This is a genomic window from Nostoc sp. JL31 (assembly GCF_017114965.1).
GTDB lineage: Bacteria > Cyanobacteriota > Cyanobacteriia > Cyanobacteriales > Nostocaceae > Nostoc > Nostoc punctiforme_A.
This window is the reverse complement of the sequence record NZ_JABXKO010000049.1, coordinates 1-115,343: the sequence shown is the minus strand read 5'-3', so window position 1 is coordinate 115,343 and position 115,343 is coordinate 1. Positions and strand designations below refer to the sequence as shown.

General features: G+C 40.0%; 61 protein-coding genes and 2 pseudogenes. 41 read left to right on the top strand and 22 right to left on the bottom strand.

Features of this window, described 5'->3' with window-relative positions; all coding sequences use genetic code 11:
- Nucleotides 1-56 precede the first annotated feature (56 nt).
- The gene (locus HWQ43_RS12845) at nt 57-185 is read right to left on the bottom strand and encodes a hypothetical protein (RefSeq protein WP_292733852.1); all 129 of its coding nucleotides are present in this window, start codon (nt 183-185) and stop codon (nt 57-59) included.
- 531 nt (nt 186-716) lie between these two features.
- Between HWQ43_RS12845 and HWQ43_RS12840 the strand changes: the two genes are divergently transcribed.
- From HWQ43_RS12840 to HWQ43_RS12700, 29 genes are all read left to right on the top strand, one after another.
- Nucleotides 717-6,041 (top strand): non-ribosomal peptide synthetase, encoded by a 5,325-nt coding sequence (locus tag HWQ43_RS12840; RefSeq protein ID WP_292733850.1) that lies wholly within the window; start codon nt 717-719, stop codon nt 6,039-6,041.
- Nucleotides 6,034-10,728, top strand: coding sequence for a type I polyketide synthase (locus tag HWQ43_RS12835; protein ID WP_292733847.1), 4,695 nt, complete (start codon nt 6,034-6,036; stop codon nt 10,726-10,728). Before HWQ43_RS12840 ends, HWQ43_RS12835 begins: the two co-directional genes overlap by 8 nt.
- 23 nt (nt 10,729-10,751) lie before the next feature.
- Nucleotides 10,752-17,453, top strand: coding sequence for a type I polyketide synthase (locus tag HWQ43_RS12830; protein ID WP_292733844.1), 6,702 nt, complete (start codon nt 10,752-10,754; stop codon nt 17,451-17,453).
- A complete protein-coding gene (locus HWQ43_RS12825; RefSeq protein ID WP_292733841.1) occupies nt 17,446-23,316 on the top strand; it encodes a type I polyketide synthase in 5,871 nt (1,956 codons plus the stop codon). The genes HWQ43_RS12830 and HWQ43_RS12825 overlap by 8 nt, the downstream gene beginning before the upstream one ends.
- Nucleotides 23,317-23,409: 93 nt before the next feature.
- Entirely contained in the window at nt 23,410-24,816 is a 1,407-nt protein-coding gene (locus HWQ43_RS12820; RefSeq protein WP_292733839.1) for an acyltransferase domain-containing protein, read from the top strand.
- A gap of 52 nt (nt 24,817-24,868) precedes the next feature.
- Nucleotides 24,869-25,723, top strand: coding sequence for a 3-hydroxyacyl-CoA dehydrogenase NAD-binding domain-containing protein (locus HWQ43_RS12815; protein WP_292733836.1), 855 nt, complete (start codon nt 24,869-24,871; stop codon nt 25,721-25,723).
- A gap of 19 nt (nt 25,724-25,742) precedes the next feature.
- A complete protein-coding gene (locus tag HWQ43_RS12810; RefSeq protein ID WP_292733833.1) occupies nt 25,743-25,991 on the top strand; it encodes an acyl carrier protein in 249 nt (82 codons plus the stop codon).
- A gap of 40 nt (nt 25,992-26,031) precedes the next feature.
- Complete coding sequence (locus HWQ43_RS12805) at nt 26,032-27,213, top strand: acyl-CoA dehydrogenase family protein (RefSeq protein ID WP_292733830.1); 1,182 nt, start codon at nt 26,032-26,034, stop codon at nt 27,211-27,213.
- A 69-nt stretch (nt 27,214-27,282) separates the two neighbouring features.
- Nucleotides 27,283-28,239, top strand: a complete 957-nt coding sequence (locus HWQ43_RS12800; protein WP_292733827.1) for a cupin-like domain-containing protein — start codon at nt 27,283-27,285, stop codon at nt 28,237-28,239.
- Between the two features lie 139 nt (nt 28,240-28,378).
- The gene (locus HWQ43_RS12795) at nt 28,379-29,449 is read left to right on the top strand and encodes an HAD family hydrolase (protein ID WP_292733824.1); all 1,071 of its coding nucleotides are present in this window, start codon (nt 28,379-28,381) and stop codon (nt 29,447-29,449) included.
- Nucleotides 29,450-29,488: 39 nt separating this feature from the next.
- Entirely contained in the window at nt 29,489-34,237 is a 4,749-nt protein-coding gene (locus HWQ43_RS12790) for a non-ribosomal peptide synthetase (RefSeq protein WP_292733821.1), read from the top strand.
- On the top strand, nt 34,234-35,634 hold the full coding sequence (locus HWQ43_RS12785; RefSeq protein WP_292733818.1) for a condensation domain-containing protein: 1,401 nt from the start codon (nt 34,234-34,236) through the stop codon (nt 35,632-35,634). Before HWQ43_RS12790 ends, HWQ43_RS12785 begins: the two co-directional genes overlap by 4 nt.
- Before the next feature lie 215 nt (nt 35,635-35,849).
- Entirely contained in the window at nt 35,850-37,106 is a 1,257-nt protein-coding gene (gene ectB, locus HWQ43_RS12780) for a diaminobutyrate--2-oxoglutarate transaminase (protein ID WP_292733816.1), read from the top strand.
- Between the two features lie 54 nt (nt 37,107-37,160).
- Entirely contained in the window at nt 37,161-39,932 is a 2,772-nt protein-coding gene (locus tag HWQ43_RS12775; protein WP_292733814.1) for an amino acid adenylation domain-containing protein, read from the top strand.
- 35 nt (nt 39,933-39,967) lie between these two features.
- Nucleotides 39,968-44,722, top strand: coding sequence for a type I polyketide synthase (locus HWQ43_RS12770; RefSeq protein ID WP_292733811.1), 4,755 nt, complete (start codon nt 39,968-39,970; stop codon nt 44,720-44,722).
- A complete protein-coding gene (locus HWQ43_RS12765) occupies nt 44,719-49,374 on the top strand; it encodes a non-ribosomal peptide synthetase (RefSeq protein ID WP_292733808.1) in 4,656 nt (1,551 codons plus the stop codon). The genes HWQ43_RS12770 and HWQ43_RS12765 overlap by 4 nt, the downstream gene beginning before the upstream one ends.
- Nucleotide 49,375: 1 nt before the next feature.
- A complete protein-coding gene (locus HWQ43_RS12760) occupies nt 49,376-53,938 on the top strand; it encodes a non-ribosomal peptide synthetase (RefSeq protein ID WP_292733805.1) in 4,563 nt (1,520 codons plus the stop codon).
- Nucleotides 53,939-54,095: 157 nt separating this feature from the next.
- Nucleotides 54,096-55,742: a pyridoxal-dependent aspartate 1-decarboxylase PanP gene (gene panP, locus HWQ43_RS12755; protein ID WP_292733802.1), complete on the top strand. Its 1,647-nt coding sequence runs from the start codon at nt 54,096-54,098 to the stop codon at nt 55,740-55,742.
- Between the two features lie 45 nt (nt 55,743-55,787).
- Nucleotides 55,788-60,473 (top strand): type I polyketide synthase, encoded by a 4,686-nt coding sequence (locus HWQ43_RS12750; RefSeq protein ID WP_292733800.1) that lies wholly within the window; start codon nt 55,788-55,790, stop codon nt 60,471-60,473.
- Between the two features lie 40 nt (nt 60,474-60,513).
- On the top strand, nt 60,514-65,133 hold the full coding sequence (locus HWQ43_RS12745; protein ID WP_292733797.1) for a type I polyketide synthase: 4,620 nt from the start codon (nt 60,514-60,516) through the stop codon (nt 65,131-65,133).
- A gap of 54 nt (nt 65,134-65,187) precedes the next feature.
- Entirely contained in the window at nt 65,188-65,949 is a 762-nt protein-coding gene (locus HWQ43_RS12740; RefSeq protein WP_292733794.1) for a class I SAM-dependent methyltransferase, read from the top strand.
- Between the two features lie 189 nt (nt 65,950-66,138).
- Entirely contained in the window at nt 66,139-70,221 is a 4,083-nt protein-coding gene (locus tag HWQ43_RS12735; RefSeq protein WP_292733792.1) for a non-ribosomal peptide synthetase, read from the top strand.
- Between the two features lie 24 nt (nt 70,222-70,245).
- Entirely contained in the window at nt 70,246-71,625 is a 1,380-nt protein-coding gene (locus tag HWQ43_RS12730) for a cytochrome P450 (protein WP_292733790.1), read from the top strand.
- 38 nt (nt 71,626-71,663) lie between these two features.
- Nucleotides 71,664-72,998, top strand: a complete 1,335-nt coding sequence (locus tag HWQ43_RS12725; RefSeq protein ID WP_292733787.1) for a cytochrome P450 — start codon at nt 71,664-71,666, stop codon at nt 72,996-72,998.
- Between the two features lie 18 nt (nt 72,999-73,016).
- The gene (locus HWQ43_RS12720; RefSeq protein WP_292733784.1) at nt 73,017-74,393 is read left to right on the top strand and encodes an MATE family efflux transporter; all 1,377 of its coding nucleotides are present in this window, start codon (nt 73,017-73,019) and stop codon (nt 74,391-74,393) included.
- 82 nt (nt 74,394-74,475) lie between these two features.
- Nucleotides 74,476-75,354: an SDR family oxidoreductase gene (locus HWQ43_RS12715; protein ID WP_292733781.1), complete on the top strand. Its 879-nt coding sequence runs from the start codon at nt 74,476-74,478 to the stop codon at nt 75,352-75,354.
- A 100-nt stretch (nt 75,355-75,454) separates the two neighbouring features.
- The gene (locus HWQ43_RS12710) at nt 75,455-76,495 is read left to right on the top strand and encodes a methyltransferase (protein WP_292733778.1); all 1,041 of its coding nucleotides are present in this window, start codon (nt 75,455-75,457) and stop codon (nt 76,493-76,495) included.
- Nucleotides 76,496-76,998: 503 nt separating this feature from the next.
- Nucleotides 76,999-77,118 (top strand): fatty acid desaturase, encoded by a 120-nt coding sequence (locus HWQ43_RS12705; protein ID WP_292733775.1) that lies wholly within the window; start codon nt 76,999-77,001, stop codon nt 77,116-77,118.
- Between the two features lie 237 nt (nt 77,119-77,355).
- Nucleotides 77,356-78,612 (top strand): bifunctional sterol desaturase/short chain dehydrogenase, encoded by a 1,257-nt coding sequence (locus HWQ43_RS12700; protein ID WP_292733773.1) that lies wholly within the window; start codon nt 77,356-77,358, stop codon nt 78,610-78,612.
- A gap of 281 nt (nt 78,613-78,893) precedes the next feature.
- Here the strand turns inward: HWQ43_RS12700 and HWQ43_RS12695 are convergent, their stop codons facing one another.
- Nucleotides 78,894-80,237, bottom strand: a complete 1,344-nt coding sequence (locus HWQ43_RS12695) for a cytochrome P450 (RefSeq protein ID WP_292733770.1) — start codon at nt 80,235-80,237, stop codon at nt 78,894-78,896.
- An 88-nt stretch (nt 80,238-80,325) separates the two neighbouring features.
- The gene (locus HWQ43_RS12690) at nt 80,326-80,961 is read right to left on the bottom strand and encodes a TetR/AcrR family transcriptional regulator (protein ID WP_292733767.1); all 636 of its coding nucleotides are present in this window, start codon (nt 80,959-80,961) and stop codon (nt 80,326-80,328) included.
- 116 nt (nt 80,962-81,077) lie between these two features.
- Between HWQ43_RS12690 and HWQ43_RS12685 the strand changes: the two genes are divergently transcribed.
- The 4 genes from HWQ43_RS12685 to HWQ43_RS12670 all read left to right on the top strand — a co-directional run bounded on the left by HWQ43_RS12685 (nt 81,078) and on the right by HWQ43_RS12670 (nt 86,932).
- Entirely contained in the window at nt 81,078-82,583 is a 1,506-nt protein-coding gene (locus tag HWQ43_RS12685) for an efflux RND transporter periplasmic adaptor subunit (protein WP_292733764.1), read from the top strand.
- On the top strand, nt 82,580-84,568 hold the full coding sequence (locus tag HWQ43_RS12680; RefSeq protein ID WP_292733761.1) for an ATP-binding cassette domain-containing protein: 1,989 nt from the start codon (nt 82,580-82,582) through the stop codon (nt 84,566-84,568). Before HWQ43_RS12685 ends, HWQ43_RS12680 begins: the two co-directional genes overlap by 4 nt.
- Before the next feature lie 96 nt (nt 84,569-84,664).
- Nucleotides 84,665-85,771 carry an ABC transporter permease gene (locus HWQ43_RS12675; RefSeq protein ID WP_292733758.1) on the top strand — a complete coding sequence of 369 codons (1,107 nt, stop codon included), beginning with the start codon at nt 84,665-84,667 and terminating at the stop codon, nt 85,769-85,771.
- A gap of 39 nt (nt 85,772-85,810) precedes the next feature.
- Nucleotides 85,811-86,932 (top strand): ABC transporter permease, encoded by a 1,122-nt coding sequence (locus HWQ43_RS12670; RefSeq protein ID WP_292733755.1) that lies wholly within the window; start codon nt 85,811-85,813, stop codon nt 86,930-86,932.
- Between the two features lie 138 nt (nt 86,933-87,070).
- On the opposite strand, the gene HWQ43_RS12665 is transcribed toward HWQ43_RS12670, so the two are convergent.
- The gene (locus tag HWQ43_RS12665) at nt 87,071-87,976 is read right to left on the bottom strand and encodes an amino acid ABC transporter substrate-binding protein (RefSeq protein ID WP_292733752.1); all 906 of its coding nucleotides are present in this window, start codon (nt 87,974-87,976) and stop codon (nt 87,071-87,073) included.
- A 413-nt stretch (nt 87,977-88,389) separates the two neighbouring features.
- Here HWQ43_RS12665 and HWQ43_RS12660 point away from each other — a divergent pair, with 413 nt between their 5' ends.
- Both HWQ43_RS12660 and HWQ43_RS12655 read left to right on the top strand, forming a co-directional pair.
- Nucleotides 88,390-89,457 carry an EamA family transporter gene (locus tag HWQ43_RS12660; protein ID WP_292733749.1) on the top strand — a complete coding sequence of 356 codons (1,068 nt, stop codon included), beginning with the start codon at nt 88,390-88,392 and terminating at the stop codon, nt 89,455-89,457.
- Nucleotides 89,458-89,705: 248 nt separating this feature from the next.
- The gene (locus HWQ43_RS12655; RefSeq protein ID WP_292733746.1) at nt 89,706-90,866 is read left to right on the top strand and encodes a peptidoglycan-binding protein; all 1,161 of its coding nucleotides are present in this window, start codon (nt 89,706-89,708) and stop codon (nt 90,864-90,866) included.
- A 108-nt stretch (nt 90,867-90,974) separates the two neighbouring features.
- Here the strand turns inward: HWQ43_RS12655 and HWQ43_RS12650 are convergent, their stop codons facing one another.
- The 4 genes and pseudogenes from HWQ43_RS12650 to HWQ43_RS12635 form a co-directional block, all read right to left on the bottom strand.
- Nucleotides 90,975-91,430: a DUF2141 domain-containing protein gene (locus tag HWQ43_RS12650; protein ID WP_292733743.1), complete on the bottom strand. Its 456-nt coding sequence runs from the start codon at nt 91,428-91,430 to the stop codon at nt 90,975-90,977.
- A 296-nt stretch (nt 91,431-91,726) separates the two neighbouring features.
- Nucleotides 91,727-93,292 (bottom strand): ammonium transporter, encoded by a 1,566-nt coding sequence (locus tag HWQ43_RS12645; RefSeq protein ID WP_292733883.1) that lies wholly within the window; start codon nt 93,290-93,292, stop codon nt 91,727-91,729.
- Between the two features lie 396 nt (nt 93,293-93,688).
- The gene (locus HWQ43_RS12640; RefSeq protein ID WP_292733740.1) at nt 93,689-93,940 is read right to left on the bottom strand and encodes a hypothetical protein; all 252 of its coding nucleotides are present in this window, start codon (nt 93,938-93,940) and stop codon (nt 93,689-93,691) included.
- 59 nt (nt 93,941-93,999) lie between these two features.
- Nucleotides 94,000-94,548: pseudogene (locus tag HWQ43_RS12635) on the bottom strand (hypothetical protein).
- 875 nt (nt 94,549-95,423) lie between these two features.
- Here HWQ43_RS12635 and HWQ43_RS12630 point away from each other — a divergent pair.
- From HWQ43_RS12630 to HWQ43_RS12610, 5 genes are all read left to right on the top strand, one after another.
- Entirely contained in the window at nt 95,424-95,909 is a 486-nt protein-coding gene (locus HWQ43_RS12630; protein WP_292733737.1) for a glutathione peroxidase, read from the top strand.
- Between the two features lie 132 nt (nt 95,910-96,041).
- Complete coding sequence (locus tag HWQ43_RS12625; RefSeq protein WP_292733735.1) at nt 96,042-96,866, top strand: SDR family oxidoreductase; 825 nt, start codon at nt 96,042-96,044, stop codon at nt 96,864-96,866.
- Nucleotides 96,867-96,888: 22 nt separating this feature from the next.
- Nucleotides 96,889-97,818 carry an alpha/beta hydrolase gene (locus HWQ43_RS12620; RefSeq protein ID WP_292733732.1) on the top strand — a complete coding sequence of 310 codons (930 nt, stop codon included), beginning with the start codon at nt 96,889-96,891 and terminating at the stop codon, nt 97,816-97,818.
- 81 nt (nt 97,819-97,899) lie between these two features.
- On the top strand, nt 97,900-98,634 hold the full coding sequence (locus HWQ43_RS12615) for a glutathione peroxidase (protein WP_292733729.1): 735 nt from the start codon (nt 97,900-97,902) through the stop codon (nt 98,632-98,634).
- A gap of 31 nt (nt 98,635-98,665) precedes the next feature.
- A complete protein-coding gene (locus HWQ43_RS12610) occupies nt 98,666-98,875 on the top strand; it encodes a hypothetical protein (protein WP_292733726.1) in 210 nt (69 codons plus the stop codon).
- Here the strand turns inward: HWQ43_RS12610 and HWQ43_RS12605 are convergent.
- From HWQ43_RS12605 to HWQ43_RS12580, 6 genes are all read right to left on the bottom strand, one after another.
- Entirely contained in the window at nt 98,872-99,669 is a 798-nt protein-coding gene (locus tag HWQ43_RS12605) for a phosphate ABC transporter ATP-binding protein (protein ID WP_292733723.1), read from the bottom strand. The two genes, HWQ43_RS12610 and HWQ43_RS12605, sit on opposite strands and share 4 nt — an antisense overlap.
- 6 nt (nt 99,670-99,675) lie before the next feature.
- Nucleotides 99,676-100,548 carry a phosphate ABC transporter permease PstA gene (gene pstA, locus HWQ43_RS12600; protein WP_292733720.1) on the bottom strand — a complete coding sequence of 291 codons (873 nt, stop codon included), beginning with the start codon at nt 100,546-100,548 and terminating at the stop codon, nt 99,676-99,678.
- Nucleotides 100,536-101,414, bottom strand: a complete 879-nt coding sequence (gene pstC / locus HWQ43_RS12595; protein WP_292733717.1) for a phosphate ABC transporter permease subunit PstC — start codon at nt 101,412-101,414, stop codon at nt 100,536-100,538. Before pstC ends, pstA begins: the two co-directional genes overlap by 13 nt.
- A complete protein-coding gene (locus HWQ43_RS12590; RefSeq protein ID WP_292733714.1) occupies nt 101,371-102,222 on the bottom strand; it encodes a phosphate ABC transporter substrate-binding protein in 852 nt (283 codons plus the stop codon). Before HWQ43_RS12590 ends, pstC begins: the two co-directional genes overlap by 44 nt.
- 36 nt (nt 102,223-102,258) lie before the next feature.
- On the bottom strand, nt 102,259-102,558 hold the full coding sequence (locus HWQ43_RS12585; RefSeq protein WP_292733711.1) for a metalloregulator ArsR/SmtB family transcription factor: 300 nt from the start codon (nt 102,556-102,558) through the stop codon (nt 102,259-102,261).
- Between the two features lie 526 nt (nt 102,559-103,084).
- Nucleotides 103,085-103,534 (bottom strand): hypothetical protein, encoded by a 450-nt coding sequence (locus HWQ43_RS12580; protein WP_292733710.1) that lies wholly within the window; start codon nt 103,532-103,534, stop codon nt 103,085-103,087.
- An 87-nt stretch (nt 103,535-103,621) separates the two neighbouring features.
- Between HWQ43_RS12580 and HWQ43_RS12575 the strand changes: the two are divergent.
- A pseudogene (locus tag HWQ43_RS12575) lies at nt 103,622-103,780 on the top strand (transporter associated domain-containing protein); the annotation flags it as partial.
- On the opposite strand, the gene HWQ43_RS12570 reads toward HWQ43_RS12575, so the two are convergent.
- The 8 genes from HWQ43_RS12570 to HWQ43_RS12535 all read right to left on the bottom strand — a co-directional run bounded on the left by HWQ43_RS12570 (nt 103,719) and on the right by HWQ43_RS12535 (nt 115,188).
- Nucleotides 103,719-103,994, bottom strand: a complete 276-nt coding sequence (locus HWQ43_RS12570; RefSeq protein ID WP_292733887.1) for a hypothetical protein — start codon at nt 103,992-103,994, stop codon at nt 103,719-103,721. The pseudogene HWQ43_RS12575 and the gene HWQ43_RS12570 overlap by 62 nt on opposite strands.
- Before the next feature lie 235 nt (nt 103,995-104,229).
- Complete coding sequence (locus HWQ43_RS12565; RefSeq protein ID WP_292733707.1) at nt 104,230-104,730, bottom strand: aspartyl/asparaginyl beta-hydroxylase domain-containing protein; 501 nt, start codon at nt 104,728-104,730, stop codon at nt 104,230-104,232.
- A 7-nt stretch (nt 104,731-104,737) separates the two neighbouring features.
- Nucleotides 104,738-106,006, bottom strand: coding sequence for a cytochrome P450 (locus HWQ43_RS12560; RefSeq protein WP_292733704.1), 1,269 nt, complete (start codon nt 106,004-106,006; stop codon nt 104,738-104,740).
- A 42-nt stretch (nt 106,007-106,048) separates the two neighbouring features.
- Complete coding sequence (locus HWQ43_RS12555) at nt 106,049-107,335, bottom strand: cytochrome P450 (protein ID WP_292733702.1); 1,287 nt, start codon at nt 107,333-107,335, stop codon at nt 106,049-106,051.
- Nucleotides 107,328-107,570, bottom strand: coding sequence for an acyl carrier protein (locus tag HWQ43_RS12550; protein ID WP_292733881.1), 243 nt, complete (start codon nt 107,568-107,570; stop codon nt 107,328-107,330). The genes HWQ43_RS12555 and HWQ43_RS12550 overlap by 8 nt, the downstream gene beginning before the upstream one ends.
- Nucleotides 107,571-107,690: 120 nt before the next feature.
- Nucleotides 107,691-109,505: a fatty acyl-AMP ligase gene (locus HWQ43_RS12545; protein WP_292733700.1), complete on the bottom strand. Its 1,815-nt coding sequence runs from the start codon at nt 109,503-109,505 to the stop codon at nt 107,691-107,693.
- 80 nt (nt 109,506-109,585) lie between these two features.
- A complete protein-coding gene (locus tag HWQ43_RS12540) occupies nt 109,586-110,512 on the bottom strand; it encodes a sterol desaturase family protein (RefSeq protein WP_292733698.1) in 927 nt (308 codons plus the stop codon).
- A gap of 41 nt (nt 110,513-110,553) precedes the next feature.
- Complete coding sequence (locus HWQ43_RS12535; protein WP_292733696.1) at nt 110,554-115,188, bottom strand: type I polyketide synthase; 4,635 nt, start codon at nt 115,186-115,188, stop codon at nt 110,554-110,556.
- Nucleotides 115,189-115,343 lie beyond the last annotated feature (155 nt).

Genomic DNA, 115,343 nt, shown 5'->3' with positions numbered 1-115,343 from the left:
TAAAGGTTTTTATTTCCCTTTCGCCCAAAACCCGACAAGTATTGAGATTGTATCTCCTAGCTAAAACTACTTTTTTGTCTTGAAAACAGGGATTGGTGACTAGGAATTAGGGATGAGGACAAGTTAATTTTCATCGGGTGGTTGCAGGCGATCGCTCGTGGAGTTTTAACTTGAAAATGGGGCATTGGTCATTTTCCCTTTGTCAGGGAATATTGATTTTTCCAGAATTGACTGTCTTCAGATGAAGTTTGTAGATTTATCATCTATCTACAGATATAAACAAAGTATTATATGTAAAACTTATACAAAGGGATTTGTTGATACTAACTTTCTATACTTTCTCTATTGCTAAAGCAACTCATTCTCGTTAGTCTAATCGAAGACAAATAAAAATTAATTGCAATAAGCTAGAGATTGCTCCCAGAAAATCACTAATTAGGATTTAGACAATTTTAAGTAATTGGCTGAATTAATTAACGATTTGCTCTTTATTTTCTCTACAGGACTTACGCAAAATCATGAAAAAACGAACCGCATACTCCTACGGAGAAGCAAGCTACGCGCAGTGTCTCGTAAGAGTTGGACGCATAGACACGAAATGGCTTCCCGAAGGGCAGGACACAAAGGAATAAGAGTTTCAGAGAGCTTTTGCGTAAGTCCTACTCTAGTCAGAGCGAGAAAAAGAGTATCAGGGTTGTATCTAGTTGAAAATCAAAATGAATCAATATTCTCATTGTGTTCTTGAAGTTTCTGGCAGTAGTTCTACATTTGTTGATTTACTGCGCTTAAGAAGCTCTATCCAGCCAAATAGAGATGCTTTTACCTTCTTGCTGGATGGAGAAACAGAACAAACAACGCTAACCTATCAAGAATTGGATAGGCGATCGCGTCGAATAGCTGCTCAGTTACAAGCATTGGGTTTGACTGGAGAACGCGCCTTACTACTTTATCCAGGCGGACTAGATTTTTTGGTTGCTTTTTTCGGTTGTTTATATGCGGGAGTTGTGGCTGTAACGGCATATCCCCCTAGAAATGAGCGCAACACACCGAGAATAAAAGCTATTTCTATAGATGCACAAGCAGCGATCGCTCTCACTACAACAGAAATCCTGCCTACAGTGCGGTCTTTAATGTCACAAAAGACTGACTTAGAATCCTTGCAGTGGCTAACTACAGATAATCTTGCTCTAGGAATAGAAGATGCTTGGCAAGAACCCTCTATTGATCGAGATACCTTAGCTTTTCTGCAATACACCTCTGGTTCTACAGGAACACCAAAGGGTGTAATGATTAGTCATGGAAACCTACTGCACAACGCTGACACAACTTACCAATTTATGGAGCATTCTCCAGAAAGTAAGTTCGTGACGTGGTTGCCGATGTACCACGATATGGGTCTGATTGGAGGAATATTGCAACCCTTGTATGGGGGTTTTCCTTGCATCATCATGCCTCCAACTTCCTTTCTCCAACATCCTTATCGTTGGTTACAAGCTATTTCTCACTACAAAGGGACAACCAGTGGTGGCCCGAATTTTGCCTATGAGTTATGTACTCAGAAAATTACTCCTGAACAAAAAGAGACTCTTGACTTGAGTAGTTGGAGTGTAGCATTTAACGGCGCGGAACCGATTCGGGATGACACTTTAGAGCGGTTTGCAGCAGCTTTTGCCGGTTGTGGCTTCCGTAAAGAGGCATTCTACCCTTGTTACGGAATGGCTGAAACAACTCTGATGGTTTCTGGTGTGCAGAAGGCAACATCACCGATTATCAAGACAGTCCAAAAGTCTGCACTAGAATCTAATCGGGTAGTTGAATCATCTGTTAAAGATGAAGATGTTTATCATTTCGTCAGTTGTGGTCGAGTCATACCACAACTGGAAGTGGCGATCGCTAATCCCGAAACCCTCAGTAGTTGTAAACCTGATGAAATTGGGGAAATTTGGGTATCGGGGCCGAGTGTTGGCCAAGGTTATTGGAATCGCGATCGAGAGACAGCAGAAACTTTCCATGCTTATTTATCAGATACAGGTGTAGGCCCTTTTCTGCGGACGGGAGATTTAGGTTTTTTACAAAATAACGAGCTTTTCATTACAGGTAGAGCCAAAGATTTAATTATTATTCGCGGTAGAAATCTTTACCCACAGGATATAGAATTAACCGCAGAACGCAGTCATCCATCTTTAAATTCCGGAGCTAGCGCAGCATTTACAGTCGAGGTTGACAACGAAGAACGGGTGGTAATCGTCCAAGAGTTGAAGTTTCGCGCCAAGCCAAATTTAGCAGAGGTTATATCTGCAATTCGCCAAGCTGTGACTGAAGAACACGAAGTACAAGTTTATGCTGTGGTTTTGATCAAACCAGGTAGTATTGCCAAAACTTCCAGTGGTAAGATTCAACGTCGTGCAACTCGCGCTCAGTTTCAGAATGGTGAATTGAATATTATTCTCAGTAACATTCTCAAAATTAGTAATATTGTCAGAGAGGAAACTCGATTACAGCGTTCCGAACTTTTGGCACTTCCTCCAAGGGAATGTCAACGGCTTTTAGAAATCTATCTGATTGAACAGGAAGCGAGAGTACTGGCGATCGCACCAGATGATATCAGTCCTGATGAACCATTAAGCGCTCTGGGGCTTGATTCTTTAAAAGTATTTGAGTTGAAAAACCGAGTTGAGGTTGATTTAGAAGTAGAAGTATCAGTAGCAGACTTCTTTGAAGGGATGAGTACGCGATCGCTAGCTACAAAAATCCTCGCTCAACTGACAACAGATGCACTACCCTTAATATCCCTTACCAAACAAGAGAAAAATACATCCATTCAGCCTCTATCTTTTGACCAGCAGGGATTATGGTTTATCAATCAGCTAACTCCCGATAGTCCTACATATAACATTCCTATAGTTATTAGCTTAAAGGGCTGCATTAATTTAGCAATTTTACAAGATAGTCTTAACGAAATTATTAGACGACACGAAGTATTACGGACAAGCTTTACAGTAGTTGATGGACAACCAGTCCAAGTTATAAATCAAGCGCCACCTTTAATTTTGGCGGTTGAAGATTTGCGTTCACTCCCAGAAGAGGAACACCTTCAAGAAGCACAACGTTTGGCTACAGAATTTGCACAGCAGCCATTTGATTTATCTGCTCAATCGCTTTTGCGTGCTAAAATTTTGCAATTAAGTGAGAAAAATTATCATTTAATTATCACTCTGCATCATATAATTGCAGATGGTTGGTCTATCGGTATTCTGATCAAAGAAATAGCTGTATTATATGAAGCATTCTCCACAGGCGAACTCCCAGCACTTCCTGAATTACCCATTCAGTATCGGGATTTTGTCAATTGGCAACGAAAATGGCTTGATTTTGAGCGTATTCAATCTTTATTGACTTATTGGAAACAAAAGTTGCAGGGTGAGCTACCTATACTAAATTTACCAACTGATCGTCCGCGTAGAAGCTTTATTTCTGATCGTCAAAAATTCAAAGGCGCTCAAGGGAAATTAGTTCTTTCTCAAACTCTGACAAAAGAGCTAAAGAATTTGAGCCGTCATTCGGGAGTAACTCTGTTTATGACCTTGCTTACAGCCTTCAAAACCTTGCTGTATCGCTACACAGGTCAGACTGATATTGTAGTAGGTTCGCCAATTGCCAGTCGTAACAGAGCAGAAATTGAGTCATTAATTGGATTCTTTGTCAATGTTTTGGTGTTGCGTACAGACCTTTCTGGCGATTTGAGTTTTCAGGAGTTACTAGCGCAGGTAAAGTCAACAGCTTTAGAGGCATACATTCATCAAGACTTACCTTTTGAAAAATTAGTAGAAGAAATACAGCCAAATAGAGACTTGAGTTACAATCCACTATTTCAAGTAATGTTCGTTCTCCAGAATGTGCCAATATCAAATCCTAGACTCTCAGATGTCTCTGTTACTTGTCAGGAGGGTTATAACGGGACATCAAAATTTGATTTGACATTATTTATGGAGGATGACGAGCAAGGGTTGGTTGCAACTTGTGAGTACAACACAGATTTATTTAATGCAGATACTATCGCTCGGATGCTAGTACATTTCCAGACGTTATTAGAAAGTATAGTTAGCAATCCCGAACAACGGATTTCAGACTTGCAACTCCTGACACCATCTGAAGTACAGCAGTTATTGGTTGAGTGGAATAATACCGAGACAAATTATCCACAAGATAAATGTATTCATCAACTATTTGAAGCACAGGTAGAGAAAACACCATCTAATATTGCTGTTATTTTTGAAAACCAAAAATTAACCTACCAGGAGTTAAATGACCAAGCGAATCAACTAGCACACTACTTACAAAAACTAGAGGTGAAGCCAGAAGTAATTGTAGGTGTCTGCATGAAGCGCAGTCCAGAAATGCTGATTGCATTGTTGGCTATTTTAAAAGCTGGCGGGGCTTATGTACCACTAGATCCAGCCTATCCCCAGGAACGCTTAAGTTTCATGGTAGAAGACAGTCAGACCAAGGTACTGCTGACTCAAAGCCATCTAGTTGAATTGTTTGCTAAATCGAATGTGCATATTGTCTGCATCGATAGAGATTCACAATTACTTAGCCAACACAGTAGAGAAAATCTGTTTAGTGAAGTAAAATCCAATAACTTAGCTTATGTCATCTATACTTCTGGTTCTACTGGTGTACCAAAAGGTGTTGCGATCGCTCATCAAAGTTGTGTTGCTTTCTTAACATGGTCAAGAGAACTTTTTACAGATGATGACCTTGCTGGAGTTTTAGCATCAACCTCTATTTGCTTTGATTTGTCAGTATTTGAACTGTTTGTTCCCCTCAGTTGGGGTGGTAAAGTAATTCTTGTAGAGAATGCTTTACACTTACCCTCGTTGGTTGCGGAGGTAAGCTTGGTTAATACAGTCCCAAGCATCATTTCAGAATTACTGCAAGTAGATGGTTTACTTCCTTCAGTCAGGACGGTTAATCTTGCTGGCGAACCACTACAAAATCAACTTGTGCAGCAGATTTATCAAAACGATCGTATTCAGAAAGTTTTTAATCTTTATGGACCATCTGAAGATACGACCTATTCCACATTTACTCAAGTAAATAAAGGAGATAGCAACGTAACTATCGGCCGTCCTATTGCCAATACACAAATTTATTTACTTGATACTAAGTTACAACCAGTACCAATCGGTGTTCCAGGAGAAATTTACATTGGTGGTGCGGGTTTAGCTAGAGGTTATTTAAACCGACCAGAGTTAACAAAGGAGCGGTTTATATCTAATCCGCTTAATAATAAACTTGAATCATGGCTATATAAAACTGGAGATTTAGCTCGTTATTTACCAGATGGAAATTTAGAGTATTTGGGGCGAATTGATCATCAGGTTAAAATTAGAGGATTTCGGATTGAGTTGGGTGAAATTGAGAATGCCTTACTCAAACATCCAGCAGTGCAGAAAATTGTAGTTTTGGCGCGAGAAGATAAACCACGTGTTCAACAATTGGTAGCTTATATTGTTCTTTTACCAGACCAAATGCTTACAACTAGTGAACTGCGAAGCTATCTCAAAGAACTGTTACCGGCATATATGGTTCCTGGTGTTTTTATCTTCCTAGACACTTTACCACTTTTGCCTAACGGAAAAGTAAACCGTCGTGCTTTACCTGTACCAGAAGACTTACGTCCAGCATTGACGACTACTTATCAAGTACCCCAGTCGGAAATGGAACAGCAGATAGCAAAACTTTGGCAAGAGGTGCTACATCTCGAACGAGTAGGTATTCATGATAATTTCTTTGACCTTGGTGGGCATTCACTACTAATGATTCAGGTTAATCATAAACTGCAAGTAAATTTGCAGCGAAATATATCAGTTGTAGAAATGTTTCAGAACCCGACTATTTACTCACTGGCGCAATATTTAAGTCAACAGCGACAGCTTTCTTTTACAGGGACGCGCGATCGCGCGAATAAGCAAATTGAGGCTATAAATCGCCAAAAACAACAATTGAGTAAGCAAGGTAAAAAGATTTATGATTAGCACTATACATAATGATGCTGTAGAAGGCATTGCCATTATTGGAATGGCAGGACGTTTTCCCGGTGCTAAAAATATTGATGAATTTTGGCAGAATTTACAATCTGGTGTAGAGTCAATTTCTATCTTCACAAATGAAGAGATATTATCTGACGGTATAGATTCCGTTACACTCAGCGATCGCAATTATGTAAAGTCTAGTGCCATATTAGAAAATATCGATTTATTTGACGCTGCATTTTTTAGTTTTAATGCCAAAGAAGCAGAAGTTACTAACCCCCAAAACCGGATTTTTTTAGAGTGTGCTTGGGAAGCATTAGAAAATGCTGGCTATGATTCCAATAGGTATGATAGTCGGATCGGAGTTTATGCTGGTGCTAGCCTAAATAACTATTATTCATTAGATTTAAACCGCGATCCTATAGGATCGGCGCAATGCTATCAAACATTAATTGGTAATGATAAAGATTTTCTGACTACCCGTGTTTCTTACAAATTAAATCTCACTGGCCCAAGTATTACAGTACAAACAGCTTGCTCTACCTCATTAGTTGCAACAACACTTGCTTGCCAAAGTTTGTTGAATTATCAATGTGATATGGCTTTAGCTGGCGGGGTTTCTATCCACGTACCCCAGAAAGCAGGTTATTTGCATGAACCGGGAGGCACACTGTCTCCTGATGGTCATTGTCGTGCTTTTGATGCCAAAGCACAGGGAACAACTATTGGTAATGGTGTAGGAGTTGTTGTCCTCAAACGATTGAGCGATGCTCTAGCAGATGGTGATTGTATCCATGCTGTAATTAGAGGTTCAGCCATCAATAACGATGGTTCTGGTAAAGTTGGCTACACAGCGCCTAGCGTCAATGGTCAAGCAGAAGTGATTGCCGAGGCAATGATGCTGGCGGGAGTTGAGCCTGAGACAATCAACTATATTGAAGCTCATGGCACTGGTACAGCTTTAGGCGATCCGATTGAGATTGCCGCCCTCTCTCAAGCTTTTTGTCGCAGTACCAACAAAAAAGGCTTCTGTGCCGTCGGTTCAGTGAAAACAAACATTGGTCATCTAGATGCAGCAGCTGGGATTGCCGGACTGATTAAAACAGTTTTAGCCCTAAAACACAAGCAGATACCAGCAAGCTTAAATTTTGAGCAGCCAAATCCCCAGATAGATTTTGCCAACAGCCCCTTTTATATCAATGCAAAGCTAGCAGAATGGAAAACAGGAAGTACTCCTCGTCGTGCTGGTGTGAGTTCCTTGGGTATAGGTGGGACTAATGCTCATGTCATTCTAGAAGAAGCACCAGTACAAGTCAAAAGTCAAAAGTCAAAAGGCAAAAGTAAATATTTGCTGTGTCTATCGGCTAAAACTAGCTCTGCCTTGGAGACAGCAACAGTAAATTTGGCTAATTATCTCAAAGCGCATCCCAATGTAAACTTAGCGGATGTTGCCTATACCCTGCAAGTGGGGCGTGCTGAGTTCAATCATCGTCGCGTGCTGGTGTGCCAAGATATCGAGGATGCAGTCTTACAAGATCCAGAAAGAGTTTTCACTCGCTTAGTTGAAAGTGGCGTTCACGTTGGCGCAGCCTCTCGTAGAGAAGTGACTCCTGCGGAGTATCGCCCCATTGTCTTCATGTTTCCTGGACAAGGCGCTCAATATGTAGATATGGGTAAAGAACTTTACCAAACTGAGCCGATTTTTCAACAACAGGTTGATTTATGTTGTAAATTGCTGCAACCCCATCTTGGGTTGGATTTGCAATCGCTGATTTATCCCAACGAATCTGAGTCAAAAGCCGCAGCAGAAAGACTGCAAAAAACTAATATCACTCAGCCTGCATTATTTGTCATAGAATATGCTCTGGCTAAATTATGGATGTCCTGGGGCATTTCTCCCCAAATGATGATTGGTCATAGCATAGGAGAATATGTAGCAGCTTGCCTTGCTGGTGTATTTTCCCTGGAAGATGCTTTGGCAATAGTAGCTATCCGTGGACGACTGATGCAACAACTTCCAACTGGTGCTATGCTTTCGGTTTCACAAACAGAAGCAGAGATTAAAACTTTACTAAATGAAAATTTAAATTTATCTTTAGCCGCCAGCAATGCTCCTGGTTTGTGCGTAGTTTCAGGAACCCATAATGCTGTAGATACGATTCATGAGCAACTTACAGCATTAGGTGTAGAGTGTCGCCGTTTGCATACTTCCCACGCTTTTCATTCTGCGATGATGGAACCGATCGTTGAGCCATTCATCAAAGAAGTTAAAAAAGTCAAACTAAATCCGCCGCAGATTCCTTTTATCTCTAACGTCACAGGAGCCTGGATAACAGCAGAGGAAGCCACAGATCCCGATTACTGGGCAAGACATTTACGCCAAACAGTACAGTTTGCAGCAGGCATCTCTGCATTGCAGCAAGAGGCAAATTGCATCATGCTAGAAGTGGGGCCAGGAAGCAGCTTGTGTACTTTTGTTAAAAAGCATTCAGATACTCCAGCACTTTGTTCATTACGACATCCTCAAGAAAAACAGTCAGATATAGCATTTTTACTGAACACACTAGGCAAACTCTGGTTATATGGAGTACAGCCAAATTGGTCAGAATTTTACGCCCACGAACACCGTCATCGTCTCCCACTACCAACATATCCCTTTGAGCGGCAGAGTTACTGGATTGAAGACTATAAACAGAGACAGGATAACAGTGCTAAACCTGTTTCATTTGGCAAAAAGCCAGATATTGCCGATTGGTTCTACTTACCTTTGTGGAAACAATCTGTACCTGCTGTACTGTTGAACCAGAAGGAATTGGTAACTCAGAAATCTTGCACTCTTGTGTTTCTTGATGAGTGCGGTTTGGCAGAAGAACTGGTAAAACAACTTCAGCTTAATGGTCAGGATGTAATTATAGTGAAGGCGGGGTCAAAGTTTACTAAGTTGAATGAGCGTGCATATAGCCTTAATCCTAGACAACGTGATGACTATGATGCCCTGCTCAATGAACTAGTAGCACAAGACAAGATCCCAAAAACGATTGTTCATTTATGGAGTGTGACTTCTGTTAGTCAGATTGAATCTGGACTCGCAGGAGTTGATAAAGTCCAAGAAAAAGGTTTTTATAGTCTGCTGTTTTTAGCTCAAGCACTTGGAAAACAGCGGATCGCAGATGAGCTTCAAATAACGGTCATTTCCAACAATATACACTCAGTCACTGGAGAAGAAGCACTATGCCCAGAAAAGGCGACTGTACTGGGAGCTGTTAAGATCGTTCCCCAAGAATATCCAAATATCAGCTGTCGTAGCATTGATGTTGTGATTCCAAGGGAAGTAAGTTGGCAAGAGGAGAAACTTGTAAATCAGCTGCTGAATGAGCTACAAATACAATCCTCCGATATAGTTGTTGCCTACCGTGGTTTTCATCGCTGGGTGCAAACCTTTGAAGCAGTCCGATTGGAAGAAGCAGAGGGAGAAACATCGCGATTAAGGCAAGGAGGAGTGTATTTAATCACAGGTGGACTCGGAGGCATTGGACTTGCTCTAGCGTCACACCTGGCGAAAGCGGTACAAGCCAAACTAGTTTTGATCGGGCGTTCAGCTTTTCCTCCTAGACAAGAGTGGGAACAATGGCTAGCTACTAACGATCGCCAAGATAATATCAGTCGTAAAATTTTGAAAGTAAAGGAACTTGAAGAACTAGGTGCAGAAGTTTTAGTACTGAACGCTGATGTGGCTAACCTAGAACAGATGCAAGAAGCGATTGCAACAGTCCAGAAACAGTTTGGCCAAATCAATGGTGTTCTTCATTGTGCAGGAATTGCTGATTATGCGGGTGTGATTTCTCGAAGAACGCGAGAGATGACAGAAAATATTATGGCCCCTAAAGTCAAGGGTACACTAGTATTAGATAGCCTTTTGAAAGATGTTAAGTTAGATTTTTTAATTCTTTGTTCATCTCTTAGTTCAATTATTTATAGAAAGAAATTTAGTGAAGTTGGCTATTGTGCTGCCAATGAGTTTCTTGACGCTTTTGCTTATCATAAAACCAATCGATCTCGTACATTCACAGTTTCTATTAACTGGACTGACTGGCAAGATGTTGGGATGTCAGTAGAGGCGGTGAAGCGATTAGCTAACAAACAAGATATTTCTGATGCTAAATCCCTATTAATGGATGCTTTATTACCTTCAGAAGGGATAAAAGTCTTTAGACATATTCTCAACAGCAGAGTCCCTAGAGTTGCAGTATCAACTGAAGATTTGACAACTGTGATTGAGCGCGATCGCAATTTTAATCCCCAAGCTCTTTTGGAATCTTTAGGCAAGAATAACCAGTCGAAATCGGTACATCAACGGCCTCAGTTGAGTAATGCCTATTTTGCTCCGAGAAATAAAACTGAGCAAACAATTGCAGATATTTGGCAAAAACTACTTGGTATTGATTTAGTAGGTATCCACGATAACTTCTTTGAACTCGGTGGCGACTCTCTAATAGGTGTTCAAGTTATTTCGCAATTAAGTAAAGAATTGCATATAGAAATTCCTGTAGTCAGTCTTTATGAAAGTCCAACAGTCAGTTCTTTGAGCAAAGCTTTAAATATGGAACAGACTGAAAAACCTATGGAAGAAAGGAGCGGACGGGGACAAAGACGAAGAGAAAAAAGAATGCAACAGAAGAGCGCTCTATAAAAAAATTAATAAAAGAGGTACTAATGAAAATCCATGAAACATTTTCTAATGTAGCAGGTTTAGATATAGCTGTAGTGGGTATGGCAGGTCAGTTTCCAGGTGCAAAAAATATTGATGAGTTTTGGCAAAATTTGCAGGATGGAGTAGAATCAATTTCATTTTTTTCTGAGAGTGATTTAGTATCTTCAAATATCGATCCTGCCTTGTTAAATAATCCTAATTATGTTAAAGCCGCATCTATACTGGAAAACGTAGAGGAGTTTGACGCGTCATTTTTTGGTTTTGAACCTAAAGAAGCTGAAGTTATAGATCCCCAATATCGTCTCTTTTTGGAGTGTGCTTGGGAAGCAATTGAAAACGCTGGCTACGATCCTGAAACCTATAAGGGTTTGATTGGGGTTTACGCCGGGGCAAATATGAACACCTACCTATTAGAAAACCTTTATCCAAACCGCGATACTATAAATCCTGTAGATGGAGCTTTACAACCTCTACATGGCAGCGGTCAAGCTTTTCTAACCACAAGTGTATCTTACAAATTAAACCTTAAAGGGCCTAGTATTACTCTCCAAACCTTCTGTTCTACATCATTGGTTGCAGTTCACTTGGCCTGCCAAAGTTTGTTGAATGAAGAATGTGATATGGCTTTGGCTGGTGGTGTTTCAATTAAAGTTCCACAAAAAGCTGGCTATTTATATCAACAAGGAGGGATGTTGTCTCCCGATGGGCACTGTCGAGCCTTTGATGCTAAAGCACAGGGAACTGTTTTCGGCAGTGGAGCTGGAATTGTTGTATTAAAAAGATTAGAAGATGCTCTTGCTGATGGAGATTGCATTCATGCAGTCATCAAAGGTTCAGCAGTCAATAACGATGGCTCTTTGAAAGTAAATTTCACTGCCCCTAGTGTAGAAGGTCAGGCGGAGGTAATCGTAGAAACCCTGAGAAATGCTGGAGTAGATGCCGAGGATATAACCTATATAGAAACTCATGGAACCGGAACGGCTATGGGCGATCTCATTGAAATCGCTGCACTCAAAAAAGCTTTTCATACTACTACCCAGAAGAAAAGTTTTTGTGCGATCGGTTCAGTGAAAACCAATATCGGACATTTAGATGCCGCAGCCGGTGTAACAAGTCTGATCAAGACTACCTTAGCGCTCAAACACAAGCTGCTCCCACCTAGTCTACACTTTGAACAAGCCAATCCCCAAATCGATTTCAACAACAGCCCCTTCTACGTCAATACCAAAATTTCTGAATGGAAGGGAGATCGCACACCCCGTCTAACTGGGGTCAATTCCTCGGGTTATGGTGGAACCAATGCCTTTGTTATTCTCGAAGAAGCTCCGCCGATCGAACATTCGGAAGAATCGAGACCCTGGCAATTGTTGTTACTCTCCGCCAAAACCATCTCTGCACTTGAAATTGCCACTGCAAATCTAATCGCGTACTTAAAGCAGCATTCAAATGTTAACCTAGCTAATGTTGCTTATACACTTCAGGTTGGTCGCAGGGCTTTCAACCATCGCCGGATAGTAATCTGCCATGACACTAATGATGCGATCGCTACTTTAGAAACACAAGATCCGAAACGGGTTTTTCAGGTCTACCAAGATCGCCTAGATCCTCCCGTCGTGTTTATGTTTCCAGGGCAAGGAGTACAGTCTGTAAATATGGCGCTGGATCTCTACCAGACAGAGCCAACTTTTCGGAAGCAGGTAGATATCTGCTCAGAGTTTCTCCAACCACATCTAGGGCTTGACCTGCGACATGTACTCTACCCCAACACAGAAAAGACTCAAGAAGCCGCGCAACAACTAAAACAGACAGCAATTGCTCAACCAGCACTCTTTGTTATCGAGTACGCCCTAGCAAAGTTGTGGATGGAGTGGGGAATACATCCCCAGGCTTTGATTGGTGAAAGCCTTGGGGAATATGTCGCTGCGTGTCTGGCAGGAGTATTTTCATTAGAAGATGCTTTGACTCTAGTAGCTGCGCGGGGACAACTCATGCAGCAGGTGCCTGAAGGTGCAATGCTTGCCATTCCACTTTCAGAAAAAGAAGTTCAACCCCTGCTAGGCAAAACACTATCTCTAGCTGAGATTAAGGAATCATCTCTTTGTATAGTTTCAGGTTTCATAGATGCTGTGGAGGTATTACAGAAGCAGCTAGCTTCCCAAGGTGTCGAGTGTATACGTCTGCATACCTCCCATGCCTTTCATTCTGTGATGATGGATGCCATCTTAGAGCCATTCACAGAGGAAGTTAAAAAAATCAAACTGAATCCTGCCAAAATTCCTTTTGTATCCAATGTTACTGGAGCTTGGATTACAGAAGCGGAGGTGACAGATCCAAACTATTGGGTGAAGCATCTGCGGCAAACAGTTCGCCTTGCTCAGAGTATGCAAGAATTGTTGAAAGAACCAGAGCGCATTTTGCTAGAGGTTGGCCCTGGGCAGACTTTGAGTGCATTCGCCCGTCGTTATTCTGATAAAGAAGCCCAGCAAATTGTATTAACTTCCTTGGGCTATGCACAAGAAAGTCAGTCGGATGTAGCATTCTTGTTAAATACATTGGGTCAGCTATGGCTGGCTGGAGTACAAGTAGATTGGTCAGGATTCTATATCCATGAGCGCCGTCATCGGATGCCTTTACCTACTTATCCTTTTGAGCGTCAGCGTTACTGGATTGAACCGAAAATACAGGTAAACGCTATCAAGACGGGTGAAAAAAAATTGCCTGCAACCTCTCTACTAGGTAAAAAGCCGGACATTGCCGACTGGTTTTATGTCCCATCTTGGAAACGCTCTCTGCTGGTTGCCCCTCAACTAAGTCAAAAGTCGGTTTTGTCTTGCACTCTTGTATTTATCGATGAGTGCGGTTTAGGTTCCGAGTTGATAAAACGACTCGAACTTGAGGGACAAGATGTGATTACCGTGAAGATTGGGTCAGCGTTTACAAAGTCGAGCGATCGCGCATATATCCTTAATCCTCGACAACGTGATGATTATGATACCTTGTTCAATGAACTTCTAGCACAAAATAAACGCCCAAAAACGATTGTTCATTTATGGAGTATTACACCGCACAGTTATACAGAATTAAGACTTGAGGAAGTTGACAAAATTCAGGAAAATGGATTTTACAGTCTGCTGTTTTTAGCCCAAGCACTTAGTAAACACCATACTACAGATGAATATCAAATCGCGGTTGTCTCCAACGATATGCAGGAAGTTGTGGGGGCAGAGTTGCTGTGCCCAGAAAAGGCGACCTTACTCGGACTCGTTAGGGTGATTGCGGAAGAATATTCAAACATTATCTGTCGTAGCATTGATGTTGTTATTCCCCAATTGGGAGTTAAGACTGAGCCGAAACTTTTGGAGCAGTTGCTCTGCGAGCTACAAACCCTAAGTTCTGAAAAGGTTATTGCTTACCGTGGAAATCATCGTTGGGTGCAAACTTTTGAGCCAATTCGATTGGAGAAAGCTACCCAAGGAATATCAAGGTTAAAAAAAGGAGGCGTTTATCTAATTACAGGTGGATTAGAAGGCATTGGTCTTGTCCTAGCACAACATTTAGCACAGACTGTACAAGCCAAGCTGCTGCTGACAGGAGGTTTAGCTTTTCCTTTACCAGAAGAATGGGAACAATGGCTAGCTACTCACGATGAGCATGATAATACAAGCCGCCAGATTCGGGAAATCCAGAAACTTAAACAGCTAGGTGCAGAAGTTTTGGTAGTCAGCGCCGATATCACCAATTTTGAACAGATGCAACAAGCGATCGCCTTAGCCCAAGAGCGATTTGGCCAGATCAATGGTGCGATCCATGCAGCCGAGGTTTCTGCTAGCGGCGTGATTTTGCAAAAAACGCCAGAAATGGTATCTAAAGTAAAAGGCACATTAATTTTAAATAAAATTCTCAAGGATATTCCACTAGATTTCTTTATTCTGTGTTCATCAATCACTTCCATTGCAAGTAAATTTGGACAAGTAGATAATGCTGCTGCTAATGCTTTTCTTGATGCTTTTGCTCGTCATAAAAGCGACCGAGATGGCATATTTACCGTATCTATTAATTGGGATTATTGGCAAAAGCTGGGGACGGGAACAGAGGCGATGAAACAATCAACACCAACTCTGGATATTTCCCCATCTCAATTAAAAGAAGTGTCTCACCCTTTATTTTATCAATGTATAGTTGAAGGGAAAAAGCAAGAGATATACATCAGCAAATTTAGCGTCATCAAACACTGGGTTTTAGATGAGCATAGGGCTATGGGTAAGGCGACACTTCCGGGAACAGCTTACTTGGAAATGGCTTTAGCTGCTTTTGAAACCCATGCTAAAAAAGGAACGATTGAAATTCGGGAAGTATTTTTCTTAACCCCCTTGGTAATAGAAGATGATGAGGAAAAAGAAGTTCGTACAGTCCTGAATAAGAAAGGAGAGGGCTTTGAATTTTTGGTAATAAGCCAATCAAACTCAGAGTCCAAACAATGGTTCGAACATGCCAAGGGCGAAATAGCCTGTATAATAGCAGCATCATCAGCAAAACAAGAACTCAGAGAAATTGAGGCAAAATGTAATCAAAAGGAAATAATTATTCCAGAAGGAGAGCATAAGCTTCAAACAGGATTTGTAGAGTTTGGTTCTAGATGGAATAACTTGAAGCAGGCAAAATTAGGAACAGATCAGGGGTTGATTGTTCTGGAACTACCCGAAGTATTTGCCACCGATATTAATTCATATAAATTACATCCTGCTTTATTGGATAATGCCACGGGTTTTCTAAGTATTGAAAACGAAGGGGTTTACTTACCGTTTTCCTATAAAAGTCTGAAAATAAAAAAATCTTTGCCAAGCAAAGTATATAGCCACATCAGATATACAGAAAATAATCAGTTCAGAGAAAGAACTTTAAAATTTAACATCACCATCATGGACGACCAGGGAAACGAACTGGTTGAGATTGAAGAATTCATCATGAGGAAAGTAGATATTGGCACAATTACTGCTGAACAGTCTGACGATAAACCTCAAAAAATTTCTTCCGTTTCTGCAAGCGAAAACTTCTCTTTAGAGATTGCTTCCCCTGGCATCTTAGATACTCTGACTTTTCGACCTAGTACACGCCAAAAGCCAGGTCTGGGTGAGGTAGAAATTGAGGTCTGCGCAGCTAGCCTCAACTTCAAGGAAGTGCTTATAGCATTGGGGTTGCTTCCTGTTCCACCGAATGTTCGTATCAACTTCGGTAGAGAGTGTTCTGGAAAAATAGTCGCTCTGGGAGAAGGCGTTAAGGGTTTTAAGGTAGGAGATGAAGTTATGGCATTTGGCGATTCCTGCTTTAACCAATTCACAACGACTTCTGCTTCTTTGGTGGCACTAAAACCAGAACATCTTAGTTTAGAAGAGGCAGCAACAATTCCCGTTGCCTTTATTACGGCTTACTATGCCTTGATAAAATTAGCTAGGCTTCGTCAGGGTGAGCGTGTTCTCATTCATGCTGCTGCCGGTGGTGTTGGGATGGCTGCCGTACAAATAGCCCAGTGGGCAGGAGCCAAAATCTTCGCCACAGCAGGCAACCCGGAAAAACGAGCATTTCTGCATTCGTTGGGTATTGAATATGTCATGGATTCCAGGTCTTTGGCTTTTGCCGATGAAGTGATTAAATATACTGATGGCAAGGGTGTAGACGTGGTTTTGAATTCCCTATCAGGAGAATTCATGACTAAAAGCCTTTCGCTTCTAGCACCCTATGGACGTTTTCTAGAACTCGGCAAACGGGATATCCTCAATAATAGCCAATTAGGTCTACGACCTTTTGAGAAATGCTTATCGTTCTTTGCTACAGATGTAGGAAATGATCTTCCTGACTTTATTTCTACGTGGCACAAAGTAGTGCAACACTTTAAAGATGGTAATTTTAATTCCCTTCCTTATCAGATATTTCCAATTACAGAAATAGCTCCCGCCTTTGAATACATGGCTAAAGCCAAACATATCGGCAAGATTGTGGTATCTTGGCAGAATCAGGAGGCTTTAAAAGCGCTGATTGCTTCAGAAGGGGAAGTTAATCAGCAAAGAAAAGAAACTGTAGCTTCTTCTGCTCGATTGGGTTCTCCGTCCACCATCCTTTCCGCAGTTGGCTCTGGTATGCAGGACAAACCTGCTATTCTCAAGGAAGGGTTATTACCAAAAGAAGTTGTAGAGTCATTTGACCGCATTTTAGGAAGTACACTCACCCAGGTTTGGGTATCGTCTCGTAATTTCTTAAACCGAGTTGAGCCGGATAATGGTTTTAACTCACAACCTTTCCAAGAAGCCTCACAAAAGTATAATCTCTCTAAACCGACACAATCACAACCTGCACTTAGTGGTGCTTATGTAGCTCCCAGAAATGAGATTGAGCAAAAGCTTGCTGTCATCTGGAAAGAACTTCTTGGGAAAGATTTGGTGGGAATACAAGACAACTTCTTTGAAATCGGTGGCAATTCCCTCCTAATAGTCCAAGTTCGCAGCCAACTGCAACAAGTGTTTAATAGTGATATCGCAACGGCTGACTTGTTTGAATATCCGACCATAAGTGCTTTAGCAGAATATTTAAGTCGGAAACAGGCCCAGCAACCTGCCTTTGGGCAAGCATATAACCGTGCTAAGAGGCAACAGGAGGTTATGGAAGAAGAAATGCAACTAATGAAGCAAAGGAGGAAAATACGTGAGTAACCAGTTGAAAGGCGTAGCCATAATCGGCATGAGTGGTCGTTTTCCAGGAGCCAAAAATACTGATCAATTTTGGCAAAATCTGTGTAACGGTGTGGAATCAATTTCATTCTTTAGCGATCGCGAGTTAGTCGCTTCAGGCGTAGATCCAGCTTGGTTGAATGACCCTCAGTACGTCAAAGCGGGGGCTGTGTTAGAAAACATTGAGATGTTTGACGCTTCATTTTTTGGCTTCTCGCCTAGAGAAGCTGAAATCATGGACCCGCAACAACGTCTTTTTTTGGAGTGTGCTTGGGAAGCGCTGGAAAATGCTGGTTATGACCCGAAAACAGACAAAAATCTAATTGGTGTTTATGCAGGGGGTAACTTAAGTACCTATTTGCTTAACAATCTGGCCTCACACCCTGAACTCATTAAAGCGCTGGAGTCGCAAATTACAATTGCTAATGATAAGGACTTTATATCCACACGAGTTTCTTATAAATTAAACCTAAAAGGGCCCAGTATTAGCGTCGGCACGGCCTGCTCTACGTCATTAGTCGCAGTTCACTTGGCGTGCCGAGGATTGCTCAGTTATCAGTGTGATATGGCACTGGCTGGTGGCATTGCGATACAAATTCCACAAAAACAAGGTTATTTTTATCAAGAAGGTGGGATGGCCTCTCCTGATGGTCACTGTCGGGCTTTTGATGCTAAAGCACAGGGCAGCCCTTTCGGTAAAGGAGCGGGTATTGTCGTGCTGAAAAGATTGGAAGATGCTGTAGCTGATGGGGACTGCATTTATGGGGTTATCAAAGGTTCAGCTATCAATAATGATGGTTCCGAGAAGGTGAGTTACACCGCACCTAGTGTAACAGGCCAAGCAGAAGTGATTGCTGAGGCTCAGGCGATCGCTAACTTTGATTCTGAAACAATCACCTACATTGAAACCCACGGAACTGCTACACCTCTAGGCGATCCAATTGAATTTAGGGCGCTTAAAAAGGTGTTTAGTGCCGGAACTAGCCAAAAAAACTTCTGCGCCATTGGTTCAGTCAAAACTAATGTCAGCCATCTGAGTTCAGCATCTGGCGTGACGGGCTTGATCAAAACAGTCCTGGCGCTCAAACACAAGATAATTCCGCCTACCCTGCACTTTGAACAACCTAATCCAGAGATTGACTTCGCCAACAGCCCCTTTTACATCAATACTCAACTTCATGAATGGAAAACAAACGGGACACCACGCCGGGCTGGGGTCAGTTCTTTTGGCATCGGCGGAACTAATGCTCATGTTGTTTTAGAAGAAGCCCCGGAAGTGGAACTTCGCAAAGAGCAGGGGAGAAAGTATCAATTGCTGGTAGTTTCTGCAAAAACTGACTCAGCTTTAGAGACAGCAACTACAAATTTGGTTAATCACCTGCAACAGCACCCAGAACTTAACCTTGCAGATGTAGTTTATACATTGCAAGTTGGTCGGCATGGTTTGAGCCATCGGCGGACAGTTGTTTGTCAAGATACTGAAGATGCGATCGCAGCCCTCCAAAATCCCAAACGAGTTCTCACTAGCACTCAGGAAACAAATCAGCGCCCAGTAGTCTTTATGTTTACTGGTTTGGGAACCCATTATATCAAGATGGGTTATGAATTATACCAAACTGAAACAACTTTCCGTGAACACCTTGATCGTTGTTGCTCGTTGTTTCAACCTTTGTTAGGTCTAAATCTTAAAGAAGTTATTTATCCTACTTCCTGTGCCAAGCAAGAAGCAACAAAAGAAAAATCGGGTATCGATTTACGCCAAATGCTTGGTCGCGATCGCCAATCCCCAGATCCCGCCGCCCAAAAACTCAATCAAACCTATCTCACTCAGCCAGCACTGTTTGCCATTGAGTATGCTTTAGCTCAATTGTGGATATCCTGGGGCATTCGTCCAGTAGCAATGATTGGTTACAGTATTGGTGAATATGTGGCCGCAACAATAGCCGGGGTATTGTCTCTAGAAGATGCGATTACTCTTGTTGCTAAAAGAGCGCAAATGATTCAAGAGTTGCCAGGGGGCGCAATGCTGGCGGTTCCCTTGACAGAGCAAGAAGTGCAACCTTTCTTGAATGAAAACCTTTCATTATCAGCAGTCAATGGCTCATTCCAATGTGTCGTTGCGGGAACTACACAGGCTGTAGAGGAATTGGCAGGAAAGTTGAGTGCTAAGGGATTAGCCTGTCGGCAATTGCAGACTTCTCATGCCTTTCATTCTTACATGATGGAGGCGATCGCTGACTCTTTCACCGAACTGGTTAAAAATATCAGTCTCAAACCACCGCAAATTCCTTATATATCTAACGTTACAGGAACTTGGATTACAGCAGAGCAAGCCACAAATCCCAGCTACTGGACACAGCATCTGTGCCAACCCGTGCTATTTGCCAATGGAGTAGATCAGTTGTGGACACAACATAGTCCAATTTTCTTAGAGGTGGGTCCAGGACAGACCTTAAGCAGTTTAACGATGCAATGTTTAGATCATGTTTCTAATGATCACAAAGTAATATTATCTTCGCTGCGCTATGCTTATGAGCGACAATCTGACCTTGCTTTCATCCTAAATACATTAGGACAACTATGGCTTGAGGGAATCAAGATAGATTGGTCGGGATTTTATGCCGATGAGCGCCGATATCGCCTTCCCTTGCCAACATATCCCTTTGAGCGACAAAGATATTGGATTGAACCGCAAAAATTATTACCTGCACAAAGAAATTTCCAGTCCCAGTTAACAGCATCAGAACTTTGGAAATCTTTGGTAGAAGCTGGTCAACTTCAAGCTAGTGCAGGGTCTGCGGTATTTGACGAGCAAATTTCTCAAGCGAAAAGAGAGTGTTTAGATCGTTTATGTATTGCTTATATTAATCTTACAACAGCACATTTAAGAGCTTTTAGCAATCCCACTAAAAAGTATTTTTTGGAAGAGTTATTTGACCAATGTCAGATTATTCCTACCTATAGAGAATTGTTCAGTCGATGGTTAGAAATATTGGTCGAACAGGGTCAGTTACATGAAGAACAAGGGCTGTTTACTAACTTTTTACCAATATCAACAGACTTTGTTAATGAGCTTTTGGTAGAAGTCAGAGCCAAATGGGCAGACACACCGCAACAAATAGATTTGCTGCAACTGTATGGCGAAAATATGGTATCTCTGCTTACTGGTAAAAAAGAACCATTGGAGTTCCATGTTTCTACTTTATTAAAATCAGGAGAATTTTCAGTCCAAGAATCGCCTGAAAATAAGTACTACAACTCAATCATGCGGGTATGCTTAGAACAGGTGTTAAAAGCACTACCACCTGAAGTTAATCTCAGAATTCTGGAACTTGGTGCTGGAACTGGTACTGGTACCGCAGAGTTATTACCTATATTGCCATCAGAGAAAACAAATTATACCTTCACTGATGTAGGAGGTTTTTTCCTGAATGCAGCTAAGAAGAAATTTAGCGATTATCCATTTGTTGAATACCAATTGCTAGACCTTGAGCGATCGCTACAAGAACAAGGATACTCAAATCACAGCTTTGATGTAATTGTAGCTTTCCAAGTGCTGCACGTTACTCGAAATATTGGAGAAACTCTCGACCGCATTCGCTCTTTACTTGCTCCTGGAGGTTTACTTCTATTTTGGGAAACAACTCAACCCAGGTTGGAATTTGAGTTCATTGACGCGCTGCTGATGAATCCGATAGAGAATCCAGAAAGCGATCGCAATATGTGCAATCCCTTTTTATCTAAGGAAAAATGGCAACAAGAACTCAAATCTCATGCTTTTGTGCAGGTGACAGCTTTCTCAGAATTCGCACCTTTTACAGACCACATAATTGTCGCTCAAGCTACTGCCCCAGCAACGCCCAAAGTATCGGCAGCATTTACAGCATTACTTCATGAACAAGAAGTTTCATTTGGCAAAAAGTCCAACATTGCTGACTGGTTCTACATCCCTTCATGGAAACGTTCGCTACCACCACAGTCAAACGGTCAGTTGAAACAAGCAGAACGCTGGTTAGTCTTTGTTGATGAGTATGGGTTAGGCGCTCAAATCGTCAAGCGCCTCGAACTTGAAGGTCATGATGTAATTACCATCAGACTTGGGGAGCAATTTGGCAACCAAAGCGAATCTTCAGAAAAGCATCTGGGTAAGCGTGCATATACAATAGCACCTCAACAACAGGATGATTACAATACCCTACTTAAAGAACTTCGCGCCCAAGACTTCATACCACAAAGAATTATTCATCTGTGGAGTGTAACCCAGTCAGAATTTGCAGATTTTGATACAGATGAAACACAAGGATTCCAGAGTTTACTATTTTTGGCACAGTCGCTAGAAAAACAGAATTTTACTGATGAATTCCAGCTTGCAGTTATCTCCAACAATATGCAAGCAGTAACTGGAGTTGAAAATCTCTGCCCAGAAAAAGCAACACTCCTTGGACTTGTTAAGGTTATCCCACAAGAATATTCAAATATAAAATGTCGTAGCATTGATGTTATTATTCCTTTATCAGAAAGTTGGCAAGAAGAGAAATTTGTAGAACAACTACTGACAGAACTTAAAGCCAATTCCTCTGACTCAGTTATTGCTTATCGTGGTTTAGAACGTTGGGTACAAACCTTTGAGTCTGTCCAATTAGATGCAAACGTCCCGGATACACCCAGGTTCAGAGAAAAAGGAGTCTACTTAATTACTGGTGGACTCGAAAAAATAGGACTTGTAGTAGCCGAACATTTAGCAAAGACAGTACAGGCAAAACTGCTGCTTTTAGAGGCTGAGGATTTTCCCAACCGACAGGAGTGGTTAGAGTGGCTGAAAACTCACGATGAGCAAGATAACATCAGCGATAAGATTCGGAAAGTGCAGGAACTGGAAAATCTGGGCGCAGAAGTCTTAATCAAGAGCGTTGATGTAGTAAATTTAGCACAAATGCAAAGTGCGATCGCTCAAACACAAGAGCAGTTTGGGCAACTCAACGGGGTGTTTTATACAACTAAGATAGCTCTAGAGAATTCATTTAGTGCCATTACAGAGATAGAACCAACGCAGTGCAAACAGCAACTTCAAGCTAAGAAACAGGGACTCTTAGTATTAGAAAAAGTTTTACAGTCCCAAAAGCTTGATTTTTGTCTATTAATGTCTTCATTAACCTCTATTTTAGGAGGATTAGGCTCTGTAACCTATTCAGCAGCAAGTCTTTTAATGGACGCTTTTGCTTACCAGCATAATCAGAAAAATCCTGTTCCTTGGATGAGTATTAACTGGGATGCATGGCAATTTGCAGCAGAAAATTCGCAAATATCTGCTAATACAAGTTTGGCTGAATTTGCCATCGAACCTTTAGAAGGTATTAATGCCCTTGAACAGATTCTTTTGTGGAGCCAATATCATCAAATAGTTGTCTCAACTGGTAATTTACAATCTAGAATTGACCAATGGATTAGATTAAAGCCTTTACAACAAAAAATTACTGCCCAAAAAGTTAATTTATCTTCTCGTCACTCTAGACCAAACTTAAAAAATGCATACATTGCTCCTACTAATGATGTAGAGCAAAAACTAGTTGAAGTTTTTCAAGAGTTACTGGGTATAGAACCAGTAGGTATTCATGACAGCTTTTTTGCTTTAGGGGGAGACTCTCTGACGGGAACTGTACTTATTTCTCAGCTTCGCAAAACTTTTCAAATCGAACTACCTGTTCGTTCTCTTTTCGAAGCCTCTACCATCGATGAATTAGCTTTGGTGATTGAGGAAATCCTCATAGAAGAGTTAGAACAATTATCTGAAAATGAAACAAGTGAGGATATCAACAAAATTCTTGATGTGCAATTTTCAAACTAGATTACAAAACTTAATCATTATAGGATGAATCGATGAAAACATCAAAAAATAACTCTCACTAATGTTAAGTAGCTATTTTGGAGTTTGTAAACAATGCTTACTAGCCCTTCTCGTCCTTGGCAGTTATTAGTAATTTCTGCAAAGACCGACTCAGAACTAAAAACTGCTACTGTAAACCTTGCAGATTACTTGAGACAGCATCGTGACTTTAACCTTGCGGATATTGCTCATACATTGCAACGCGAACAAGAGATTTTTAAGCATCGGCGGACGGTTGTTTGTCGGGATATTGAAGATGCTCTAGTTGCACTTCAAGATTCAAGGCGAGTGCTTACCAACATCCAAGAAACAGAAGAACGTCCTGTAGCCTTTATGTTTCCTGGACTTGGTACTCATTACGTCAACATGGCTTGGGAACTTTACCAAGTCGAACCCGTATTTCGCGCATCAGTTGACTACTGTTGTGAATTTCTCAAACCCCTTCTTGGTCAAGATTTAAAAGATGTAATCTATCCACACAGAGCTTCTCAACAAGACCAGCAGTCTTTGAGAGAAAATTCTCCAGGTCTGGACTTGCGAAAAATGTTAGGTCGCAGCCAGACACAAGCGGATGCAAAGATGGTAGCTGCTAAATCTTTACTCAATCAAACTCACCTCGCTCAACCAGCGATTTTTGTAATTGAATATGCCTTAGCAGAGCTATTGATGTCCTGGGGAATTCGTCCGGCGGCAATGATTGGCTATAGCATTGGTGAATATGTAGCAGCGACTTTGGCAGGGGTTTTATCTTTAGAAGAGGGTTTAACACTAATTGCTGCAAGAGCGCAGATAATTCAAAAGTTGCCAGGTGGAGCAATGCTTGCAGTTCCACTTTCGCAAACAGAGATATCTCCCTTACTCAATGATAAACTCTCACTTTCTGCGGTCAATGGCCCATCTATGGGTGTAATCGCAGGTGAAACCAATGCTATAGAAATTTTAGAACAACAGTTAACACAAAAAGGTTTAGCTTGTCGTCGTCTGGATACGTCTCATGCTTTTCACTCTCAGATGATGGAGGGTGCTATCTCTGACTTACGTGAGTTGGTAAAAACATTTAACCTGCAAGCAGCAAAAATTCCCTATATATCTAACGTTACAGGAACTTGGATAACAGCAGCAGAAGCTACAAGTCCCGATTATTGGGTTAAGCATCTTTGTCAACCTGTGTTGTTTGCTCAGGGTATGCAGGAGTTGTGGAAACAACAATATCCTATTTTGTTGGAAGTAGGCCCTGGACAGACTCTAGGTAGCTTTGCTCTGCAATGTATAGAAAATAATCCAGCAGTTAGTCAAATTATCTTACCCTCTCTTAGATATTCTTACGATAATAAACCAGACTTAGCATTCTTACTTAAAACATTAGGTAGGCTTTGGTTAACAGGAGTGCAAATAGATTGGGCGAAATTTTATGTTCATGAGCATCGTCATTCCATTCCTTTACCCGCCTCTCTTTTTTAATGCAAAAACTACCTTAAATACAATAATATCCAAAGGGAGATGAGTCAAAGTTATGAATATTCAAACAGTAGGTGTTGTTGGTGCAGGGGTAATGGGAATAGGGGTCGCACAAAACCTTGCTCAAACAGGTCATCAAGTAATACTCGTAGATATTTCGGAAAATACCCTGGATAAAGCTAAACACGAAATCAGGAATAATATCCGCTTTCAGGGTTTTTTCAAAAAAAGTGACAAAACAGAGACTCCAGATAGTATCCTCGACAAAATAGAGTTTTCTACAAACTATAAAATGTTAGAGAATTCAGATTTTGTAGTCGAAAATGTCACAGAAAAGTGGGATATTAAAAAAGAGGTATATCCTTTACTAGATTCTATCTGTCCAGCAAATTGCGTCTTCGCTGCTAACACATCAGCAATTCCCATTACCCAGATTGCTTCAGCTACTAAGCGTGCTGATAAAGTTGTTGGTATCCACTTTATGAATCCTGTACCAATGAAGCCGATGGTAGAGATGATTCGTGGATATCATACCTCTGATATAACAATTGAGATAGCAAAAAAAATGCTAGATCAGATGGGTAAAGAATGTATCATTGTTAATGATTCACCGGGTTTTGTTTCTAACCGGGTGTTGATGTTAACTATTAACGAGGCTATTTTTCTATTGCAAGACCAAGTTTCTACAGCAGAAGATATAGACAAAATCTTTAAAAGCTGTTTTGGTCACAAAATGGGGCCTTTAGAAACAGCAGATTTGATTGGTCTAGACACCATTTTATTTTCTATCGAAGTCTTATATGAAAGCTTTAACGATAGCAAGTATAGACCATGCCCCTTACTCAAAAAAATGGTAAATGCCGGGTTACATGGTAGAAAAAGTGGTAAAGGATTTTACGCATATCAGTAAATAGGAATAATCAAGAAAAATGAACGAAATTCAAGCTAAAATCAAAAGCTTTCTGGCAAAATTTTTCGGTAATCATGATTTGCAACCAGATGAAGATATTTTTGCGCTCGGTTTTGTCAATTCTATGTTTGCCATGCAACTTGTTTTGTTTGTAGAGCAGGAATTTCAGATTACCATTGAAAACGATGATTTAGAGTTGGAAAATTTTCGCACAATCAACTCTATCGTCAATTTAATTGAACGTAAAACTACTACTCTCGTACATTAATCAAATATAGGTTGCCATTTTATATGGCATAAATGATATTATGAAACTAGAACTATCTACCCAACAGGAAAATGCTCAAGCTAAATTTAGAGCTTTTGTTAATGAGGAAATATGTCCTAGTGCTGGGGAATGGGATAGAAAAGAATTTACTCCACCAGAACTAATTAAGAAAATCGCCGAACATGGTTTTCTCGGTGCCATATTACCCCAGGAATATGGTGGTAAAGGAATGGACATGATTACTTATGGTATTCTCAACGAGGAACTTGGACGGGGATGTTCTTCTGTGCGGAGTTTGCTCACAGTTCACAACATGGTTGCTTATGCTTTGTGTAAATGGGGTAATAAGTCTCAAAAAGAGTATTGGCTGCCCAAATTTGCATCTGGAGAAATCATAGCTGCTTTTGCACTAAGCGAACCTAATGTAGGTAGCGATGCCAAAAGTGTAGAAACAACAGCAACACTTGTAGGTGATGCTTATATATTAAATGGGCAAAAGAAATGGATTACCTATGGACAAATAGCAGATGTATTTTTGGTCTTTGGTAAATGTGAGGGTAAACCCACTGCTTTTTTAGTTGAAAAAAATAGCCCAGGACTTTCAGTCAAAGCAATGTCTGGTATTTTAGGTGTTAGGGCTTCAATGTCAGCAGAATTACTGTTTAATAACTGTCACGTTTCTTTAGAAAATTTAGTAGGTAAATTAGGATTTGGATTTTCCTACATTGCATCTTCTGCGCTTGATTATGGTAGATATAGCGTAGCATCGGGTTGTGTAGGTATTGCTCAAGCTTGTTTAGAAGCTTGTATCAAGTATACAAATGAACGAAAACAGTTTGGTGTTTATCTGAAAGAACATCAATTAATCCGTCAAATGATTACTCAGATGATAACTAAAGTAAAAGCAGCAAGACTTTTATGTTATCAAGCTGGTTATCTCAAAGATATTAACGACCCCAACTCGATTATGGAGACTGCTATTGCGAAGTACTTTGCATCCACAGTAGCTACCAAAATAGCAAATGATGCAGTGCAAATTCATGGAGGCAATGGTTGTAGTAGTGAGTACCCAGTTGAAAGGTATTTACGAGATTCTAAAATCATGGAAATTATTGAAGGTAGTACTCAAATTCAAGAAATTACTATCGCGGAATCAGGTTATCAAGATTATCTTTTGTCAACTGTTTCTACTAAATTAGAAAAAAATATTGTTTTCAAATAATATTTTTATCATTAAATAAAAACAATTAGACTTCACGAAACAAGACAAGTAAATTGTTGAGGATTGTTTATGAAAGTTAAAACTAGCAACTCAATTTTGAGGATTAAAAATCCTAATCAAGAAGAATTTGTAGAACTTTGGAAACAATATCAGCCTTTTCTGATTGAAGGTGTTGCTGAATATTGGGATGCTTGTAGTAAGTGGTCTAATGATTATTTGATAAAACATTGCGGAAATAATCTGGTTGAGATACAAAACTTTAAAAAAGATTTTTTTGATGATTATAAAATATTTTCTTATGTTGGTGCTTATGTTGAAGATCGAAAAATAATTAAATACAATGAGTATATAAAAGAGATACAAGAGAGAGTTAATGAAAATAAGAATGATTCTGATTTAGTAGGGTGTTATTTACCTAGTGCTTTTTTTGAAGATTCTTTCCCTGAAATTATTGGAGACGTAATTTATCCAAAATACTTAAACAGGAAGCCATTAGTTAACTACTGGCATGGTTTCTCAAGTAAAAATTTTTCTTCAGCTAGTGCCCTTCATTTTGACGGAGTTCATAATATTTTTGTTCAAATTCGAGGTAGAAAAAAGATACTTTTATATCCTCCTTTAGATTATTTGTCATTTTATCCACCTCTTGAGGATAGTCGTGGTTTAGCAGCTTATAGTAAGGTAGATCCGAATCTCACCAATTTGGAATTATTTCCGAAGTTTCCTTGGCAGGAAAGAATAGAAATTGTAATTCAACCAGGAGAAATGCTCTACATACCACCTTATTGGTGGCATCATGTAACAGCAATAGATGAAAATATATCATTGTCATTTTTTTACGATATTACAATTCAAGATTATTTCAAGCAAAAAAATATGTCATCAGTTTTGTTTAACATCGCACCTCATTATCTATTTCATGCAATCTCCTCTCCAGACGCTCTACAGTCTTCTATAGCTATGATCAAATCTTTTATCTTACCGGGTAGTTTCACAGAGAGCGCTAGAGACGAAAAACTTAAATAGCAAAAAAATAAATATTGAGATACATTTCGCACGGAAATAAACTGAGCCTTTGATTTAGCTACGAGCTATTAGCCAAGAACCCATAGCTGATAGCTGACCCTCAAAGTATAAGTACACTGAACAGAGAGAGTTTAATATTATGATTATCACTGAAGAACAAGATGTAAATAGTAAAGAAAAAGATAAAAAAGTTATTAAATGTGTCGTTTGGGATTTAGATAATACTTTATGGCACGGAGTTTTGCTGGAAGATGAGAAAGTTGCTCTGCGAGAAAATATAGTAAATATTATTCAGACTTTAGATGGTCGTGGTATACTACAATCTATAGCTAGTAAGAACGAATCTACTACAGCAAGAGCCAAACTAGAAGAATTTGGTTTAAAAGAGTATTTTTTATATCCACAAATAAACTGGAACTCTAAAGCATCTTCTCTCAAAGAAATTGCTAGCTTACTTAATATTGGGATAGATGCGATTGCTTTTATTGATGATCAATTATTTGAACTAGAAGAAGTAAAATTTTCCTGTCCAGAAATCCTCTGTATTAATGCTGATGAAATAGGGTACATTATAGATATGCCAGTCATGAATCCTCGTTTTATTACAGAAGATTCAAAATTAAGAAGGCAAACGTATCTTAATGATATAGAACGAAATAGTTTCGAGAAAGAATTTATTGGAACTCAAGAAGAGTTTTTAGCTACACTCAATATGACTTTCGTTATCTCTTCTGCTCAAGAAGATGATTTACAAAGAGCCGAAGAATTAACAATAAGAACAAATCAATTAAATACAACTGGTTATACATACTCCTATGACGATCTAAATCAGTTTCGGCAATCTGATAAGCATAAAATATTGATTAGTAGTTTAGAAGATAAATATGGTAATTATGGAAAAATTGGGTTAGCTCTTGTGGAATGTGAAGAAGTTGTGTGGACTCTAAAACTTTTGCTTATGTCTTGTCGGGTCATGTCTAGAGGTGTCGGCACAATTATGCTAAATCATATTATGAAATTGGCTAAAAGCAATAATGTCCGTTTGCGGGCTGAGTTTATTTCAAATAATCGGAATCGTATGATGTACATATCTTATAAGTTTTCAGGCTTTCAGGAAGTTGATAAAAATGGAGATTTGCTGATTTTAGAAAATGATTTAAGGCGAATACAGCCTATCCCTGAATATGTGAATGTCAAAGTTATAAATTAAAAAACATTGCTATTTCTCGTAGTTTGACAGGGGGAGATTATGGACAAAAAAAAAGATGAAATTTCAAAACGACGGTCAAAGCTTTCACTCGTGCAGCAAGAGTTTCTCAAAAAGCGGTTACAAGGTGAAATTCACTCTGACTTTCAATTAGAAGTTATTCCAAGACGTTCCCAAATAAGTCCTGCTCCCCTATCCTTTGCTCAACAACGCTTATGGTTTTTGGCCCAGTTAGAGCCAAACAGTCCTTTCTACAACATCCCTGGTGCTGTTCGTTTACAGGGACAATTGGATCTAGGAGCATTGCAACAAAGTTTCAACGAAATTATCAGTCGCCATGAAGCGTTGCGAAGCAATTTCCAAACAAGAGAAGGGCAAGCAATATCTGTCATTTCTGAAACAGTGCCCTTAATATTACCAATATTTGATATTAGTGAGCTACCTTTAAATCAACAAGAAGCTGAAGTCAAACGACAGGCTTCTCAAGAAGCACAAAAACCTTTTGATCTCAACAGCGACTTGTTACTGAGAGCAAAGCTGTTGAGACTTAGTAAACAAGAACATATATTATTACTGACAATGCACCACATTGTCTCTGACGGTTGGTCGATAGGTGTTATGGTGCGCGAATTAGCAACACTTTATCAAGCCTTCTGTAATGGACAACCCTCGCCGTTACCTGCACTACCAATACAGTATGTAGACTTCGCGGTTTGGCAAAGACAATGGCTGCAAGGAGAAGTACTCGAAACTCAGATATCTTATTGGCTTAAGCACTTAGAGAACGCACCAAAAGTATTAGAGTTACCTACAGACCACCCAAGACCAGCAATTCAGACTTTCCGGGGTGCAACCTACTCATTTAAGTTATCAAAAGAATTATCCGCATCCCTAAATAAATTAAGTCAGCAACAGGGAAGTACTTTATTTATGACTCTGTTAGCAGGTTTCCAAACACTGCTATGGCGTTATACGGGTAAGGAAGATATTGTGATCGGTTCACCGATCGCTAACCGCAACCGAACAGAGATAGAAGGGTTAATTGGATTTTTTGTCAACACCTTGGCATTGAGAACTAACCTGGCAGAAAATCCCAGCTTTGAAGAGCTACTAAAAAGGGTGCGGGAAGTAGCGTTAGGAGCTTATGCACATCAGGATTTGCCTTTTGAGTTGTTAGTTGAGCAACTGCAACCACAGCGAGACTTAAGCTATACACCATTATTTCAAGTGATGTTTGTGCTTCAGAATGCACCGATGTCTGCGTTAGAGTTGCCTGGTTTGACTTTAACTCCCTTAGAAAGCAATAGTGATAGTGCCAAGTTTGATTTAACCCTACAAATGACAGAAACAGAGGAGGGACTAGTTGGAAGCTTAGAATACAATACTGATTTATTTGAAGAAAAGACGATACACCGAATGGCAGGTCATTTGCAAACCTTGCTTGAAGGAGTTGTTGCTAATCCACAGCAACATTTGTCGGAGTTACCACTGTTAATTGATTCTGAACGGCATCAATTGCTGCGGGAGTGGAATAATACAGAAGTTGAGTATTCTCAACAGCTATGCATCCATCAGTTATTTGAAGCGCAAGTAGAACGCACACCTGATTCTATAGCAGTAGTATTTGAAGATCAACAGTTGACCTACTGTGAACTCAACACCAGAGCAAATCAACTAGCCCATTATTTGCAAGCTTTAGGAGTAAAGCCAGAGGTGCTGGTGGGGATTTGTGTAGAGCGATCGCTCGATATGGTCATCGGACTATTAGCAATCCTCAAAGCGGGTGGTGCTTATGTACCGCTAGATCCGATGTACCCACCGGAACGTTTGGCCTTCATGCTAGAGAATGCCGACATATTCGTTTTGTTGACTCATAAACGGCTAGCAGAGCGGTTATCGAAGTACAAAGGGGATGTGATTTGTTTCGACGCAGATTGCGAAACCATTGCCCAACAAAGCCGAGAAAATCAAGTCAGTGGTGTCACACCAGACAATTTAATGTATGTGATCTACACCTCTGGGTCAACAGGTAAACCCAAGGGTGCAGGAGTCTATCAGCGAAGCTTTGCAAACCTGATGAATTGGTTTGTGACGGAATTCGATTTTACCTGCAATGACCGTGTTTTACTGATATCTTCTTTGAGTTTTGATTTGACGCAGAAGAATATTTATGCTCCTTTACTCGTGGGAGGTGAGTTGCACCTTTTATCATCTGGATGCTATGACGCTGCACAAATTGCTGAGTCCGTTTGTAACAAACAAGTGACGTGGCTCAACTGCACTCCGAGCGCCTTTTATCCATTGATAGATCAAGGTGATAAAAGCTTGTGTATGAAGAAGACGTTGAAGTATGTATTTTTGGGTGGTGAACCGATTTCAATCTCTAGGCTCAAGGTATGGCTCGACTCTATTCCCTGCAAAACACAAATTGTCAACACTTACGGCCCGACCGAGTGTACAGATATCTGTGCCGCTTATCGGGTTGCTCAACCAGAACAATGGCTAGAAAAATTAGTACCGATTGGGAAGCCGATCCATAATGCCAAAGTATACATATTAGATGAAAAGCTCAAGCCTTTGCCGGTGGGTATGGTCGGCGAACTATATGTTGGTGGTGAAGGAGTCGGACGAGGCTATATCAATAATATTGATCTGACTTTAGCTAAGTTTGTTTCCGATCCTTTCAGCAACAAGCCGGGCGCACGCCTATACAAGAGCGGGGATCTGGCTCGTTATTTAGCAGATGGTAATATCGAGTACCTTGGACGTATCGATCACCAAGTAAAAATACGCGGTTTTCGCATTGAACTCGGCGAAATTGAAGTAGCCATCAACCAATATCCAGCAGTAAAAGAAACTGTAGTTGTAGTCAGCGAAGAATCGGTAAATTCTAAACGTTTAGTCGCCTATGTAGTTCCTCAAAAAGAGCAAACACTGGTAATTCCTGAACTACGTAGCTTCTTAGAGTCAAAGTTGCCACCCTACATGGTACCATCTGCTTTTGTCAGCCTAGAAGCGTTACCATTAACACCTAATGGCAAGGTTGATCGTAAGGCACTACCTGTACCTGATACAGCAAGACCTGAATTAGGCAAAGAGCTAGTAGCACCTCGTAATTTCGTAGAAGACAAGCTGGCTGAAATTTGGGCAGAAGTGCTTGGTGTGGATAAAGTGGGTATTTTCGATAACTTTTTTGAGTTAGGTGGTGATTCCATCCTTGCCATTGTAGTTATTACCAGAGCCAACCAGGCTGGTCTAAAACTGGCAGTTAAACAGTTATTTCAACATCAAACAGTTGCTGGTTTGGCAAGTGTCGCAGTTGCGAAAAAGGTAAAACAAGCTGAACAAGGATTGATTACAGGTTTAGCTTCTCTGACACCAATACAATACTGGTTTTTTGAACAGAATCTACTCGAACCCCACCACTGGAACCAAGCAGTCTTACTAGAAGTTAAACAAGTTCTTGACCTAGCTGTATTAGAAAAATCCGTACAGCAACTGCTGTTACACCATGATGCTCTCCGCTTACGCTTTGAACAAACAGAGTCTAGCTGGCAGCAGGTTATAGCCAGCCCTGATGCAGAAGTACCCTGGATACACTTGGATTTCTCTGCCCTATCAGCAAGCGAACAAGAACTAGCCATCGAAACAGCTGCTACCAAATTACAAGCCAGTCTTAATCTCTCAACAGGCCCATTGATCCGAGTTGCTCTGTTCGACTTAGGGCAGCAACCAAGCCATTTGCTGATAGTCATTCACCATTTAGCCGTAGATGGGGTTTCTTGGCGGATTTTACTGGAGGATTTAGAAACAGTATACCAACAGTTAAGTCAAGGCAAGAAAGCGCAACTGCCAGCAAAGACAACCTCGTTTAAATATTGGTCGCAATGCTTACAGGAATATGCACAATCAGCTATCCTCCAGCAAGAATGGGACTATTGGCTGAGTCCGTCTTGGCAGGAGATTGCTCCTTTACCAGTCGATTTTTCTGACGGCGACAATACTGTGGAGCAAGTTCGGAACATCTCAATTTTTCTGACTGTGGAACAGACTCAAGCCTTGCTAAAAGAAGTACCAAAAGCTTACAATACGCAAATTAACGATATTTTGCTCACGGCACTAGTACAAGCTTTTTCTCAATGGACTGGCAATAGTTCTCTGTTGTTGGCTCTGGAAGGTCATGGGCGGGAAGAAATTTTTGATGATGTAGATTTTTCACGCACATTGGGGTGGTTAACCTCTATTTTTCCTGTACTATTAGATTTAGGAAAAACGTCTGATCCCGTAGAGTCCTTGAAAGTGGTAAAAGAGCAGCTGCGGGGCATTCCAAATAAGGGAATGGGCTATGGTGTACTACGTTACCTAAGTCATGATACTACAAGAGTAGAGGCACTGCGATCGCTTCCCCAAGCTGAGGTCGTCTTCAATTACTTAGGTCAGTTCGATCAAACATTTTCAGACTCATCAATATTTAGAATCTCTCAGAACTCCCAAGGACAAACGCGCAGTTCGGGGAACCAGGAGACCTATACGCTAAATATCAATGCTTTGGTAATTGATAACCAGTTGAGAGTGAATTGGTCGTACAGCGAAAAAATACATCGACGAAGTACTATCGAACGATTAGCGCAAGAGTTTTTAGAAGCATTGCAAGTACTCATGACTCATTGTCAATCCCCTGAAGACAGAGGATATACACCTTCTGATTTTCCAGAAGCAGACTTGATTCAACAAGACCTTGATCGGTTTTTAGAGAAAATCAACCGAGGGAGTAAAAATAAAATAAGATGAAAGAAGATATCCAAGATATATATCCACTATCTCCGATACAGCATGGTATGCTTTTTCACAGTTTGCACGCTCCGGAAATGGAGCTATACCATGCACAGTCTGTCTACACCTTTAGTGGCAATTTGAACCTTGCGGCTTTTGAATATGCTTGGCAGCAAGTAGCAACCCGACACACAATGTTGCGTACTAGCTTCTATTGGGAAGAATTGGATAAACCACTACAAGTTGTGCATCGGCAAGTAAAAGTACCTGTAGAATATCAAGACTGGCAGGAAATCAATCCATTAGAACAGCAAGAGCGTTTACAGTCTTTTCTCAACAGCGATCGCCTGCGGCGTTTTGATTTTTCCCAAGCACCTCTAATGCGTGTGGCCATCATCCAGATTCAAGAACACGCTTACTATCTTGTTTGGAGTAGCAGCCTGATCGTTCTTGATGGTTGGTCATATCCATTGGTATTAAATGATGTGATTGAAATTTATGAAGCTTATTGTCAGGGTGAAGATGCATCCTTAGCAGATGGCAGTTGCTTTCAAGATTATATCAAATGGCTCAAACAGCAGGATTCATCAAAAGCAGAGGAGTTCTGGCGACAGCATCTTCATGGAGTCAAAGAGGCTACTCCTCTAAGGAATTTAGAGTCAAACAACTTGTCTCATTTAGAACAACGGTACGAGGATATAAAAATCAGTCTATCGGAAGCAACGACAAAGAATCTATATTTATTAGCAAGACAGCATCACCTCACTATGAGTACCCTCGTTCAGGGAGCTTGGGCTATACTTCTGTATCACTACAGTGGCAAAAATGATGTAGTCTATGGCTGTACTACTTCTGGCCGTCCAGTAGATTTAGAGGGTTCGGAGTCAATGGTAGGGGAAATGGTTAATACCTTACCAGTAAACATCAAGGTAAATATGCATGAGTATTTATTACCTTGGCTTCAGCAATTGCAAAATCAGTTAATAGATATTCGTGAATATGAATATTATCCATTGGTAGATATTCAAAAGTGCAGCGAAGTTCTGGGTAATGTAACCTTGTTTGAGAGCATAGTGGTGTTCGAGAACCAAAAAACAGGTAAATTTCTGGAAGAATGGGGGAGTCTAAACATCTCTGAGAAAACTGAATATTACAAAACTAACTATCCTCTAACTATAGTTGGGTATCCTGGTTCAGAACTGACGATTGGAATTAATTATGATTTTCGCCGCTTTGATGGTGCAACAATCATTAATATATTAGAGCATTTAAAAATATTGCTCGAAGGCGTAGTGACGAATCCTCAAGTACGTCTTCAGGATTTATTGTTGCTTACCGAGCAAAAGCCCCATATTAAATTATCAATGTTAGAAACAGAAATGTCATTGGATTTTGATTTTGTTTCCACCAATTAAATGGCTAGATAAAGCTTAACAAATCAAAGTTAACAAAAAAATACCAAATTTCATTTCCAGGATTTTGATCTTGATTTATTTGTAATTAGAGAAGACGAAGGGGTTTTTGGCTTTTAGCGATCGCTCCTATAAACCCGAAGAGTCTTTTAAAGGAAAACCCCAAATTCAGCAATACCAGATTAATTAATGTATTTTGTAATTCAAATAGAAAACTCATGAATATATTTGAAAAGCGTGAATCAAACGTCAGAAGCTATTGCCGCAATTTTACTGCCATCTTTCATAGAGCTAAAGGTTCTATAATTTATTCTGAATCAGGTGAAGAATATATTGATTTTTTAGCAGGAGCAGGTGCTTTAAATTATGGACATAATCACGACTATATCAAAGAAAAGGTGATCTCATATTTAGATGCCGATGGAATAACACATGGTTTGGATATGTATACTTCGGCTAAGGAGAAATTTTTAGCCAAGTTTGATGAGGTGGTACTAAGTTCAACAAAACTAGATTATCGCATTCAATTTTGTGGGCCAACAGGAACAAACGCAGTTGAAGCTGCTTTAAAATTAGCGAGAAAAGTAAAACGAAGAACAGGCATATTCTCCTTCATGGGAGCATATCATGGAATGACTTTAGGCAGCCTATCGATTAGTGGCAACATCGGAATTAGAGCAGGCGCAATTGGTACATCAAGTAATGTAAATTTTATGCCTTATCCTTATGGATTCATGGAAAGTTTTGACACAATAGAATATATAAATTCTGTTTTAAATGATGTCAACTCCGGAATTGAAAAACCAGCAGCAATAATCTTTGAAACAGTGCAAGCTGAAGGTGGGGTTGTTGTAGCTCCCATTGAGTGGATGCAAAGACTAAGAAGGTTATGTGACGAGAATGATATTTTATTAATCTGCGATGATATTCAGGTCGGCTGTGGTCGAACAGGCTCTTTCTTTTCCTTTGAAAGAGCAGATATTGTTCCTGATATGGTAGTACTTTCTAAATCTATTAGTGGGTACGGGTTTCCAATGTCACTGTTATTGATTAAACCAGAATTGGATATATGGGAACCGGGTGAGCATAATGGTACTTTTCGGGGTAATCAATTGGCATTTATAGGAGCAACAGCAGCTCTAGAGTATAGAGAAAGTAGCAATCTCCAACAGGATGTCAAAGCCAAAGAACTTTTTTTGAAAAATTTTCTTACTCAACAAATAGCACCAATTAGTGAAAAGATAGCAATACGTGGAATTGGTATGATTTGGGGTATTGATTTAAAAAATTTTGGCGGCAATATTTTTGCTAAAAGTATAACATTACGTTGTTTTGAGCTAGGATTAATAGTTGAATGCGCAGGTAGAAATGATACTGTAATTAAAATTTTGCCACCTTTGGTAATTGATATGTCTACCTTAGAAAAAGGTTGTTTAATTATCAAAGAAGCTTTTAATGACTGCATGTCAAATTAAATTGGCATACTAATATTCATAACTCAGAAAGTAGTTTGTTATCAGGAAAACAATATGAGTACAAAATCACACTCAAATGACTTATTGTCTCAAAAAATTTATTGGATAAATAAGTTATCAGGAGAACTACCAGAAACAAATTTAATGCTGGACTATATAAGACCTTTATTTCCTAGTGATAAAAACAAATCTCTTAGCTTTGACTTATCAAATGACTTATCTAAAGCAATCATTAAGCTAGCGAAAGGTTCTTATTTTTCAACGTACTTGATGCTAGTGTCTGCATTGAATATATTGCTACAAAAATATACTCGAAATAATGATGTTATTATTGGAATACCTATATATGAAGAAAATGGTACAAGTTGCATAAATAGCAAAATCATTCCCTTGCGTACTCAGGTAACACGTCAACTTTCATTCAAAGATTTTACTTTTGAAGTCAAAGATGCAATTATCGGTGCTTTCAACAATCAGAACTATAATTTTAATGAGTTAATTAAGTTGTTAGAGCTACCAACAAGCCCTAATCGTTGTGCATTTTTTGACATAGTAGTTTTATTAGAAAATATTCATAGTAAAAAAGATTTAAATCAACTTAATAATGACATAACAATTTCTTTTTCAGTTAATGGTGAAGGTATTATTGCCAATATTGAGTATAAAGAACATCTGTTTAAAGATGAAAATATAAAATTGATGATTAGGTATTATACTAATGGACTTGAGAGTATTATCAATAACTTGAATAAGAGAATATCAGATATTCTATTTTTGAAAGAATTTGATAAAGATCAGTTGTTGATAAAATATAACAATAAGACTAAAGAATATCCCGTCGATCAGACAATAAATAAATTATTTGAAAATCAGGTATTTCAAACTCCAAACAAGATAGCTGTCGTTCATCAATCCACTAAATTAACCTATCAAGAAATAAATATAAAAGCTAATCGAATAGCTAGATTACTGCGAAAAATAGGTGTTTCTAAAGGAGAGTTTATAGGCATTTTTAAAGCTCGCGATATCAATTTCCTGGTTGCTATCCTTGCTATCTACAAGGCGGGTGGAGCATATATACCGATTGACAGTACTTATCCACCAAATCGAATTAAATATATGCTATCTAATAGCGAAGTTAAATTTATACTAACAGATTATTCGCTATTAAATTCCTTATCAGACTTGGTAGAAGATGATTCGCAATTATCATCTATTATTTGTTTAGATGATGTCTTGAATAAAACTAAACTAGGGGCTAATAAAACAGAGCTTAAAATATATAGCAAGTGTGATTTTGACCAGCTAGCTCATGACAATTTAGAACATCTAAATGATGCTGTTACCCCAGCTTATATGCTTTATACTTCAGGCTCTACAGGATTATCTAAAGGGGCAATTATTAGACATGATGGTGCAATAAATCATATTTATGCTCAATTTGATGAGTTGGAGTTAAGGTCGGAATTTTGTTTTCTCCAAAGCGCTCCTTCTTCAACAGATATTTCTGTATGGCAATTTTTGGCACCACTTTTAATTGGCGGAAAGACTATAATTGTAGATATCGAAACTGTTGCGATTCCCGAACAATTATTTGCAGTACTTAAATCAGAACAAATTACTGTTGTTGAATTAGTACCAACATTATTTGGAGGGTTACTTGAATATACTTCCCAATTACCAAACCATGAACGGGTATTACCAGATTTAAAATGGATGATATTATCAGGTGAATCTGTATCGGTTAAATGGGTAAATAAGTGGCTTGAGATATACCCCCATATCAGAATTGCTAATGCTTATGGCCCTACCGAAGCTGCTGATGATATCACCCAGTTTATCGTTAACAAGCCTTTGCCAGAAAATCAGCGAACAGTTCCAATTGGTAAACCATTAGCAAACTTAAATCTCTACATTCTAGATGAAGAAATGCAGCTATTACCCATTGGTGTTCCTGGAGAAATCTGTGTATCGGGAATTGGTGTAGGTGATGGGTATTGGAAAAACGAAGAAAAAACCAATTTAAGCTTTGTTCCTAACCCGTTTACAGATACCATAAACAGCCTACCTGGTAATCGCAAAGATTTAATTTATAAGACTGGAGATTTAGGAAGGTGGCTGACTGATGGGAACATCGAATTCCTTGGACGTATTGACCATCAAGTGAAGATTCGTGGTTTCCGGGTTGAACTTGGAGAAATTGAGACATTTTTAGGTCAGCACCCTAATGTACGTGAAAATGTAGTTGTGGTTCAACAGGAGCAAGCAGATAACGTGCAATTAGTTGCCTATGTGGTTGCGAAGACAGAAGTAGTTCTTAGTATTAGCGAACTCCGTAGCTTCTTGAAGGGAAAATTACCTGACCACATGATTCCTTCTGCCTTTGTAGTACTGAAAAATCTACCGCTAGCACCAAGCGGTAAAGTAGACCGTAAAGCTCTGCCTAAACCAGATAATCTTCGCCCAGAACTAGAAACAGCTTACGTGTCACCGCGAAATGAGATCGAGCGGACGGTTGCTGATATTTGGCAAAAAGTACTTAAGGTGGAGAAAGTTGGCATTAAAGATAACTTTTTTGAACTTGGTGGTCATTCGCTAAATGTACTTCAGGTTTATAGCAAAGTACGAGAACTTTTGAAAGCGGATTTAGCTATAACTGACCTTTTTAAATATCCGACTATAAATTCTTTATCACAGTATTTAACTCAAAAAGATAATAGTGATGAAGTATTTGCTTCTGAAAGTAATCAAATCAATGAAAATCTGGAAGCTGGTAAAGCCAGATTAAAACAAAGCCGCTTACGAAAGAAACAACAACTTATTTAAAAACGAATAGAAGATTAATTAAAAGGATAAAAATCATGTCTAACTCAGTAGATTATTTAAGTGACAAAACAGGCTTAGAAATAGCTATTGTTGGGATGAGTGGCTGTTTTCCCAAATCTCAAAATATTGAGCGATTTTGGCAAAATATCCGAGACGGAGTAGAGTTGATTCATTATTTCACCGCTCAAGAGCTAAAAGATTTAGGTGTAGATTCTGCCGACCTGACAAACCCTTATTATGTCAGGGCGGAGGGTGTCGTTGAAGGTATAGATTTGTTTGATGCTTCATTCTTCGGTATAAATCCCAGAGAAGCTGAAATTATGGACCCCGGACTGCGTTTGTTTTTGGAACATGCATGGACAGCACTTGAAAATGCTGGTTATAGTTCCGAAGCTTACAATCAGCCGATTGGAGTTTATGTTGGTACTAGTTTTGGCGGTTATTTACGTAATATTTATTCAAATTATGAAATTGTAGAATCTCTTGGTGAACAACAAATAGAAAAAGGAACCTCTGGAGCTTCCGTTACATTTGCTTCTTATAAATTAAACTTGCAGGGGCCAAGTTATGCAGTTCAAACTACCTGCTCAAGTTCATTAGTTGCTTTACATTTAGCCTGCCAAGGTTTGCTTAGTGGCGAGTGTGATGTTGCTTTGGCGGCTGGAGTCTCAATATCAGAAGCAGTCGGTTATGTATATCAGCAAGATGGGACTTCATCTCCTGATGGACATTGCCGTGCTTTTGATGTCAAGGCCAAGGGATGTCCGAGAGGAAGGGGTTTAGGTGTTGTAGTTTTAAAGCGTTTAGAGGAGGCGATCGCAGATGGAGACTGCATCCATGCAGTCATCAAAGGTTCCGCCATTAATAATGATGGAGCAAGCAAAGTTAGCTACACTGCACCCAGCGTTGATGGTCAGGCAAAGGTGATTAGAGCGGCTCAGATTATGGCTGAGGTGGAACCCGAAACAATTACCTATATAGAGGCTCACGGGACTGCAACCGCTCTAGGCGACCCCATTGAAATTGCTGCTTTAACACAAGCTTTCCGCAGCAAAACTCAGAAAAAGGGCTTTTGTGCGATCGGTTCTTTGAAAACCAATATTGGACATTTGGACGAAGCTGCTGGTGTTGCAAGTCTAATCAAAACCGTTTTAGCGCTCAAGCATAAACAGATACCACCTAGCTTAAACTTTAAAGAACCTAACCCCCAGATAGATTTTGCTAACAGTCCTTTTTACGTTAACAACACATTGTCTGAGTGGAAAAGCAATGACGCCCCTCGTCGTGCTGGAGTTAGTGCTTTTGGTTTTGGTGGGACAAATGCCCATGTAATTTTAGAAGAAGCGACCATAATTAAACCCTCTAGCCCTTCTCGGTCTTGGCAGTTATTATTACTTTCAGCTAAAACAAATACAGCACTGGAAACTGCTACAGAAAATCTGGCTAATTATCTCCAACAGCATCCAGATTTCAATCTCGCTGATGTTGCTCATACTTTGCAAGTGGGCCGCTGGACTTTGAACCATCGCCGAATGGTAGTTTGCCAAGATCAAGGAGATGCAATCAAGGCGCTGCAAGACCCTCAAATGGCTTTCACCCATTACCAAGAACCTTGTAATCGCTCGATTGTGTTTATGTTTTCTGGACAAGGTTCGCAGTATGTAAACATGGGTCGGGAATTATACGAGAGTGAAACCGTATTTAGAGAGCAAGTTGATTACTGCTGCAAGCTGCTCATACCTCACTTAGAAGTAGACCTACGTACAATTTTCTACCCCTTTGCAGAAAAAACTCAAGAAGCAGCACAAAAGTTGCAGCAAACAGCAATTATTCAACCAGCTTTGTTTGTGCTTGAATATGCTCTAGCCAAGTTATTGATGGCCTGGGGCGTGCGTCCTGAGACTATGATTGGTCACGGTATAGGAGAGTATGTAGCTGCCACTGTGGCTGGAGTTTTCTCTTTGGAAGATGCCTTGGCAATAGTAGCTACTCGCGGAAAACTAATGCAGCAGTTGCCTAGCGGTGCTATGCTCTCGGTTCAGCTTCCAGAACAAGAGATAGAACAACTGCTAGAAAAGGAAATCTCTCTGGCTGCAAGCAATGCACCTTCTTCCTGCGTGGTGTCTGGTTCAACAGAAGCGATAGACCAATTGCAACAGAAGCTACAACAAATAGGTGTAAGCTGTAGACATTTGGATACTTCCCACGCCTTTCATTCTCAAATGATGGAACCCATCATTGAAGCTTTCACCTGGTCGTTACAAAAAATAAAACTCAATCCCCCGAAAATTCCTTTTGTGTCCAATGTTAGCGGAACTTGGATTACCGTAGCAGAAGCGACAGACCCTAACTATTGGGCGAGGCATTTAAGGCAGCCAGTGCGTTTTAGCCAAGGGGTAACAGAGTTACTCAAACAGCCAGAGCAAATACTGTTGGAGATTGGCCCGGGACGGACACTGAGTAGTTTGGCTAAACAACATCAAACAGATGAACTGATAGCCCTAACCTCTATACGACATCCTCAAGAGCAACAATCAGATGTAGCATTTTTACTCAACACCTTGGGTAGACTTTGGGCAGTAGGAGTTCACATTGATTGGTCTGGTTTTTACGTAGATGAAAAGCGTCATCGTCTACCCTTACCTACTTATCCTTTTGAGCGCAAGCGTTACTGGTTGGAGGTAAATAGAAATGCACTTCTGGCAATGAAGTCGTCAAAAACCTTAGATAAGAAGCCAGATATTGCTGACTGGTTCTACATTCCTCGTTGGAGAGAATCTACACCGCTTGAGGTTTTCCAAAAACAAAAGCTGGTAGAACAAAAGTTATGTTGGCTAGTTTTTGTCGATACCTATGGAGTAGGAGCAGAAATTGCAGAAAGACTCAAACAACAAGGTCAGGATGTGATTACCGTCAAAGTCGCAGATAATTTTGCGAAACTTAGTGACTGTACATATACAATTAATCCCCAACAGAGAGATGATTATGATATCTTGCTTCAAACACTACGAGAGCAGAATTGGACTGCCCAGGGGATTGCCCATTTTTGGGGCGTTACTCCCAACGATACTCTACACTCTCAAGAGCTAGACGAACAAACACAACATCAATTTTTTGAAGATTGTCAGCATCTCGGTTTCTGGAGTCTACTTTTTTTAGCACAGGCGTTAGGAAAACAAGATATTAGCAATTCTCTGAAGCTGATGGTCGTCACCAGTAATTTATATGATGTAACTGGCGAGGAAAAATTATGCCCTTCTAAAGCAACCATATTAGGGCCATGTAAGGTAATTCCCAAGGAATATTCAAACATATATTGCCGTAATATTGATATAGTGGTCAATTCTTTAAAAACCCCACTAGGAGAAAATGTTTTAGACAATCTGATCGCAGAATTTACAGCAGATCAAACAGATGACATAGTTGCCTACCGTGGTTATCATCGCTGGATTCAATCCTTCGAGCCTGTGCATTTGGAACAGACCATAGCTGATAAAACTAAGTTAAAGGAGGGAGGGGTTTACTTAATTACTGGTGGACTAGGTGGTATTGGTTTAGTATTAGCAGAACATCTAGCAAAGAAAGTGCAGGCTAGATTAGTTCTAGTTGGACGAAAGAGTATTCCCGAAAAAGATAATTGGCAAGAATGGTTGGCAACTCATGATCAACAAGATAGGGTTAGCCGGATAATTTGTAAAGTCCAAGTATTAGAGGCTCTTGGTGCAGAAGTTTTGGTAATCAGCGCGGATGTGACTAATTCCGAACAAATGCAGGCCGTGATTGCTCAGTCAATAGAAAAATTTGGTGTGATTAATGGTGTTATCCACGCAGCGGGTATTGCTGGTGGCGGTGTCATCCAACTTAAAACCCAGGATATAGCAAGCAAGGTACTCGCACCAAAAGTTAGAGGAACGATATTACTAGAGCAAGTTTTTCAGAATATTAATCTAGATTTCTTGGTACTTTGTTCATCCCAAAGTTCTATATTGGGTGAATTTGGACAGGTAGATTATTGTGCGGCTAATGCATTTCTTGATGTATATGCATATAATAATCAAGTTGCTAAATCTGGACGATTAACAATATCAATCGACTGGGATACTTGGCAAGAAGTAGGTATGGGAACGGAGATTATTCTACCAGATAATCTCAAATATTTAGCTGAAGATATAGTTGCAGAAGAATTAAAAGAAGCAATAATGCCTCAAGAAGGCGCTGATGCTTTTGATCGCATTTTGGGAAGTGCCTTACCTCACGTTGTTGTGTCAACAAAAAATTTCTCAGATGTAATTAAGGAGAATCATTATCTCAATTTTCTGGAAGAAGGATTAAAACTTCTGGAAGATAACTCAGCTTCAGTTAATATTTCCCAAGCAAACCATCCTCGCCCAAATCTAGGTAATGATTATGTTGCACCTAATAATGAAATTGAAGGAACTATTGCTCGAATCTGGCAACAGATACTGGGAATTAATCAAATAGGTATTCATGATAGCTTTTTTGATTTGGGAGGACATTCCCTATTAGCTACTCAACTTCTCTCTCGATTGCGTCAAGAGTTTCAAGTAAACCTGTCTTTGCATAGCTTTTTTGAAGCACCCACTATCATCGATCAAGCATTGATGGTTGAACAGACCCGAAGTTTGGGAGAAAGGTATAGTATCAACATGATTCCAAGAATCGAGCAAAGTAATGAGCAACAGGTGTTGGCAAAGCTCGATCAACTTTCAGACCAAGAAGTAGAGTTACTGCTTAATAAGGTGTTAGCAGAAAAGGGAACTGAACCATGACCAGTAATCACCAGATACTTAATGATATTTCACCAGAAAACAAACGTGAATTGTTGGCAAAACTACTTCAAGAAAAGGTTAGCCAGCTTCAGACTTTTCCAATGTCTTTTGGTCAACAACGACTTTGGTTTATAGACCAATTACAACCTGGTAACTTTGCTAATCACATATCGGCAGCTTTGCGTCTTACAGGTTTCCTGAATCAAGCTGCATTATTGCAAACCCTGGATGAAATAGTGCGACGCCACGAAATTTTGCGAACTACTTTCGCAACGATGGAAGAAAAACCTGTTCAGGTAATTATTCCTACTTTAAGCTTGAATTTACCTACCATCAATCTGGAAGAATTATCTGAGGTTGAGCAAGAAGCTGAAGTTAAAAAGTTAGTTATACAAGAAATTCAGCAACCCTTTAATTTGAGCCAAGCTCCATTACTGCGAGCTACTTTGCTGCGTCTCAAAGAAACAGAACACATTCTAGTGTTCACAATGCACCATATTATCTCTGACGGATGGTCAATGGGAGTACTGACTCAAGAAGTCGCAGTACTTTACGAAGCCTTCTCTAAAGGGCAGCCTTCTTTGGTTTCAGAACTACCAATACAGTATGTAGACTTTGCAGCTTGGCAGCGACAACGGCTACAAGGAGAACTACTACAATCACAAATATCTTATTGGAAAAACCAGTTAGAGGGCGCACCAAAATTATTAGAGTTACCCACTGACTACCCACGACCTGCGGTTAGCAGCTTTCAGGGTGCCAGCTATTCATTTGATTTATCTGATGATTTATATGTAGCCTTAAATAAATTGAGCCAGCAGCATGGAAGTACCTTATTTATGACCCTGCTGGCAGCCTTTCAAATACTACTATGGCGTTATACGGGTAGTGAAGATATTGTAGTCGGTTCGCCCATTGCTAACCGCGATCGCACAGAGTTAGAAGGATTAATTGGTTTTTTTGCCAATACAATTGCGCTGCGAACTAATTTGGCAGGTAATCCTACCTTTGAGGATCTACTAACTTGTGTGCGAACAAAGCTATTAGGAGCTTACGCACATCAAGATTTACCTTTTGAGCAGCTAGTAGAAGAACTGCAACCACAACGAAACTTGAGCTACACGCCAGTATTTCAAGTAATGTTTGTGCTTCAGAATACACCAATGTCAGTTTTCGAGTTGCCTGGTTTGACTATAAGTCCCTTGACAATTGATAATGGTAGCGCCAAGTTTGATTTGACCCTAGAGATCACAGAAACACCACAAAAACTTTTTGCTAGCCTAGAGTTTAATACAGATTTATTCGAGTCAAGTACTATTAAGCGGATGGCTGGACATTTCCAGACATTACTTAAAGGGATTATTGCCAATCCAGAACTACGACTATCAGAATTATCACTGCTAACAGAAGCAGAGAAACGTCAATTGCTAGTGGAGTGGAATGACACTCAGGTTAATTATCCTCAAGATCAATGCATCCATCAGTTATTCGAGGCTCAAGTAGAACGCACACCTGATTCTATAGCAGTGGTGTTTGCAGACCAACAGTTGAGCTACCACGAACTCAACGCCAGAGCGAATCAGCTAGCGCACTATTTGCAAGCTTTAGGAGTAAAACCAGAAGTATTAGTTGGGATTTGTGTAGAGCGATCGCTCGAAATGATAATTGGGCTGTTAGCCATCCTGAAAGCAGGTGGTGCATATATACCATTAGACCCCAGCTATCCCCAAGAACGCATTGCATTTATACTAGAAGATACTCAAGCCCCAGTGTTGCTAACTCAAGAGTCGCTTCTTGAGGCGATACCGCAACACAAAGCTAAAGTAGTTTGTTTAGATGCCGATTGGCAGACAATCGCCCAACAAACCCAGGAAAATTTATTATCTGTTGTCACAACTGATAACCTAGCTTATGTCATCTATACCTCTGGTTCAACAGGCAGACCAAAAGGTGTAATGATTCAACACGCAAGCACAGTTGCAATGTTGGATTGGGCAAAGAAAACCTTTGCGATAGAAGCTATGCAAGGAGTTTTGGCATCAACCTCAATTTGCTTCGATCTTTCGGTATTCGAGGTGTTTGTTCCTCTGTGTTGTGGTGGCAAAGTGATTTTAATCGAGAACGCACTCTTGTTACCAACTTTGCCAACAACCTTAGATGTAACCTTAATTAATACTGTCCCAAGTGTAATTTCACAGTTATTAAAAACTGATAGTATTCCAACTTCAGTGCAGATTGTGAATGTTGCAGGTGAACCACTTCATAATAAACTCGTACAACAACTTTATCAGCAGGATAATATACAAAAGGTATTTAACCTATATGGGCCTTCAGAAGATACAACTTATTCAACGTTTGCCTGGATACACAAGGATACTAGCAACACTCCACCTATCGGTCGTCCGATTCACAACACCCAGATTTATTTGTTAGATCAAAATTTACAACCTGTTCCTGTAGGTGTACCAGGAATGTTGTATATTGGTGGTGCAGGTTTAGCCCGTGGTTATCTAAACAAAGCGGAACTGACTGCGGAGAAATTTATTCCTAATCCTTACGCAAACTTGCCAGGAGAACGGTTATATAAAACTGGAGATCAGGCACGCTATCTGCCCAATGGAGAAATCGAATATATTGGTCGTGTTGACTATCAAGTAAAAGTCCGTGGTTTTCGGATTGAACTGTTAGAAATTGAAGCAGTTATTCTTGAATACCCAGCAGTCCAAGAAGCTGTAGTTGCGGTTCATTTTTCACAGACAGATTCTCAACAGATAGTCGCCTATGTAGTCCCTCAAATAGAGCAAACACTGACAATTCCTGAACTAAGGAGTTTTTTAGAAGCGAAGTTGCCAAGCTATATGGTGCCAGCAGCTTTTGTCATCTTATCAGCACTACCACTAACACCTAATGGTAAGGTTGACCGTAAGGCACTACCTACACCTGATACAGCTAGACCTGAAGACAAAGAATTAGTAGCACCGCAGACAACCGTTGAAAAGCAGTTGGCTGGAATCTGGACAGAAGTATTAGGTCTGAAAAATATAAGTATAAACGACAACTTTTTTGGATTAGGTGGGGATTCGATTCTTAGCCTTCAAGTAATATCCAAAGCCAACCAAACAGGGCTGCACCTAACTCCTAAGCAGATGTTTCAGTACCAAACAATTGCCCAATTAGCGACAGTAATTGATACAACTCAGAAAATTCAAGCTGAACAAGGAGTTTTAACTGGAGCGCTAGAGCTAATACCCATTCAACACTGGTTTTTTGCACAAAAGCAACCAGAACCACACCACTGGAATCAAGCTGTATTCTTAGAAAGCAAGCAGAATACTGACCCTGTAGTTTTAGAGAAAATTATCAAGTTTCTACAAATACATCATGATGTACTACGTTTACGATTTATACAAGAGGAATTTAGTACTGAAGCACTTATTGTTAGTCCTGATGATGTCATACCACTGACATGCTTCGATTTTTCAGCACTGCCAAAAGATCGACAATCGCCAGCAATAGAAGCAGCAGCAACTAAACTGCAAGCCAGCTTAAATCTGTCACAAGGGCCGTTATTCCAGGTTGCGCTTTTCAACTTGGGCGACAATCAACCCAACCGCTTGCTTTGGATTATTCACCACTTAGCTGTTGATGGTGTCTCTTGGCGAATTTTAATTGAAGATTTTCAAACAGCTTACCAGCAAATTAGTCAAGGCAAAGTAATTAAGTTGCCACCCAAAACAACTTCTTACAAACAATGGTCTAGCCATCTCCAAAAATATGCACAATCTTCAGCACTACTTTCAGAAATAGACTTTTGGTTGACGACACAATGTCAATCAGTTTCGTCTATACCAAGAGATTTTCTTGATGGAAATAATATAGAAGAAACCACTTCTATCGTATCAGTATCGCTGTCCGTAGAAGAAACCCAAAGTTTGCTGCAACAAGTGCCAGCAGCTTACCAGACACAAATTAATGATGTCTTGTTAACAGCACTGATACTAACGTTTAACCAGTGGACGGGAGAAAATTCTCTACTAATTGACTTGGAAGGGCATGGGCGAGAAGAAATCTTTGAGGATGTGGATTTATCGAGGACTATCGGTTGGTTCACAACTCTTTTCCCAGTACACCTAAAGTTGGAAAATGCCAACGAGCAAGGAAAAGTCTTGAAGTCGATAAAAGAGCAGCTACGAGCAATTCCGAATCGAGGTATTGGCTATGGATTACTCCGCTATCTTTGTCAGGATAAGGAAATAGCTGAAAAATTTTCCTCATCAAAGGCTGAAGTTGCTTTCAACTATTTAGGACAGTTCGATCAAGTTTTACCAGAATCATCTTTATTTAGCTTCGCGAAGGAATCGAGTGGTTCCACTCGCAGTTTGCAAAGTAAACGAACTCACTTATTAGAAATTAACGGTGGTATTTATCAGGGACATCTGGGAATGAGTTGGTCTTACAGTAATAAGTTGCATCGACAAACCACGATTGAAGTACTTGCTCAAAGGTTTATTGAGGAACTGCGATCGCTGATTGCTCATTGCCTATCTCCCAATGCAGGTGGTTTTACCCCTTCCGATTTCGCAGATTTTCAGCAAAGCCAATGGGATCAAACCGATCTCGATGCCATTACAGCAGCTATGGGGGATATCTAACATGGGTTTTAAAAACAAAAACATTGAAAATTTTTATCCCCTCTCGCCCATGCAGCAGGGCATTCTGTTCCATAGTCTTGCAGATCCTAAATCTGGCATCTATTTTGAACAATTTAGCTGGACTATCCACGGAAAGCTCAACGTTATAGCATTCCATCGCGCATGGCAATATATTATAGAACGACATTCTATTCTCCGAACCTGCTTCGTTTGGGAAGGCTTAAAAGAACCAGTACAAATTGTGCATCGACAGGTGGCTTTACCGTGGCAGGAGTATAATTGGCAGGATCTCTCCCCAGAAGAACAACAACAAAAGTTAGAACTTTTCTTACAAAGCGATCGCTCCAGTGGGTTTGAACTTAAGCAGCCTCCATTGATGCGCCTAACACTGGTTCAACTTTCGGACATTTCCTATAACTTTACCTGGAGTCATCATCATCTATTGTTAGATGGGTGGTCTGTTGCCTTAGTTTTTAAAGAAGTCCTTGCTTGTTACAAAGCTTTGAGCAATGGTCAAGAATTATACTTAGAATCAATTCGCCCGTATCGAGATTACATTGTCTGGCTACAGCAACAAAACCTATCTGAAGCTGAGACTTTTTGGCGACAGATACTTAAAGGTTTTACCACTCCGACACAGCTATCGGTGAATCAACGAACTAGAAAATTACTGACTCAAACAGATGCCTATGACGAGCGAGAAGTTAAACTTTCTGTAGTAACAACAGCAGCATTGCAGTCTGTAGCAAAGCAACACCAACTAACACTGAACACCCTTGTACAGGGAGCTTGGGCTTTGCTATTGAGCTGCTACAGTGGTCAAAAAGACGTAGTTTTTGGGGCAGTAACTTCTGGTCGTCCCCATACTTTAGCTAGAGCCGAGTCTATGGTAGGGTTGTTTATCAACACGTTACCGATTAGAGTACAAGTATCATCCCAAGAATTTCTTTTGCCTTGGCTTCAGAACATCAAAGATCAACTAGTTGAAGCACGTCAATACGAGTATTGTCCATTAGTGAAAGTCCAAGAATGGAGCGAAGTTCCTAAAGGTGTATCTCTATTCGAGAGTATAGTAGTTTTTGAGAATTATGCTGTAGATCCTTCCTTACGGCAGAGGGATATCAATTTGCAGATAGAGGAATTTCATAGCTTTGAAAAGACTAACTATCCGATAACCCTAAGCGTGAATCTAGGTGAGGAGTTGTTGCTCAATATTACTTGCGATGATAGCGATCGCTTCGACAATGACACGATCACCCGAATGCTAGGACATTTACAGACTTTGCTAGAGGGTATGTCCACCAATCCACAGCAACGTCTTGGTGAGTTATCGCTCTTAACAGAACATGAGCGACATCAGTTACTTGTGGAGTGGAACCAGACTCAGGTGGAATATTCTCAAGATCAATGCATCCATGAATTATTCGAGGCTCAAGTAGAACGTACACCCGATGCGATCGCAGTGGTATTTGAAGACCAACAGTTAAGCTACTGCGAACTCAACGCCAGAGCCAATCAACTAGCACATTATTTACAAACTTTAGGAGTAAAACCAGAAGTATTAGTCGGAATTTGTCTAGAGCGATCAATCGAGATGATCATTGGGCTATTAGCCATCCTCAAAGCTGGGGGAGCCTACGTACCGATTGATCCAACCTATCCGCAGCCGCGATTGGCACTGCTGCTAAATGATGCTCCATTGACAGTATTACTTACACAACAGTACCTACTGGCACAGATGCCACCGCATACAGCAAAAGTCATCTGCTTCGATGACGATATTAATTGGCAAGCCGGATCATCAGCAATCAAACAAAACCCTGTAAATCAAACCACCCCTGCAAATTTAGTCTATGTGATTTATACATCAGGCTCTACTGGCACACCCAAAGGTGTTACTATCCAACATCAATCTTTGGTAAACTTTGTCCAAGCAGCGATCGCAGAGTACGAACTAAAAGCACAAGACCGAATCTTGCAATTTGCCTCCATCAGCTTTGATGCCGCTTGTGAAGAAATTTTCCCTTGTTTGCTACACGGTGCGACTTTGGTATTGCGAACTGATGAAATGTTGGTTTCGATCAAAGCTTTCAATGAAAAATGCCAACAGCATTGCATATCGGTTTTAGATATACCTACTGCTTTTTGGCATCAAATAACTTCAGAACTGGCAACATCTGCATTAAAGTTACCAGAATCACTGCGCCTAGTTATTATTGGTGGCGAAAAAGCTTCACCAGATAAACTTAACATTTGGCAACAGCAAGTAGAATCGGGCATACGTTTGATTAATAGCTACGGGCCGACAGAAACCACAGTAGTTGCTACAGTTTGCGACCTGACAACTGTAGAAAGGGAAGTGCCGATTGGCAGAGCGATCGCTAATATGCAAACCTATGTGTTAAATACTGATTTACAACCAGTTCCCATCGGTGTTTGGGGCGAACTGCACATTGGCGGAATTGGTGTAGCCAGAGGCTATCTGCACCAACCAGAGTTAACATCTGAGAAGTTTATACCAAATCCTTTTAGCGATCGCCCAGGTTCTCGTCTTTATAAAACAGGCGATCGGGTACGCTACCGCAGCGATGGTCAAATTGAATTTAGCGATCGTATTGACAACCAAGTAAAAATTAGGGGCTTCCGTATTGAGCTAGGAGAAATAGAAGCACTCATCAACGAACATCCATCTGTTATGGAAGCAACAGTGATTTCTAGGAAAGATGTGTCAGACTACGAGCAGTTAGTGGCTTATGTAGTTGCTAATACATCTGATGTTGTAAAAGAGCAGACATCAGCAGTTGATTTGAACACTCAACAAGCCTCGCAGTGGCAAGCAGTTTTTGATAGCCTCTACAACGAGTTAGACTCAGAACAACAGTCAGGTTTTTATATCAAGGGCTGGGAAAGTAGCTATACAGGCTTGCATCTCCCTGATCAAGAAGTACGTGAATGGATGGATCAAACAGTTGAGCGGATTTCAGCTTTACAACCAACCCACATCCTAGAAATTGGTTGTGGTGGTAGCGGTCTAATGCTTTTACGCTTTGCTCCTCATTGCAGACAATACTGTGCAACTGATATCTCGCAAAATGCTCTAAACATTCTCCAGCAACAATTAAACAACTTAGGGCAAAATCTGTCAGGAGTGAGCTTTATCCAGAAAGGAGCAGATGACTTCACAGGTATAAGTGCAGATACTTTCGATGCTGTCTTTATAGTCTCAGTAGCCCAATATTTTCCAAGTGTTGACTACTTATTAAAGGTGTTGGAAGGTGCTGTAAATGTAGTAGAGCCTGGAGGCTTTATATTTTTAGGAGATGTTCGCAATTTTAGCTTACTAGAAGCTTTTCACACCTCTGTTCAACTACATAAAGCACCAGCCTCTCTCTCTGTAGAAAATTTACAGCAACTTGTGCAAAAGCAAATATTTGCAGAGAAACAGTTAGTGATCGATGCGGCGTTTTTTATCGCCTTAAAACAGCATCTGCCCAAGATTAGTCATGTAGAAGTTCATCTGGAACGCGGGCACTTTCATAATGAGTTGACTAAATTCCGATACGATGTGATTATCCATGTAGGACATGACAATCCTCCAGTAGATATTTCATGGTTAGATTGGCAGCGAGCAAAGCTGACGCTTGCATCTGTCCGCCAATTACTTATAGAGACTGAGCCGGATATTTTAGGAATTGTTAATGTGCCTAATGCTCGTGTCTTGCCAGATATAAAAGCTGTAGAATTACTCAAAAATTCCAAAGGCTTGACAAATGTTGGTGAGGTACGCCAAGCTCTTCAGGCAATAGCAACAACTGGCGTAGATCCCGAAGAATTATGGGCTGTTAGTGAAGAATTACCTTATATCGTCGATATTAGCTGGTCAGATGATAGTGTCGATGGTCAATACCAAGTAGTATTCAAAAAGCGCACTGTAGCATCACAAATGAAGCCTATAATGGTAGCTCCTTCTTGCAGTGGAAAAACAACTAGCTCTCAGACTTGGAGTGATTTTGCTAATACTCCACTACAGCAAATGTCTAATACTCAGGTTGTGTCCCAATTACGGCAGGATTTAAAGGCGAAGCTGCCTAACTACATGATGCCGTCAGCGTTCGTGATGCTAGATGCACTACCACTTACACCTAATGGTAAGGTTGATCGCCAAGCATTACCTGCACCTGGTACGGCAAGGCCTAAATTAGAAGCAGCTTATCAGCCACCCCAAACCGAAATAGAAAAAACTATTGCTAGTATCTGGCAAGAAATACTGAATGTTGGGGACGTGGGAATTCATGACAATTTCTTTGAACTTGGTGGTCATTCATTGCTCTTAATTCAAGTTCATAGCAAGTTGCAAAAAGCATTTCAGCGAGATTTCACCTTAGTTGATATGTTTGAATATCCGACTATAAGTCACTTGGCTAAATATTTTAATCAGGAATCTAGCGAAGAAACACCTGTTTTACTACCTGTTCATCACTCAGAGAGCAGAACGGCTTCAGTACAGCGGCGAAAACAAGTTAGAAAAGAGTATCGAGCAGCAACAAAGCAAAAAGATGTTTAGTTTAAACAAGGCATTGAAGAAATAAGGGTGATCGCTAAAACATTAATGCCGTATAAAATCGAACATTTTAGAAAGTGCTAATAACACTTAAAGAAAAGAAGGCAAAACCTTCTTATTTCAAAAATGAACTATAAAAATTTATTGCAACAAATACAATATGACATCGAGCAGCCAAGAAATGCTAAACAAGAATTACCTTTTTGAATCTGAACAGGTATTACATGATGGGATAGAAGAGCAAGTAATGCAAATGTTTGCTTCATTCAATCAGGTAAACTCTATTGAAAAACAAATAGATGAAATAACTGATAATATTTTTCAAGATTTTTTAAGCAATATTGACTCTAATACCAATATTGATTTAGACTCACTACTAGAAAAGTTTTCTGATAGTAAAATTCCACTTCAGCCCACTAACTTTGAGGGCTATCTCAAGTACATAGGCAATAATCTTGTTGCTCATTCAATACATACATCTTCGCCACGATTTATTGGTCACATGACCTCGGCACTTCCTAGTTTTGTACGCCCTTTGGCTAAACTCATGACGGCAATGAATCAAAACGCCGTCAAAATAGAGACAGCTAAAGCCCTCACCTTCTGTGAACGTGAGGCTTTGGCTATGTTGCATCGACAGATTTATAATTTTTCTGACGGTTTCTACACTCAACATATTCAAAACAACCTCAGTACACTAGGAATCTTAGTTTCTGGTGGAACAGTGGCGAATATCTCAGCACTTTGGTGCGCGCGAAATGCTTCACTAGGGCCCAAAGATGGATTTCTCGGCGTAGAAAAAGAAGGTTTAGCAGCTGCTCTAGATTTCTATGGCTACAAAGGAGCAGTAATTATTGGCTCTGACTTGATGCACTACTCTTTTGATAAAGCTGCGGATTTGATGGGCATTGGTACTCATAGTTTGATGAGAATCCCTACTGACTGTAATAATCGAGTTAACTTACAAGCACTGCGCCAAACTGTTATAGACTGTCGTAACCAAAACTTACTAATTATCGCAATTGTAGGGGTTGCTGGCACGACAGATTCAGGTGGAGTTGATTCCCTTAAAGATATTGCGGAGATTGCACAAGAAGCCAATGCTCATTTTCACGTAGATGCTGCTTGGGGTGGCCCACTGATTTTTTCTGAACAATATCGGTATAAGCTTGCTGGTATAGAAAAAGCTGATTCAGTCACTATTGATGGACATAAACAACTGTATTTGCCAATGGGTATTGGTATGGTCTTTTTCCGCAACCCCTATCTAGCTTCTTCAATCGAAAAACAGGCTAGCTATACCATGCGTAAGGGATCATTTGATTTAGGTAAACGTGCTTTAGAAGGTTCTCGGCCAGGCATGGCTTTATTTTTACACGCTGGTCTAAAACTGATTGGGCTTAAGGGATATGAGTTTTTGATTGATGAAGGAATCCGCAAAACTCAATATATGGCTGCTCGGATTTCGGCGATGCCTGAATTTGAATTGTTGGCAGAACCTGATACTAATCTGTTAATCTATCGCTATATTCCAGAGCAATTTAGAGGGCTGATTGCCAACACACAGTTAACAGAAACAGATAATCAAATTATCAATGATTGTAATGAATATTTACAAAAAATGCAGCGCCATATCGGTCGTACTTTTATCTCACGAACAACAAAAATAATTATCAGCTTGGACAAAGAAATTCCTGTAATTGCCATGCGTGCAGTAATTGCTAATCCATTAACTACTGAAGAAGATATTGAGGCTGTTTTAAATGACCAAATTCAGATTGCTGCTGAAATTTCACTTTCATATTGAACAACTTCCTATTAGAAAAAAATATTTATTATCAGGTTTTGACTTATGGATATAGCCAATAATTTTATTCATAGCTTAAATGAGAATCTTCAGGACGAGATTGCTATTATTGGTATGGCGGGTCGTTTTCCGGGAGCAAATGAAATTGATAGCTTTTGGAACAACCTGCGGGATGGCGTAGAGTCAATTTCTTTTTTCACGAATGAAGAACTAATATCTGCTGGGGTAGATCGATCATTGCTTAACGAACCCAATTACGTGAAGGCAAGCGGTATATTAGAAAATATAGAGTTATTTGATGCTTCATTTTTTGGTTTTTCCCCCAGAGAAGCTGAACTTACAGACCCACAACACCGTCTTTTTATGGAAAGTGTTTGGGAAGCTTTAGAAAATGCTGGCTATAATTCGGAAACTTATAGCGGTCAAATAGGTCTTTTTGCTGGTCTTGCTGCCAGTTCCTATCTGCTATCAAACTTATATTCCCATCGGGATTTGATGGAATCAGAAGGCAGTATTACTATTGGCAATGATAAGGATTTTCTCCCAACACAAATTTCTTATAAATTAAACTTAAGAGGGCCAAGCATCAATGTTCAGACAGCCTGTTCCACATCATTGGTTGCTGTCCACCTAGCCTGCCAAAGTTTACTAAATGGTGAAAGTGATATAGCTTTAGCAGGGGGTGTTAGCGTTGAAGTGCCACAAAAAACTGGTTATCACTATCAACAAGGAGGAATTCATTCTCCTGATGGTCATTGTCGAGCTTTTGACGCTCAAGCGAAAGGAACTAATGGTGGCAGTGGTTTAGGTGTAGTAGTCTTGAAAAGATTAGAGGATGCTATTGCTCATGGTGATTTTATTTATGCAGTAATCAAGGGTTCAGCTGTTAATAACGATGGCTCTTTAAAGGTTGGATATACAGCCCCTAGTGTTGATGGTCAAAGGAAAGTTATTTTAGAAGCTTTAGCTTTAGCTGGAGTCGAACCTGAGACTGTTTCTTATGTAGAAACACACGGTACAGGAACTATCTTAGGAGATCCAATTGAAATTAAAGCTCTTACACAAGCTTTTAGTGCTAGCACAAGTAAAAAAGGTTTTTGTGCTATTGGTTCAGTCAAGACCAATGTGGGACATTTGGATACAGCAGCTGGTGTAACAGGCTTAATTAAAACAGTTCTGGCATTAAAACATAAACAAATACCTCCAAGTTTGCACTTTCAAGAGCCAAATCCACAGATAGACTTTGCCAATAGCCCCTTTTACGTCAATACCAAATTATCCGAGTGGAAAAACAATGGAACACCCCGCAGAGCTGGTGTGAGTTCTTTTGGTATTGGCGGGACTAATGCCCATGTTATTTTGGAAGAAGCTCCAGTAGAGACGCAACTTGGCGCGTCTCTACACTCCCGTCCGTGGCAATTGTTGTTGCTCTCAGCCAAAACCAGCACAGCTTTAGACACTGCAACAGCACAATTGCGTGATTATTTAGAGCAAAACCCCGATATTCCCCTACCAGATGTCGCTCACACCCTACAAGTAGGTCGTCGAGCTTTTGACTATCGCCGCATCGTGATTTGCCAAGACCAAAATGATGCAGTGAAATCGCTTAACAGCCAATACCCACAACGTATTTTTAGTTACCACCACAAGCCAGGTCACTGTCCAGTCATCTTGATGTTTTCAGGACAAGGGTCACAATATGCAAACATGGGTCGGGAACTGTATGAAGTCGAACCAACATTTAAAAAACATGTAGATACTTGCGCTGTGATTTTGCAACCCCATCTGGGCATTGATATCCGTTCCCTACTTTATCCCAGAGAAGAAGATACTGAAGCAGCTTGTTTGCAACTACAACAAACAGCCTTAACCCAAAGCGCGTTATTCGTTACAGAGTACGCCCTGACTCAGTTATTAATGTCTTGGGGTGTGCGACCAGAAGCAATGATTGGTCATAGTATTGGGGAATATGTCGCCGCAACCATTGCAGATGTATTTTCTCTAGAAGATGCCTTAAAAATTGTGGCAAAAAGAGGACAGTTGATGCAACAGTTGCCCTCTGGGAGTATGCTGGCAATTAGGCTACCAGAAAAAGATGTGCAGTTGCTGTTGTCTGCACAAAAGTTGTATCAAACATCTCTACAAATCGCAGCGATTAACAGCCCATCTTCTTGTGTAGTTTCGGGAACAAACCAGGCAGTTGTAGCCCTAGAAAAGCAATTATCCTCTCAAGAAGTTGAATGTCGGCTGTTGCATACATCTCATGGATTTCATTCGGCGATGATGGAGCCAATATTGCCAGCATTTATTGAGGTGATAAAAACAGTCAAACTGAATCCACCACGCATTCGGTTTATTTCTAATGTAACTGGTAGTTGGATTAGTAAAGAGCAAGCGACAAATCCGAATTATTGGTGTGAACATTTACGAGAAACTGTCAGATTTTCAGATGGGATATCCCAACTCATACAGCAATTTGAAGGTGTTTTTCTGGAGGTAGGACCAGGGCGAACTTTAAGTACATTAACGACACAGCATTTGAATGGAAATGCCAAGCAACAGGTATTGACTTTGTTACGCCATGTTAAGGAACAGCAATCTGATGTTGCCTGGTTGTTGCAAACATTAGGTCGGTTGTGGCTTTCTGGTGTCGAAATAGATTGGTCGGGGGGATTTTATACCCATGAGCAGCGTCATCGTTTGCCTTTGCCTACTTACCCCTTTGAACGACAAAGGTACTGGATTGAACCTAACAAGCAAGGACAAGATGAGCGTCACACTCCAGTATCACTGGGTAAAAAACCTGATATAGCCGACTGGTTTTATATCCCTTTTTGGAAGCCTTCGTTACCACCATTACAACTTGAACATCAAGAATTAGCATCTGAGAAGTCCTGCACTTTGGTGTTTATCGATGAGTGTGGCTTGGGTAGTAAATTGGTCAAACAATTAGAAACACAAAACCAGGATGTAATTACTGTAAAAGTTGGTGAGAGTTTTACCATACTAAGTGAATCTCAATATACTATTAATCCGAAAAATAATTATGACTACGATATTTTACTCCAGGAGCTTTCTAAGCAAAATAAGTTGCCAAAAACGATTGCTCATTTATGGAATGTTACACCTAGTATTGACGAAGAATTAGAAATTGAAAAAGTTGAAAAAGCTCAAATAATAGGATTTTACAGCCTGCTATTTCTTGCTCAAGCTTTGGGAAAACTAGAAACTAGTGATGATTTTCAAATTACAGTTATTTCTAACGACCTACAGTCAGTAAATGGCAATGAAGTACTTTCTCCGGAGAAAGCTACTTTACTTGGGCCAATTAAAGTCATATCTCAAGAATATTCAAATATAAACTGTCGTAGTATTGATGTTATACTTGCAGAACAACGAAATTGGCAAGAAGAAAAACTTGTAGAACAATTGCTGGCGGAACTGAAAGTTCCTGATTCGGACAAACTCATTGCTTATCGAGGTTTGAACCGTTGGGTACAAAGTTTTGAACCTGTGCGCTTCGATAAAGCTAAAATCGAAAAGCCTCGACTAAGAGAAAAAGGAGTCTATTTAATTACAGGTGGACTCGGAGATATTGGACTTGTTTTGGCAAAATATTTGGCTCGAAGTGTACAAGCAAAACTAGTATTGATAGGCCGTTCTGGTTTACCCAAAAAAGACGAATGGTCTCAATGGCTTGCTACTCACGATGAAACTGATAGGACTAGCTACAAAATTCGCAAAGTTAAAGAAATCGAAGACTTAGGTGCAGAAGTTTTAGTGGTGAGTGCTGATGTGAGTAACATCGAAAAAATGCAAAGTGTCATTACTCGAACTCAACAGCAATTTGGTCAGTTAAACGGTATCATCCATGCTGCTGGAATTCCTGGAGGCGGTGTCATTCAGCGAAAAACTCAAGCAGAAGCAGAAAGTATTCTGGCTCCGAAAGTCAAAGGTACAGTAGTTATTGATTCACTTGTCAAAAATATTCAGTTAGATTTCTTTATTCTAGTATCATCAAGCACCTCAATTTTAGGGGATTTTGGACAAGTAGACTATTGTGGAGCAAATGCTTTTCTTGATGCCTTTGCTCACCGTAATGCCTCAAAACATGGCAAATTTACTACAAGTATCAACTGGGATGCTTGGCAAGAAATTGGAATGGCTGTAAACACAGGAGTTCCTCAACACCTCCAAGAATCACGAATAGAAGAGCTTAAACAAGGCATATTACCTAATGAGGGTGTAGAGGTTTTTCTACGTACTTTGGCAAATACAATATCTCAAGTTGTAATATCTACCTCTGACTTCTTGGATAAACTCAAACATTATAATTCTTCCAAACAAATACAATCTCTAGAATTTTTAGAAATTGCCAATCTATCTAGCTCAAAATATCCTCGACCTGAATTAAGTAATGATTATGTTGCTCCTCGAAATAAAATTGAGCAACAGCTATTTGAAATTTGGCAACAAATCCTTGGGATTGAAAGGATAGGAATCTATGATAATTTTTTTGAACTTGGTGGTGATTCGTTGATAGGTATTCAACTGATTGCAACCTTAAATAAGGTATTTCATGTAAATATTTCTATTGCCAAACTTTATGAATGTCCGAATATCAGTTCTATGGCAAAGATTTTTACTCCTGAAGAATCTCAGGAAAATGCTTTTGAACAAAGACTAAGCCGAGGACAGAAAAGAAGACAGATGAAAATCCAAAGTAACTAAAATATGTTAACTTCAGTTAATTTATCTAGAGCGAGAAATTATGAATACCAATATAAAGCAAGAACATACAGCAAATATAGATATAGCAATAGTGGGAATGTCTGGCCGTTTACCTGGGGCAAAAAATATTGATGATTTTTGGCATAATCTTCAAAATGGTGTTGAGTCTATTTCATTTTTCTCCAATCATGATTTAGTAGATTTAAATCTTGAAGAGAAAGTTTTAAACGAATCCAATTATGTTAAAGCAGCACCTGTATTAGAAGACATTGAGTATTTTGATGCTAAGTTCTTTGGTTGCAGCCCTAGAGAAGCTGAAGTAATGGACCCCCAACATCGCCTATTCATAGAATGTGCTTGGGAAGCTCTTGAAAACGCTGGATACGATCCAGAAAACTATGAAGGTTTGATTGGGGTTTATGCCGGTGTTAGCACAAATAGTTACTTTTTTCACAATATATATGAAAACGTTAATTTAATAAATATTTCCAATAACTATACTCTGAACAAAGATTTTTTGACCACTAATATATCGTATAAATTAAATTTAAAAGGACCAAGTGTAGGTATCCAAACTTACTGTTCTACTTCATTAGTTGCTGTACATTTAGCCTGCAAAAGTTTACTTGATGAAGAGTGTGATATTGCTTTAGCAGGTGGGGTTACGATTATAGTTCCACAAAAGTCAGGTTACTTATATGAAGAGGACGGAATTTTGTCTCCTGATGGTCATTGTCGGGCATTTGATGCTAAAGCACAGGGTACTATTTTCGGCAGTGGACTGGGAATAGTCGTTTTAAAAAGATTAAAAGATGCAATAGCAGATAGAGATTACATTCATGCAGTTATTAAAGGTTCAGCAATCAATAATGATGGCTCTTTAAAAGTTAGCTATACAGCACCTAGTGTAAATGGCCAGGCTGAAGTTATTGTAGAGGCTCTGGCAAATGCTGGAATAGATGCTGATGATATTTCCTATATAGAAACTCATGGAACTGGAACAGCTGCTGGAGACCCAGTAGAAATTGCTGCGCTCACTAAGGCTTTTCGTGCTTTTACGCGAAGAAATGGCTTCTGCGCTGTAGGTTCAGTAAAACCAAATATTGGACATCTAGACACAGCATCTGGTGTTGCAAGTCTGATCAAAACTGTCCTAGCATTAAAATATAAACAAATACCTCCTAGTATAAATTTTGAAGCTCCCAATCCTGAGATTGATTTTGTCAACAGCCCCTTCTACGTTAATACTAAACTTACCGAGTGGAAAGCTAACAATACTCCCCGGAGAGCAGGAGTTAGTTCCTTAGGTTTTGGTGGAACTAATGCCCATCTGATTCTGGAAGAAGCCCCTGACATTAAATATTTTGATGACTCTAGACCTTGGCAATTGATATTATTATCAGCCAAAACTAGCACAGCCTTAGATACTGCAACTGAAAATTTGGTTACGTATTTAAACCAATATCCAGATATAAATTTAGCTAATGTTGCTTACACTCTAAAAGTGGGTCGTAGAGCTTTTAACCATCGCCGAATTTTGGTGTGTGAGAGTGTTCAAGATGCTGTAAGTGTCTTGGCAACACAGGCGCAGGAACGAATTTTTACTGTATGTCAAGAGCATAGACAACAGCCAGTCATCTTGATGTTTTCAGGACAAGGTTCACAATATGCAAACATGGGTCGGGAACTGTATAAAGTCGAACCGACGTTTAAAAAACATGTAGATACTTGCGCTGTGATTTTGCAACCCCATCTGGGCATTGATATCCGTTCCCTACTTTATCCCAGAGAAGAAGATACTGAAGCAGCTTGTTTGCAACTACAACAAACAGCCTTAACCCAAAGCGCGTTATTCGTTACAGAGTACGCCCTGACTCAGTTATTAATGTCTTGGGGTGTGCGACCAGAAGCAATGATTGGTCATAGTATTGGGGAATATGTCGCCGCAACCATTGCAGATGTATTTTCTCTAGAAGATGCCTTAAAAATTGTGGCAAAAAGAGGACAGTTGATGCAACAGTTGCCCTCTGGGAGTATGCTGGCAATTAGGCTACCAGAAAAAGATGTGCAGTTGCTGTTGTCTGCACAAAAGTTGTATCAAACATCTCTACAAATCGCAGCGATTAACAGCCCATCTTCTTGTGTAGTTTCGGGAACAAACCAGGCAGTTGTAGCCCTAGAAAAGCAATTATCCTCTCAAGAAGTTGAATGTCGGCTGTTGCATACATCTCATGGATTTCATTCGGCGATGATGGAGCCAATATTGCCAGCATTTATTGAGGTGATAAAAACAGTCAAACTGAATCCACCACGCATTCGGTTTATTTCTAATGTAACTGGTAGTTGGATTAGTAAAGAGCAAGCGACAAATCCGAATTATTGGTGTGAACATTTACGAGAAACTGTCAGATTTTCAGATGGGATATCCCAACTCATACAGCAATTTGAAGGTGTTTTTCTGGAGGTAGGACCAGGGCGAACTTTAAGTACATTAACGACACAGCATTTGAATGGAAATGCCAAGCAACAGGTATTGACTTTGTTACGCCATGTTAAGGAACAGCAATCTGATGTTGCCTGGTTGTTGCAAACATTAGGTCGGTTGTGGCTTTCTGGTGTCGAAATAGATTGGTCGGGGGGATTTTATACCCATGAGCAGCGTCATCGTTTGCCTTTGCCTACTTACCCCTTTGAACGACAAAGGTACTGGGTTGATGCGAAATCCCCACCCACTTCAGTAAATACAAAATCAATTACATTAGATCATAAACAAGATATTGCTGACTGGTTTTATACTCCTTCATGGAAGCGTTCTTTGCTGCATAAGTCGTCTTTTTATCCAATAAAATCTACACAAGAAAATTGGCTGTTTTTTGTGGATGATTTGGGACTGGGTAAAAAAGTAATTGATGCGTTAACAAAGCAACCTGTAAATATTATCATTGTTCAAAAAGGAGAGTATTTTAGTAAATCAAGTGAGGGTATTTATACAATTAATCCCTGTATAAGTGAAGACTATAATACCTTACTAAAAGAATTAAGATCATCAGGTCAAAATCCAGAATATATTGCTTATTTCTGGAGCGTAAGCCATATTGAAAATTGTCAACGAGGAAATTATTTAGAATTCAACAGTTTACTATTTTTCATGCAGAGCCTTAGTAAACTGAAAATTAGCGATCGCTTGCAAATTTTGGTCGTATCGAACAACATCCAAGAGGTGAATGGGAATGAAAAACTAGACCCAGAGAAAGCAACCATATTAGGTTTATGTAAAGTCATCCCTCAAGAGAATCCTAATATTACTTGTCGATGTATTGATATTGCTTTAACTAATCGCAGAGATGCAGAAAAAGGACAAGAAGATTGTGAGAGTAATATTATTGACCAACTTTTGGATGAGTTGACATCTGTATCCTCAGACATGGTAGTTGCTTATCGCGATCGCTACCGTTGGGTACAAACGTTTGAGCCAGTTCGCTTAGAGTCAGTAGCTAACGAAAAAACACCATTGAGAAAACAAGGTGTTTACCTATTCACTAGTGGTTTAGAAAGTATTGAAGTTGTGCTTGCAGAATATTTAGCAAAAACCTTTCAAGCAAAACTCATATTTATCGAGGATTCTACTTTCCCAGAAAAAGATGATTTATCGCAATGGCTGGAATCTCACACTCAAGAAGATGAAGTGAGTTGCAAAATTCAACAATTGCTAGCATTAGAGAAATTAGGTGCAAAAATTTTGGTAATGCGTGCAGATACAACTAATTATGAGCAAATGTCTCAAAACCTTGCATCTGAAAATATTAGACAAATTAATGGGGTCATTTATTCAACTGGAATAAAACGCGCAAATATATTTGGTTCCATTCCAGAAATTGGTAAAATAGAATTACAAAAATTCTTAGAATCCCAACTTTGTAAGATTACAGTATTAGAACAAGTTTTACAAAACATAAAATTAGATTTTGGGATTATTTTATCTTCTTTATCTTCCATTTTAGGAGGATTTGGACTAGGCTTATATTCAGCAGCTAATCAATCCATTGACACCTTTGCTAACCGACACAACCAGAATAGTGATTTTCCGTGGTATATTATAAACTGGGATAAATTACAACTGAATACTAACCAAGAAGAAACAACACTTGAGGAAGTATCTGGAACAAAATTAGCTATTAGCCAAACAGAAATTATAGAACTATTTAAACGAGTATTTTCTGTAAGAGAAGGAACTCAGATTATTCTTTCTAAAGTAGATATTCATGCCAGAAAAAATTATCCATTTAGCCTTGACTCTCTAGCAAATTCAACATCAACTAATCAATTAAATTTATCCTCACAGTACTCTAGACCTAGCCTGAGTAATTCCTATGTTGCTCCGAAAAATGAGTTGGAAAAACAAATTACGGAAATATGGCAAGAGGTACTTGGAATTGTAGAAATTGGTATTTACGACAACTTTTATGAGTTAGGAGGCGACTCACTGATTGCAACTCAATTAGTTTCACGATTGCGAACCAAATTCCCTGTAGACTTACCACTACGTGACATTTTATTTGAAGCAATGATACCAGCGAAACAAGCAGAAATAGTTGAACAACTTCTCTTGGAAAAGATTGAAGAATTATCCGAAGAAGAAGTAGCAGTTCTCTTGTTATAAGTTTCCCCAAATACTTGATTTTAAATCTTTATCTAGAAATAGGAAAAGCAGTTTATGTATTTAGCCAATAATGATGCAAATCACGACCCTATTGCTTCGGTATATAACGCTATTGGTATCACTTCCGAAGCCGAAACTATAGCACTAATTTTAGAGCAATTAATGCTAAAACACCTTTCTAAAGGAGCACATATTCTCGACATTGGTTGCGCTAACGGACAATTAGTCCAACAGTTTCATATAAGAGGTTATCAAACGACTGGACTTGATTGTTCTGAAAAACTATTGCACTACGCCCAAATAAATGCACCTGAAAGTAAATTTATTCTTAGTGATATACGTAAGTTTGAGTCATTACCCACCTATGATGCAGTTTTTTCAAGAAACACTCTCGGCTTCATTCTCAACCTTGAGGAATTGACAACTGTCTTCAGAAACGTGTATGCAGCGATGCATAATAATGGTCTGTTTGTGTTCACCATAGTAACTGTGGACAGTGTATCGCGTGAGAGTCTTCTAGAAGATTTCAATATATGTGATATCACTGATAAATATGTTTATCTTGAAGAAGGCAAATACAACCCAGAAGAAAGGATGCGGGAACTCAAATCTACCACATTTGAATTGATAAATGGAATGTGGAAGCGTTCTGACAGTACCTTACTGGATAAAGCTTATTTCTCATCAGAAATTCAGTCGGCTTTAGAAAATGTGGGCTTTATAGAAATTAATCACTACAATAGCAAGGATTTTGGAGACCCTACCCCAACAGGTGAGGATTGCTTTGTTTGTCGCAAACCATCCCTGACGCGATAGTATAATTGCCGAGATTAGTGGCTCAGTCAAAATTAATTGTTTTAGCTGATAGGACTTGTCACTTAATAAGCTTTTGATAACGGTATAGCTATCTGAATCAAGAGTTTGAGAATGAAAATTTTTATTCAGCGACAAGTCTAAACTTAGCTAAAAGACTAATAACTAGTAACTATTAATAATTTATCAGCAATGGAGAAACAAGACTTTAATTTATCCCCAGCGAAAAAAGCCCTTTTAGAAAAATGGAAGAGAGGGAATCTTCAAGCTGATATTATTCCCAAACGTCAAGTATTTAAAAATATTCCCTTATCTTTCTCCCAACAAAGACTATGGTTTGTTGACCAGCTTTATCACGGGAGTTCTTTCTACAATATTTCCATCGCATTTCAGATTAAAGGACGGCTGAATATTACAGTACTGCAACAGTGTTTGCATGAAATCCTCAATCGTCATGAAGTTTGGCGGACAAATTTTCAGATTATAAATGGAGAACCAATACAGGAAATTGCACCCCAATTAACTTGGGATTTATCTATTATTAATTTTGAACATTTGTCTGATAATAACTGGGAGTCGGAGGTTAAGCAATTTGCAGCAGACTTAGCAAAAAAACCTTTTAATTTAGCTAAAGGGCTTCTAGTCAGAGCAACTTTACTGCGCTTGAGTGGAGAAGAACACGTTTTGCTTGTGACTATGCACCACATTATTACGGATGGATGGTCTTGTAATGTGTTCCTGCGGGAGTTGTCAACGCTGTATGCTGCTTTTTCAACAAATCAGCCTTCTCCCTTACCTGCACTCCCCATTCAGTACGCAGATTTTGCAATTTGGCAACGCGATCGCATCCAAGGTGAATTCCTCGCAACCCAATTAAATTATTGGAAGCAACAACTCAATGGTGAGTTACCTGTACTACAATTACCTACAGACCGTCCGCGACCGAAGGTTACTACTTTCAGTGGTGCCAAGCAGTACTTTACATTCTCAAAAGCCCTGACTGATGTACTCAGACAATTAAGCCAGCGAGAAGACGCGACTTTATTTATGAGTTTGCTGGCAGCATTTAACATATTATTATATCGCTACACAGACCAAGAAGACATCTTAATTGGTTCTCCAATTGCTAACCGCAATCGTGCAGAATTAGAAGGAATGCTGGGTTTATTTGTTAATACTTTGGTGTTACGTAATAACCTTAGTGGTAATCCCAGTTTTCGCGAATTTCTACGTCGAGTGCGTCAGGTGACTCTTGATGCTTATGCACATCAAGATTTGCCTTTTGAGATGCTTGTAGAAAAATTACAACTCGAACGCGACTTAAGCCGAAATCCACTTTATGAAATCATGTTTGTCTTGCAAAATACTCCAACCTCTGTACAGGAAGTATCTGGATTAAGCTTGCGTAACTTGGAATTTGATAGTGGTACAGCTCAACTAGATATTTTCTTGTCGATATCTGAATTCCAAGAAGGTTTAACAGGATGTTTGGAGTACAATACAGACATTTTTGATTCAACAACCATTACTCAATTTATCAACAACTTCCAGACATTATTAGAAAATATTGTTGTTAATCCAGAACAGCGCATCAGTGAGTTGTCATTACTAACTGCTTCTGAACAAGAACAACTATTATTAAAATTTCATCAAACTCGTGCTGATTATCCTCAAGATGCATCTTTGAATCAATTATTTGAGCAACAAGTAAAATTAACACCTGACTCTTTAGCGTTAATTAGCCTGTCTGAGAAACTGACTTATCGTCAACTTAACCACAGAGTGAATCAGCTTGCACATTATCTACGAAAACAGGGTATAACAAAAGAAACGCTGGTTGCTCTATGTCTGGAACGCTCCATAGACATAGTGACAGGAATTTTAGCTATCCTCAAAGCTGGTGGTGCATACATTCCCCTCGATCCGAGTTATCCAGTAGAGCGCCTGAATTTTATGCTCTCTGATTCCCAAGCATCGCTGTTAATTACCAAGCAAGAGATATTAGAAAAACTATCATTATCTTCGGCTAAAACCGTTTGCTTAGATATCCACAAAGATGAAATTGCTCAAGAAAGTTCAGAAAATCCCATTAACATCTCTGCATCTGATAAGCTCGCCTATATTATCTACACTTCTGGCTCAACTGGAACACCTAAAGGCGTTCTTGGCACTCATCGTGGTACAGTCAATGGCTTACATTGGCTATGGAAAACCTATCCTTTTACCCAAGGAGAAGTTTGTTGTCAAAAAACAGCTATTAGTTTTGTAGATTCTGTATGGGAAATTTTTGCTCCTTTACTTCAAGGAATTCCTACAGTAATTATCAGTAATGCAACTATACTAGACCCGCAACTATTTATAGAAACTCTAGCTCATCATCAAGTAAGCCGTATTATACTTGTACCCTCACTACTGCGCTTACTGATTAACAATTACAGTCATCTGCTCAAGAAATTATCGCAGCTCAAACTTTGGATAACTAGCGGGGAAACACTATCTATTAACTTAGCTAAAAGTTTCCGAGAATTAATCCCATTTGCAAAATTAATTAATCTTTATGGCTCCTCGGAAGTTTCCGCCAACGCTACTTACTATGATACTAGTTTATTAGAAGACCAAGCAAGCAGTGTCCCCATCGGTCGTGCTATTGACAATACTCAAACTTATGTGTTGAATCGGGATTTACAATTAACACCTAGAGGAGTAATTGCAGAACTTTATATTGGTGGTGATGGGTTAGCGAAGGGTTATTTACATCGTCCAGAATTAACTCAAGAACGATTTATTGATAACCCCTTTGTTCCCAGAACCAAGCTTTATAAAACAGGCGATTTTGTGCGTTATCGCAATGATGGTAGTCTGGAGTATTTGGGTCGTCAGGATGAACAAGTAAAAATTAGAGGTTTTCGAGTAGAATTGGGTGAAATTGCGGCTGCGATCGCACAACATCCAGATGTGCAAGAATCTATTGTAATTGTCGACGATGATGCTCAAGAAAATCAGCGTTTGATTGCCTATGTCGTCACAAATAAACAGGATATAGCTACACAACTGTTGCCCTATTTGCAGCATCAGTTGCCTAATTATATGCTACCGTCTGCTTTCGTTGTGCTGGATAAGCTCCCACTTACACCTAATGGCAAAGTAGACAAGCGTTCTCTGCCAATTGATGAAGTTATCCGACCAACTACTAGCCAATCATTTGTTGCTCCTCGGAATTTTACAGAATTATCATTAGTAAAACTTTGGGAAAATCTCCTAAATACTAACCCGATTGGGGTGACAGATAACTTCTTCGAGTTGGGTGGTCACTCGTTTTTAGCTGTACGCTTAATGGCTCAAATTCATGACAGATTTGAGCATAATCTTCCCCTATCTACTCTTTTTGAAAACCCAACAATTGAAAAACTAGCAACTATTGTCAGTCAGCCATCCCGTCAGAGTTCTAATTCTCCTCTAGTAGCAATTAACTCTTCCGGTTCTAAAATACCTTTTTTCTGTATACATGGCGCTGGTGGAGGTATTAGTCACTACTTTAACTTATCCAGAAGACTTGGTGAAGATTATCAATTTTACGCTTTGGAAGATACCTTAGAACAAGACAAAGCAGAAATTATTTCAGTAGAAGAAACTGCAACTCGTTACCTCCAAGAAATTCGTAAAGTACAACCAAATGGTCCTTATCTTTTAGGTGGTCATTGTTACGGCGGTGTACTTGCTTTTGAAATGGCGCAACAGTTGCAAAAGAAGGGTCAAACAGTAAGTTTATTAGTTATCATCGATGCCATACTATCAGAAACACCCATCGAATCTACAGACGATGACGATGCAAAATTTTTGCTCAGGATCGCTGAATCAATAAAAACCGATAATAATATAGACTTTTTAGTACCTTTTGAAGAACTTCGAGATTTGCCATTAAATCAGCAACTTAATTTTATTAATCAAAAAGCAAATTTCATTTTTAGCGATGCGGAGATTAATGATTTTCTTCACCATTACAAACTGTTTAAATCTCATGTTCAAGCTATGCGAGGTTATGTCCCGCAGATTTATTCTGAGAAAATGACTTTATTCCGAGCAAATGAGGAAATAATTCATGATTTTGAAAACCCCGAATGGAATACCGACGATCCATTTCTAGGTTGGGATAAATTTTCCAAGCAACCTATACAAATGATTGAAATTCCTGGCGACCATTTCTCAATTTTCGTAGAACCTTATATTCAGGAATTAGCCAGATATCTGAGAGTTTGTATTGATAATGCTGTATAAAAATAATGGGAGTAAAAAAGACTGATGAAACTACCCCCAGGGCCAAAAACTCCTGCTTGGTTACTAGCTCTGCAATTCGAGGCTAACCCCTTTGGCTATATGGATGCTAATTCCCAACTTTATGGGGATATGGTGACTAGAATGCTTGGTTCTACGCCAATGATTTATGTTAGTAATCCTTTGGCTATCAAGCAACTTTTCACCAATACTAAAGAAATTACCGCATCTGGTACCTTGAACCAAGATTTTGCCCTGTTCACAGGAAATCAAGGAATACTGCAACTTGATGGTTTAATTCACAAAAATCGACGTAAGCTGCTCATGCAGGCTTTTCATGGAACGCGAATGCAAGCCTGTGGACGACGTATCTGCGAACTTACGCAAAAAATTATGGCTCGACAAGCGATTGACAAACCTTTTATCGCTTACTCAATCATAGAAGAAATTACGTTGTCCATAGGTATAGAGGTTGTGCTGGGATTACCTGAAGGTAAACGCTATGACAAACTCAAGCATTTATTTGTTTCTGTGTTCAAATCCGAGCGATCTAAACTTTTTAAATTTATTACCAAACTACCTTTAGGAAACCGGGATTTAGGTCGGTGGAGTCCAGAAGGATATATGCTTCACCTCCGACGGGAAATTTTTCAATTGCTATATACTGAAGTGCAAGAACGCCGCCAGCAAGCAGATTATTTACGCACTGATATGCTTACCGATCTGATATTTGCTGCTGATGAAACAGGTGAACCATTAAGTAATCAAGAGGTGCGCGACCTTCTATTATCGCCTATATTTGCAGCTCAAGACGCTTCCGCAACTGCGATCGCTTGGTCTTTGTACTGGATTCACCGTTTACCTGCTATACGATCGCGCCTGCTGGAAGAAATTGATAGTCTTGGTGAAAACCCAGACCCCATGAACATTGTCACATTACCCTACCTCAGCGCAGTTTGTAACGAAGCTTTACGAATTTATCCAACTCAGTTGTTTGCATTTCCCAGGTTGGTAGAATCGACCGTCGAGATGATGGGCTACGAGTTGAATCCCGGTACAATACTTATTGCTAATATTTATTCTACACATCAGCGAGAAGATTTATATCCCAATCCAAAAGAATTTCAGCCAGAGCGCTTTTTAGAAAAACAATTTTCTCCCTACGAATTTCTCCCATTTGGTGGTGGTTCTCGTGTTTGTATTGGCGGGACTTTTGCTTTATTTGAAATGAAACTTATATTAGCAACCATTCTGGCAAATTATGAATTAGAGCTAGTTAGTCAGCGCCCAGAACGTCCCAAATATGGAGGTCTGATTTGTTATCCAGCTAGCGGTGTGAAGATGGTCATACGTGGTCTGCGTCAAAATCAAAGACAATCACAACCATCCGTAGTCGGTTTAGTTTAAGAACTATCAATTAATTAACATTTGTCAGAAAAATACCAATGAAACTACCTGATGGGCCAAAAACTTCTCCCCGATTACTCAATCAATTTGAGACCGATCCCCTTGCCTTCATGGATGCTATGGGCGATCGCTATGGCGACATTTTCACTATTATGGCTGATTCAATACCTCTAGTAATAATCAGCAACCCAGAAGGGATGAAGCAGATTTTTACTAATGCAAAAGAGATTACAGCTTCTGGTAAGTTGAATCAAGGTGGAGAATCAATTGTCGGCAAGTATGGGTTGCTTGCACTAGATGGGTTGCGTCACAGAAATCGCCGTAAGTTGTTGATGTCACCTATGCGCGAAACTCAGACACAAGAATATGGACAGCATATTTGTAGAGTAACAGAAAAAGTAATGAATCAACTGACTTTAGGTAAATCTTTTCTTGCTTACCCCACTATGCAAAAGATTACCTTAGAAGTAGTTTTGCCATCATTATTTGGGTTACATCAAGGAGAGCGTTACGAACAATTTCGACAACTGTTTTCTAATTTAATAAGTTACGCTCGGTCTCGCTGGCTAGATATATCTCTGTCCTACCCTTTTCTAAAGAGGGATTTGGGTCGCTGGAGTCCTTGGGGATACTGGCTTCACTTACAACGGCAATTTGACAAACTACTCCACATCGAAATTGAAGAGCGCCACCAACAAGTAAATCCTTTGCGTACCGATGTATTATCAGAACTGGTCTTGGCTTGCGATGAAATGGGTCAACCAATGACCTATGAATATATACGAGATTTGTTTCCATCATTGCTATTTGGTGGTCAAGATGCGTCAGCCACTGCTATAAGTTGGTCTTTGTACTGGATTCATAGTGTACCTGGTATTCGCGATCGCTTATTAGAAGAACTTGACACTCTTGGTGAATCCCTAGAACCTGCAAAGATTATCGCATTACCTTACTTAAATGCTGTTTGTAATGAATCCCTACGAATTTATCCAACTCAGGTTGTGACATTTCCACGACTTGTAGAATCACCAATTGAAGTCATGGACTACAAATTAGACCCAGGAACCGTAGTAAGAGGATGTATATACTTGACTCATCAACGAGAGGATTTATATCCACAACCAAAGCAATTCAGACCAGAGCGCTTTCTAGAAAAAGAATATTCTCCCTATGAGTTTCTACCATTTGGTGGTGGCGCTCGTCGCTGTCCAGGTGAGTTATTAGCACTTTTTGAAATGAAACTGGTATTAGCAACAATTCTCTCACGCTATCAATTAGCGTTAGCACATAAAAGAGTAGAGAAACCTAAAGCTAGGGGCGTTAACTATCCTCCAGCTAGTGGCTTGAAGATGGTAATGCTTGGGTCACGTTAATAAGTAAATAAATTAAAAATGACTTCACAAAACCAATCTAAAATAAAAAATGAGATACTTAAAGGTAACATCTTAAAACTGATGTTCAAGTTATCAGCTCCTGGCATTCTAGTAATGCTGCTGATTAACATGAATGCTTTTATTGATGCTCTATTTGCTGGGCAATTTATAGGAGAAACAGCAATTGCTGGCATATCTTTAGCTCTACCACTTACTGCTATCATAGATGGTTTTGCTTACTTAGTTGGAACAGGTTCAGCTTCTGTTCTGAGCCGAGCTATTGGTGCTGGAGATATAAAAACTCAGTCCAAAATTTTTGGCAATTTAATTATAATGGGTATTTTTATATCCTTTTTTATTACTATAATTGGCTACAGTTTTAGTGAAGAATTAATTAAACTAATGGGAGGAAGTGGTCAAGTAGCTTTTGCCGGTTCTGAATATTTTAAAACTTATATATTAGGCTCAGTATTTTATATTTTAGCAGTAGCTTCCAACCAACTTATTAAGTCAGAAGGTAAAGTTAGATTAGCTATGACTTTTGCAGGTATTTATGTCATTATTAATATAATTTTAAATCCTATATTTGTTGTAGTTTTTCATTGGGGTATCCGGGGAATTGCTCTTGCTACTGTTATTGCTATGATAGTATTTTGCATAATAAACTTTGTATATTTCTTATCTGGTAAAAGTTCTATTCCAGTTAATCCTAGAAAGCTGGCTCTAGCAATAAATTTACTTCCGGGAATTTTATCAGTGGGAATGTCAGCACTACTCGCTAATGTTATGGAATTAGTTCAAAATTTTGTTGTTTTTAAATCTATCTCCTATTATGGAACAAATAGTGATATTGCTTTCTACGGAGCAACTATAAGATTGACTTTATTAGCATTCATTCCTTTAAATGGGTTTGTGCAAGCATTACAACCAGTGATTGGCATAAATTATGGAGCTAGAAATTATGATAGAGTGAGAAAAGCTTATTTTACTTTTAGTATTTCTGTAACTGCTTTGGCTGTATTATTTTGGTTGCCAATGCAATTATCACCAGAAACATTTTTAAGTTGGCTATTGCCAAATTCGACTTTCACAAACAATGATTTACTCAATTTTCGCGTTTTGAGTTTATTAATACCAACAATATCTTTTGTTCCCTTTGGTTCAGTTCTATTTCAGTCTATAGGAAAGGGAAAAACTGTTTCTATAATAATTATTTTAAATAATATAGTTTTATTTATTCCACTAGTGGTAATTTTATCAAAACTACTAGGTGTAAATGGTGTATATTATGGAATAGCTATTACGGATTTTTTACTGATGGTTATTGCACTTCTATTAACATTTATTGAATTTAAAAAAATGAATATAAATTATCTAAAAGATAATCCCTATTAGATTATCAATATAATTCCAATTTTATTGATTTTAAATTGTAGTTCTTACACATGCATATCTATTCACTCTAAAGGTCAAAAAAATGCCTCCAAAACATAAAGGTGCTATCGTAGTTACAGGAGCATCAACAGGTGTAGGCAGAGCAGCAGCTCTTATGCTTGACAAAAAAGGATATCGAGTGTTTGCATCAGTCCGTAAAGAAAAAGATGCTGAATCTCTCAAGAGTGATTCCTCTGAGAATTTGACACCAATTTTCATGGATATTACAAAATCAGAAGAAATTAAATCTGCGGCAGATATTGTTTCAAAATCTATTCCTGATGAAGGATTAGTAGGATTAGTAAATAATGCTGGTCTGTTAGTTGATGGCCCACTGGAGTTTATTTCGCTTGATGACCTAAGATGGCAATTTGAAGTCAATGTTTTTGGGCAAATAGCGGTGACGCAGGAATTTTTACCGTTAATCCGAAAAGTTAAAGGTCGGATTATTAATATTGGCTCTATCGGAGGAGTAATTTCTGGGCCATATATCTCTGCTTTGTGTGCTTCCAAGTTTGCGTTAGAGGCATTTACCGATGCTTTGAGAATAGAATTACATCCTTGGGGAATCGAAGTTATCTTAATTGAACCAGGCTCAATTGCATCTGCGGCTCCCGATAAAGTAGAGGAAAGCTTTAGAAAAAATTTTGCCAATATGTCACCTGATGCTAAAGCAATGTATGGAGATACATATAAATTTTTTGTAGAAGATTTAATTCAATCAAATCGTGAAGGGATGCCGCCGGAACAAGTTGCAGATGCGATTATAAAGGCTTTAGAAATCAGGAAGCCTAAAACACGTTATTTCTTATCTAAGGGGCAGCTAGGTTTAATGCTTGAACTTGTGCTAAAAAAAATTATACCAGACCGTAGTTATGATGCAATGATTATAAAAAGTTTGAATTTAAAAAATCAAATTTGAACTTGTTCTCCTGCATTTCATCCGGTTGAATACTCAAATTAAAAGTATATTCACTGGAATATTACAGACAATCAACACTTAGTTAATTTATTTCAAAATCATGATTTCATCTGATTCAAAACCTAATAATACAGACTTTCAAATCAGTCCCATAGAATGGGTACATGCTTACTGGGTTTCACGGTGTATCTATGTCGTCGCTAAACTTGGTATTGCTGATTTGCTAAAGGATGGCTCTCAACATTGCGATATCTTAGCTGCTGCAACAAATACACATAGTGATTCTCTATATCGAGTTTTGCGGGCGCTCGCCAGTATCGGAATTTTTGCGGAGACACAAACTCGATGCTTTGAGCTAACACCATTGGCAGATTGTTTGCAAAGCAACGTTCCTGACTCAATTCGTGCTATGGCTATTTTCCGAGGTGAAGAGCATTACTATAAATCCTGGGGAAATTTAATGTATTGCTTAGAAACTGGTAAAAGTGCCTTTGAAGATTTGTATGATATGGATTTGTTTGAGTACAATGAACAGAATCCTAGCCGAGGAGAAATCTTCGACCAGGCTATGACTTCATCAAAAGATTCCTATACCGAACACCTGGAAGCTTATGATTTTTCGTCAATTAATAAGCTAATAGACGTTGGTGGTGGTAAAGGGAGCTTTTTAGCTGCTGTACTCGAAGCTAATCCTACTATGATAGGAGTATTGTTCGATCAGGCAGAAGTGATTAATAGAGCCAAGGATTCACAAGAAATAGCATCCGTTATTAGTCGTTGTCAGCTTGTAGGAGGTAGCTTTTTTGAAGCCCTGCCACAAGGAGGAGATGCTTATGTTCTTAAACATATTATTCAGGACTGGGATGACGAGCGATCGCTGGCTATTCTTCAACGTTGTCATCAAGCCATGATAGAGCAAGGACGGGTTTTAGTGATAGACTACGTACTTCCTCCTGCTAACGAGTTTTCAGGAAGTAAGTTTATAGATATCAACATGTTAGTAATGTGTCCAGGTGGACGTATTCGTACTGAAGCTGAGTTTGAAGATTTATTTAAATCAGCAGGTTTCAAACTTACTAAAATTTATCCAACACAATCGGATGTTAGTATTATTGAAGGAGTTAAAATAGATATCAATTAGATATCAATTAATAATGAAGAATGCTGAGTTAAAAGTGCTGAGTTCTGAGTTGAAAGACAATTCAGAATATGGAAGGTATCAACCTTCTCCTAGTAAGAATATTCGTCTCAAGTTTGCCCCAGAGCAAACGCATCTAAATTACTCTTGACCACGACCAAGATTAAGAATCAACGCTCATAATCAGTATTTATCGCTTGGTCTATTTTGTAGAACTCAAAGCGATGCCTGCGGCGGGCTACGCCAACGCCTAAAGTTTTAACAAGAAGCATAAGTTAATGAGATTGATTTAGACTCTATTGACAATATACTGCTCTCGTTGACATGATGCGGCCGCCCTAATCCCAATGCTAATTGGGCGATTTCGAATTTTGGTATTCAACTCGGTACTTAACGCCGGGTTTTTTGCCGTTGAGTGCAACGCCGAATAGCCCGTTATAGACATCACTGCTACACTCAATTTCTTAGAGGAAAGGCAATCCGGTCAGACTGTGACTGCGTTGGCGATGTCGACCAATACACTCACACTCTGGTCTGTACGATTTTTCATGTGGAATATGCGATTTCATGCAGAGCATCATTTGTACGCATCAATTCCGTTTCACGTGCTACCAAAAGCACATTAGCAATTAGCAAACACTTTACCCACATTGAACCTGGCTATGTGAAAGTCAACTGGGATATCTTAACTAATTCCTAATTGGGTATGGGGTATAAGAGGCAGAGAGGCACAGGGGGAAAGACTTACTGTAACTAAGTCCCCTGCTCCCCATTCCTTTTGATTTTAATTTGCTCTAGACTCGACCTTAAGGCGCCTTTATCAGATCATGAAGAATGATTAAAAAAAACGAGTATAGACAAATATGATAAAAATGCTAGCTGAAAACTTGATGGGAATTGAGACAAGCTTACAAATTAATTGGGTTTGGCTAAATGCCAGCTTACAGTTTGCTAATTGGGCACTCTTCTCACTTTTACTCGCTGAGGTTTTGAGAGACAGCTACCATGTTTTGTGTCACCAAGTCAATTGGCTTGCTAAATGGCACAACAAGCACCACATGGCCTATCGTCGGGATTTATCGATAGTTTCCCTGAAAATTTACCAAGAATCCCAGCTCTATCACGACATTTTAGAGTCGAGTCTACTGCTAGTGGTCTTGGTAGTCGTTGCCTTAATTGTCCAACAACTGGGGTTATGGCTGGGAGTAGCTTATGCTTGCACCTTTTTGTATGGCGCGTCTGTGCGATATTTTCAGGGAAAAATTGATACAGATTACAACCACCTACCCGGCCCTTTAGAGACAATACCATCCATTTGGTGGGTGAATCGGTCTTACCATTGGCGGCATCATTTTGATGATGTCAACGCTTACTACAGTGGTGTCTTTCCCCTAGTGGATAAAATTCTGGGCACAGGACTGTCTCTAAAAGGTAAAACCATCGCTTTAACCGGAGCATCAGGAGCATTGGGGCAAGCGCTGGCGGCTGAACTTGTAAAGAATAATGCTAAAGTTGTCGCATTAACCACTAATCCAGAAAAATTAGTAGAGCAAGTTGGAGTAAAGGTGGTTTCCTGGCAGTTGGGCAACGAAGCCAATCTGAGAGATAGTTTAGAGAAAGTAGATATTTTAATTATCAACCACGGAATCAACGTCTACACCAGCCGCACACCGGAGGCTATCAACTCCTCTTATGAAGTGAATACCTTTTCAGCATTGCGGTTGATAGATATATTTTTGACAACTGTAACAGGCCCACAGGCAAAAGCAACGAAGGAAATCTGGGTAAACACTTCTGAGGCTGAGGTTTCTCCAGCACTAAGTCCACTTTATGAACTCAGCAAAAGAGCGTTAGGAGATATTGTTACCCTCAAGCGTTTGGATGGGGATTGTGTAATTCGCAAGCTAATTCTTGGCCCATTTAAGAGTCAACTGAATCCTTATGGAGTGATGTCTACACAGCAAGTTGCTCGTGCGATCTTATTTTTGGCACGGCGTGACTTCCGAAATATTATTGTGGCAATAAATCCTCTCACCTATCTGCTGTTTCCTTTAAAGGAAACTAGTACCTCACTATACTATCGAGTCTTCAGCCGGACAGCGAAAAGTGAACAAGACTAACGCAAACAATAGTCGAAAAGAATGATTTTCAGGTAGTAGTTTGTCAAGTTTAAATTGATAGGTAAGCAAGTTTGTAGTAAGGACTTTAGTCCTTATTTTCTAAGCACTAAAGTGCTTACTACAAACCCTCAAAAGTGAAAGTGAGCGCCTTAGCCTTGCAATAGTTTTGGCAGAAGGGCATAAAATTACGGAGGAGTAAGGGCGCAAACGATCGCTAAATTAAAACAGAATTTGGATAAACTTGAGAAAGCGATCGCTACGGAAGTTCCTACCCAGAAAGTTTATCGTTTTTTAATAGCCATCATCCGAACTACACCATTAGGAGCAAGGGTAAATCCACGTCGTTGCAGTTTAATAGGTTTATTTTCTACTAAGGTAAGTTGATAATTGGATAAAACTGTTGCGAGGACTAATTTGATTTCTAACTGAGCAAGGGCATATCCTAAACATCGCCGACTTCCACCACCAAAAGGAATGAACTCCCAAGGAGAATACTGGCGTCCTAAAAAACGTTCGGGATTAAATTGTTGAGGATTAGGATACAAGTCTTCCCGGTAATGCAAGAGGTAGATACTTGGCATTAAGGTTGTGTCAGTAGGAAACTGATATCCTGCAATATTTATGGATGATTTGGTAATCCGTGGGAAAAGCCCTGGCAAGACTGGATACATCCGCAGGGTTTCTTGGCAAACTGCGCTTAAGTAAGGAAGTTGGGCAATTTCCATCGGGTTCGGATTTTCTCCCAAGCTGTCGAGTTCCTGCTGCAATTTTGAGAGGACATCTGGATTTTGGTGAATTTGATAGAAAGCCCACGCTAGCTTTGTTGCAGTAGTTTCATGTCCAGCAAATAAAATTGTGAGCAATTCATCTTTTAATTCATCGTCGGTCATTGCTTGCCCATTTTCATCTCGTGCTGCCATCATCAAGCTCAGAACATCACCCTGGTTCTGATTGTTCTTTGTTCTTTTCTCTTCAATTTCTGCTTGAAGTAGCTCATGAATATAGTTTTGTCTACTTTTCATCTGCCCCCAAGGAGTCCATTTTCCCCAATCTTGTTGTAAGAATCGGAAAAATAGCATACTGGAGCGCAAAGGAGAATCAGTCATATCCAACCAACTAGTAAGCAGAGGTAAAATTAGTTGATAGCGTTTTCCTTCACTTAAACCAAAGACAATTTGTAAAATTACTTCTAGACTAACTTTCTGCATGGCAGACCGAACCACAAAAGGTTGATCGATTTGCCATTGACTGGCGGTTTGCTCGGTAATTAAGCAGATTTGTTGAGCATAAGTCTGTAGCCTTTCTCCATGAAAGGGGGGCATTAATAATTTTCGTTCTCGTCGATGGCGGGCACCATCTATTAACATCAGAGAATTTCGCCCAATCAAAGGCTCTGCAAGTTTATTACCACGACCAATATCAAATTTAGAATCTTGACTGAAAATTTCTTGAATAGCTTGGGGATGGCTAATAATTACATAAGAGCCAAGTCCACTCAGTCGCATGGAAAACATGTCTCCATACTTTTGACTATACTTTTGCTGAAATCCAATCGGATCGGCAATCCATCCGATCAGTTGCCACCACGAAGGGCTAGTAATGCAATTCGGTAATTGACTCAGCATAATATTTACCTGTGATTCCACTTCATAATCTCAAACAAATACACCCATTATCCTGAGCGTTGAAGGTTGTCGGGTATAGTACTGTTGTTTATTCAACCGTATTTAGAGACTGGCTCATAACCGCATTTATTAAGCTATCTAGCAAGCGATCGCGTGATAAAGATGTCAGTTCTTTTCCATACAACATTTCTTGTAAAATCACGTGGGATACCAGCGAACCAAAAAAAATATGAGCCATTGCTTCTGGGTCGGTGATTCCTAATTCTGGATGAGATCCGAAATACTGACTCAGCATTTGCCGACCGCGTAGCACAACGGTTTGGGTATAAAGTTTAGCTAGTTCTGGAAAGTTTTGTGACTCGGTGATAATCAAACGCAACAATGCCAAATAATCGGGATTATCAGCGACTTCGGTTAAATAAATTTCAGCAATTTGACGCAAAAAAACTGCTGGTTCACTATGCAATTTTTCTGTGCAAAAAATACTTTGAAAACAAGCAAGCGTCAACCGTTCTATCAACGCTTTAAACAGTCCTTCTTTATCTTGAAAGTGACTGTATATTGTTTGCTTAGATACTCCAGCCGCCGCACTAACACGATCCATACTTGTTCTAGCGTAACCCTCCTTCAAAAATACCTGTATAGCTCCTTGCAAGATTTGCTCCTGCTTTGGAGCGATCGCAGGTAAAGGATTTTCTAGTTGGAAAGTAGGGTTTATAGGCATGAAGAGTAAATTTTTTTACGTAATACCTTGTATTATCATACTAGACAGTCTAGTATATGACACTGAATTCAAAATTTTCAATTTACAAAATATTTTTCACAATCCAGGGTGCTACCATGACTCAGACTATCCCAACATCCCCGGAAAATCTCAAAGATGCAGTATCGAAGCAGAAAAGCCGCAAGAAACCGATTCTTTTAACGATCGGGGTGCTGTTGGTGGCTGGTGGTATTGGCTACGCGGTGTGGCGATCTCAACCGCAAGTATCAGCAAATATACTGCAAGTTAGTGGACGGATTGAGGGTTATGAAACCGAGATTGGGATCAAGCGTTCTGGAAGAATTGAGACAATTGCCGTGCGGGAAGGGGCAGCAGTTAAAAAAGGGCAAGAGTTAATTAAGTTAGACGACACAGACGATCAATTGCTGCAACAACAACTGCTTGGTACTCAAGCGAGAGTGACATCTGCTAGATATGATGAACAGCAGGCAATTTCAGATGTAGAGCGAGTCACCAGAGAAATTCAAGAAATTAACAGCCAAATTAACGAAGCTAAACTTAATTTGCAGCAGTCTCAAGGAGATACCCAAGGAAGAATTGAGCAGGCACAAGCAAATGTCGCAGCAGCCAGAGCCACATTGGTGCAAGCGCAAGCGCAAGTTAAACAGGCAGCAGCAGAAGTTAATTTAGCAAAAATCAACCGCGATCGCTATGCCCAATTGGTAAAAGAAGGGGCGATTAATCAACAACAATTCGATCAAGCCCAAACCACTCTAGATACAGCAATAGCAACCCTAGAAGCACGACAGGCAGCAGTGAATGCCGAACGCCAGCAATTAAAGGCTACATCAGGAGCGTTAACTCAAGTTAAAACTACAGGTTTCAATCCTGACATTCGCAATGCCCAGTTAACAGCATTAGTCAGAAAACAGCAACAAAGTTATGCTCAACTTAAATCTGCACAGGCGAAAGTCAACTCTGCCCGTGCCAAAGTCAAAGATGCCCAAGCATCAAATCAGCAAATCCTCACCCAGATTGCAGACTCCAAAAAAGATGTAAATGTAGTTAGTCCCTTAGATGGAATAGTTACAGCCCGGAGTGTTGAACCAGGTGCAATAGTTAGCAATCAGACTAATATTTTGACAATTGTTGACCCCAAAACAGTCTATTTTAGAGGTTTTATTCCCGAAGGCGATATTGGCAGAGTGCGTTTAGGACAAACAACAAAAATCTTCATTGATTCTGCACCGGGGAAACCATTAGAAGGTAAAGTAATTGCCATCGATCCGCAAGCTTCATTTACACCAGAAAATATTTACTTTCAAAAAGATCGAGTCAGACAAGTAGTAGGAATTCGGATCAAAGTTCAAAATCCTGATAGCTGCTTTAACCCTGAAAAACCTTATAGTGAATCAGATTTACCCTGCGCCAAAATGGGGATGCCAGCAGATGCCCAAATTAGTTTGAAGGCAGGAGGCGGGGGACAGGGGGCAGGGGAGCAGGGGAGCAGGGGAGCAGGGGGGCAGGATAGCGCAGTGGTAGCGAGTCCGCGTACTCTTACAGAGAAGCAAGCTACGCGCAGCGTCTCGCAGAGAGCGTCGGCAGGGGGTAGAAGGGAATGAAACAGCAAATTACTACTTTCTCTCCAAACTTACCGCCATCATCTAGTTTGCCAACGACAGCAATTGAAGTTCGCGGTTTGCACAAGCACTATGGAAACTTAGCTGCTGTGCGGGGAATTGATTTGAGTGTCCACAAAGGTGAAATGTTTGGCTTAATTGGCCCTGACGGTGCGGGGAAAACTAGTACCTTTCACATTTTGGGCGGTGTGATGGAAGCAACGGCGGGGGAGGTGCAAATATTTAATCAGCCTGCACGAGATGCCCGATTAATCACAGGTTATCTCACTCAACAGTTTTCGCTGTATTTGGATTTGAGTATTGATGAAAACTTGCGTTATGCAGCAGGGTTGAGGCAAGTAGCAGATGATTTGTTACAGAAACGCCGCGATAAATATTTAAAATTAATGAATTTAGAGCGATTTAGCGATCGCTTAGTGGGACAACTTTCTGGTGGGATGAAACAAAAGCTGGCGCTGTGTTGTGCTTTGGTTTCTCAACCAGAAGTATTGTTACTAGATGAACCTACCACGGGTGTCGATCCAGTTTCCCGGCGAGAGTTTTGGGATGTGTTAGGGGAATTATCAGCCGAGGGAATGACAATTGTAGTTGCGACACCATATCTAGACGAAGCTGAACGTTGTCAGCGCGTGGCTTTGATGTACAGTGGGCAAATTCATGAAATTGGCACACCCAAAGAATTACGGGCTAACTTAGGCTTGCATCGCTTGGAAGTGCGAACAGCCAACCTGGAAGCGGCAGAAGAAATACTCTCCCAGGCTACTCAGAAAAATATAGTAGATGTGCAAACTTTTGGCGATCGCTTGGATGTCCTCGTTGAAGATATAAATTCTGGCGAAATCCAAGTCCGCGAACTACTGCAACAACATCAGTTACCTTCTCCCAGTATCGAGCATGGCGAACCCACATTAGAAAACGTCTTTGTCACGCGATTGCGGCAACAAGGTTCTGTGCCGCAGTTTTTTCCATTTCCTCGTTATCGGAAGAGGGGAGCAGGGGAGCAGGGGAGCAGGGAAGCAGAGGGAGTATTTAATACTCAGGACTCAGCTCTAGCCATATATGCTCGCAATCTCAGCCGTGTTTTTGGCAAGTTCCAAGCCGTTAAAGATGTCAACGTCGAAGTTCGCTACGGCGAAATCTTTGGGTTGTTAGGTGCTAATGGTGCTGGTAAAACCACCACCATTAAAATGCTGTGTGGATTACTCGAAGCAAGTGGCGGTGAAATTTCCTTGGGTGGTGAAACAGGAAATCTGCGTAGTGCAAACTTACGGCGGCGCATTGGTTATATGAGTCAAAAATTCACCCTTTACGACGATTTAACTATTCTGCAAAATCTCGAATTTTATAGTGGAGTTTACGGCGTACCTCGCAAACTCCGACGGGAAAAAATTGATTGGGTAATTGCTACCTGTGGCTTGGAAGGACAAGCAAATATGATAACTGGCCAGTTACCAGGGGGTTGGAAACAGCGAGTTGCTTTCGGTGCTTGCGTGATGCACGAACCAGATATTTTATTTTTAGACGAACCAACATCGGGAGTTGATCCGTTGGCGCGTCGCCAGTTTTGGAAGCTGATTAATGATTTTGCCCGCAACGGTACAGCCATTTTAGTGACAACGCACTATTTAGAAGAAGCTGAACAGTGCAACCGGATGAGTTTTATGGTTGCAGGAGAAACCGTCGCCGAAGGTTCACCCAGTTCTGTCAAAGCATCGCAACCGGGACAATTAATAGAAATTGTTGTTAATCAAAACCAAGTAGCTTCTAAGATCCTAAAACAACACTTCGAGTCTTGGCGCATCTCGATTTTTGCTGATAGTTTACACATTGTTCTCGATCATCCCGAACAGGAAATAAATCAACTAACTCAACTTTTAAAATCTAATCAAATTACCATCAATTCTTTACGTCCGATTCCTTTTTCTTTAGAAGATGCCTTTATTGGTATAGTACAGCGATCGCAATAATAGAAAAAGAGTATTCAGCAAATTATCCTCCAAAAGCCTCCGCGTTTTTCTACCTTTAAAAAACTCTCATTTTAGGCAAAGCCTTACTTAATATATATGAAAAGAATTTTGGCTCAATGTGTCAAAGAAATAGCTCAATTTCGCCGCGATCGCCTAACGTTAGCACTAGCATTTTTATTGCCATTCATTACCTTAATAATTTTTGGTTTTGCTATTAGATTAGAAAGTAAAGATATTCCCCTAATTGTGCAAGACTTTAACCGCACAAACCTCAGTAGCAGCTATATTGAAAGATTGTATGCTACTAATCAATTTGTGCCGAAGCAATGGTCTGGTGGCAATCCCACCCGTGATGCAATACATAAAGGAATTGCTAAAGCCGCAGTAATTATTCCGCCGGAATTTAGCCGTGATATTCAAGCAGGTAGAAGTACAAATGTGCAAGTATTAATCGATGCTACTGATGTTAACAATGCCCGTGTCATTAGAAATAGCATTCAGAGAGTGACAAACTTTTTTATGCAAGAGCATGGATTGCTACCTGCTACTAGTATTATTACAGCGCGAATGCGTCTATGGTTTAATCCTGGGAGATTAGAATCGCTGTATATTGTGCCAGGAACTTACGGAGTTGTACTCTGGATTTTTCCTTCATTGCTCTCTGCGATCGCAATGGTACGGGAAAAAGAAAAAGGGACAATTTTACAAGTCTACGCTTCTAGTATTAGTGCCACTGAGCTATTACTTGGTAAAGGATTAGCATACCTATTAATTGCCATTGTCGAGGCATTAGTAGTTATGGTATTAGGCTCAATTATTTTCCACGTTGGCATAGTTAGCAACCCCATAACATTATTACTTGGCACTTTATTATTTCTGACAGATAGCGTTTTTTTCGGATTACTTTTAGGAGTTCGTAGTAGTAACCAAAATGCTGCTGTACAAGGCGTTTCCCTTGTAGGTTTTATCACATCCTTATTACTCTCAGGTTTTATTTATCCCCTCAACAATATTCCTTTCCCTTTATCACTACTACCTAACATAATTCCGGCGCGTTATTACATCGATATCACTCGTGATGCCTTCGTGCGTGGTACAGGATTTGGCGGAGTTTGGTTTGATTTGCTCATGCTTGCAGCTTTGGGATTAGTGTTTTTCAACGTATCACGCCGAGTTTTAAGCCGAATGCAATTATCAAATTAATCTCTCTGTCTTCTCTGCGGTTCAATAAAAAGGAATTTTATGAAACTTATTCAGCGATTATTTGATAGTCCATTTTGGGCATTAGTGCGGAAAGAGATTAATCAAATTCTCCGCAATAAGCAATTAATTGTTTTGTTAGTTGTCCCGCCAACAGTCCAATTATTGTTGTATGGTTTTATTCTCAATCCCGACGTGCATAACTTACGATTAGGTGTCATTGACTATGCTAACGTCAGTGCTAGTCGGGAGTTAGTTTCAGCCATGACATCAAATCGAATTTTCACCTTAGAATCTGTACCAAGCAGTGAAAAAGCATTGAGTCGTCAGGTAGAAGAAGGAAAGCTAGATGTCGGGGTAGTAATTCCTCCCGATTTTCCGCGTAAACTAGCACAAAAATCAGCAGAAATTCAAGTATTTATTGATGCAGTAAATGCCAATACAGCCGGGATTGCCGGAAATTATATGAATCAAATTATCCAGCAATATAATCTACAATTAACCCAAGGTAAAGTAAATCCCCCAGTTGCACCTGAAGTTGTATTTCTTTACAATCCTGGACTGACAAGTAGTTGGTTTTTTGTCCCAGGAGTGATGGGTTTAGTTTTAACATTAATTGGCACATTAGTATCAGCAATTACAGTTGTTCGGGAAAAAGATACCGGAACTTTAGAACAATTATTAATGACTCCGGCTGCTAACTGGCAAATATTACTATCAAAAATTGTCCCTTTAGCATTTTTATTAATGGGCGATGTTTTATTAGCTATTACTTTAGCAACAGTAATATTTCATGTACCATTTCGAGGTAGTTTTCTGCTGTTTTTCGCCCTATCAAGTATGTATGTATTTGTCGGGATTAGCTTGGGTATTATGTTGGCGACTGTGAGTAGTTCGCAACAACAGGTAGTTTTGACATCTTTCTTTATTAATTTACCAATGGTACAAACTTCTGGAGCGATCGCACCCATTGAAGCCATGCCACCTTTGTTTCAAGCCCTATCCCTACTCAATCCCCTGCGCCATTACATTGCGATCGTTCGAGGTATTTTGCTCAAAGGTGTTGGTTTAGATGTACTGTGGATGAATGTTTTAGCTTTAGTCGCTTTTGCTGTTGTCTTATTAACTATTAGTGTTAGTAAGTTTCGCAGTCAATTAAGCTAAAAGACAGGCTAACTTGAAAAGAGGTTATATCATGTCCGGCTAATAGTTATGATTCCCAAATCTATACAGAAAGCCTAAAAACGCCTCCCCTCTGCTCCTGGAGCGGTCTTAATGATAAGTCTTTAACCGGACATGATATCACAGGTCATTTTTAGGAATTTCCTCACGAAATTCTATAACCAATTGCATAGTTTCCACAACCAAATCGCGTAAATCTCGATTGAGCGCTACAGAGCCTTGAGAACCAAACCAACGGTCAAAAATAGTGACATATCGCTGATTTCCATTGACGAATCCTTGCATGAACTTAACCAGAGAATAGTTGACTGTATCCAAGAATTTGGAGTTATTTTCTGGCACCATGCAAGCGATACCTTCTCGTGAATAGGGGCGATCGGGTACGATCGCAAAAGCATCTGGATTTTTTTGCTGTTGCAGCCATCCCTCTAAAAGAATGCTATCGGATGAGAAAGCATCAATAGTATCTTTTTGCAAAGCGGTGTATCCCTCTGCCCTAGTTTTAAAATATACCAGTTTAGCTTTGGGTTGTACACGAGCGATCGCCTGCTCATTTGTGGTTCCCGACAGCACACCAATTCGCTTACCAATAAGTGATTCAGGAGAACCTAGATTACTTCCCTTCTTAACTAATAATTGGGTTCCAGTCGCACCGTAGCTGACAGAAAAATCTACTTTTTTATCTCGCTTCCATGTAAAACTACTAGCATCACATACAATATCAACTTCTTGATTAACTATTTTCGGAATCCGTTCAGATGGGCTAAGACCAACTAATTGCAGTTTAATTTTTTTTCCTGTTTCTTTTTCTAATTGCTCTTTAATCAGAATCAGCATGTCTACAGAATAGCCATTTAACTTTCCTTGACTATCCACATAGGCAAAAGGTAGCGCATCTCTACTAGTACCAGCTGTTAATACTCCTGTTCTGGCGACTTTTTTCATCACAGTCTCAGCAGCTACTACATTAGACATGAGCGTTGCAAATATAAGACTTAAAATAGGAATAGCAATTTTTTCATACATCAGCTTTAAGAGTAGGTAATTTTTTCAAAAATCAAATCTGATTTATATATCAAGCTCAAGAAGTTATCACTATCAAGTACATAGTAAGCTTATCTAGTAACTATTCTTTACATTAGTATTCTTTCATCACTCTGGTGAAAGGAAAATTGCAGCCAACTTTAAGAGGATGTCCCAAAAGTGGGTAGTTGAGTAAAAAAAACTTTCAGGGCATAATCTGTAGATACGTATATACATACAGATACATTGAGAGTAGAGGTTGGAGAGTTTCACCGTCTCCAAGACACTACACGATAGTGCAAAGCACCCGCCAAAGGCGATGTCTACGACGGGCTATGCCTACACAAAACTACATAATTCGGTAAAATTGGGTAAAGCAATTTTTGCGCTTGTTAAACAAAGGTATCAGCAAACCCATGCAACTGAAACTCAGTGCATCCCGACTTCCCTTCGCCCTCCTCTTTTTAATCGCCCCCTTTTTCCTATGGGGGACGGCAATGGTAGCCATGAAAGGGGTGATACCCCATACCACACCGCTATTCATGGCAGGTGTGCGTCTGATACCAGCAGGGATGTTAATTCTGATTGCAGCAGCATTCATGGGTAAACCCCAGCCGAAGGGTTGGGCTGCATGGCTGTGGATTACCTTATTTGCCCTAGTAGATGGAACGCTGTTTCAAGGCCTTTTGGCGGAGGGATTAGTCAAAACTAGTGCCGGATTAGGGTCTGTGATGATTGACTCGCAACCTTTGGCTGTTGCCTTGCTGTCGTTGTGGCTATTCCAAGAACACATTGGTTTTTGGGGATGGCTGGGGCTAGGCTTGGGAGTCACAGGCATTAGTTTAATTGGCTTACCTGATGAGTGGATTTTACATTTTTTCGACTCAGGCGCAAATATTACAATTGGCAACTGGCAAGATTTGTTTGCTAGTGGCGAGTGGTTAATGCTGTTAGCAGCACTATCAATGGCAGTGGGAACAGTGTTGATTCGGTTTGTGTGCCGATATGCTGACCCTGTAAGCGCTACAGGATGGCACATGATTTTGGGCGGATTGCCACTATGGGGAATTTCATCAGTTGTGGAATCCCAGCAGTGGGAGAATCTGGGAGGATCTGATTTCATAGCCTTGGGTTATGCTACCGTATTTGGCAGTGCGATCGCTTATGGGTTATTCTTCTACTTTGCCTCTAGTGGCAGTCTTACGAGTCTTAGTTCTCTCACCTTCCTGACACCCGTCTTTGCGCTACTATTCGGCAATCTTTTTCTCTCAGAAGTCCTCAGTCCGTTGCAGTGGGTAGGAGTATTTCTCACTTTAATCAGCATCTATCTCATTAACCAACGTGATACTTTAGGAGGACAAAATGACACAGTTACTGTCGGCGAGATAGCAAATATACAGGAACCAGTTTTAGAAGCATCTACTAAAAAATTGAACCCCATAAGCCTAGCAGTTAGAGAATCGGAACCAGAAATATTACCTTAGCTTGTTAAAATAATTTTTAATTAGTAATCTAAGTAGGGGATGAGGGAGAAATCAATTAAAAATTCAAAATTTAAAATTTAAAATTAAAGAACTTCTGCCTGGTTGTTGAGCGTAGTCGAAACACTGCCTCCTGCCTCCTGCCTCCTTTTTCCCAATTCTCAATTAAAAATGACAGTTAACATTTTGTCGTCTAGAAGCTATTGTGGTATCGAAAATTTGAAAAGCACCTTCAGGCTGAAACTTGCAATATGAGGTTATGCCGTTCCTCAATTCTGATATTTACCTGTTTGTCTTGCGTGGGTTTTTACCCAAATCGCTCAAGTGCAGCTACACCTAACCTAGCACCTGAAATTTTAGAACTTGCACAAGCTAGTTCAACAGTTACTGCTAGTCCAGCTGTTTTGAGATATGGTAGTCGAAAATCAGATGTGCAGAGACTACAAACCCAATTAAAGCAGTTGGGATACTACAGAGATGTAGTAGATGGACAGTATAACGCCAGTACGGAAATCGCTGTAGCTAAATTCCAGAAAGTAAAGGGTTTAAAATTAGATGGGATTGCTGGCCCGGCGACTCAGGAGAAACTGCAAGTAGCTTTGGCAGCTAAACAGCAGTTTGTCACCTCTCCAATAATTACTTCTCCAAAAGTTATCTCCCCAATAGTTACCTCTATTGCTCCGACTTCTGCAAATCCCCAAGCATCTGAGAGAGGTTTTGTCTGGTGGTTACTATTTGCTGTTGGAGTTCTAGGATGTAGTGGCGTACTTTTTTATCTGCTGAGGTCGTTTCAGAAGGTAAAGCAAGTGCAAAAGTCTGAAATATCAGAGGCTAAAAGTTTGAGTGAAGCTAACAAAGAACCGATTACACCACCGTTACTGGAGACTGTCACTAGTCTACAAACGCCTCCAACACCATTTTCCACACAATTACTGCTACCAGAAAAAACTTCCCGTCTAGCTAAACTCAATATCGTTGATGAATTAATTCAAGATTTACGCAGTTCTGACCCAACGAAGCGGCGCAAGGCTATTTGGGATTTGGGTCGGCAGGGAGATTCGCGAGCAATTCAACATCTGGTTGACCTGATAATTGATGCTGATTCTCAGGAAAGCAGCTTAATTTTGGCAGCTGTGTCAGAAATTGGCATCCGCACACTCAAACCGATGAACCGTGCTTTAGCAATTTCAATTCAAGATGAAAGTCCACAAGTGCGGCAAAATGCGATCCGTGACCTGACGCGCGTTTATGACATGATGGGTCAAATGAGTCAGATGTTGCGCCATGCGCTAGAAGACCCAGATGTCGATGTGCAAGCAACAGCACGATATGCTTTAACTCAAATGAATCGAATACGTGACTTGCCGGAGCAACAGAGTCTACAGGAAGATTCTCATAATGATTCACAATAATAGATTTTTCTTTCAATTTAAAATCTAAGTTGCGCTGAAAGCGAACTAAAGGTGTTACCTAAAATCTAAAATTCGCAGTCAATGTACTAAGCTGAATCTGCTGTCAGCTTAAAAATATTTCAACTGGATTTGGATATTGGTATCTGGCCCTGCCACTAAAAATGCTGCTTCGCTAAATCTGGGCGCTCTTGTGCGAATTTCTGGGTTGCTGGAAAATCCAAAACCTTCGCTTGGGATACCAAAAATATTGCTATTGAGAGTGCTGTCGTTATTTTGATCGTGGAAGACAGCAACGGCATAACTACCTGCTTTCAAGTTATTAAAGGTAATTGGTAAGGGATTTTCAGTAATCTTGGTACACTGCTTTTGTAAGACGCGATCGCCATCGCTAGGAAATCCTTCACTGCTAGCAAATATACTGGCACAGACTTGTCCTTTTTTATTTTTCAAGCCATCGATTTCCACAGTGAGTTTGCCGTTAAAATTTGCTTTGGCACTAAATGACCATGCCAAATTTCCCATAACTGCCAATAGCAGCATACTAACTCTTAAGCCTTTAAGCATAAAATTTTCACAAGGTAAAAGCGATCGCTAAATTATTGAAGGAGGCAGGGTAGCGCGCAGTGTAGAGCCTTGTCTGCGACACGCTTAGAGACGCTACCAAGGAGCGTCGGTAAACTTTCCTCCTGCCTCCTGCCTTTCTTAATAAAGCACTAATCAGGCAAAAAGTAGGAGGTTTTATACCACCTACTTTTCCCCGCTTGGGTAGAGAATTTTGCGGAATCAGTTCAATCAACTAATGGTGTCTTAATAGCTCATATTAAGAATATGCCAGAAGATGAACCAAAGAAATATTTACCCTAAATTCTCCCAATTGAGCTTTGTTCATCAGAAAATCCAGTTGCATCACCTTCTTTGAGAAATCCATTGTAGGCTTCCATACCGTGTTCGCCGATATCCAAACCTTCTAATTCCTCTTCTTTGGATACTCTAATACCTAAAGTCGCTTTTAGTGCCAACCAAAAAATACTACTGAGTAAAACAGTGAAGCCACCTACTGAGAGAACACCTAGCAACTGAACACCAAACTGTCCAAAGCCACCACCTGAAAATAAACCTTTTTCTGGGCCAAGTGTATACCAGGTAAAAACACCAGGGCCAACAGACCATAGACCAACTGCTAGGGTTCCCCAGATACCACAAACTAAGTGAACTGAGGTAGCCCCCACTGGGTCATCAATACCAAGTTTGTCAAAAAATGTTACAGAGAAAACTACCAGTACTCCAGCAATGAAGCCAATTACTAAAGAACTAGCGACACCTACGTAAGCACAAGATGCTGTAATCCCAACTAAGCCAGCCAAAATACCATTGATAATCATTGACAGGTCTGGTTTACCTAAGTACAACCAAGCTGTGATGGTGGCAGCAATTCCACCGGCAGCAGCAGCCATATTAGTGGTTAGAGCAATATGACTGATTGCACCAGGATCGGCAGCCATTACAGAACCTGGGTTGAAACCAAACCAACCCAACCACAGGATCAAACAGCCCAAAGTAGCAATACTCATGTTGTGACCGGGCATTGCTACAACTTGCTTGTCTTGATATTTTCCAAGACGGGGCCCAAGAAATGCTGCCCCCATCAAAGCTGCCCAGCCACCTACAGAGTGAACCACCGTAGAACCGGCAAAATCCCAAAAGCCTCTGTCTGCTAGCCAACCACCACCCCAAATCCAATGTCCGGTAATGGGATAGGCAATACCTACAAGTAAGAGGCTGAAAATTAGGAAGTCAACAAACTTAATCCGTTCGGCTACTGCACCAGAAACGATTGTTGCTGCTGTTCCAGCAAACACTAGCTGGAATAAAAACTTGGCTGCTAAAGGTACACCAGCCCAATTAATGGCACTGAAGACACCTTTATAAGCGTCTGCTGTGGCGGGACTGTTATCTACTCCTTTTAAGAAAAACCCATTCAATCCAATGAAGTCATTGCCATCACCAAACATTAAGGCAAAACCGATTGACCAAAAGGCAATGGTAGACAGAGCAAATACAATCAAGTTTTTGGAAAGAACATTGACAGCGTTTTTCTGGCGACAGAAGCCAGTTTCTAACATACAAAAACCAGCGTTCATGAAGAACACTAAAAAAGCAGCGATCGCTACCCACAGGGTGTCAATAGCAATTTTGAGTTCTGCTGTCGTTGGCGCTGCGATTGGAGTTTGGGCAACTGCGGCATAACCCCAACCCAACACAATCAGACAAGCGATAGGTAAACAAGCTTGCCAACTGGGAGAAAGTCGCTTAATCAGATTAAATAGCTTGACTTTAGAGTTGGATTGTGAATTAATATCGTAATTTCTTGCAGACAAATGCCTCTTTTTTGGTTTCGATTTTTGTTTGTACATGAATTTGAGCATCATCCTCCAAACCATCCTTAAAAAAGGGAAAAAACACTTTAAACAGAAAAAACTACCGTCCGAAGTTAGATCCAGTGGTTTTTGATATTTTTCCTTTAGACTACTTGTTTAAAAACCAGAAACTCAAATAACCTTAGTAGGAGTTTAAGAAACTATTGGCACATCTGTAAATATTTTTTATACTTCTTCGTAAGAAATTTATGATGTATTTTCTGAAATAGTCAAGTCTTCTTCACTTAATCTTTAATCTTTGAAAAAAGTTGGCTGAGAAAGTACCTAAAATTGTCTTGAATAATGTCAATAAAAAATCCGGTAGAAAGTAGCAATGAATCTGTGTAATATACATCATAACTACCGTAAAATGGCTTTTTTTAGCTAAAAATGTGATTTTTGGCTCTATTCACTATCGAGGGCACCGACTTCTGGAGTATTAGTCCGATTTTTGTCTTCTTCTGCAACAAATTGCTCGATCGCATAAACATCAGGCCATACTGACGCGCCATGTTCGTAGGCATCGATCCCAATGCGATCGGCTTCGGGATTGACGCGTAAGTGTCCCAGCGCTTTCAGACCAACAAACATTAAAAAGCTAAAGCCGACGGTGAAAACTGCGATCGCTACCACACCTAAAATTTGTATACCTAACAAATCAAAGCCGCCACCTAAAAATAACCCTGCCTTTTTGTTAAGGGTTAGTTCTGCTTGGACTAAGTTCCAAACCCAGGGACAACGATGGGGTAAGCGATCGCCCCCATAATGGCACTGTAAATTAAGTTACCAATAAAGTCGGTTATTCCAGCCATTGAACCAGTAGCGATCGTAGTAGCTGTAGCAGTAAAGGCAAACTGGAAGAAGAACAAGGTATAGGTATTAGATGGCAGATGTAGAACCTGGCGCACCCAATGTATAGCTACCATCAGCACCAGTTAGCTGACTGAGGAAAAAGTATCTATGCTAACTAACCCACCAGCACTTGTACCAAAGGCAATCCCAAAGCCGATTCCCCACCACACTAAGATGGTGACAGTGGCGTTAATAAAGTTTTCTAGTAAGGCGTTAACTACATCTCTTTGGCGGTTGAAACCTGCTTCTAACATAGCAAAGCCGGTTTGCATGAAGAATACTAAAAATCCGGTGATTAGTACCCAGATACTATCAATGGAAATTTGCAGTTTCGTTGTAGTTTCAGATAAAGACTGAATAGTGGGAGGATCTGCCGCCTGTACAATTGTCGGGGCAAAAACTGCAAACACCATTGAAGCGATCGCTAATGCCAGTAGGCGATGTGAGGGAGGAATACATTTATTCATTGGTTATTTTTTTCTGCTGTCAAAATGGTAATTGATGTTAGTAATATACTTAGCAACATCAAATAATTTAATAAAGCTAACCAAATTTAGCTTTTATTCAGCACTTTTCAGAAATAATCCTCTCATTCTCCGTATCAGTTATTTATTTTTCTGGAAACACACTTTTTCTAATATTCAAAACTTTGACTAAACCAAAACATAAACATTCCTTCACAGAAATTATGAGACTAGTATTGCAAGGCGGAATTAAAAATTAAAAATTAAAAATTAAAAATGAATACAGCATAAGGGTTTCGTTGATTTGGGATGATTGGTTTATTTCCACCGCGTTGTACTAGTTACTGATTTCACTTTGGTAAATTTATGCCCAAACGAATAAATTTGACTGATTGCCTATTTACTCAAACCAAAAAACTGTATCATAAAATACATTTTTTGGTTTTTTGTGATGAAATTAACTCATGATGCAATAAAAAAGCAACTATATCCTTTATTGCTGTGTATTTTCCGACATCATAAATTGGACAATTCTAGATGTTGTTAACTTTTTATACAAACAGTTAATTCTTTGTGACTTTAAAGGTATATCAATTGATCACTGCACTCAAAATTTTGTCTTAAAAGCAACGCAGATTTCCCACACTTATCCTGAGATAGCAGCTTGGTCGAGCTATTTATACAAGATACAGCGTTTTGCAACTACATGACTCACATAGAATTGTTACAACAAGGCTAACAAACCTAATTTCCTTAAAGAAACCGGGTTTAGAGTACCTGTAATATGGGAGACTTGGCAATATTGCCTATAAATCAGATTTAAAATGAGTAACACAATTTCGGATATTGCAGTTAAGACCATCAACGGTGAAGATAAGCAACTAAATGAGTACACCGGAAAGGTACTCTTAATTGTAAATTTAGCTTCCTTCTGTGGTTATACTTCTCAATACGAGGGCTTAGAAAAGTTAAACCAAAAGTATGGAGAAGCAGGTCTACGCATTTTGGGGTTCCCTTGTAACGATTTTGGAGCGCAGGAACCAGGAAGCAATGAAGAAATTGTGCAATTCTGCACGAGTAAATATGGTGTTACCTTTGAACTATTTGATAAAGTTCATGCCAAAGGCTCACAGCAGCATCCACTTTATGAGCGACTTACTAAAGCCGTTGAGCCAACGGGAACTGTTGCTTGGAACTTTGAAAAATTTTTAGTTAATAAGCAAGGTGAAGTAGTAGCTAGATTTAATAGTAGTGTCCAGCCAAATTCACCAGAGCTAATTACCACAATTGAGAAAGAATTAGCTAAATAGTCATTAGGTAAAAATTTCTGTACTATGAATTATTGACTATTAGCTCTGAGCTGTTAAAATTATTTACTTCCAGACAATTAATTGAGAATGTTCTCTCAATAAGTAGTTTAATTTATTTGTGTCTAATTTGTCATGAACGTTGCAATCATTGGTTGTGGTTATGTTGGTTATAAAGTTGCTCAATATTGGCAACAAGATAAGAATTTTGTTGTCAGTGTAACCACAACTTCACCTGAGCGTGTCCCTGCACTACAATCAGTATCTCAAAGAGTTGTAGTTACCTGTGGTAATGACATAGATAGTCTAAAATCAGTTTTGCACAATCAAGATGTTGTACTTTTGAGCGTTGGGGCAAAAAGTGGAGAAGTTTATGAAGAAACTTATCTACAAACTGCCCAAACTTTAGTTTCGTGCTTACAACAGATTAAGAGTGTAAAACAATTAATATACACAGGTAGTTATGCAGTATATGGTGACAGGAATGGTGTATGGGTAGATGAAGAAACACCGCTTGCACCTCCTAATTTAAATGCCCAAATTCTCCGAAAAACAGAAGATGTCTTGCTATCAGCATCTAGCGAAAATCTCCGTATTTGTATATTCCGCTTAGGAGGGATTTATGGAACTGGTAGAGAACTGTTGAAAATATTTGGTAGATATTCTGGTACAACCCGTCCGGGCAATGGTGAGGATACCACAAATTGGGTTCATCTAGATGATATTGTTGGTGCGATAGAATTTGCCCGTCACCGTCGTTTGCAAGGAATTTACAATCTGGTAGATGATGCACATCTCACCAGCCGAAACTTGCTAGATAACTTATTTGAAAAACATAATTTACCCAAAGTAGAATGGGATACATCTATCAAGAGTACTCGCCCATATAATGCTTGGGTATCCAATGAAAAGCTTAAAGAAGCTGGATACGAGTTGATTCATCCACAGATAATTTTTTAGCAAGTATTAAAAACTAGGAATTATGCAAACATCTGCTGTAGCTAACACAACTAATTTGACAGCATCTCCTAGCCAGTTTTACAGTTGGCAAAATTATCGTTGCGCCTACGAAGTTCATCAACCAATTAATACAACATCTGAAGGCGTTCCCTTACTATTAATTCATCCGATTGGTGTGGGATTGTCGCGGCGATTTTGGCAACGATTTTGTCGCGAGTGGTATAGTACAGGTCAGTGTAATTCAATTTACAACCCTGATTTACTAGGATGTGGTGAAAGTGATATGCCCCGTGTAGCTTACACTCCTAGTGATTGGGCAGAACAGTTGCAGTCCTTTTTACAAACAGTAGTCCAAAAACCGGTTATTCTAGTAGTACAAGGTGCTTTATTACCAGTTGCTATCCAATTAGTCCAAAAGGAATCAAATTTAATTGCCGGACTGGTACTTTCTGGGCCACCAACGTGGGCTTTGATGACAACTAAACCACCAGAATGGCAGGAACAATTCCTTTGGAACGTGTTAGATTCGCCTTTTGGTAGTGCTTTTTATCGCTATGCACGCACCCCAAAGTTTTTACGTTCTTTTTCGATTCGCCAACTCTTTGCTTATGAAAATGCTGTGGATGCAGAGTGGTTAAATACATTGCTTGCAGGTGCAGAAAATCCTGCTAGTCGCCATGCAGTATTTTCTTTTTTAGCAGGGTTTTGGCGAGATGATTATACTAGTTTTATTGCCTCGATTCAGCAACCAACATTAGCAGTTATGGGCGAAACTGCATCGAGTATTAGCCAAGACAATAAAAAAGAAACGCCAGATGAACGCTTGGCTCCTTATCTTGCTTGTTTGCCTGAAAGTCGAGGTATAAAAATAAATGGGCGTAATGTTTTACCCTATGAATCAACTGCTGAGTTTGTAGCAGCGATCGCTCTATTCATTAATGAAGTTTTTTAGCTGATTGATAGTTAGATTGTGCCAGTTCTCCCATGATAGGTTATGACTGACTGGAATTGATTACTAAAGGCAAGCAAAATTATGTTATCCAATCGCCGAGGACAACGAGTACCCAATGTCACTTTTCATACTCGCAATAATAACCAGTGGGTGGATGTGACAACCGAGCAGCTATTTGCTAATAAGACAGTAGTTGTCTTCTCTTTACCGGGTGCTTATACTCCGACTTGTTCATCCACTCATCTCCCTGGCTACAACGAATTAGCTCCGGTTTTCAAAGAAAATGGTGTCGATGACATTATCTGTATTTCTGTCAATGATGCCTTTGTGATGAACGAATGGGCAAAGGATCAAGAGGCAGAAAATATCACATTAATTCCTGATGGAAATGGTGAATTTACTGAAGGTATGGGTTTATTGGTAGATAAATCAGACTTGGGTTTTGGCAAGCGATCGTGGCGCTATTCTATGCTGGTTAGAGATGGTGTAATTAACCAGATGTTTATTGAACCAGAAGAGCCAGGAGATCCCTTTAAGGTGTCTGATGCTGAGACAATGCTCAGATATATCAACCCCCAAGCAGTTAAGCCCGAAGTAGTTTCCCTGTTTGCGAAAGTGGGTTGTCCCTTCTGTGCCCGTGCTAAGGAAATGCTCAAGGAACATGGCATCAACTACGAAGAAATTACCTTGGGTAAAGATATTACCACGCGATCGCTAAAAGCAGTTGCAGGTGCAACAACAGTTCCCCAAGTATTTATCGATGGTAAATTAATTGGTGGTTCTGAGGCCTTAGAAGCCTACTTCGCTGCTAAATAGGGTTGAGTAGGGTTGCAATACTGGGTAGGTTTTGCCTAAAAAAGAGAAAATTGTAGGTTGGGGAGCCACTGCGTTGGACGGGTTCCCCGGCTTGAAGCAAGTGGCGTTTGAGGAACAAAACCCAACATTTGGTGGGGTTTTTTGGGTTTCGCTATTGCTCAACCCAACCTTGTATAGTCCTATATGGAAGCAAATTAGCAAACCTGCCCCTTGGGATGAAAAAATTAGCTTGTGGATTTAACCCCTTGCACCAGTTACATAAGCAACTGTTAAAGGATGTTGAGGATGATTAAAAACCTGCTCTACAGTACCTGATTCAATCAGTTGTCCAATGCCGTCTTGTACCCAAAATAAAGCGACTCGATCTGCAATTCTCTTGGCTTGAGCCAGATTGTGAGTAACAATTAACACAGTATAGCGCTGGCGCAAACTGATAATTAAATCTTCAACAAGGTTGCTGGAAATAGGGTCGAGGGCACTACAAGGTTCATCCAGTAGTAATACTTCTGGCTGCAAAGCCAAGGCTCTAGCTATGCACAAACGTTGCTGCTGCCCACCCGAAAGAGCTAAAGCTGAAGATTGCAACCGGTCTTTTACTTCATCCCATAGTCCTACATCCTGGAGGCTGGTTTCGATAATTGGATCAATTTGGTGGCGATCGCGGATGCCATGCTCTCGCAAAGGTAATTCCAGATTCTGCCATATTGAGAAAGGAAAGGGATTGGGTTTTTGAAAAATCATGCCGACTTGACGCCGCAAGGCAATGACATTGATTTTGGAATTTACCACTTCTAAACTACCAATACGGATTCTTCCCTGAACTCGACACTTGGGAATCATATCGCTGAGGCGATTGAGGCAACTGAGCAAGCTAGTTTTTCCACAACCAGAAGGCCCAACCAAAGCCAAAATTTCTCCGGCATTGACAGCTAAGTTGACATTAGCAAGGGCTGTTTTTTGTGCGTATTGCAGAGTTAAGTTCTCAATTTGAATCAACGGTTCAGTACCTGCCAAGATGTTCTCCTCTATATCCACCAGTCCTCATCCAGAAATAACTCTGCTGTGTAACCAACGTTTTGCAATCCACGCTGCTGTGCCATTAATCAACAGCAGTAGTAATAGCAAAACCGATGCACTAGCATAAGCACTCTTATCTCCTCCTGAAACGTTCATTGAGAGATCAAAAATATGAACCGAAAGGGTACGCCCAGAATCGAGGAGTGATTGTGGCATTCGGTCTACGTAACCGCTAGTGAAAATTAAAGCCGCAGTTTCCGCAATAGCCCGACCAACACCAAGCACAAATCCTACAACTAAACCAGGAATAGCAGCAGGTAACAATATCTGAAATATTGTGGTTGTGCGCGAAAAGCCAAGAGCGGCGGCTCCTAATCTGTACTCATTAGGAACCGCTAAAAATCCTTCCTCTGTAGAGCGAATCAAGATTGGTAGCACCATACACGCTAGTGTGAGTCCGCCTGAAAGAATGGAAAACCCCAGCCCTAAAACTTTGCAAAACAAGACGTTGCCAAACAACCCGAAGACAATCGAAGGTACACCAGCAAGTACATCTAGACTGCGGCGTACTAATCTAGCGAACCAACTATCACTAGGAGTAAATTCTGCGAGTAAAACTGCTGTACCAACACCAACGGGCAGGCAAACCGTCATACATACACCAATAATTAAAACGGTGGAAACGAGAATACTGGCAATTCCACCTTCTCTACCCGCATTTTCTGGTTCACTAATCAGAAATTCCCAAGATAAATATCCGATACCGTGCCAGAGGATATCGCTGACTATCCATAAAAAGATGGCCGTAACGAGGGCGGCTGTTGCCCAAACTAAGCTTGTTGCTAGCCACTCTCTAAGAATGATACGATTATCTTTGCTTTGTTTTATCTCTGCCATTTGCCTTGACTGATAACTTCAGCGATCGCCACTAAGACCACAATCATTCCCATCAATATCAAGCCACTGACAAACAGCGCACTACGGTGATCCCCTGTGGCATACGCCATTTCTAAAGCAATATTGGCCGTGAGTGTGCGGATGGGGTCAAATAAGCTTTTTGGGGTCTGTACCACATTGCCGCATACCATCAAAATTGCCATTGTTTCACCAATGGCACGACCTGTCCCTAAAATTAAGCCTGTAAATAATCCTGATTTGGCTGATGCAAAAACTACTGTGCAGATTGTTGTCCAACGTGATAACCCTAGTGCAGCAGCACCTTGAATGTAAGAGGTGGGAACTTTTTCGAGGCTAGCATCGGCTATAAGCGCGACTGTTGGCAGAATCATCACCGCCAAAATTGCTATTCCTGCTAATAGGCTTGGCCCTGGTGGATGAATTTTACCAATCAGAGGAACTAGCACGACTAATCCCCAAAAGCCATAAACTACAGAAGGAATCCCCGCTAATAATTCAATGAGACGGCGATAGAGTTGAGCTACCATTGGCGGGGCATAGAATTGGCAAAAGACAGCAGATAAAATGCCTATAGGAGTAGCAATTAGCACTGCACCAGCCATTGCCAAGAAAGTACCCAGCAACATAGGTGAGAGATTATATAAACCTGCTGTGGGATTCCAAGAGGAGTCGGTAAAGAAGCGGGATAGTGGTATACGACTGAAGATTGGTAAGGATTCCCAAAGTAGAAAGACAACAATTAAAAGTGCGATCGCTCCTGCGGTTGTTGCTAAACCTCGTAGTATCCAAATTAACCAAACATCATTGGGCGATGGAGACAAAGTTCTGCTTTTTAACAATGTCACTTACCTGCTGTGATTGTGCAAAGTTAATAAATTCTTTCACCAGTCCTTGGGGTTCAGTTTTGATGACCAAGTTAAGCGGTCGAGAAATAGGAAAGCTCCCGTTTTGTACATTAGCTGTTGTTGCTGCTACACCGTTTACAGGTAGCAATTTGATTAGTACTTTATTGGCGGCGCTATTTTCTGCCGAGCCAATGGAAACATAGCCAATAGCATTCGGGTTTCCGGCTACAGTCTTAATTCCTTGCTCATTATCACCAATCACTACTTGTGCTTTGATGTCAGTATTTTTTAGCTTGAAGTAATGGGTAAACAATTCCAGGGTAGAACGTCCTTCGGCTTTATTAACAACTGTAATTGCCCCATCCTTACCCCCTACCTGTTTCCAGTTATTCACCTTACCTGTGTAAATATCTACAATTTGCTTGTCAGTTAGGGATGGCACGGGATTTTCTTGATGGAGAATCATCGTTACTCCATCACGAGCGATGGAAAACGCTTTTAAATCTTTTTCTTCGGGCTTTAAGGCACGGGAAACCATGCCAATATTGGCTACACCTTGACGAGCATCTGCAATACCGCGAGAAGAACCCCCTGATTGCACATCAACTCGCACACTGGAATGTTGCGATTCAAACTTTTTGCCAATTTCTGCTGCTAATGGTGCGATTGTACTTGAACCAGTAAGTACCAATTTTCCTTGTAGCCTATTTGCATCATTTGTGACTGCTTGCGGAGGTTGAGAACAACCTTGCAACCAAATGCTTGTCACTAATCCTATTGCCATCACCGAAATTTGTGAATTTTTCATCTTCTCCCTTTATTTCTTCTATAGATATTCCAGGTTTTAGTTGAACGAGAGAACACAACAGCCGAGGTTTAAAGCCTTGCCTGTAGCTACTTCGACTTCAGGGGCAAGACGATAGAGAAATGCTTTGCCATCTCGCTCCCGCACAACCAATTTGGCTCGACGCAAAACCTGTAAATGATGAGAGAGCAGACTTTGCTCCAAATGCAAAATCGCATTCATCTCTCTCACTCGCTTAGGACTGTCAATCAAAAGTTGTAAAACTGCCAAACGGGTTTCATCTGCCAGTACCTTAAGCTTGTCTACACAATCGATGCTTAAATTTGTACTATTTTGCATTGCCCTGAAAAGGATAAGTTTTCCTTATTTTCAGCATAAATAGCAACAATTAGACAGTTGACAATTAAAATTTATTAGCACTTTTTTTACAAATGAGCGTTCATATGAAATTGTATTCATGCTTAGTGTCTCATATTTGGTAACTATCCGGTTCAATCTCAATGAGGCGCAATGACCCTTTTGCCACGCTAACGCTTTAAAAGAAATCAACACCTCATCCAATAGCAAGGTTTTGTTATTTATCCGGATTGTAAACTTCGGTATTTCGATATACCATGTGTAGTATAAAAGCCGTTATAAATCCAAAATTTCAATTTTATCGTGAGCGTTCTTTTTTCCTAAGCACGTAGCATAGCCCCTTGCTCTCTGGTGAGGACATTTCTATTATTAAAACTCTGTTGTCAAGCTATTGGCATCTCGGCTCAATATAATTGTGGAAAGTAAATGTTGTGACCTTATCAGAGTTCAGGGTAACTGAAACTTTGAGAGATTTTAAAACCCTTCATCCAAATGAAGGGCTATCGCATCAGGTCAGAGGAATTATTTTACACAATTCTTGGAACAGCAGGTTAACGACTTTACTGATCAGTTTTCCCTGAATGTGTTTACCACCTAGCAACTTCTCACCTTGCTCAGTGACGTTAGCTTTGAGTGAATCGCGGTAGTTAATCAATTCCTTGGTGAGTTTGTTCTCTGGTAATCTGCCAGTTTCTATGCCAGTTAGAACGTGCTGCCACAGGCTAATTCGACACAGTGAGGAACCACTGGGTTTTTCAATTAAACCGTCTCCCGACTGTTCCAGAACAGTACCCAGGCCCAAACGCATTTTGAAAGTGTCGCGGCTGCGGTTGCGTTTAATTCGTTTAGTGTCACCGACTAATCGCTTCACGATGGTTTCTCCGTTTTGACGTTCGCGCTCGGTTTTCTTTATTTCCCGAACCTCATACTCAATAACGGGCTTCCCGTTGATACCCAAGAATGACTCAAAAGGATAAATCCTGGTGAGCAAACGCGGTTGAAAGAGATTTTAGATATCAGAAAAGTGTTACTAGGAGCAGGGGTCAACTATCAAACTTTAGGGGGATTTGTCATCAACCAGTTAGGGCATATTCCCTTGGTCGCTGAACATTTTGAGTGGGCGAGACTACGCTTTGAAGTAGTTAGTATGGATGGAAACCGAATAGATAAAGTGTTGGTTGTGCCAATGCACTCTGATTTCTAATTTGGTCTGCCCAGGGGGTTGGCTGTTGACGGTGGAATAAGCCATTGGCGTAGGTAATGTCTGACACCTGGTCGTGCAGTATGGATTGTGCTACGGAAACAAGAGTCACAACTGCCTGAAGATGAGCAACTGATGGCACTACTAACAGCACAACATCCTTTTTTTGCCCAAATATTGCTCCGAGATGAACCCAATTGAATTGGAGTCGCAGCACCTTAAAAAAGATGAACTATGTGGGCAAATATTTGATGATGAGTTAGACCTTGCTTGCGCTGTGATTGATGGCGTTAAAGCTAGGGGAGAAAAGGGCAACTATAGTACAGAGCGTATTAAATTTGACTCAAATCCTTCAAGTTAAACTTTCGTTACATAGTTATAAATTTCCCCGCCCACCTACTTAGTTGATTGAATTGTTATCAAATCTTTCCGAATTAAGTTGAATTCTATACCTAAAATAGCTTTAAAAAAATAGACTTTTTGAAATCGATCAATAAAATTATTCTACTGATATTGCTGCGATTCCAAACTTCATGCTCAACCGTATCATCAAAAACTAAGCACTTGCCTTCTTGCCAGGTTTTCGTTTCATTCCCCACCCGTATCTCACAGTCATCAGGCACAATTAAACCCAAATGACAACGAAGTACAGTATTTATATATCCCTTATGAGGAACAATATGAGTTCCAGGTGCAAGGGAAGAAAAAGTTGCTGTACTCATTCCAGAGATGGATTCTACTAATTTTGTTGTTTCTGGACATAAGCGGCAGTTATGCTCTATTTTTTTACCAAAAGAATACAAAGCAAGAATATCCCAGCCTTTATTATAAAGAAACTCTTTTTGCCAAGGATTAGAATTAAATTGTTGTAGACTATTTAACTCTTCTTTAATGAGCAGCCAGTTAGATTTCAAGCTCTCTGTAAATTTGAAATTAGTAGTTTCGTAAAACATTTTTTGATTATTTTATATTCGTTGGTTTGAAGATAACAGGGAGAGCTTTTAAACTACGAAAAGCAACCTTGTTGCGCCACTCAAGCTTGTCCTGTGACAGCTTTAACTCAGGCAATTGCTGTACAAGTGCAGTAATGGCAATTTCAGCTTCAAGCCGTGTCAATATTGCACCCAAACAATAGTGAATACCATCAGCAAAAGCTAAGTGACTATTATTAACTCGTGTAATATCAAAGGAGTCAGGGTCAGTAAATTGTGCAGGGTCGCGATTTGCAGCACCTAAAGCAACAAGAACTTTCTCGCCAACTCGAATAGTAATATCATCCATATCAACATCTTCAGTTGCTACTCTTGTAGTGATTTGGATTGGGCTGTCATAACGTAGTATTTCTTCTATAGCACTTTGGATAAGTGTTGGTTGTGATTTTAGCTGTTGCATCTGCTGTGGGTGACGTAATAGAGCAAGCATACCGTTACCTATGAGATTCACTGTGGTTTCTTCACCAGTAAAGAATAACAGCATACAGACAGATATAATTTCTTCTTCACTTAACTTTTTATCCTGTTCTTTGACTACAATCAAGGCGCTCAATAAATCCTGTTGAGGATTTTTTTGACGTTGTGCAATTAAGCTTTTAAAATAATCTGTAAACTCCAACACCACTTTATTCATGTGTTCATAATCTTCTAAAGACCTGAGTGGATCTAAAATATTAGACAGTTCATCCGACCAATGATATAGTTTAGACCAATCTTTAATAGGTACTCCTAATATTACGGCAATGACATTGCAAGGTAATGGACAAGCAAAATCGGATATTATATCCATCGAATCTGTGTGTCGAACTTTATCAATCAGTTCGTCTGCAATTTGTTGAATTTGGGGACGCAAAAATTGGAGACTTGTAGAAGAAAAGGCTTTACTAATTAGTCCTCGCAATCTAGTATGCTCAGGCGGATCTAAAAATATTAGCCATTTGTCAATAACTTGTGCAAGCCTATCGAGATTTTGATGATTCAAATAATAGCTTTTATGTTTAACATTTTTTGACATTTTATCAACACAAAAGCGAGAATCGCGCAAAACTGCTTTGGCATCAGCATAGCGAGTAAGTACCCACATTCCCCTAAAGCTTTGATGTATTGGTTCAACAGAGCGAAGACTGTGGTAAATAGGATAGGGATTTGTCCGAAATGCTGGGTCATAAGGATTGAATTTGAGAGCTTTTGGAATCCCTGATTTTTGAGCCTTATTTGTATGAGTAATTGGCTCCATTTCACACATCTCTTGTGAATATCCAAACTTGACAGAAATGACTTAGCAAGTAAAATTTATAGGTAAAGCCTTTAAGCCACGTATGACTATGCTCTTTTTTCGCTCAAGCTTGTTTGAAGCTAACTTTAAATCAGGAAATTGTTGAATTAATGTGTTAATAGCAATTTGAGCTTCCACGCGTGCTAGTGCTGCTCCTAAACAATAATGAATACTATCAGCAAAAGCAACGTGCTGATTCTGTTCTCGATTAATATTTAACTCGTCGGGTTCAGGAAACTGGGCTGGATCTCGATTAGCTGCTCCCAAACAAAGAACTATCTTTTCACCTGCTTTAATTGTTTGGTTGCCTATTTCTAAATTCTCAGTAGCGATACGGGTTAACATTTGAATTGCACTATCATAGCGAATTATTTCTTCTACAGCACTTGCGATTAATGTTGGTTCTCTTTTGAGTTTTTCCATTTGTTTAGGATATTGTAGTAATGCCAGCATTCCATTGCCTATCGTGTTACCAGTGGTTTCTTCGCCAGCTCCAAATAATAATGTGCAAATTGCCAATATTTCTTTTTGACTTAGCCTGTCATTTTGCTCTTTAGCTCTAATCAAATTACTAATCAAGTCTTCTTGTGGATCTTTTTCTCGTTCGGCAATCAGAGTACTTAAATATTCCTGAATCTTTTCTGTAGCTTTATTCATTGCTGTATACTCTTCTAGTGACACCAATGGGTCTAAAATACGGGACAAAACATTAGTCCACTGATGAAGTTGTTGTTGAGCTTCTTTTGGTATTCCCAACAGCTTACTAATTACACTTACAGAAAGTGGACTGGCCAGATCGGCAACAATGTCCATACTTCCCTGATGTCGAACCTTGTCAAGTAGCTCATCCACAATTTCCCGAATACGGTAACGCATACCCTCAACAACCACCTGAGAAAAGCTTTTACTCACCAACGCACGTAATCTAGTATGGTCTGGTGGGTTCATATAAAATAAAAATCGACTGGTGGTATAAGCAAGGGTGTTTAGATTCTTTCCTTTGTCTTGGAAATATTTGTTTCTTTCTTGTATTGATTTTGGTCTATCATCAGTACGAACACAACCACTTTTTAAAACTGCTTTGACATCAGCATATCGGGTAACTATCCAATCGCCTCCAACAAAGTATCGATGTACCGGATCTTCTGAGCGGAGTCGATGGTAAGTTGGATAGGGATTAGCGTTAAATTTAGGGTCAAAAAGATTGAATTTAAATGCTTTTTCTAGCTCTCGTTTCTCGCTATTTTGAGTACTAATTACTTTTGGATTCATACATTTTTTTTCAAACACTAACTGAAGATTGGATTGATGGTAATAAGTGATATTCCTCTACTAAGTATTTAGCTAGAGTTTCGATACTGGGATACTCCCAAAAAAGAATAATTCCCAGTTCACAACCAATCCATTGACCTAATTCACCTGTCATGCTAACTGCCACTGCTGAATCTAACCCGTATGCAGCAAAAGGTTCTTGAATATCTATCTCATCAGACGGTATATTCAGGTACAAGGCAAGATGAGAAATTAGCCAAGTTTGAATCGCTTTTTCTGTCAGGTTTGGCTTGAAATGTTTCGGATTATCTTTAAATTGATGAACATCTGAATTTTGCCCTTTTTCTGAAAGGTCTTCTACTTCTATTTCTACTTATGCTTGAAGTTGCAGTAAGTCTATTTGTTCAAGATTTGCAGTCCAATTGCCGACAATATCCAAAGTTTCATTTAGAAAACCAACTCGACAAGCATGGCGCTGAATCTTGCCGCTAGAAGTTTTCGGGATACTCGCTGTCTTTAGCAGGATAATGGCATAAACTTGTAATTGGTGCTGTTCTGACACTGCCTGACGAATAGATTTAACGATCTCATCAACATCTAATTGACGTAAGTAAGTACGCTCTATTTCTTGAGTAATAACTAGCTGTTCAACATCTTTTATCTCTACAGAAAATGCTGCCCCACAATTAGGTCGTAGTGCAGGATGGCTCTTTTGGACTGTTAATTCAATATCCTGGGGATAATGATTTTGCCCTCGAATAATTATCAAATCTTTTAAGCGACCAGTGATAAATAGTTCGCCATCAAGCAGAAATCCTAAATCTCCAGTGCGTAGAAATGGCCCTTCTTTTGTGTCTTGTAGGTGAGCATTAAATGTTTGTTGCGTTTCTTGGGGTTTATTCCAGTAGCCACCAGCTACACTCGGCCCTGCAACCCAAATTTCTCCGATTTCTCCATCCAGACAGCGAGTTAATGATTCTGAGTTGGCGATGCTCTCAAAGGGAGTTGTGCAAGATGCGATCGCAATTTTTTGGTCTAAACTACTATAACCAACACCAACAATCGCTCTGGCATCTTCTGCTTCCTCGGTAGTAGTCAAAATCTGATTCTGCTTCAAAGTTTGCTCTTGCACAAAGCGAATCAATGGTGGTGCTGTTTTCAAACCTCCAGACACAATCAAAGTTGTTTCCGCCATTCCATAACAGGGGTAAAAAGCACTTCTTTTAAAGCCACAATCTGCAAAGGTTGCGGAAAACCTCTCTATAGTTTCTGCCCGTACAGGTTCAGCACCATTGAAAGCAACCTCCCAACTACTCAAATCGAGGTGTTTACGTTGTTTAGATGTAATCTTTTCAACACATAGATCATAAGCAAAATTAGGCCCGCCACTGGTAGTCGCCTGATAGTCGGAAATAGCTTTTAGCCAGCGAAAGGGTTTTTGTAGGAAAGACTCTGGCGACATCAGTGTGACTGAGCAACTACCATATAGAGGCTGTAACACTCCACCAATCAGCCCCATATCGTGGTAAGGAGGCAGCCAAATTACACCTCGACTGTTAGGTGTATGCTCAAAAGACTGATAAATTAAAGCGGAATTATATAGTAGATTGTCATGATTCACCATTACCCCTTTTGGGTTTCCTGTCGTACCAGAAGTGTACTGGAGAAGTGCTAGAGAGTTGTTAGTAATCTCAGGAAAAAACCAATCATCTGACAATTCGTTGGGAATTTCATCAGTTGCTATACATTGTAAAGCTACTAATTCTGGTTCTTCTTTAAAGCTTTGTCCTAATTTAGTAATCACAGATGATGTGGTGAGTGCAAAAGTTGCCTGTGCGTTTTGTGCAATAGCTTGCAGTCGTGTCATCCGTTGTTTACCTCGTGGTGGATACACAGGTACAACAGTTGCACCTGCATATAAACCTCCAAAAAAAGCAGCAATGAATTCCAGTCCAGGTGAATACAGAAGTAGGACTCTTTCTCCAAAAGCCTTCATACTTTGAAGTAATGCTGCAATAGCGCGTGCTTTTTGGTCTAATTTTTCATAGGTGAAGCTAACTTTTTCTGTTTCTCCATCTATCAAAAAGGTATATGGCGCTTGATTTGGTTGTTGTATTGCCCTATAACGTAACAGGTTAACTAAAGTTGCTTCTTGTGGAGAATGTGGAAAAAATAAATCGTTATTCATAGCCTTTTGTACTTGAAATAGAATTTAGCATCGGTAAAAACAGTGAAATCACAACTAACTATTTAAACTAGCATAAATTGTCAGTAAGCTATATCGATCCCTTTGATAAATGGAGCTTGCATTTGTTTCAAAAAATTCATCGGGTAATTTCGATTTAAAAGACCCAGTTCGGATACATTTTTACCATTAGGAAGAAAGTAAGTGCCAAAAAGAATGTCCCAAATTATTACATGATTTCCGTAATTATTGTTTGATTCACTAATATTTTTGGAGTGATGCCAGCGATGTAGCTCAGGTCCACTGATAATGTAATTAAACCAGCCAAGTTTTACGTCTATATTGCAGTGCTGAAAAAATCCTTTAATTGAGTAGATCACAGAGTAAAGTGCCAGTACTTCCTTGGATACGCTCAGAAAAATGAAGGGCAAGCTATCGCACAAAAGTTGCAGCGATCTATCTAAGGGATGAAATCTCCCAAGATTAAGCCAATATAATTTGTGAACGGAGTGATGTACGGCATGAAATCGCCATAACGGAGGCCATGTATGGGCTGCACGATGTAACCAGTATCTCAAGAAATCACCAGACAATATCATAATCAAAATTTGTATCCAGATGGGATAGTTGTGCGGCCAGAAATTACTTAAGTTCAAATTATTGTTGTTGATAAAGCCGAGCAACAAACTCACTGAGAAAATAGAAAGAAAGTACGGGAGCAATACCTGTACCAACACCATAAAAATGAAGTCAGTTCCAACATCGCTCTTACTGGGCAACCACTCTTTCCGATAAGGAAGTATAAGTTCAAAAAAAGTTATTAGACCGACTCCAGCAATGATTGTAGCTACGTAACTACTAAGGAATACGTTTATGCCATAACTTTTCAGACCATAATAAATCATTAGGCCAATCGACATGACACCTGGGTAAACTGTCCATGTAAAAATATCACGAAATCTTACATTCACAAGGCTCTTTTTCTCCATTTTTAAATTAGAAATATCCAACAAATACGCTGTTTTGTAATAGAAATTGTTATAGATTTATTCTAAATCTGCTTTTTCTGCATCTCTAAAATATGGATATCTGGATTAATGATAATATTTTGAAGTAAAATCATAAAGTCTTCCAAAATTGTATTAATTGTACTTTCAAAAAATAAATCGACATCGTATTCCATCTCTCCCCAAATGCCTTTTGCTCCTGTTCCCAGATGCAGAGTTAAGTCTCGTCTTGCTCCCCTAAATGGTCTATTTTGTATGCCAACAGAAAGATGTTCTGAAATTTTCACATTCTCAGTTAATAGGGGAATCTCATTGTGAAAAATTACTACTATTGGTAGAGGAAATGTGTGAGCATTATCTGTTTTGGACAGGGGTACAGTTTCCAGAATATATTTCAAGGGTAGAGCGCTGTAGGCATACGCTTCTAAAGTAGTTTTGCGAACAAGATGGAGTACCTGCCGAAAAGTGGGATTGTTTTCTAATTTTGCTTTAATTGGAATCTGGTTAATAAAGCAACCAATTAAAGCTTCAAGTTCAGTTCGATTGCGATTGGCAACGGTAGTGCCAATACAGAAGTTAAACTTACCTGTATACTGATGCACTAGAACCTGAAAACCTGCTAACAAAAGCATGAATAAAGTACAACCTTCTTGTTTGCTGAGTGCTTGGAGTTGGGCTGATAACACTTCAGATAGTTGGAAGGGGTAAATGGCTGCTCTCAATCCCGGCACAGCAGGACGAGGTCGATCTGTTTTGATTTCAGGGACGACCAGATGCGGTGCAAGCTGTTGTTGCCAATAGCTTTGTAGTGTTGCCAGTGCCTCTTTTTGCAGCCATTGACGTTGCCAGACAATAAAGTCTGCATATTGCATTGGTAATTCTGGTAGAGGTGAGGATTTTCCTTGGGAAAATGCTTGATAGATTGCTCCAAGTTCCTGAAGAAAGATAACCATAGAAGAGCCATCTGTAATCAGGTGATGGAGAGTAATCAGCAATATATGTCGATTTTCTGAGAGTCTCAGCAGTGTGGTTCGTAAAAGCGGCCCTCGAACAATATCGAACGATTCGTGAGCTTCTTTTTGGGACAACTTTTGCACTGTTATTTGTTGTTCTGCTTGAGATAGCGATTGTCCTTCTCCTGTCAGAGACGCTGCGCGAACGGACACGCTACGCGATCGCAAATCCACCACCGACAATGGTAGATTCATCATTGGATGAATAATTTGAGTCGGTTTTTCTGCGACAATATCAAAAGTGGTTCGCAAAGCAGCGTGACGATGCACTAACTCATTCAGACTGCGTTCTAGCGCTGGAATGTCGAGATCGCCCGTAAAGTGTAGGGTGAAGGATAGATTGGCAAAGGGATTACTTGGGTCTAGTTTTATTTGAGAGTAAAATGACTCCTGAGCAAAAGACAAAGGCAAAGCAACAGCCTCTGTCCTGGTAACCATGATGGGAGCATCATCAGATTCACTTTTAAACAAGGCCAATTGGGTCTGTAATTGTTGAGCCAGATCGAGCAGGGTCATGTTTTCAAATAACGCCTCGATTGACAACTCTAAAGCAAAGTCTTTTTTTACACGGTTTACTAGTTGAATTAACATCAACGAGTCCAACCCCAAAGTATTGAGCGGTTGTTCAACATCTAACTGAGATGGAGGCAATCCCAACACTTTAGCAATTTGTTCTATCAAATATTCTTCAAGCTGTTGCTGCTGTTCTTCTGGGGATGTTGCAAGTTGCGATCGCCTTAATGAAATATTCGATTCAGGGACAAGAATTTTAGGGGTAGGTACGTCTAGAATTATGGTTTGGCTGGTCAAAGAAGATTCATATTCATCGGTGGAAAATCCAGTTTCCTGGTGATGTCGAACTAAAGTAGTGATGAGTTTTGGTAGGAGTTGCACTTCCGCTAGTGAAAATAATTCTGTTTGGGCAAGAAGTTGAACAATCTGTTCTGCTGAATCTCCCCGGTCAAATAAACTAGAAATCAAAGAACGGTGAGGTAGTGCAGATAGAGCGCTTGGTTGAGACGAGCGACTACTGCTGAACCAATAGCTTTGTCGCTCAAAGGGGTAGGTGGGTAGTCGTAGGCGATCGCGGCGATAATCGCGATCAAATCCTGACCAATTGACAGGTACTCCTAAAATGTAGAGTTGTGCCAAACTGGACAACAACTGCTGCCAGCTGAATTTCCCCGAACGTAAGCTTGGCAGCCAAGTTCCAGCCCCTTCAGGTAGACAACGCATACCCATCGACAATGAACTGGATTTGGGCCCAATCTCGACAAATACTGTAACTCCTTGCTCGTGCATAGTTTGCATACCCATTGCAAATCTTACGGGTTCACGGATCAGACTTACCCAGTAGTCTATTTTTGTTATGGCATCTGGAGATAGCTGACCTGTAGTTCCAGAAATTAAAGAAATTTGTGCGGGAGAGGGGGTATAGTCTGACTTATATTGGGCAAAATCAATCTCCAGCGATTTCATCAGCGGGGAATGATAGGCATAGGATGTGTCCCAGCGAACAGTTTTGACTTTTTGTGCTTTGAGATCGGCCACAACTGCATCAACTACCTCTTGCTGACCGGAAATTACAATTTGCGGGCCGCCATAAAAGCCAATGCCAACCTTGTCACCATAAGGTTGAATTGCAGCCTCTACTCGCTGTTCATCTGCAAACACGCCGACCATCGTCCCCTTTGAGTTTTTAGATTGGATATGCTGCTGTCCAGAGATTATTATCTTGAGTGCGTCTTCCAAACTGAACAAGCCAGCAAGATAGGCAGCCGCATACTCTCCTATGCTTATTCCCATAATGATTGTGGGTGTAATTCCCCAAACTTTCCACAATTCGCAAAGTGCTACTTGCAGTGCAAATGTTGCTATAAATAATTCTGAATCAGTATATACTTCATTGGTAGAATTTTCTGGGGTATTAGGGGAATAGAGAATATCAAGCAAAGACTTTCCCAGCAATGGTTGAGCGATCGCATTACAGCGATCAAGTACTCGGCGGAAGGTGGGTGATTGTTCGTATAGTTGCCGATCTAGTCCTAGTCTGTAGTTACTCAAGCCACTAAACAAGAATCCAATCTTAGGAATCTTTTTTGGCTTCACAAAACCACTCACTAACCCAGATGACTGTCCAAATAATGCAAACGCCTGCAAACGTTCTGCAATTTGTGTTGTGGAATCCCCAATTACAGCCAGCCGATGGTTAAATGAGGTTCTGCCAGTATTGGCACTAAAACAAACATCCGCAATTGATATATCAGGATGATTAACTAAAAACTCGTGATAACGCTGGGCTAGCGATCGCAATGCTGTTTCTGTTTTGGCAGATAGAGTCAGCAGATGTAAAGGACGATCAATCTCAGAAGACTCTAAAACCAAATCGGGTGCTGCTGCCATCACTATATGAGCGTTTGTGCCGCCAAAGCCGAACGCACTCACGCCTGCAATACAGGGGCGATCGCTTGACCAAGGTTCCAGGGTTTGCTGCACTTGTAGAGGCAGTTTATCTAATGCCACATTCGGATTTGGCTGCTGAAAATGCAAGTTCGGCGGAATCTTTCCATACTTGAGGGACAATGCCACTTTAATTAATCCAGCAATTCCACTAGCGGCCTCTAAATGCCCGATATTGGTTTTTACAGAACCAATCCGACATTTATCTCCAAAAGAGCGATTCGCTACTAAGATATTTGCCAGGGCTTTCAGTTCAATAGCATCCCCTAACAAACTTCCAGTCCCCTGTGCTTCGACATACTGTATTGAACTTGGCAAAATTCCGGTATCTTGATAAACTTGCTGTAGTAGTGTCTGTTGTGCTTGCAGATTAGGAGCAGCCAGTCCATTACTACGTCCATCTTGGTTGATTGCACTACCCCGGATGATCGCATAGATGGGATCGCCATCTGCCAATGCTTGAGACCGCAGCTTCAGCACTACAACACCAACTCCTTCACTCCGCACCAAGCCATCGGCTTGAGCATCAAATGCTCTGCAACATCCTGTAGCCGAGATCATCCCTGCATTTGTGAGGCTTGCTGTCACTTCCGGGAATAGCATGATGTTGGTGCCTGCGGCTAAAGCTAGGCTAGATTCCCGGCTACGCAAACTCTGACAGGCAAGATGAACTGCTACTAGAGAAGAGGAACAAGCGGTGTTAATTGCCAAACTCGGGCCCGTCAAGTTAAGCAGGTAGGAAATACGGTTAGCAGCAACACTGCTGAGATTGCCATTGGCTGCATAGCCATTGGTCGAGCGTGCTTCTGCCATGATTTCGTAGTAATCAGAACCGGCAATACCAACGAAAACTCCTGTTGCGCTTCCTGAGAGTTTTTGAGGGACTAACCCAGCATCTTCGAGAGCTTCCCAAGTGACTTCCAGTAACAGCCGTTGTTGAGGATCGATGCTAACGGCTTCTTGTGGGGCGATGCCAAAGAACTGTGGGTCAAATTGATCGATTTGCTCTAAAAAACCACCTTGGATAAGTTGCGTCTGTGATGAAGTGGGGCCGGGAATAAAGCAGGAATGTAGATTTTGCCGTTCGGAGGGAATAGGTGCGATCGCGTCAATTTGATTGCAGAGTAGATGCCAAAAAGCTTCGGGAGTGATTGCACCTGGAAAACGGCATCCGATCCCAATAATGGCAATAGGTTCAATATTCATAGTATTCACTCCTCAACTTGGCTGAGAATTGCATCTCAACTCTGACAATAAAATTAACAACATCTAAAAATTTCATATGAACCTATCCCACTAATAATAGTTTGTTAATCCAGATATGAATTGTAGCAAGGTCAATGAATGCGTCAAAGTAAACT

What these genes read in the sequence shown, in the direction of transcription:
- HWQ43_RS12845 (WP_292733852.1), bottom strand. Translation starts at nt 185, where the DNA reads ATGCCCCATTTTCAAGTTAAAACTCCACGAGCGATCGCCTGCAACCAC.
- HWQ43_RS12840 (WP_292733850.1), top strand. Translation starts at nt 717, where the DNA reads ATGAATCAATATTCTCATTGTGTTCTTGAAGTTTCTGGCAGTAGTTCT.
- HWQ43_RS12835 (WP_292733847.1), top strand. Translation starts at nt 6,034, where the DNA reads ATGATTAGCACTATACATAATGATGCTGTAGAAGGCATTGCCATTATT.
- HWQ43_RS12830 (WP_292733844.1), top strand. Translation starts at nt 10,752, where the DNA reads ATGAAAATCCATGAAACATTTTCTAATGTAGCAGGTTTAGATATAGCT.
- HWQ43_RS12820 (WP_292733839.1), top strand. Translation starts at nt 23,410, where the DNA reads ATGCTTACTAGCCCTTCTCGTCCTTGGCAGTTATTAGTAATTTCTGCA.
- HWQ43_RS12815 (WP_292733836.1), top strand. Translation starts at nt 24,869, where the DNA reads ATGAATATTCAAACAGTAGGTGTTGTTGGTGCAGGGGTAATGGGAATA.
- HWQ43_RS12810 (WP_292733833.1), top strand. Translation starts at nt 25,743, where the DNA reads ATGAACGAAATTCAAGCTAAAATCAAAAGCTTTCTGGCAAAATTTTTC.
- HWQ43_RS12805 (WP_292733830.1), top strand. Translation starts at nt 26,032, where the DNA reads ATGAAACTAGAACTATCTACCCAACAGGAAAATGCTCAAGCTAAATTT.
- HWQ43_RS12800 (WP_292733827.1), top strand. Translation starts at nt 27,283, where the DNA reads ATGAAAGTTAAAACTAGCAACTCAATTTTGAGGATTAAAAATCCTAAT.
- HWQ43_RS12795 (WP_292733824.1), top strand. Translation starts at nt 28,379, where the DNA reads ATGATTATCACTGAAGAACAAGATGTAAATAGTAAAGAAAAAGATAAA.
- HWQ43_RS12790 (WP_292733821.1), top strand. Translation starts at nt 29,489, where the DNA reads ATGGACAAAAAAAAAGATGAAATTTCAAAACGACGGTCAAAGCTTTCA.
- HWQ43_RS12785 (WP_292733818.1), top strand. Translation starts at nt 34,234, where the DNA reads ATGAAAGAAGATATCCAAGATATATATCCACTATCTCCGATACAGCAT.
- ectB (WP_292733816.1), top strand. Translation starts at nt 35,850, where the DNA reads ATGAATATATTTGAAAAGCGTGAATCAAACGTCAGAAGCTATTGCCGC.
- HWQ43_RS12775 (WP_292733814.1), top strand. Translation starts at nt 37,161, where the DNA reads ATGAGTACAAAATCACACTCAAATGACTTATTGTCTCAAAAAATTTAT.
- HWQ43_RS12770 (WP_292733811.1), top strand. Translation starts at nt 39,968, where the DNA reads ATGTCTAACTCAGTAGATTATTTAAGTGACAAAACAGGCTTAGAAATA.
- HWQ43_RS12765 (WP_292733808.1), top strand. Translation starts at nt 44,719, where the DNA reads ATGACCAGTAATCACCAGATACTTAATGATATTTCACCAGAAAACAAA.
- HWQ43_RS12760 (WP_292733805.1), top strand. Translation starts at nt 49,376, where the DNA reads ATGGGTTTTAAAAACAAAAACATTGAAAATTTTTATCCCCTCTCGCCC.
- panP (WP_292733802.1), top strand. Translation starts at nt 54,096, where the DNA reads ATGACATCGAGCAGCCAAGAAATGCTAAACAAGAATTACCTTTTTGAA.
- HWQ43_RS12750 (WP_292733800.1), top strand. Translation starts at nt 55,788, where the DNA reads ATGGATATAGCCAATAATTTTATTCATAGCTTAAATGAGAATCTTCAG.
- HWQ43_RS12745 (WP_292733797.1), top strand. Translation starts at nt 60,514, where the DNA reads ATGAATACCAATATAAAGCAAGAACATACAGCAAATATAGATATAGCA.
- HWQ43_RS12740 (WP_292733794.1), top strand. Translation starts at nt 65,188, where the DNA reads ATGTATTTAGCCAATAATGATGCAAATCACGACCCTATTGCTTCGGTA.
- HWQ43_RS12735 (WP_292733792.1), top strand. Translation starts at nt 66,139, where the DNA reads ATGGAGAAACAAGACTTTAATTTATCCCCAGCGAAAAAAGCCCTTTTA.
- HWQ43_RS12730 (WP_292733790.1), top strand. Translation starts at nt 70,246, where the DNA reads ATGAAACTACCCCCAGGGCCAAAAACTCCTGCTTGGTTACTAGCTCTG.
- HWQ43_RS12725 (WP_292733787.1), top strand. Translation starts at nt 71,664, where the DNA reads ATGAAACTACCTGATGGGCCAAAAACTTCTCCCCGATTACTCAATCAA.
- HWQ43_RS12720 (WP_292733784.1), top strand. Translation starts at nt 73,017, where the DNA reads ATGACTTCACAAAACCAATCTAAAATAAAAAATGAGATACTTAAAGGT.
- HWQ43_RS12715 (WP_292733781.1), top strand. Translation starts at nt 74,476, where the DNA reads ATGCCTCCAAAACATAAAGGTGCTATCGTAGTTACAGGAGCATCAACA.
- HWQ43_RS12710 (WP_292733778.1), top strand. Translation starts at nt 75,455, where the DNA reads ATGATTTCATCTGATTCAAAACCTAATAATACAGACTTTCAAATCAGT.
- HWQ43_RS12705 (WP_292733775.1), top strand. Translation starts at nt 76,999, where the DNA reads ATGTCGACCAATACACTCACACTCTGGTCTGTACGATTTTTCATGTGG.
- HWQ43_RS12700 (WP_292733773.1), top strand. Translation starts at nt 77,356, where the DNA reads ATGATAAAAATGCTAGCTGAAAACTTGATGGGAATTGAGACAAGCTTA.
- HWQ43_RS12695 (WP_292733770.1), bottom strand. Translation starts at nt 80,237, where the DNA reads ATGCTGAGTCAATTACCGAATTGCATTACTAGCCCTTCGTGGTGGCAA.
- HWQ43_RS12690 (WP_292733767.1), bottom strand. Translation starts at nt 80,961, where the DNA reads ATGCCTATAAACCCTACTTTCCAACTAGAAAATCCTTTACCTGCGATC.
- HWQ43_RS12685 (WP_292733764.1), top strand. Translation starts at nt 81,078, where the DNA reads ATGACTCAGACTATCCCAACATCCCCGGAAAATCTCAAAGATGCAGTA.
- HWQ43_RS12680 (WP_292733761.1), top strand. Translation starts at nt 82,580, where the DNA reads ATGAAACAGCAAATTACTACTTTCTCTCCAAACTTACCGCCATCATCT.
- HWQ43_RS12675 (WP_292733758.1), top strand. Translation starts at nt 84,665, where the DNA reads ATGAAAAGAATTTTGGCTCAATGTGTCAAAGAAATAGCTCAATTTCGC.
- HWQ43_RS12670 (WP_292733755.1), top strand. Translation starts at nt 85,811, where the DNA reads ATGAAACTTATTCAGCGATTATTTGATAGTCCATTTTGGGCATTAGTG.
- HWQ43_RS12665 (WP_292733752.1), bottom strand. Translation starts at nt 87,976, where the DNA reads ATGTATGAAAAAATTGCTATTCCTATTTTAAGTCTTATATTTGCAACG.
- HWQ43_RS12660 (WP_292733749.1), top strand. Translation starts at nt 88,390, where the DNA reads ATGCAACTGAAACTCAGTGCATCCCGACTTCCCTTCGCCCTCCTCTTT.
- HWQ43_RS12655 (WP_292733746.1), top strand. Translation starts at nt 89,706, where the DNA reads ATGAGGTTATGCCGTTCCTCAATTCTGATATTTACCTGTTTGTCTTGC.
- HWQ43_RS12650 (WP_292733743.1), bottom strand. Translation starts at nt 91,430, where the DNA reads ATGCTTAAAGGCTTAAGAGTTAGTATGCTGCTATTGGCAGTTATGGGA.
- HWQ43_RS12645 (WP_292733883.1), bottom strand. Translation starts at nt 93,292, where the DNA reads ATGCTCAAATTCATGTACAAACAAAAATCGAAACCAAAAAAGAGGCAT.
- HWQ43_RS12630 (WP_292733737.1), top strand. Translation starts at nt 95,424, where the DNA reads ATGAGTAACACAATTTCGGATATTGCAGTTAAGACCATCAACGGTGAA.
- HWQ43_RS12625 (WP_292733735.1), top strand. Translation starts at nt 96,042, where the DNA reads ATGAACGTTGCAATCATTGGTTGTGGTTATGTTGGTTATAAAGTTGCT.
- HWQ43_RS12620 (WP_292733732.1), top strand. Translation starts at nt 96,889, where the DNA reads ATGCAAACATCTGCTGTAGCTAACACAACTAATTTGACAGCATCTCCT.
- HWQ43_RS12615 (WP_292733729.1), top strand. Translation starts at nt 97,900, where the DNA reads ATGTTATCCAATCGCCGAGGACAACGAGTACCCAATGTCACTTTTCAT.
- pstA (WP_292733720.1), bottom strand. Translation starts at nt 100,548, where the DNA reads ATGGCAGAGATAAAACAAAGCAAAGATAATCGTATCATTCTTAGAGAG.
- HWQ43_RS12590 (WP_292733714.1), bottom strand. Translation starts at nt 102,222, where the DNA reads ATGAAAAATTCACAAATTTCGGTGATGGCAATAGGATTAGTGACAAGC.
- HWQ43_RS12585 (WP_292733711.1), bottom strand. Translation starts at nt 102,558, where the DNA reads ATGCAAAATAGTACAAATTTAAGCATCGATTGTGTAGACAAGCTTAAG.
- HWQ43_RS12565 (WP_292733707.1), bottom strand. Translation starts at nt 104,730, where the DNA reads ATGTTTTACGAAACTACTAATTTCAAATTTACAGAGAGCTTGAAATCT.
- HWQ43_RS12560 (WP_292733704.1), bottom strand. Translation starts at nt 106,006, where the DNA reads ATGGAGCCAATTACTCATACAAATAAGGCTCAAAAATCAGGGATTCCA.
- HWQ43_RS12545 (WP_292733700.1), bottom strand. Translation starts at nt 109,505, where the DNA reads ATGAATAACGATTTATTTTTTCCACATTCTCCACAAGAAGCAACTTTA.
- HWQ43_RS12535 (WP_292733696.1), bottom strand. Translation starts at nt 115,188, where the DNA reads ATGAATATTGAACCTATTGCCATTATTGGGATCGGATGCCGTTTTCCA.